This window comes from Bacillus sp. AR8-1 (assembly GCF_008042345.1).
Lineage (GTDB): Bacteria > Bacillota > Bacilli > Bacillales > Bacillaceae_G > Bacillus_A > Bacillus_A cereus.
The window spans coordinates 115343-230685 of sequence record NZ_QNUB01000016.1; the positions used below are offsets into that span (position 1 = coordinate 115343).

Here is a 115343-nt window from a genome sequence, read left to right on the forward strand (position 1 = left end):
TTGGATCTAAAATATCAAAATCAAATTTATGTTCATCTTCTTCTGGAATTAACTGTAATCCAAGCTCCCATTCAGGATAATCTCCTTTTTCAATTGCTTCGTATAAATCTTGACGATGAAAATCAGGATTTTTCCCAGCAATCTTTTGAGCTTCATCCCATACTAATGAATGAACCCCGAGGGTAGGTTTCCAGTGAAACTTTACGAAATGGGCTTTTCCTTCTGCGTTAATGAGTCGAAATGTGTGAACTCCAAAACCTTCCATCATTCGTAAACTACGCGGAATAGCTCGGTCGCTCATTTGCCACATGACCATATGAGTGGACTCAGGATTATGCGCAACAAAGTCCCAAAAGGTATCATGAGCGCTAGCTCCTTGAGGAATATCATTATGTGGTTCTGGTTTAACTGCATGGACAAAATCAGGAAATTTAATAGCATCTTGGATAAAGAATACTGGCATATTATTACCCACTAAATCATAGTTTCCTTCATCTGTATAAAATTTTGTGGCGAATCCGCGTACATCTCTTACTGTGTCATTGGATCCTTTAGAACCTTGAACGGTTGAGAACCGTACAAATACAGGTGTTTTCTTTGAAGGATTAGTAAGAAAATCTGCTTTCGTATATGCTTCTAACGATTCATAAAGCTGAAAATAACCATGAGCACCAACTCCGCGTGCATGAACAATCCTTTCGGGAATTCGTTCGTGATCAAAATGGGTCATTTTCTCGCGAAAGTGGAAATCCTCCATTAAGGTTGGGCCTCTTAAGCCCATCTTTAAAGAAAATTCATCTTCAGCTATTTTTACCCCTTGATTTGTTGTTAAAGCATGTTTGCATTGATTGTCAGTAACGTGATGCTTCAATTGTTCCGTTTTTTTATTCACAATATAGGCCCCTCCTTTACTCTGTTAATTAATAGATACCCTTTTTATTAGGTCGTAAACATGTATTATCGTCTTTGTATGTAAAAATCATAAAATACCGGTTGTTTCAATGATTCTTGTTTGAGGAAGAAAAATAAAAAGCCAAGGAGAAAATTTATTTTCTCCTTGGCTTTTAAGATAATTCTTTTCGTTAAAATGCGGAAATTCTTTGCTTCGTTTTTGGTACAATAATAAATTTGATCCAGAGTAACCCGACAATCATAATGATAAGGCTATGTAAAAATTGACCTGTAGCAATGAGTATAACAATTGAAAATACAATGAGTTGAATACTTAGCAATATAAAGATTAAGCTAAGAAATTGCTTCATCCTTTCTTCAGTATGGATTGGATATAATGCTACAATAATATTTCCTGAAAAATATTTCCACAGTGAACGGAGCTGCATAGAAATCATATATAGAACGATGTAAGCGATAGCGCCTTTTACGTATATATTTGGTATGAAATATAAGGCGAAAGCACCGATCAATCCTAAGCGAATATATATACCGAAATAATCATTTCCACGTAAAAATGCTAGTGTATGTAAGTAGAAGAAAGTTGCTCGTTTTTTATGTAATAAAGGTTCAATCCAATTTGTAAGCCATTTTCTTTTATTTACTTGTTTATTCAGTTGCGGAACATCGGTGAAAATGCTAGCAAATTGATAAAAACGAACGTTCATTTTTTCTTCTTGCTCGATTATGTAATCCCACGGTATTCGTTTTGTAGGCTGTTTTTTCGTATATAGAAGTAGGAAAGCAAGTAGTAAGAGTAGTCCGCCCAATATGAGAACATTTGCGGAATAAAACAGCATGTAAATGATTAGGGCGTTACAAGTAATACGAATGATCAGCCATATATTTTTTTCGTGACTATCACGCCACATCCAATGTATGTACATGTTCCAGGCTTTCGTAATCATTAACACGATAAAGATTGTACATAAGAAAGGTACCGTTAATTGCAATGATTGCATAGCAAGTGGTACGAGAATAAGGAACGTAAATAATAATGGGAAAAGCTGAATGATGTAATTGTATAGAAGAGATTTTTTGAAATAAGAAGTTAATTTCTCTTCTAGTGCTAGTAAATAGACAGCGTCAGGTTTCTGAATAAATGTACGGATAGGGCATCTCGTTATAATGAACGTAAGTACAATCGTTATAATCATTAAAGATATTCCTTTAGAAGGAGATGCTTTTAGAAACTGAGCATAATAATATGCACCAACGCATGAAATAAAGATAAAGCTATATAGTAAACCGTTAATCATACGTGCAAAGTATGTAATGATATTTTGAATATGTTGCTGGAAGCGACTGCTCCATAGCGATTCGATTGACATGTTTTTCACCTCTTTGTTCTATTATATATGTTTTACAAAAGAAAAAACGAGCAAATTGCGTTATGCAACTTGCCCGTTTTTCTTTTCGTTATTTTTTTTCTGATCACGATTCATTAATGGATAGAAAGCAAATCCAATTACAAATAAACCAATTCCGAGAAGGAACGTTTTTATATCGGATGCGCCGGTTTTAATAACCCATAGTGCGTAGCAAAGTGCGATAACTGCGACTATGCCATCTGTAATTCTTGCCCGCATTTCATTTTTATATGTTTCACCAGTTGCGACTAGTTTTAACTGGAAGATTGGTGAAACGAGATATGGAATGAGGTAGGCCAGTGTCGATACGGTAATAACGAATGTATAAGCTTCCGCAATGGTTCCTGATAATGTTGAGAATAGGAATACTTGCGACATAATGTTTGTTAATCGTAATGAGTAAATTGGACTTCCTTTTTTATTTGTTTTCGTGAAGAAGGAAGGGAAGAAACCTTCTTTTGCTGCTTGATATGGTACTTCTGAGCTTAATAAAATCCAGCCTAAGATAGAACCGAACAGGGAAGTAAGAGCAAGTAATGCCATCAGTTTCCCGCCGCCATGACCCATTGCAGCGTTTAGTGCATCTGCTAATGGACGTTCAGAAGTTTGTAATTTATCAACGTGAAGTACACCCATTGTTAAAATTGTAATTCCTAAGTAAATCGCAACTGTAATAAGTAATCCCGCAACTGTTGCACGTTTTACCGTTTTTGGAGAAACAGCACGGTTTGATAAAAGAACGGCTGATTCAATTCCGATAAACGCCCAAAGCGTTGTAAGAGCAGCTAAATTTACTTGTGAAAGAAGACCATGTGATACACCTGATTTATCAATCATCGGCGTGTACCATTGTCCAAACTTAGAAGCTTCGAATGCAAATAACGTAACGACGATGAATAAAAGGAATCCAGTTACTTTCGTTGTTGTTGCTAAGAAGTTTAGTTTTCCAGCTCCGCTTACACCATTTGTTAATATAATATGAGTTCCCCAAAGTAAGATGGAACAAATCGTAAATGTAATTAGTTTTCCGACTTCTATGTTAAAAGAACCGATTGAAAATAGCAGTCGCGTATCTTTCATAATTGGGAAGAAGAGTGATAAATATCCCGCAAATGATGTAATGATGGCAACGTTACTTGCCCAGTTTGCAACCCAATATCCCCATACCATACTGAATCCAGCCATTTTTTTCTTTTTTGGTGTTGAGAATAAAGCATATGCATGACTTTGTGGTCCTGTCGTTAAATCAGGACGACGAATTGCTAAATTACCGAAAACAAGAGCTAGCATTAAAACACCAAACCCTGTTGTTAACCAAGCTAAAGTGACACCGAGTGGGCTTGCTGTTTGTGCCAACGTACTTGGCACCATGAAAATACCAGCGCCAACCATGTTACCGACAACGAAAGCTGTTAGTACCCAAAAGCCCCATTTTTTTTGTTGCATAGAAAATACCTCCAAAGTTAGTATAACCAAGTCAAGCGAGGAGATATGTATGTCTTCCTGAGTCAGGAAGAGAAGTCCCAAACAAAACAAAAAAAGCACGTAATCTGCCGCTACATGCTTTCTATCTTATAAGAAACCCACGACATACCTCTCGATAGCTCTCCACAAACGAAACGTTTGTGACAGTTCTGCACTTATTAAATGCAGACCCAGCAAGCGTGCATGGTGGACACGACTTACTTCGGCAACCATTCCTTTCTCATTCCTTCATCAATGCCACTACATCTCCTGAAATGATACTCTTAATGATTGCAACCTCTACCTCACCGAGATACGAATGAGGATTTAAATATTAAATTAACGTCTTTAAGAGTAACAAATGTATTTTTATACGTCAATGGATATAGTAATAATCAGATTATAGAGAAGAGTTTGTGATTAAAAAGGGGGTTAGGAGAAGATGTAACGATTATTAGTTCTGCAGAAGAAACAGCGATAGAGTTAAGTACCATTTTACAGCACAAAGGAATTTTGTCTGACAATCTGAATCCGAAGCATCGTTTTTTTACAACGGGATCTGTTTTATCATTTGAACATATTGCTGAGCGATGGCTAGGATATCACATTTCTGTAGAATGTGTGGATTTACCCGTAAAGAATGCTCGTATCTGTAATTAGACTGTATTAAAGTACTTTTTGTTCAATAAATTAGGTTAGTTGCATAAGAAGGAAAAAATGCACTTTTAATTGAAAGGATTAAGGTCATTTCAATTAAAGGGGAGATTGGATTATGGAATTATCAAGATCTCAATTATTTGCTTTAGAGTATATTTCAAAATATGCAGAGAACGAAAAACGTGAGGCTAAAGCAACGATTAATCATATACTTAAAATGTCTAATATTACAGATGAAATATTTGAAGAAGCTGTCGCTAATTTAAAATCTCATGCAAGGATTGCTTTACACTTTCATCCAGACAGACTTGATTCGAGTATGAAAAGTGTTGCTGAAGCATTGTTTGAGCAAGGAGTATATAAAAGTCAATTTGAAACATTACTATCTAATGGAAGCGTATCTGCTTACCCTGGTGGTGAACGTGACCTTTGGGAAAAGAGAATATTTGGAGGGGCATATCAATTAGAAGGCGTAACGAATGAGCAACGGCCAAAATACGGAGCGCTAAATTTAATGTTACATCCAGATGGGCCGGCTCCGCGTTTTGGTTCATGTTATTTTCTTTTATCTCCAAAAGTTTCTTCGCGCTCTACATATACGTATTTAGATTCGCATCAAGATCCGAAAGAAAAGGGGACTTATGAGGAGTTTGATATGATTTTAGCTGCTCTTTTGGAAGAGACATTTGTAAGAGAATTTGCAATTGGTGAAGGAAATTTGACGCCAACAATATTAATTAATCATTTACTAGCTAACCTGAAAAGGCCGTTTATAGATTTAGTAAGCAAAGAGCCAGCCCGTAATCTTAATCATTATATTGAAGCGCAGATTCATGGAGAGATTTCTCTTAAAGAAGACGTGGAGGCGCTTGTTGCAGATCCTTCATTTAAGGGTACGGATGTAGGAAAAGTTTTAGAAGAAATTTGCCTGAAGTATGCGATTGATTTGTATTGGCACATCGGTTTTGTACTTGCGGTAGACGAAGTTCCAATGGATTTTAGAGGTTCAAAAATGCCATCTTTAGCAAGACGCATTGCACGGAATCATTGCATCGATGCAAATATAATTGGCTCTGCTGTAGTGGATTTGAAGCGCAATCCATTATCTTGGAGTGATCGTGGAACTTATGAAGAAGTGCTTCAGGAATTAAAATTATTATGGCATGTTTTAGTTCGATTTGGAAAACCAAATCGGAAGTAGAACGAAATACTCCGTTTTTCGGAAGTATTTATATAGAAAAGAAGCTGATCTAAAAATAGATCAGCTTCTTTTTATAAGATTAAACTAAGTTTAATACTGTTACTTTTTCACGTGTCATAGACTCAAGGCTCTTACGAATACCTTGTGCGCCCATACCTGAACCTTTTACACCGATGAATGGGAAGTGGTCAGGGCCGCGCTCTGTGCGTCCGTTAATTTGTACAGAACCAGTTTCGATTTTGTTAGCAATTGCAAATGCTTTGTTAATGTCTTTAGTGAAGACACTTGCTTGCAGACCGAACTCTGATTTGTTAGCAATTTCAATTGCTTGTTCATCTGAAGAAACACGGATGATTGGAAGGATTGGGCCGAATGGCTCTTCCCAAGCAACTTTCATCTCTTCTGTTACGTGATCGATTAATGTTGGGTAAATTAAGTTACGCTCACGTTTGTTACCGATAACGATTGTAGCACCTTTTTCTACAGCGTCGTCAACTAAACCTTGAACGAAGTCAGCAGACTTGTCGTCAATTAATGGAACGATTGTGCTGTCTTGTTCTGGAGATCCAACTGATAGTTCAGCTACTTGCGCTTTTAATAAGCTAACAAGCTCGTCCGCTACGTTTTCGTGTACAAGTACACGTTTAATAGCTGTACAACGTTGACCAGAGTAAGAGAATGCACCGCTTACGATATGGTTTGCAGCATCTTGTAAGTCAGCATCTTCACGAACGATACCAGGATCTTTACCACCAAGTTCTAATACAAGTGGAATCATTGAAGCTTTTTTCGCTAAATGTTTACCTGTGTTTGTACCACCTGTGAACGATACCATATTGATGCCTTCGTGTTCTACTAAGTAATCACCAATTACAGAACCACGTCCTGTCGCTACGTTTACAAGTCCTTTTGGAAGGCCAGCTTTATGAAGTGCTTCAACCATTTTAATACCACTAATTGTACCTTGAGTTGCTGGTTTGAAAATAACAGCGTTACCCATAATTAATGCTGGTGCAAGTTTTGCAGCAGATAAGTTTACTGGGTAGTTAAATGGTGCGATTGCTAATACAACACCAAGTGGTGCGCGTTGGATGATCGCAAGTTTCGATTTCGTTCCGCCAGGGAAGCTATCGCCCATCATGCTTTCTCCGTGCATATGTAAAGCTTCTTCGATCGTGTAACGAATGAAGTCAGCTGTACGAACAACTTCTTTCTTCGCATCTTTATAGCCTTTACCGACTTCTTTCATAATGATATCGGCAATTTCATCCTGCATATTTACGAGCTCATCAGCCCATTTATATAAGTATTTTGCGCGATCTTGTAGGGAAGCTTCAGCCCATGATTTTTGAGCTTCTTTTGCAGATGCAATTGCTTCATCTACTTCTCCGCGAGTAATTGCTTGTACTTGTCCAATTACTTCGTGTAAGTATGGAGATGGAATTTCGATTGTTTCTCCTGAAGAGCTTTCTCTCCATTCTCCGTCTAAATAAAATTTGTACGTATTGCTAGTTGTCATGATTAGTCCTCCTAAAATAGCAACTTGTAAGAGTGAGTATAAGGTGATTGTAGGGGGTTTGATAACATTTTTCAAATGAAATGTTTGTGAAAACGATTTCTTATTCTTTTTTTATTTTGTATGCCCTTTCTTACAGAACATTCTTTTATTTCAAACTGATTTATTATGTCATGAACCATTTGCATTTTCGTGCATTTTACTTTATGTGTAAAAAAACAATTGACAGAATACTCAATAAAGTTGTAAGATTATAAATGGAAAATAAATGAAGGGGGTGTGCGTAATGATTGTAATTGTAAATGTAATGAGCTTAGGTCTGTTAAATGGCAGAAAACATTTATATCATTACGCAACCCGTGCGGATATATAGGGCATCTTTGTCTTATAAAAAGCGTACGTTGCGTATATCGTAACGTACGCTTTTTATGCATTCCTGTGCATATCGTCAAGCGGCGGTATGCTTTTTTTTTGTTTATTTTCCATATTCCTATATAAAACTTTGGAAGGTGGAAAAATGTGATGAGATTGTATGGGTTACGAAATGTAAATGTAATGGGTTTGGATAGTGGATAAAGAAATGAGAAGTAAACGAGAACGAGAAGGGAGAGGTTACATTGTTATCAGTATTACTAAAGTTAAAGTGGTTTTTTAAAGAGCACTGGAAGAGATATAGTATTGCCATTGGAGCTCTTTTAATTGTGAATATAGTTGAAGTGATTCCCCCGAAAGTGTTAGGGGTTACGATAGATAACATAAAAACAGGAACGTTATCAAACGAAGCTATTATACAGTCTATTCTTATTTTAATAGGGGTTACGATCGTTGGATATGGCCTCACTTTCGTATGGCAACATCAATTGTTTGGCGGTGCATTTGTACTTGAGAAAACGATGCGCTCTAAATTTATGGGTCATTTACTTAAGATGACGCCGACTTTTTATCAAAAAAATCGTACTGGCGACTTAATGGCGAGGGCAACGAATGATTTAAAAGCAATCGCTATGACAGCTGGTTTTGGTATATTAACGCTTGTAGATTCTAGTTTATACATGCTTACGATCGTTTTTATGATGGGATTTACAATTAGTTGGGAGCTTACATTTGCAGCGCTTATCCCGCTTCCAATTATGGCGTATGCGATGAATATATATGGAAAGAAATTGCATGAAAGATTTACCGTTGCGCAAGATGCGTTTGGTGATATGAACGATAAAGTGCTTGAATCAATCGCTGGTGTGCGCGTTATTCGTGCATACGTACAAGAGAATGCAGACGAGGAAAGATTTCATCATTTAGGAGATGACGTCTACGAAAAAAATATGAAGGTAGCGAGAATTGATGCATTATTCCAACCAACTGTGAAAATGCTTGTCGGTCTTAGTTATTTAATCGGTTTAGTGTACGGTGCATACCTTGTGTTCCAGTCAAAGGTGACGCTTGGTGAACTCGTTTCTTTTAACGTGTATTTAGGGATGATGATTTGGCCGATGTTTGCAATTGGTGAATTAATTAATGTTATGCAAAGAGGAAATGCTTCGCTTGACCGTGTGAATGAAACGTTAGCGTATGAGCCAGATGTAAAGAATCCGAAACATCCAAAGCTTGTGCAAGAGCCGGATTATATTCAGTTTGATGATGTGTCTTTCTCATATCCTTCATCAACTGAAGAAAATTTAAAAAAGGTTTCTTTCACATTAAAGCAAGGAGAAACGCTTGGGGTTGTCGGAAAAACAGGAAGTGGGAAAACGACGCTTATACGTCAACTTCTTCGTCAATATCCGCTTGGAGATGGAGATATTGCAGTTTCTGATGTGACATTAGATAAAATAACGAATGAAAATGTACTCGGGTGGATTGGCTATGTACCGCAGGAGCATATTTTGTTCTCAAAAACAGCGCGAGAAAATATTTTATTCGGAAATAGGGAAGCGACTGAAGACGAACTCGAGAAAGCGATTGAAATTGCGGCGTTTAAAAAGGATTTAGAGTTTTTACCAGAAGGGTTAGAAACGCTCGTTGGAGAGAAAGGTGTTTCTTTATCAGGAGGGCAAAAACAAAGGATCTCGATTGCACGAGCTGTTATTCAAAATCCAGAAATTTTAATTTTGGATGATTCTTTATCAGCTGTAGATGCTCGTACGGAAGCAGCGATCATTGAAAATATAAGAACAGAAAGAAGCGGAAAGACGACGATTATTACGACGCATCGTTTATCTGCAGTGCAACATGCGGATTGGATTCTCGTTATGGACGAAGGTGAAGTAATGGAAGAAGGTACACATGCTCAGCTTATCCAAAAGGGAGGCTGGTATGCTGAACAGTTTGAAAGACAACAAGGTGAAAGTGAAAGTGCGGATAGTGGGGTGAAAATATGAGCGTTTCAAAACGATTGTTTCAATACGCGATGAAAGTGAAAGGGACGATTTTTGCAGCGATGCTGATGTTATTTATTTTCGTCATTGCAGAGCTTGCTGGTCCTTTTGTCGCTAAAACGATGATTGACGATCATATCGTCGGGATAGAGAAACCTTGGTATGAAACAGAACAGAGTGAAGATGCTGTTTCGTATAATGGGGCTTTTTATAAGCGAAGTGATCGCTTTGAACAAGGCGAGAAAAAAGGAAAAGAAGTACGCGTGATGCAAGTCGGTTTTCAATATTATTTTGTACCGAATAAAGTAAATGCGGAAGGATCACGTACTGTAAAAGGGGATATGATTACCGTTCAAAATGGTAAGGCGGTGCAAGTGTATAAAGCGAAAGCATTAACAAAGGAAGAAGTATTTGCATTTTATAAGCCAGAAATAAACCGTCTATTATTACTTGGTGGTGGCTATTTCGCTTTATTAGTAGTCGTATCATTATTTGCATACGGAAAGCAGTTCTTGTTGCAGAAGGCAGCGAACAAAATTATTCAAATTATGAGGGAAGATGTTTTTTCTCATATTCAAACGTTGCCGATTCGGTACTTTGATCATTTACCGGCGGGGAAAATTGTTTCGCGCGTGACGAATGATACAGAGGCCATTCGTGATTTATATGTAACGGTGCTGGCAACATTCGTTTCTAGTATCATCTATATTATTGGGATATTCGCTGCGCTATTTTTACTAGATGTGAAGCTCGCTTCATTATGTTTATTAATTATCCCAATTTTAATTGTTTGGGCGATTCTTTATAGAAAATATGCGTCTGTATATAATCATAAAATGCGCTCTCGTTTATCTGATATTAATGGAACGGTGAATGAATCCATTCAAGGGATGCCGATTATTCAAGCGTTCCGTCAAGAGCGTGAAACGAAAAAAGAGTTTGAAGAATTAAATGGCGATTATTTTAAGTATCAAAATAAAATTTTAAATTTAAATGCAGCAACTTCACACAATTTGGTATCCGTATTAAGAAATATCGCTTTCACAGGAGTGATTTGGTATTTCGGCGGTGCGTCATTAAGTGCTACAGGTATTATTTCACTTGGGGTACTGTATGCGTTCGTCGATTATTTAACACGATTATTCTCGCCAATTACGAATATGGTGAACCAGCTTGCCAACTTAGAGCAAGCGCGCGTTGCATCAGAACGTGTCTTTGAATTGTTAGAGGAAAAAGGGGAAGCGGTAGAAGAAGAACGTATGCCTCGTTTGAAAGGAAATGTAAAATTTGATAATGTATCATTTTCTTATAATGGAAAAGATGAGGTGTTAAAAAATATTTCTTTTGAAGCGAAACAAGGCGAGACAGTGGCACTTGTCGGTCATACTGGATCAGGAAAAAGTTCTATCATGAATGTACTCTTTCAATTTTATGAGTTTGAAAAAGGAAGGCTTACGATTGATGGTCACGATGTAAGAGAAATGCCGAAACAAGCAACTCGTGAGCATATGGGAATCGTATTGCAAGACCCGTTTTTATTTAGCGGGACGGTCGCTTCCAATGTAAGCTTAGAGAACGAAAAAATTTCAAAAGAGCGTATCATAAAAGCATTGCATGATGTTGGTGCTGAAAGATTTGCAAACAATATAAATGAAGAAATTACAGAAAAGGGAAGTACGCTTTCCACTGGAGAACGTCAGCTTATTTCGTTTGCTAGGGCGCTTGCTTTTGATCCAGCTATCTTAATTTTAGATGAAGCAACGTCTAGTATTGATACAGAAACAGAGGCGATGATTCAACAAGCACTAGAAGTTGTGAAAAAAGGAAGAACGACATTTATTATTGCTCACCGTCTTTCAACGATTAAAAGCGCAGATCAAATTATTGTGCTCGATAGAGGAACGATTTTGGAAAAAGGGTCTCATGATGAACTAATGAAAAAGCGTGGGCGTTATTATGATATGTATAAAACGCAAATGGAAGGCAATCAGAGTGCTTAATAGGTATGGAGGAGAACTTGTGATTTTCACAAGTTCTTTTTTATTGATGAACATGTCGACTCTTTAGCGAATTACGACAGTTAAATAAGAAGTATTGTTTTACCTTTTTCTTTATAAATGCTATATTAAAAAATGTTACTTATTTTTTGTATGTGGCGTTATTTTTCCCTTTTGTTTGATTATGAAGAAAAAGGATAAACTAAATAAGAACATTTTCATTGAAAAATTGTTCAAGATTGCATACAATCAATATAGTTTTTAAATTCCTATCAGAATACTTGGAGGATTACAATCATGAAGAAATTATTTTCAGTGCTTGCAGTAACTACATTAGCGATCGGGATTGTAGCCGGCTGCGGTAAAGAAGAGAAAAAAGATACAGCTAGTCAAGACGCGTTACAAAAGATTAAACAAAGCGGTGAACTTGTAATTGGTACAGAAGGTACATACCCACCATTTACGTTCCACGATTCAAGCAATAAATTAACTGGATTTGATGTTGAACTATCAGAAGAAGTTGCAAAACGTTTAGGTGTAAAACCTGTATTTAAAGAAACACAATGGGATAGCTTACTTGCTGGTCTTGATGCAAAACGTTTCGATATGGTTGCAAACGAAGTTGGTATTCGTGAAGATCGTCAAAAGAAATACGATTTCTCTAAGCCATACGTTTCATCTTCAGCGGCATTAGTTATTGCAAAAGATAAAGATAAGCCTGCTACATTTGCTGATGTAAAAGGATTAAAAGGAGCACAATCTTTAACGAGTAACTATGCAGATATCGCTAAGAAAAATGGTGCGGAAATTATTGGTGTAGAAGGATTTAGCCAAGCAGCAGAATTATTAGCTTCAGGACGCGTTGATTTTACAATTAATGATAAGTTATCAGTATTAAATTATTTAGAAACGAAAAAAGATGCGAAAATTAAAATTGTAGATACTGAAAAAGAAGCTTCAGAAAGTGGATTCTTATTCCGTAAAGGTAGCGATAAGCTTGTACAAGAAGTAGATAAAGCGTTAGAAGATATGAAAAAAGACGGTACGTATGACAAAATAACGAAAAAATGGTTCGGTGAAAATGTATCTAAGTAGTGCATTGGTTTCAGATCGATTGTCTACTTGGATAGATATTATGCAGACTTCCTTCATGCCTATGCTGAAGGAAGCTGTTTTTACAACAATTCCATTAACGCTTATTACATTTATTATCGGGATTATACTGGCAACGTTAACAGCGCTCGCACGTATTTCTGGTAGTCGTATTTTACAATGGATTGCTCGTATCTATGTATCTATCATTCGCGGAACGCCACTTCTTGTACAATTATTTATTATTTTCTATGGACTTCCAACTCTTAATATTGAAGTTGAGCCATATACAGCAGCAGTTGTTGGATTTTCATTAAATGTCGGTGCATATGCATCGGAAATTATTCGTGCTTCTATCCTTTCCATTCCGAAAGGGCAGTGGGAAGCAGCTTACACAATTGGGATGACATACCCGCAAGCGTTAAAACGTGTTATTTTACCACAAGCAACGCGCGTATCAATCCCGCCGCTTTCGAATACATTTATTAGCTTAGTGAAGGATACTTCATTAGCATCGTTAATTTTAGTAACAGAAATGTTCCGAAAAGCGCAGGAAATTGCGGCAATGAACTATGAGTTTTTAATTGTTTATTTCGAAGCAGGTCTTATTTATTGGGTTATTTGTTTCTTATTATCAATCGTACAACAGATGTTAGAAAAGCGTTCAGAACGCTATACGTTAAAATAATCCTTTTACAAAAGGAGTTTTTGTTTTTATGATTTCAATTCAGCACTTACAAAAAAGTTTCGGAGATAATACCGTACTAAAGCATATAGATTTATCAGTTGAGAAGGGCGAGGTTGTTGTTATTATTGGGCCGTCTGGATCTGGTAAAACGACATTCTTGCGTTGTCTCAACGTACTAGAAACACCGGATGCTGGTAATATTAGCATCGGTAATAAAGAGCTTAATTTCGCTCAAAAAGTATCGAAGAAAGATATTGTAAATCTTCGTACACAAACAGGTATGGTCTTCCAGCACCATAACTTATTCCCTCATTTAACAGCACTTCAGAATGTAATGGAAGGGCTCATTACAGTGAAAAAAGTAGGGAAAGAAGAAGCAAAGAAAAAAGCAAACTATTTCCTTGAAAAAGTTGGTTTAGCAGATAAAGTGGATTTATATCCATTCCAATTATCAGGTGGACAACAACAGCGCGTTGGAATTGCGCGTGCGCTTGCGATGGAGCCAGAAGTGTTACTATTTGATGAGCCGACTTCAGCGCTTGATCCTGAACTCGTTCAAGAAGTTTTGAAAGTAATGAAAGAACTTGCTAAAGAAGGCATGACGATGGTTATTGTAACGCACGAAATGCGTTTTGCACATCAAATTGCCAACCGTGTTATTTTCATGGATGGTGGTGTCGTTGTCGAACAAGGTACACCAGAAGAAGTATTTACAAATCCAAAAGAAGAACGTACGAAGAAGTTTTTACAAATGTTGCAATAAATTAAGGAAGGTCTCAAGGCATATGCCTTGAGACCTTTTTGCCATATATATTTATTTGTGGAATCCGCCAAGGCTTTGCTCAGCCATTGCAACTAGACGTTTTGTAATTTCTCCACCAACTGAACCGTTAGCGCGAGCCGTAGAATCTGCTCCTAATTGTACACCAAATTCTTGAGCGATTTCGTATTTCATTTGATCGATTGCAGCTGTTGCACCTGGTACTACTAATTGATTTGAAGAATTTTGGTTTGCCATAGGAATATATCCTCCTTAGAGTTATAAAAATTTTTTTTGGTTGGACTAGCTGGAGTTGAACCAGATTATCGCCCCGGTTGGCGCTAATCCATCGGTAATTAAGTTTGTACTCATAGTATGGATGTTACCTAGAAAGATATACAAAATAATAATTTGTAAATTTTGTCAAAAAAACGTATTGATTTCGTAAATTATGAAATGAGAGTAATCGTTGTATTTTTAAGAAAACAGGCCAAACTAAGGAGGATATTAAATATAATTTTCTCATTGTAGCCTGCTACTTGTAGGCTAATTATTAGCTTCTTATTTATGATTTATTGAAATGAAATCGGTAGCGACTTCATAGTTCTATTTTTAAGTAGGGATGGAGTGACCGCTCCTATGCATGGGTAGGTGCTCTCTTCAATCTAAAAAAGAGAGGCTTTAAACGATAACGTATGGAGGAATCATGATGGGGATTTGCCCGCTTTGCAACGCATTAGAATCACAAACATATTCTTGTCAAAATTGCCAAAGTATACTCCAAGATTATGGGAAGTCTGTAGATTACATAGACGATTATAGTGCCTATATGGATCAAGAATTATTAAGTGCAGTAGATGGTTTAACGCATAATAATTCAAATGAATATTGCAATCATATTTTTTATTGCGGAGTATGTAACGTGGAAACTGAGGTTGTAGTGAAACTTGTGTAAATAGAAAACTTCCACCTTATTATCTAGGTGGAAGTTTTTGTTTTTGTATTTGTGAGTGAATCATAGGAGAAGGGATATGTTCGGTGTTTGATGAAGTCCCTGATTTTATTTGAGACATTTTTTCTTTTGTATCACGTAAAGAATGTTCAGTTAAGTAGACGGCATATTCGTAAAATAATTGGCGCGTCATTTCACTTTGTTCTTTTAATTTTTCATCTTGGAATACAGTTCGCCCAGGTTTAGAGTTAGCTTCAAAGAGCCACGGATTTTCCTTTGTGTCTAAACCGATATCAAAACCGATTTCTCCAATATTTCCGGTTACTTGTTCATCGAGCGCGTAACTTATTTGTAAGGCAGTATGTTTTAATTTATTTTCAATTTGAACTTGTTTCGTTGAATCTGGAAAAAGCTCTTGTAGCAATTTTGTATCACCGCCGCTATTTACGTGCGTTGTTAAACTGCCTTTGCCGGCGATTTTGGCGACGATTGCACTAACTATCCAATTACCGAAATGGTTTTTATTTGTATGAATGCGGAAATCAACAGGTTGCCCATCGAAGCGAAGTAATGAAATACCTTGCTGTACGATAAACTTTTTTAAATCATGTCCTTTTAATACGTGGTTTAGAAGAGTTTCTAATGATTGATACTTTCTCAGTTTATTTTTTTCATTTTCGCGATAACGACAGTAGTAGCAATTCTCTGTTTGAGAATAAAATATTTGATGAATATTTCTACCAAAGCTCCCGTGTATTGGTTTCATGTACACAGATTTATACGTGCCAAGAAACCGTTCTACTTGTTCAAAATGCTGAAATGCTTCTGTGTTTGGTAATAAGTGTCTAATTGATTCGTCTTTTATAAGAAGTTGATGAACGTCCCATTTATTGAAAAATCCTGGGTTAAACCATGGAATGGAGTAGTCATGTTCTAACTTTCTTTTTGCTCTGACGATCGGTTTGTAATTTTCTGCTTGTCGATTCGGTAATCGATCGTAAATAACATTTGGTAAAGGGACCTTTTTCTTTATCCATTGTTTCTCTTGAAAGAAATATCCTTCAATCGTTTCTTCTTCCCAGTTTATATGCTGAACGCCAAAGACGAATACGAACGGTCGTAATGAGAATGGTGGTGTTAACAACTCACTGAGAGCAATTGAACGATTTCCTAAAGGGTTAGAAGAATCATCATTAAAGCCAGTTGTAAAAATGCCGATTAATGGTCCGAAAATAATTGTTTGGTTTTGTGTGAATGCATGAATAGTAGTTGATTGAGGTAGTAAAAGTTTTTCGGCAATATGTTTTCCGATAATAATTTCGCGAGTAAAGGAATAATGAATTTTCACCTCTTCACTTGCAATGTGACGTATACCGAAGGAGAGGGATGTAATAGGTGGCGTAATAGAAAAAACGTAAGGTAAAGTAATGCTATTTGGATGTTCATCTGAAATGTTTAATGTATATATATGTTCTTTCAAAATAGGTTTACCTCCTTTCATTATGGTGTAAAGCGACTGAATTTAAGTGGTCCGTGAAATATCTTTTCAGCTAATGAATCACTATGACGAATGTATTGTTCGTAAGGGGGAAGCGTGTTGACATACATAAGCCAAATTGCGCCTTTTTGATCCATAATTGTGGAAAGTTCTAGTTCAAATAATGAAGAATAAGACTGATCTAGTGTTTGGAATACTTCATTTATAATGTCGTGTAAAGCGTCTTGCAATAGTTGCACACCCGTACTAGATAGTACGTATTTAATTTTTGAAAATGAATGTAATGAATCATCGTCCGTTGTTGAGGGTAAAAGTTGATTAGGAAATGAGCTTTTTTGTATAAATTGACCTATAACATTCCAGGTTTGTTCTTTGTTTTTTTGCAAAATGGTTCGAATGTGGAGTGGATATGTTAATTGGTTTGGTGGTTGTAGCATAGTGTGCGCTATGTAACGGGATGAACGTATGTTAGATTTACACCAAGATATAAATTCGTCTGTCCGTTTGATTGTAATAGAAGTATGGTATTTTTCATTTACTGTATCGATATGAAACGTTTTATTTTTGTAAGCAATTCGATATAAGTTATCCTTAGAATGTATATTAGTGGGGCGTATAATAATATCTTTAGTTTTTAACAACAGTTTGAAAATGTTTTGTATCGTTGCAATTTCAAATTTTGGTATATAAGGAGACAGTTTTTTATTAGTGAGAAATAAATCATGTAGTTCACTTAAATTAATAAGTGTGTTATTTAAAAAGGTAGTGGAAGGACGATTGTGCAAAGAGTGAATAATTGATTTTGCTTTTTCAAAGTCTGTTTCCTCGTGAAAAGAATAACGATCATATATATAAGAAGGAATAGGGAATGTTTGCTCTTTCCATTTTCCTGTATCTGTATCGTAAATAAGACCAGAAATAAGGTCTGTTTTAGGATCAATACAAAATGGCGTAAACTGGGCAACGACATTATGATAAAGCCGAGCGCGTTTAGCGATTTCGGTGTAATACGTTTGTTCGTAATGAAGTTTAGAAGCTAAAAGACCGAGAACCAACGAAATCACTCCTTTACTACTATTTGCATAATAGGCGAAGCTATATATTGCAAATACGTTTTTATACCATTATACTTTTGTCCGTATGATGATATGCTATAGTTTTGGAGAAGTGAAAGGTTGATTGTAATGAATATATGGTTAAATATGTTAACGACGACAGGACTCGGAGCAATTATTGGGGGATATACGAATCATTTAGCGATAAAAATGTTATTTCGTCCTCATCGTCCTATTTATATCGGAAAGTTTCAAGTTCCATTTACACCAGGGTTAATTCCGAAGCGTCGTGATGAACTTGCTGTTCAATTAGGAAATATGGTTGTAGAACATTTGTTAACACCAGAAGGAATTGGAAAAAAGCTAACAAATGAAGAGTTTCAAAAAGGTTTAATTCACTGGGCGCAAATGGAAGTGGATAAAGTAATTACGAATGAACAATCACTGCGACATATGTTAGAAAAATGGAATGTAGCGCATGTAGAAGAAGAAGCGACTCGAAAAATCGAACATGTGATTACAGAAAAAATTCATGCATTTTTAGCAGAGTATTATACATATACATGGGAACAGGCTTTACCTCATTCTGTAAATGAAAAAGTAGAGAATGCGATTCCGAATGTCTCGGCGTTTATTTTAGAGCGAGGAATTAGCTTTTTTGAAAGTGAAGAAGGGAAAGGTCGTCTTTCAAAAATGATTGATGATTTCTTTGCTTCTCGCGGAACGCTACTTAACTTAGTCGGAATGTTTTTAGGAAATGTAAGTGTAGTGGATCGTGTGCAGCCAGAAGTTATTAAGTTTTTAGGTCAAGATGGTACAAAGCAGCTTTTAACTGACGTACTGCAAAAAGAGTGGGAAAAGTTAAAAGGAAGAGATGTAAAAGAATTAGAAGCATTTGTAGAGAAAGAAATGATTGTAAGCTCCGTGCTGTCAGCAGTTAAAGTAGAGGAAACAGTGAGTAAGTTTTTAAATCAATCTGTTCAGCAAGTATGTGAGCCGGTTCGAGAAACAATTATTGAAAAAGTGGTTCCAAGTGCAGTAAAGAAAGGCTTGAAGTGGGGAACAGAAAACGTAGAGAGTATACTAAATAATCTACACCTTGCGGAAATTGTCCAGCAAGAAGTGTCTACATTCTCAACAGAAAGATTAGAAGACTTAGTTCTGTCTATTACGAAAAACGAATTGAAAATGATTACGTATTTAGGAGCATTATTAGGTGGAATGATCGGACTCGTACAAGGATTGTTACTATTGTTTCTTAGATAATAAGGTGAGTACATAGAAATAAAAGTGAAATTTCTTCACATCTCTTGCATAGTTTGATATGGTAAGAAGAGGTGCGTATGTAAATGCACTGAAAAGGCAGTGCGTATGAAAAGCGCTAGCCTTCTAAAGGAGGAAAAATAAAATGACAAAGAACATTCATGATGTTGCATATGAATTACAAAAAGCAATCGCTGAAAACGAAGACTTCAAAACTTTAAAAGAGAGCTACGCAGCAGTTCAAGCTGACACAGCTTCAAAGAATTTATTCGATGAGTTCCGTACAATGCAACTTAGCCTACAACAAAAAATGATGCAAGGCCAAGAAATCACTGAAGAAGACAACCAACAAGCACAAGAAGTTGTAGCTCGCATTCAACAAGATGCTAAAATTACAAAATTAATGGAAACTGAGCAACGCCTAAACGTTGTAATCGGTGACGTTAACAAAATTATCATGAAGCCACTTGAAGAATTATATAGCGCGCAACAACAAGCGTAATAGTGGAAGACGCTCCTAGTTTAGGAGTGTCTTTTTTGTTTAGGGAATTTAATAGTTATACCACAAAAACTCCCTTTCAAAATAGCCATTTCTTATTGGTTATTTTGAAAGGGGTATGTAATACATCTGTTAATTTTTTTTATTGCTGTTAATTGAAGTTTTAATATTTTTTTCGTTCAAAAACTTTTCAATTTCTTTTTGCTTCCTACCATTAACTTTCTCAAAGCGCTTTGTAAAAGAAAAATCGGTTTTGAATAAGTTACCATCTTGGGCGAGTTTGTCTAATTCTTGATCTAGTTCTACGAAAATAGCCGTAGATGATGACATAAATTCATAGATTTCTTTTGAAGGTTTTTTATAATCATTAGGTAAATTATTATTACTAATAAACTCATGGAAATTCATATCGTTTTGTTTCGCTAAATCAATTAGTTTTTGTAAATTTTCTTGGTCAGATTCTGTGAAATTCTTATCAGAATTTGTTGAAGCGAGAGGGATAATATTTTCAGATAACTCCCAACTATAATCTATATAATTTTTTATATTTTGTTTCATTTCGTCTTCATTAATAGTTTCATTTTTCTTTGAGGAACTAAATATATTTTCTGGAACTTTAATAGCAACATCTTTAATAGATTGTACATCGTTTTCTTCCTTAGGTTGTACACTGTTTGAACAAGCTGATAGAAATAAAATTGTAAGTAACGTGAGTAGGTATAAAATATACTTTTTCATATTAATCTCCTTTTACATTCATTAGTATCTTTGTAAAATAGCTAAATTCCATTTTAAATACTTAACTAAAAGTGAGTATATATGTTTTATCATTTGATAAGATATGACGGATATTAGTAAGCCGATGCAAAAGGCTATGAATACATTGTAAACATCGGAATAACTGATTTGATGAAACCCTTTAAAGAATCCTAATCCTATTAATAAGATAGGTGAAATAATTAATAACGGAGTGGCAATTATAAGTGCTAGAAGAAGCGGTAATAGAAAGAGTAATAGGAAAAAGGCGATAATGATACATATAAAGTTTAAAACACTTAAGCTCATAACAGAAAACAGTGCTGTCATAATATTTTTTAGGCTGCGCCTATTGTCAGCGTTACTTATTACATATGAAATATTAAGTTCTTTAGCGATAGTTTTAGGGTTTCCTAGCTTTTTAGAAATTTCCTCTTCAGATATTCCATCTTGTTTACCACTAATAAAATGAGTTTCGTACTCCGAGATAATATCCTCTTTTTCTAAATTAGGCATATTCCGTAGGGAAGAACTAAGTTGCTCTAAAAATTCATTTTTGTTCATAACAATCACTTTCCTTTATAAAATGATGAATTATGGCTGAAAATCCTATCTTTTTTCTAAACAGCACACTCAATCTATATCTACTTTTTGAAAGGAGATATACTAATTGTGAATAAAATTCCAAATAATGGGTATCCCATTATTTACAAATATATCACTTACTATTATTCTTTGCAAGGTACTATAAATTTGTTAATAATGTGAATAGGTGGAAGTATTTTTGTACATTTTTAGAAGAGATATAAAAATGTTATTTTAAGATAAACAAAAGGTTGTAAGCGTATTCTTTAAATCTTGTCAAAATAATGTCGAATTCATATTGTTGGAAAAATAATGCATTTGTAATATAATGATAAATGATACTTCACCACATTAATTAACTAGGTGAAATTAAAAATCTTTATTACACAAATTATGAAACAAAGGGTAACTAACTGTTACGATTTATTTAACCAATTATAACGAAAGTTAATTAAATATATCAGTAAGCCCTGCTAGTCAAGTAATTGGCTAGTAGTGAGGGTTAACTGCGGGCAATCCCTAAAGCTGATTGAACTACAACGTGGCTAGAAATAGCGAGCGTGAATGTCGCGAAAGCAGAAAAAATCAATCAGATGATGCAAGGTTAAATCCTAAACATTAGAACAATGGGTCTTCCGCCTCGAATCATCTAAGTCAAAATGGATAGGATGAACGTTCAACGACTATCTCGTATAACTGACGAGAGTACATCACAAGCCTATGGTGGTGGAAAAATCCTCTATCTCTAAAGAGATAAACATATAGTCTGCGCTCATGTGAAAACATGAGAAGTTCATAAGAGAACTGGCTAAGGAATTGCGCCCTTAGTTGAACGAGATACATTTAATTAAATCTATCAAACCTCATTGAATCCATCGAACGTATGTGCTATGGTAGATTCAATGAGGTAAGAATAATAATGAAATTTTTACGAGTTAGTCAAGTATCAGAATTAACAGGTTTGCATCCGAGTAGTCTTACGAGAATGCTGGTGGAACACGCTACTATTCAGAAGAACAAATCTTTCATTAAAGGAGTTACATTCTGATGATATTGGCGAAGAAAGTCAGACTAATTCCAACGCCTGAACAAGAAAAATTGCTTAGAAACCATGTTGGTGCTGCAAGATTCGCTTATAACTATTGTAAAAGAATGAGTGATAGATACTATAAGCTATTTGGAAAATCTGTTTCACAGTTAGCTTTACAGAAACGATTTACAAAGATTAAGAAGCGAAAGAGATATGAGTGGTTAAAAGACATTAATGCACAAGTTCCCAAACAGGCTTCAAAAGATTTTGATACGGCGAGAAAAAATTCGTTCAAAAAGTACAAAAATGGTTCTCACACTTCTTATAAATCCAAAAAAGATTTAATTCAAGGATTTTATGCCAATTATGAAAGACTGGTTATAGGAAAGAAAGTCGTTCATATTCAGTCTATTGGAGAAGTGAAAACAAGCCAACAACTACCAAGAAATAAAAAACCATCCAACCCAAGAGTTACCTTTGACGGTCGTCACTGGTGGATTAGTGTAGGGTTCCAAGAAGACTTTGAATCACAAGAACTAACCGATGAGTCGATTGGTGTGGATGTTGGTTTAAAAGAGCTGTTTGTAGCTTCTAATGGTATGAAAGAACGAAATATAAACAAAGATGCCAAGGTTAAAAAACTTTTGAAAAGGAAAAAGTCAGCACAAAGAGATATGTCTAGGAGATTTAAAAAAGGTGTAAAAATTCAATCTACCGGATATGAAAAAGCGAAAGCTGAGCACCTGCGGTTATCTAGGAAAATTACGAATATCCGAAATAACCATATCCATCAAGCAACAGCTAAATTGGTGAAAACCAAACCAATGAGGATTGTTGTGGAAGACTTACCTATCTCAAACCTGTTAAAAAACAAAAAACTATCGAAAGCATTTTCATTTCAAAAATTAAACTTCTTCTTTCAATGTTTATCATACAAGTGTGAGAAGTACGGCATTGCGTATGTAAAAGCTGATAAATGGTTCGCTTCAAGCAAGATTTGTTCATGTTGCGGCGTTAAATACGACCATTCAGTTCAACCAGAAGGACAGTGGAGTTTAAAGATTCGTGAGTGGCGTTGTGCTTCATGCAATAGCTATCACGATAGGGATGTAAATGCGTCGATAAATTTATCAAGATGGGTAAAATAAATGCTTGATAATAGGAGGTAACGATACTGCCTCGTGTGGAGTGTTATACCCCTCGTCCCTTTGGGGTTGCGAGAACACGATGAAGCACTAACTCGTGTAAATTTGATTGAATTGTATAGATTTAGTTAAGTTTATCGTATCGGATGATTAGTTTTGAGTACAGGTGTAAAAGCAAACGACGTGAAGACAAAAACAAAAGGAGCAGATCTTGTTGTTGATTGTTTAATTAAACAAGGTGTTACACATGTTTTCGGTATTCCAGGAGCAAAGATTGACTCTGTATTTGATGTATTGCAAGAAAGAGGACCAGAGTTAATCGTTTGTCGTCATGAACAAAATGCAGCATTTATGGCAGCTGCTATTGGTAGATTAACAGGGAAACCGGGCGTATGTCTTGTAACTTCAGGACCAGGGACATCAAATTTAGCGACAGGTCTTGTTACTGCGAATGCGGAGAGTGATCCCGTTGTTGCTTTAGCTGGTGCAGTACCGCGTACGGATCGATTAAAACGTACGCATCAATCTATGGATAATGCTGCACTATTCGAACCAATCACAAAATATAGCGTAGAAGTAGAGCATCCTGATAATGTGCCAGAAGCACTTAGTAATGCATTTCGAAGTGCGACTTCCACAAATCCGGGAGCTACTTTAGTAAGTCTTCCGCAAGACGTTATGACTGCGGAAACAACTGTAGAGTCTATCGGTGCGCTTTCTAAGCCACAGCTTGGAATCGCTCCCACACATGATATTACATATGTAGTAGAAAAAATAAAATCAGCGAAATTACCAGTTATTCTACTTGGTATGAGAGCGAGCACAAATGAAGTGACGAAAGCTGTTCGTAAATTAATTGCGGATACAGAACTTCCTGTTGTTGAAACATATCAAGCAGCTGGTGCGATTTCACGTGAGTTAGAAGATCATTTCTTCGGCCGCGTTGGATTATTCCGTAACCAACCAGGTGATATTTTACTAGAAGAAGCAGACCTTGTGATTTCTATCGGTTATGATCCAATCGAGTATGATCCAAAGTTTTGGAATAAACTTGGCGACAGAACGATTATTCATCTTGACGACCATCAAGCAGATATCGACCATGATTACCAACCAGAGCGTGAATTAATTGGTGATATTGCCTTAACGGTAAATAGCATCGCGGAGAAATTACCGAAACTTGTATTAAGTACGAAATCAGAAGCGGTGTTAGAACGATTACGCGCAAAATTATCAGAACAAGCAGAAGTTCCGAACCGTACTTCGGAGGGTGTTACGCACCCACTTCAAGTGATTCGTACACTTCGTTCTTTAATTAGTGACGATACAACTGTTACATGTGACATCGGTTCCCATTCTATTTGGATGGCGAGATGTTTCCGTTCTTATGAACCACGTAGATTATTATTTAGTAACGGTATGCAAACGTTAGGTGTTGCACTTCCTTGGGCAATCGCAGCTACTTTAGTAGAACCAGGTAAAAAAGTAGTTTCCGTATCAGGTGACGGTGGTTTCTTATTCTCAGCGATGGAGTTAGAAACGGCGGTACGTTTAAATTCTCCAATCGTCCATCTTGTTTGGAGAGACGGCACATATGATATGGTTGCATTCCAACAAATGATGAAATACGGCAGAACATCAGCTACAGAGTTTGGTGATGTTGATCTTGTGAAATATGCGGAAAGTTTCGGGGCGTTAGGGCTTCGTGTTAACACGCCTGATGAATTAGAAGGGGTATTAAAAGAAGCATTAGCAGCAGATGGTCCTGTCATTATTGATATTCCAATTGACTATCGTGACAATATTAAATTAAGCGAAAAATTATTACCAAACCAATTAAACTAATGGAGGCAGATTTGAGATGACTGTTGCGCAATTAATTGATATTGATGCGAAAAAAACGAAAACGAGTAATGAAGTATATCAAACATCTACAATGCTTGCGCTATTAGATGGTATATATGATGGTGTGATTAGCTTTGAAGATTTGAAAAAACATGGTGATTTTGGCATCGGCACATTTGATCAATTAGATGGTGAAATGATTGCATTTGATAATGAATTTTATCATTTACGTTCAGACGGTTCAGCAGAAAAAGTAGAACCAGAAGAAACAACACCATTTGCTACTGTAACGTTTTTTGAAAAAGAAATGAGTTATACGGTAGAGCATCCGATGAATCGTGAAGAAGTTGAAGCGTTATTACATGAATTAATGCCAAGTAAAAACTTATTTTACGGTATTCGAATGGACGGTACGTTCCGTGAAGTAAGAACGAGAACTGTTCCAAGACAAGAAAAACCGTATACACCGCTCGTTGAAGTGACGAAATCACAACCAATCTTTTCATTTGAAAATACAGAAGGTACGCTTGCTGGATTTTGGACACCAGATTATGCGCAAGGTATTGGTGTAGCTGGATTCCACTTACATTATATTGATGATGAAAGAAGCGGGGGTGGACATGTTTTCGACTATGTTATAGAAAACTGTACGATTCAAATTTGTCAAAAAGCTCATATGCATTTAGCACTTCCAGAAACAGCTGATTTTATGGCGGCTGAATTATCAAGAGAAAACTTAGAGGATAATATTGCAACTGCGGAAGGTGCAGAGTAAAAGGGAAAGACTGTTCCATTTTGGAACAGTCTTCTTTTATTCGTAATGTTATTATTTGTCGATAAATCGATATTTCTTGTCGAACCGTTGATATATTGTAAGTTATGATAGATATATTTGAAAAATTGTTGATATTGCTTATTTCTTTGAAACAAACGGATGTCCCTCATAATAAAAACGCCACGGATAATGTACAGCTTCTTCTGCATAGTCGATATTAATACGAGGTCCTGCTGCTATTTTATATTGTGATGATATGTGTTCATCTTTTGGGACGAGTTCAATATGTAATGTGTCACTTTGTAATGATAAGCCTCGTTCTTCTAAAGTAATTCCGAGGGCACGGCATAGTTTGCCAGGACCGTTTGTTAAATTTTTGTACTGCGCTTTTGTAATGTCTGTTTTGTTGTAGCGTGCTAGTTTTATTTCTTCTATTCCATTTACCGGCTCAAGGGCTCGAATGAGAACACCTTGCGGGGTGCCAACTGGTGCTGTAATAACGTTAAAACAATGATACATACCGTAAATTAAATATACGTAAGCATACCCTGGTGCGCCAAACATGACTTCTGTGCGGTCTGTCCGTCTGCCGCCGTAACTATGTGCGGCCTTATCATCTGGGCCTTTATATGCTTCTACTTCTACAATGATTCCGCTTCGCTTTATTCCGTCTACAATATGAACGAGTTTTTGCCCGAGTAATTTTTTTGCTACTTCTAACGTATCGCCTTCATAAAAGGAAGGAGGTGCCTGCATTGTACTATCTCCTTTACTAAGTGTATATGTATATAGTAAACCAAATTTTCAGTAGTAATTCTAACTCGTTCTATTTGCTACATTTATTTCATAAATTATGGATAGAGTACAACAGCGAAGAGGGGGAGTGCGACATGATTTATCGCTTACTAGCTCTTAATATAGATGGGACACTACTATACAACAATGGAAAAATTGCAAAAGGATTAAGAGAAACAATTGAATTTGTGAAAAGAAAAGATGTATACGTTACGTTATTTACGAGCCGTAATTTTCAATCCGCTCATAAAGTAGCAAAGGCGTTAAAATTAGATTCTATATTAGTGACACATGGTGGTGCTTTCGTTTCAGCAACGTTAGATAAGCCGTACGTTCAAAGAAGATTATCTGAAGAGAAGACTTTTAACATTGTGCAAGTGTTAGAGCACTTTGATTGTAACGTACGTATTTCTCATGAACGGTTTTCGATAGGAAATCGTGAGAGAAATACACCAAACTTAATTGCGCGCACTGTATTATCAAGCGCAGATCCGTTATTTTATCCAGTTCAATTTGTAGATTCGTTAGGTGACGCGCTTCGTGACCATCCGGTAGCGGCGCCAAAAATTGATGTTCTTTTCCAAAGTAAAGGTGAAAAAGAACGCGGGCTAAATACATTAAGAAAAGCATTCCAAGATGTAGAGTATGTTGAATGTGATTCAAAACGAATAGAAATCTTGCCGCAAAATGTATCAAAGTTACGCGGATTACAATTGCTTGGAGAGCATTTAAATATTTCGCTAAATGAAATGGTTGCGATTGGAGATAGTATGGAAGATTTAGAGGTTATTGAAAACGTGGGACTTGGTGTAGCGATGGGGAACGCGCCTGTAGAGTTAAAGCAAGCAGCAGATTGGATTACACGTTCAAATAGTGAGAACGGTGTAGAATACATGATTAAAGAGCATTTCCGTAAGCAATTCCCGCTTCCGTTTTTGAAGAATCATAAAAATACACCGAAACGATGACAGAAAAACGTAGCTTTTTGGCTACGTTTTTTTGTTTATCTTATTAAAAATAGTGAAAGCGTTTTAAAATATGAATTGTGTATGAAATCTATACAATTCACTTGAATCCTTTAGAAAACTAATGTAAAGTGGATGATGTTGCCAAAACAGTTACACCACATGAAATATTCTTCAGATTAATTTTATTGGGCTCCCATACGTAAAAGTATTTCCGCATGACAGTTTAGTTCACGTATTATTTCAAAAATGAATTGTAGCAATCTTATTAAGTAGTTGTAGTGTTTCTTTGTTTTATTTAAATGGATTATTTTAAGTTAATGTGAGTAAGGTTTGGTACATATGATATGTACTTCTTTTTGTGGTTTTAGGAAGTTTAAAAGGGGGAATGAATTTCTTGAGGAAATCATTTAATCAAAAAATTAAAAAGTTAAGTAGTAGTTTAATAGTTATATTACTAATATGTATGAATTTTTTAATCCATTTACCATTAAAAGCAGAGGCAGCTACAACAGAATTAAAAGGTTTAGGTGATGTATCTTATTACAACGCCATCATTTTTGGAGATCATAGTGCAACGAGTGCGGATATTGAAGGTGCGATGGCTGTTCAGAAAAATATGAACGCATCAAGTTATACAGTCGTAGCGGCTGCAACTGGAGCAAATAACTTAGCTGGAGCAACTTGGGTAGATGAAGGATATCCATCATTATTACTAGGCGGTCAATTTACGAAAGCGGGAGCAGGACAGGTAATTATTCAAGATGGAACAGTGGCGATGACAAAAGACGGTGACCCAGATGGAGCAATGAAAACGTCATATGACCGTATCTCTTATAAAGAGCAAGCGGAGATTGATGCTAAGTTTAAAGAATTTAGAAAAGACGTTGATGGTGTAATTGGGGATGCAAGTAAACTATACACTGATAAGCCAAAACCTAATATGAGCTTTGGAATCGGTGAAGATGTAAACAACCCTAATATTTATGTCTCTTCAGGCCAGACGGGAAAGAAAGCATTTGATGTAAAAGACGTTTTTCTTCCGAATGTAGAGAATAAAGACTTTATTGTTATTTATTCAGATGCAGAAGAAGTGAGTTTTGGTGGCGGTGCAATTTTGTATGATACAAGAAATACTGGGATGGCGACGGATTTAATTAATACATCTCAAGCATACGATCCTAATTCATCTTTTACTGAGTTAGCTAGTAAGGTAATTTGGGTATTTCCTAATGCTACAAAGATAACAACTAAAGGTTATGGTGTAGTAGGTAGTGTGTTTGCACCTAATGCAGTTGTAGAAACAAAAGGTGGTTCTATTAATGGACAAGCCTATGTTGGAGGATTACACCAAAGAGATGGTTTTGAGGTTCATAACTTTAAATTTAACTGGCCAAAGTGGAATAAACCAGCAGTTGAAAAAGGACATTTACAAATTAAAAAAGTTGATGAAAACGATGAAAACATTGTTTTAAAAGACGCAAAATTTGATGTTATAGACAAAGATAATAACGTTGTGGCTACTGTTACAACAAACGAAAAGGGTATTGCGGAAGTTAAAGATTTACCACTTGGTGACTATTTTGTAAAAGAAATAAATGCACCAGAAGGATATATAAAAGTTGATACACCAGTCAAAGTAACAATTGATAATACAAACGTAATTGAACTTGTTATGAAGAATACGAAAAAAGTAGAGAATGGCCAATTTAAATTATTGAAAAAAGATAGTGAATCTGGTCAACTTCTACCAGGTGCAAAATTTGATGTTATCGATAAAGATGGGAAAGTTGTGGAAACAATTGTTACAGATGATAAAGGTGAAGCCTTATCGAAACAACTTCCAGTTGGAAGCTATACATTAAAAGAAGTAGAAGCACCGAAAGGATATGAATTATCATCTAGTTCAGTTTCTGTTGATGTAGAGGCTAATAAAGTAGTGACTGTAGATGTGGTGAATAAAAAGATCCCCGAAAAAGTAACAGGTCAATTTGAAATTGTGAAAGTAGATGCGGAAGATAAAACGAAAGTATTATCAGATGCAGAATTCGAAGTGTATAAAGATGGTAAAAAGGTAGCGGAACTGAAAACAGATGAGAGTGGAAAAGTGATGTCACCAAAATTACCGCTAGGTGAATACACAGTGAAAGAAACGAAAGCACCAGCGGGCTACAAGCTTTCAAATAAAGAATGGAAAGTAACAATTCAAAACGAGAAAGAAGTAGTAAAAGTAGAGGTAGAAAACGAAAAAATCTTAGGTTCTCTACAAATTATTAAAATGGATGATAAAGATCAAACGAAACGCTTAGCAGGCGCAGAATTTACATTGAAAGATGCGAAAGGAAATGTTGTAAAAGAAGGAATTACAACAGATAAGTCTGGAACGGTTAAAGTAGACGGACTTGTGCCAGGTGAATATACGTTAGAAGAAACAAAAGCACCAGAAGGTTATGAGTTAACAAAACAAATAATTCATGTAACAGTTGACGGTGAAAAAGTTGTTGATGTAAAAGTAACGAACAGTAAGAGTCTTGGTCAATTCGAAATTGTAAAAGTAGATGCGGAAGATAAAACGAAAGTATTATCAGACGCAGAATTCGAAGTGTATAAAGATGGTAAAAAAGTAGATACGTTACGAACAGATAAAACTGGTAAAGTAGTTTCACAGAAATTAGAACCAGGAAAGTACACATTAAAAGAAACGAAAGCACCACAAGGATATAAATTGCTAAAAGAAGAAATTGAAGTCGTTGTGGAAGCAGACAAAGTAGTACAAGTACAAGTAGAAAATGCAAAAGAACTAGGAAGCTTACAAGTAATCAAAAAGGATGCAGAGAGTGGAAAAGTTCTAGCGGGTGCGGAATTTAAATTAAAGAACGAAGCTGGTCAAGTAGTTGGAGAAGCGAAAACAACGAATAAAGACGGTGTTGTGAAATTCGAAAGCTTAGTGCCAGGAAAGTATACGTTAGAAGAAACGAAAGCACCAGAAGGTTATAAAGCGTTAGAAGTAACAGTAGAAGTAAATGTTGTAGCAAATGAAGTAGTAAAACAAGAAGTTATGAATGAAAAAGTGAAAGAAGAAATTACAGGTCAATTAGAAATTACAAAGGTAGACGCTAATAATACAAATAAAATATTAGCAGGCGCAGTGTTTGAAATTTGGAAAGACGGAACAAAAATCGACACATTAACAACAAATAAGAGCGGTAAAGCGACTTCTAAGAAGTTAGAACCAGGAGATTACACTTTAAAAGAAATCCAAGCGCCAGAAGGATATACTTTATCCGATAAGGAAATGAAATTTACGATTTCTAATGAAAAAATTGAATTTGTAAAACTTCAAATTACAAATAAAAAAGATACAGAAAAAGGTCCGGAAAAACCAGGTGAAGGAACAGAAAAACCAGGTGAAGGAACAGAAAAACCAGGTGAAGGAACAGAAAAACCAGGTGAAGGAACAGAAAAACCAGGTGAAGGAACAGAGGTGAAGGAACAGAGAAACCTGATGAAGGAACAGGAAAACCAGGTGAAGGAACAAAAAACAGGGGAAGGGAAAGAGAAGCCTGATGAAGGAACAGGAAAACCAGGTGAAGGAACAGAGAAGCCTGATGAAGGAACAGGAAAACCAGGTGAAGGAACAGGAAAACCAGGTGAAGGAACAGGAAAGCCGGGTGAAGTAACAGAAAAGCCAGGTGAGGGAGTAGAAAAACCTAATTTACCAGAAAAAGGACAAGGTTCTTCTAATAATCAACAACTTCCAGCTACAGGACACAATACGAATTACGTTCCATTCATCGGTTTTATGCTCCTCTTACTAGGAATACGTTTAAGATTCATGGCTAAAAATAGTTAACAGATGTATAAAAGGCATCAGAGATATACAATCTCTGATGCCTTTTAAATTAATACAGATAAATATTTTAAGCTTCAATCACGCTAAGCATTCTGTTTATAAATGCAGCTGCGTGTGCACGTTGTGATGGTCCTTTTGGTACGAATTGATTAAATTCATTACCTTTTACAATTCCATATCCATATACTCTTTGTACTTCTTCTTTAGCGTAAATTAAGTTTTGGTCTACGAATGGTAGTTCAACTTGTTTTGCAAAAATACCAGCGTGTTTTAGAGAACGATCGATCATAATAACAGCTTCTTCGCGTGTAATTGTAGTATTTGGGTCAAATGTATTATCACCACGTCCGCGGATTATGCCTGCGCTTGCTGCACGATTAATACCGTCTCGTAACGATGGGTGTACTTGTTCTAAGTCTGTGAAATTAGCATTTCCACTTGGTAATTGTAAAGCACGAGTAATTAATGTAGCAAATTCAGCACGCGTTACAAGACGTTCTGGGAAGTACTTGCCGTTCCCTTCTCCTTGCATAATGCCTCTAGCTGCTAATTGACGAATGTCTTGTTCATACCATCCACCTGTAATGTCATCAGTTACGGGATTTTTTTGGTTTTCCTTATAGTATGTTTCAGTTCCTTTTAAGAAAGCATCCCATTGTCCGCGTTGAATCATAAACGCAGGGCAGTTTTTTCCTGACCAAAATTGGTGTTTTTGGACCTTATCTAGAGAAATATTTAAGTCGTTCATTAAATAAGCTGCCAATTTACGGGCATTTTCTACCGCTTTTTCATAGTTTCCATCTTGATTAACGGCAATTTCAATTCCGATAGATTCATAGTTTCCAGTTTTATTTCCAGCATGCCATCCAACTTCATTTACCGGAAGATGTTGATAAATTTCTTTATCATCTACTGTGAAATGCCAAGATGCTGCGCGATCAGCTGTTCCGCGTGCTTGATTATCTAAGAATTTTGCATGATTTAGAGCATTAGCACCTTTCGCTGTATTAGCCGTTTCGTGAATCGTAATATATTTAGGTACCATCGGGTAGCCAGGGCGAATATCGTCATTTCCTTTTGGGACAATCATTTCTTTAAATGTAACGCCATAAATATTGTTTGTTTGTAGAGCTTCCGGAGCTCTCAATAAACTATTTTTAGCAGTACGACTGTTTTTTAGTAATGAAGCTTTTGTACCTTCAAATGTAGCAGAAGGTGCATAAATCCATTTTGCTGTTTCGTTTATTTGGACTTTAAACCAATTTCCAGCTTGTTCAGTAGGAGTAATGACTTGTGGTTGTAGTTTCCCTTCTTCTTTAAACGATTGGAACGGAAGGGCATGTATGGAAGCTTCTTCTTTTACGATTAATTTTTGGTTAGATAGTTTATGAATCTCTTGAACTTCTAAGCTATTATCATTGTTATCTATCCATCCAGCGCCAGTTGGCGTCGTTATGTAGTAAGCATTTCCTTTTTTCTTTGTCGCCGTTACGACTTGTTCTGTAATCTCGATATTCGATTTGTTTTTTAAATCATTCGCGGTATATAATGAATGTTTTTTTGAAGTGTATAGTAGGAATTGGCCAGTAACCTCGATATCTTCTTCATGAGTACTATGCTCATTAACATGCTCTTTAATACTTTTAAAAACTTGATCCTCCGTATATACTTCGGCGGATTTTTCAGCACTCTCTGCAAATGAATAAGTAGGTGCAAGAACAGTTTGTAATGCAAGAGAGAGAGTTAAAACACTATAAAATTTCTTTTTCATATTTTTTTTAACACATTAGATTATAGAATCTAGTGTTAACATTCCTCCTTTTTATATTGTATTTTCACTATGTATCGATTTTAACACTAATAAATTTTAACAAGAGAAAATCAGGATGTCTATATACATGAGCGATATTCATAAAAAGAATTATTTGAAAAAATGTAAGAGAAACAGGTAAAACCTTCTGTATTGACCTGTAAACGCCCTTCAAGTAAACTAAAGAGAGTTTGCAAATGAAAAGGTGATAATGTGTTAATTTCAATTAAAACGTTACAAGATGATCGTTTTTTACGTCCGCTACAAAATATTGGCGGCTTATTTTTTGAAGATAGTACGATTGGATTTGAACAAGAGGAAGCGAATCTGATCGTTGATATACACATTGAGGATAATGTGAAAGCATCCGCTCGATTAACGGATGTTAGCACAGGAAATGTGTATGAAGAAACATTCTCGAAAGATTTATCTGCTTTCACAGATGAAAAAGAGCGTATGAAGCAAGTGAAGCATGTTGTTTCTTATGTATATCTTTCTGTTCTTCAGCAGTTAACTGGACTTGAACAAAGCTGGGGTATTTTAACGGGAGTACGTCCGACGAAACTTCTTCATAAAATGCTTCAAAATGGTATGTCAAAAGAAGAAGCGCATCAAGAACTTCGTGAAAGTTATTTAATTCATGAAGAGAAAATTGAACTTCTTCAGCGTATTGTTGATTGCCAATTAGCAGTTGTTCCGGATTTATACCGTTTGAAAGAAGAAGTAAGTATTTATATTGGTATTCCGTTCTGCCCAACGAAATGTGCATACTGTACATTCCCGGCTTATGCGATTAATGGACGCCAAGGGTCTGTTGATTCGTTCTTAGGTGGTTTACATTATGAAGTTCGTGAAATTGGTAAGTTTTTAAAAGAAAAAGGTGTGAAAGTTACGACGATTTATTATGGCGGCGGTACACCTACAAGTATTACAGCAGAAGAGATGGATATGCTGTATGAAGAAATGTACGAAGCGTTCCCAGACGTGAAAAATGTACGTGAAGTTACAGTTGAGGCAGGTCGTCCAGATACGATCACGCCAGCAAAGCTAGAAGTGTTAAATAAATGGAACATTGACCGTATTAGTATTAATCCGCAGTCATACCATCAAGAGACACTAAAAGCAATTGGACGTCATCATACTGTAGAAGAAACAATTGAGAAATACCATTTAGCTCGTGAAATGGGAATGAACAATATTAATATGGACTTAATTATTGGTCTTCCTGGTGAAGGGTTAGATATCTTCAAGCATACGTTAGATGAAACAGAAAAGTTAATGCCAGAATCATTAACAGTTCATACGTTATCATTTAAACGTGCTTCTGAAATGACGCAAAACAAACGTAAATATAAAGTAGCAGGTCGCGAAGAAATTACAGCGATGATGCACGAAGCAGAAGAATGGACGCAAAAGCATAATTACGTACCATATTACCTATATCGTCAAAAGAATATTTTAGGTAACTTAGAGAACGTTGGTTATGCAATGCCGACGCAAGAAAGTATTTACAACATTGTCATTATGGAAGAAGTACAATCAATTATCGGACTTGGTTGCGGTGCATCAAGTAAATTTGTTCATCCGAAGACGGGGGCAATTACGCACTTCGCGAATCCGAAAGATCCAAAATCATATAACGATGGCTTCGTAAAATATACAGAAGATAAATTGAAAATTTTAGAAGAGCTATTCGCATAAGAAGAAAGAGGTTGTTCCGAGTCGGAACAACCTCTTTTTATCCTGCAGTAACGGGGGCCGATTATATCTTGTCAGTTTTTGTCGGTAAGTCGATATATTCGAAAAATCGCCGATATAATTTCATTTACCGTCTAGTGGTACCGTATGTAAAACTATGTCGATAATAATCAGAAAAATTAGTCAAAACATTGAAGGACAATGTCTACTTATAGACGAAATGATAGATTTATGAAAGAGAAAAGGGGGAAATTGTTGGCATGTACATGACGATAGGGAGAATTTTTGATTTATCTGTTGGTAAGTATACGAATAAAGAGGCGTTAGTGGAACCTGAAAAAAATATTCGCTGGACATATAAACAGTGGGATGAACAAATAAATAAAACGGCACACGCTTTATTAGAAGACGGAGTAAGAAAGGGAGATACAGTATCTGTTTACTTATATAACTGCCATGAATTTGTAAACGTTTACTTAGCCTGTGCGAAAATTGGTGCGATTTTTAACCCGATTAACTTCCGCTTAAAGGCGAAAGAAGTATCTTATATTCTTCAGGACGCATCCTCGAAAGTCGTTGTCTTTGAAAAAGCAGTTGAGTCAACTGTTGCTATAATTGAAAGAGATTTTCCAAATACATCTTTTTGGTCTATAGAAAACGACAAACCTTCCTATGCAAGTTCCTACCATGAAAAAGTGAATGCAGCATCTTCTGAGAAAGTAAATATCGAAATTGATGAAATGGATTATTGTTCTATGCTGTATACGAGCGGTACGACAGGTCATCCGAAAGGCGTGTTACATCGTCATCGTGAAATGGCTGAGCATAGTATGATTTGTACGTATTTCCTAAAATATAATAGAGATAGCGCTGGGCTTGTCGTTGCGCCTTTATATCACTGTGGTGAATTAAATGCTGGAATCATACCACGCATTCAAGTTGGCGGAAAGAATGTTATTTTGCATCATTTTGATACAGAAACAGTATTACATACGATTCAAGAAGAAAAGATTACGACGTTCTTTGCAGCGCCGACGATGTGGAATATGTTGTTGCAAAAAGATTTAACTCAGTATGATTTAACTTCAATGAAAATCGGTATATATGGCGGAGCGGCAATGGCACCGGCGTTAGTGAAGGAATGTAAAGAACGTCTTTATATTGACCTTGTTCAAATATACGGAATGACAGAAATGGGACCAGTTGTGGCGTTTCTCGTAGAGGAGGATCAAATTACGAAAGCTGGTTCAGCAGGCACGCCATGCTTTAGTCATGAAGTTCGTATTGTGAAACCGAACGAGGATGCACCGGCAGAACCAGATGATGTATTACCTCCTTATGAAGTAGGAGAAATTATTTTACGCGGCCCAACTATGATGGCTGGCTATCATAATCGCGAAGAGGCGAATAAAAAATCGATGTATAAAGGATGGTATCATTCTGGTGATTTAGGATACTTTGATAAAGATGGTTATTTATTCGTTGCAGATCGTGTTGATGATATGGTAATTAGCGGTGGCGTAAATATTTACCCTCGTGAAATTGAAGATTTCCTTCATAGTCATCCCGGTATATTAGATGTGGCGGTACTTGGTGAGCCAGATGAATTATGGGGAGAGCGTGTTGTGGCAGTTATTGTGAAGAAAGATGAAACAATAACAGAAGCTGATTTAGAAACGTATTGCAAAGAAAGTGACGAATTAGCAGATTATAAGCGTCCGCGTCATTATTTATTTGTAGATGAACTTCCGCGTAATGCGAGCGGGAAGTTGCAGAAGTTTGTGCTGAGGGAGTCACTGAAAGGTGCGAAAAAATAGAAAATGAAGGATGCCCCATATCTATGGGGTATCCTTCATTTTTCTGTATTAAACAGAAGAAACAATATCTTTTTTAATTCTCATTTCTTCTTGGTGAAGGTTAATTAGCGCATTTGAAATAAGGTGGAAAAACAAAATGGATGTAATGTCCAAAAAGAAAAGACACCTTAAGGTGCCTCTCTCCGACTTGAACCATTTCATTTCATACGAATCGGAATCTATCCGTATTACCATTACCCCTTTGTTATGAGTGTAAACACACACTATAAAGCAGAATCGTCTATATACACTAGATTGTTAGTTCACAAAAGACAAGAGATTTGAGATCAATATCGAAGTGACGCCACATCCCCTATAATAATTGATATGTTACGCCTTTTAAAAGAATCTGCTTTATAGAACGTGCCCACAAGTTATATTTTACTACATGTAATATTCATTTAGTGTATTTTTTAATGAATATGTATAATTACATAAACTGTATGAAAAAAAGAGAGTATACTCTAACATTTTGTAATAAAGATAAAGCCCGCTTACGGAATAGGGGGCTTTTCTTACTATTTATAGATATTTATTCCAATTATATTATCAGATGAATCTAAACGAATATAAACGTCAGCTGATAAAAGGTGTGCATTATATATTCGTTGTTTATATGTTGATATCTCGAAACGTTTTCCATTTAATTCACATTCTAGAATAATCATATCGCCATGTTCTTTCCAATTTATTAATTTAGCAGTTGTATTCATATAAACCTCCTCTGAATCATTTTATGAAAATTAATAGAGTTAGTGTGAGAAAGGAGTTTATATAACAAAAAAAGACACCTTAAGTGTCTTCTTTGATTACTATAAAAGTCGTTGAATGAAATAGGTTTCTATTTTTATTTGCGTGAAAAGCCTTCTTCATCAAGGTATTCCGCAGCTTCTGGATAAGAGTTGAATGTACCGTCTAAGTTTACACTAGCGTACACGTTCCACATGTCATCCTCTGAAATAAGAGTAAGAATATGACCATCTTCGTTCTGCCATTCTTCTTCTTTCGCAGGTTCTACAGGTGCTACTACTTCTTCTTGTGATAGAAGGTCAATTGATTTCTCAATTACTGAACGTAACTCTTCTGCTGAAAACTCACGGATGTTAACCATACCCTTATCATCCGTTTTGTAACCTTTAATACCGCTTGCATACACAAATCCATTTCCATTTGGGTGTAAATGAAATACAACGTTCTTTTTATCTAAACGACTTTCTTCAAAGTGGAAGTTTACACGTTTTAATGATACGTTCTTTCTTTCTAGTTCTGGGAAAGATTCAATAATCGATAATTTTTCTTCAAAAGTTAGCATAGTGCCTCCAAGTATATAGTAAAAGATTTAATTTGTTCATTATAGCATAGTTGCAATTGTTTCCAAAGATAAGGGGGAAACTTTTCATTGAATACGTTTACGTCACGAGAATGTAAAAAGTGAGCTAACGAATGTATCTTTTTAGGTGTACAATGGAACATGGACTTTATACAAAGGTGGTTTTTTTATGTTTCAAAAAATAGCAAAGGAATGTTTAGCAGGATTTACTGTTGCGATTGTTGCGTTACCACTTGCGATTGCATTTGGTATTGCCGCGACAGGAACGTCTGAGGGAGCGCTTGTTGGATTGTATGGTGCGATTTTTGCAGGTTTATTCGCAGCGTTATTTGGCGGGACACCTGGGCAAGTAACGGGGCCAACTGGACCAATTACCGTTATCGCAACAGGAGTTATTGCGACGCACGGGTTAGAGGCAAGTTTTATTGCCTTTATGATGGCAGGGTTATTTCAAATTTTATTCGGTGTATGTAAGCTCGGTTCTTACGTTCGATATATTCCGTATCCTGTCGTTTCAGGATTTATGAATGGTATTGCATTAATCATTATTTTAGGCGAAATAAAGCACGTACAAAATAGTTTTCTACTTGTTGTGTTAACGATTATTGTAATGATTGTTTCTGGTAAATGGATTAAGGCGATTCCGTCTAGTTTAGTAGCACTAGTCGGTGTGACAGCTTTGCTACCTTTATTTTCTTCCCTACTCGAAGGATTTACAGTAAATTTACCAATTATCGGAAATCTTTCGTTAAACAAAGTAATTGAAAAGATTGGAACCATTCCAGAAGCGATGCCTACGCTTCATATTCCATCTTTAAGTGGAACAGGAATAGCAGCACTTATTTTACCAGCGCTTAGTATTGCTTTATTAGGATCGATTGACTCGTTGTTAACATCGGTCGTAATGGATAATGTGACAGGTACACGTCATAAAAGTAATAAAGAGCTCGTTGGACAAGGCATCGGTAATATGATGAGCGGATTGTTTGGCGGATTAGCAGGTGCAGGTGCGACTGTAAGGTCTATCGTGAATATAAGAAGTGGCGGTAAAACGGCACTTTCGGCATGTATGCATAGTGTTATCTTATTCATTTTTATTATGGGTCTTGGTTCGGTCGTACAATATATTCCACTTGCTGTACTATCAGGTATTTTAATTTTAACTGGTATTGGAATGTTCGACTGGGAAAGCATGAAAAAGATGCATGTCGCTCCTAAAGGTGATGTCGTTGTTATGCTCGTAACGATGATTGTAACGGTGAAGTTCGATTTAATGATTGCTGTTGCATTCGGTATTATTCTTTCGTTCATCATATATATGGTGAAATGTAAAGAACGTAAAACTTCTATCGTAAAAGAAAGAGAAGAAACATACACAATTCAAGGGCCGCTCTCTTTCCTATCAGTAGATCGTATTTTCTCTACTTTACAAGATGTGAAGTCACCGGTTATTTTACGTATGAAAGATGTGCGTTATATGGATGTATCAGGAGCTATGGCATTATTAAATTTTGTTGAGCAATCAAATAAAGTAGGAGCAAGTGTAAAGCTTGAGCAAGTACATCCGAGTATTGAAAAAACAATCATAGTAATGGCAAGCGATGAACAGAAAGAACAATTGAAAATCTTAAGTGCTTAGATGGTAATTAGAATATCTCACAATCTTACATACATTATAATGTAGAGTTGTGGGATATTCTTATAATGTTTTTAGTAATATGTACTGCAGTGATAGAGAAGAGCTCTTTTTGAGTAACGAAAACAGTTATAACGTGTACATATAATGGAAGGAATTAGAAATTAGAGTGTGAAGAGATAGGCGTGAATTGGTTCTCTTTTCTATTTTGTAAAAAAAACCAAGTATTCAACCTATAATAAATTTGTTATGATAACCAATGGGATAAAGTGAATCCCTATCGTTTAAAACAATATGTTTGAGAGTATATGTATAAAAGAAAAGAGAAAAAATATGAATAAAACATTTGTAAAAGGAGCAGCGATTTTAACAATTACAACTTTTTTGTCAAAATTGCTTGGTAGTTTTTTTCAAATTCCATTACAAAATATTGCAGGGGATGAAGTGCTCGGTATTTTCCGTCTTGTTTTTCCTGTATATATGATTGCTCTTACATTATCGGTAGCCGGAGTTCCACTTGCAATTTCGAAACTAATTGCAGAGTTGAACGAAAAAAATAAGCAAAAGGAAATTGCGAAATTATTTAAATCAGCGTCAATTATTGGGATAGCATTTGGCGTTTTCGGCTGTTTAGTCATTGTATTATTTTCTATTGAAATTGCAAATATGCTTGGTGGACAAGAAACTAGAATGCCGTTGCTTATTACTTCATTAGCATTACTCATTGCGCCATACATGGCAGTTTATAGAGGGTATTTTCAAGGTTTTGGTGATATGAAACCAACAGGGGTATCACAGGTCATTGAGCAATTTGTACGTGTTTTTTTTATGTTAATAATTGCTTACATACTAGTATCATGGGATAAGAGTAATACTGTTATTACTAGTGGTGCGATGGTTGGCTCTGTTCTTGGAGTCATTAGTTCGCTTATATATTTGCGTATAAAATATAATAGAAGTCCATACTACAATAAAAGCAATTCCTATTCACTCCGAGATTTAAGAGAAAACGGCAAAAAGATATTGAGGGTATCGATCCCAATCGCTATCGGAGCTTTATCAATGCCACTTTTAAATTTAGTAGACTCGCTTACAATACCGCATGTATTACAAGGATCATCAACAGAAATTCAAGAACAATTTGGAATATACAGTCGCGGTTTTGCATTCACGCAAATAATTGTTATTTTTGCAAGTGCAATTGTATTTCCGTTAATACCACTCTTAACTTCCGCATTGGCCAAAAGAGATATAAATTTGGCGAAAATAACAATTCAAAATACAAATCGACTAGCGCATGTTTTGACAGCACCGTTAACAATATGGTTGATGGCATTAACAGTACCGTTAAATGTCGGATTGTTCACAGACGTAAAAGGCAGTAGTATGTTAACAGTTATGATTGGCAGTTCGTATTTTACTGCGGTTATGGTATTATCAATAGGTGTTTTACAGGGCATTAATCGTTCTGCACAAGCTGCATGGATTGTTATTGGTGCGAGTTGTGTGAAAGTCGTGTTAAACATAATGTTCGTGCAGAAGTTTGGCATAGATGGAGCGGCGTATAGTACATTCATTACTTACGTGTTGATTTGTATTGTAAATCATTTGTATATTCGAAGCTATATTGCCTATTCTATTCATTTAAAAAGCTTTTTTGGTGTGCTAGCAATAGCATCTATTTTAGGACTAGGATTGTATGAACTATTTAATGTGATAGATGTTACATCTTCAAGAATTATGACGTTATTATTCAGTGGTATAGCATTAAGTATTACAACCATTTTGTATGGTGTATGTGCTTTGAAATTAAAATGGATATCAATAAAAAAAATACCATTTTTGAAAAGATAAATATAAAAATTTAATTTTTTATTAAAATTCATATGAGCTGATAAAGAGGAAACTATGTAGGGTATTAAGTGTTTAGGTAAGGAATGGGTACCAGTTTATGTTAGATGAAATAAACGGTTACCTAGTTTTGGAGGAGATTTAGGGTGCGTTTAGTCTTATCAGGATATTATGGTTTTTATAATGTTGGAGACGAGGCGATTCTACAATCAATTATTGAATCGTTAAGTAAAGAGAACCCGGATATAGAACTAGTAGTACTATCAAATGATTCTAAATATACAAAGGAAATGTATGGTGTAGAATCGGTAGATCGCTGGGATATAAAAGCTGTTTATCATGCGATCAAAAACAGTGATGGAGTTATTAGTGGTGGCGGGAGCCTTCTTCAAGATCAGACAAGTACGAAGAGTATTCTATATTATACGGGTATTATGGGACTCGCTCGATTATTAAAAAAGCCGTATTATATTTATTCACAAGGAATAGGTCCAATTACAAAAGGATATAATCGTCTATTAGTAAAATGGAACTTGTCAAAAGCTTCCTATGTATCAGTTCGAGATGAGGATTCGTTTTTATATTTAAAAGGACTTGGCATAAAAAACGATATTGAAATTGTTCCAGACCCTGTTTTAACATGGAAACGGACAAAACAATCGGATTGGTTGCAAAAGCATTCGATACATGGAAAAGTAATCGCGGTTAGTGTGCGTTATTGGAATGCAAAAGAAGATTATATAAAAAAATTAGCTGCGGCATTAAAAAAATTAAAGCAAGAAGGATACCAAATTCTATTTGTTCCAATGCATGAGCCATTTGATCAAAAAGCTTCGCGTGAAGTAGTAGACTTAATGGGAGAAGAGACGTATATGCTTCCATATAAAATGGATATCGACGAGAAAATATTCATTTTATCACAATGTTCATTACTAATTGGTATGCGTCTTCATGCACTAGTTTTTTCTGCTGTAGCCAAAACTCCAATGGTCGGGATTTCATACGATCCGAAAATTGATTCGTTTTTAAGTCAAGTGAATCAGCCAGTTATAGGAAGTGTGGATGGCGAATGGAGTGCTGAATATTTATATGAAATTGCGAAAAAGCAATTAATGCAACAAGGAACTGTGCAGCAAGAGTTACAATTGACAATAGATGAGCTTCGGTTGCAAGGCAAACAGGCAACAAAGAAACTCATTGATCATATGGAAAAAGGCACTTTATTAAAAAAGTAAAGTGTCTTTTATTTTGTTTTGAATGTAATGAAAATTCTAATTAAAAAACGTTTCATTTTAATTCCTATTTATTATGCTAAAATGATTGTGATTATTATATAATCAAATTTGTGATAATAAATTCGTAGATTACGAGGAGGATAACCTTGAAGACTTTTTCAAAAGGTATAACAGCAGTGGCATTAACGGGATCATTACTTTTAACTCCTATTTCAAGTTACGCGGCAAATGATGATATTACAGGACATATGTTTGAGACGAATATGCGCTCACTTATTACTAAAGGAGTTTTAATGGGGTATGGAGACAATGTATATGCGCCTGATAAATTAGTAACAAGAGCAGAGTTTGCTACATTCATAGCGAGGGCTTTAAATTTACCGAAAGCTGATTCGAATTTCGAGGATGTGCCGAAGACTTACGGTTTATATGATGGTGTAAGTAGAGCATATGGAGCGAAAATTATTAATGGTCGTACGAACGAGACGTTCTCACCAAATGATGTGATTACACGTGAAGAAATGTCGATCATGGTAAAGCGAGCGTTAGACTATAAAAATATTAAAGTAGCTGTAAGTCCGCTTACCTTTACTGATAAAGATAGTATTAACTATAAAGAGCATGTGCAAGTTATGGTGGCTACTCAAATTATTAAAGGGTATCCAGAAGATAATACATTTAGACCACATTTATCAGCTACAAGAGGGATGGCTTCAGCTATGTTGGATCGCATGCTTCAGACGATTGAAAAAAACGGAAATACCAATCCTGTAGAAACTAAGAAATATGTTGTGACAAATGTAAGAGAAAACGGAACAGAGCAAGAAGTAGAGCGCTATAATACGTATAAAGAAGCGGTTACGGCTGCTCAAAATAAAGGTATGAATGCGGTAAAATATGAGAACGAATTTTTATGGATTAAAGATGGTTTTGCAAGTGCGAAAAGAATAACTGGGCAAAACATCATTAATATTTATGATGAGAATTTAGCAACAGTATATACGTATATTCAGTATGGAACAGAATTGAAAGTGTTAGAAGTTGGCGAAGATCGTGTGAAAGTTCAACTTTCTGGTTTGACAGGTTATGTGAAGAAGAATGAAATCACTTTAATTCCTACCAATGAAATGAAACAGTCGTCTTATTATGTGAAATCAGATGGATATTTATACCATAAATATTATACATATAATACAAGTTCACCTGGATATACAGAATTTAGATATGGTGTGGCACCTTCTTTCATGAAGCAAGGACAGCAAATGTATAGTGTAGATGGAAAGACATTCGGAGACGAAACTTTCTATCAATATTTCAATTATTTATCATTACGTTCGAAAACAGATTATACAGCTGAACAACTAGATAGTTATGTGAAATCGATTAAGCCAGACTCTCCATTAATTGGTTTAGGAAAGAAATTTAAAGAAGTAGAAAGCAAGTATAATGTAAATGCATTATTCTTATATTCATTAGCAATTCATGAAAGTTATTATGGAACAAGCGCTCTTGCAAAAGACAAAAATAATTTATTTGGTTTAAAAGCAACAGACGATAGCCCATATGGTAACGGGGAAGCATTTAATTCAAAAGAAGATTGTATTGAACATGCAGCAAAATTATACATGAATGAAGGATATTTAAATCCAGGACATTGGCGTTATACAGCAACATATACAGGTGATAAAGCTGCTGGTTTAAATGCGAAATATGCATCTGATGCGAACTGGGGTAAAAAAGTAGCGGGGCATATGAACCGTTTTGATTCTTATTTAGGTAAAAAAGAATACAACAAGTACAAACTTGCACGTGTGATGAATAACGTGGAAGTGAAAAAGAATCCTAGTATATCAAATGAGCGACTGTATCGTTTAAATACAAATGTAGTTGTTACAGTTACTGGTGAAGAAATAATAAATGGAAAAGCGTGGGTTAAAGTTATTTCAGATAATCCTACTGTAACAGAAGCGTATATTGCAAAAGAAAGCTTAGAATACGTAAAACATTAATTAAATAAAAAAGAAGGTGCTACTGACATTTCGTAGCACCTTCTTTCTATTCAATTTCAAAATCAACAATGATATAAGCGAGAATAACAATGAAGAAAATACTAACGGCTGGCGCTGTTAATACGTGGCCAGACATAAAGCCAATGCCAAGTGATAGAATGAGTGTGCTCGCTAATAGCATATACTTTACAGTCATGATTTTCTTAAAGTTTGTGATCATGCGGATGAATAATTTAATACCAAAGTATAGAAGTGGTATTAAGTAAATAAGGAAACCGACAATTCCAAATGCGAAAAATAGGTCATGGAAGTCCATTTCAATTAATTTAATTTTATCTGTGTAGTTACCAGCGTAACCCATTCCGAATAGTTTTTGTGAAAGCGGTGCGTCTTTATAGTACTGTTTGTATGTTTTTAAGAATTTGTCGCGATCGCTGTAAATTAAACTTTTTACTTCAGAATCTGTAAGTTCACCTTTTGCATGTTTTTTTGCATCTTCTGGATCTTCTTTAATTACTTTTCCTTCTTTTCGATCTTTTTCTTCTTGTACTGATTTTTTGTATTCGTATATTTGCATGTGAATGCCCATATTTTTTGCGATAGGAGTATGCGGTGTAAGAGCAATTAAACCTCCTAGTATAACAGCTGCAACAACGGTATTTATAATATGTGTGAATCCTTTTCCTTCTTTTTTACGATTTATCATGTACTCAATGAATGAGAAGAAAAGTGCTACGCCTAATGTAATAACAATTGCGCCATATCCGACTTTCGTTCCGACCATAATACTTGCATACATCGCAAGTATTGTTGGAATCCAGTAATATATTTTCGAGAAAGAAGTTGTTTTATGAATCGAATATAAGACAATGATTGGGAACATAATGGCGAAAAGAGAACTTAAATCATTTCCAGCGAAGAACCAACCTCTTGAACCGATTTTTGAGTGAGGATAGCTTGGGAAATCCGTTCCAGTTTGCATTGCGACAATCATTGTGATGCTTAAAATTAAAGTTGCATATAAGAAATATGTAATGATTTTATGAAATACATACTCTTTATTTTTTAGCTCTTTAAAGGCGATAATATATCCAAACAGTAGCACAATTGGATATACGCTCTTTAAAATGAATTTAACTTCTTCTCCAAATGAAACTGGAGATTTAACCATCATATTATTTACAAGACCGATTGCGAGTGCGATTCCGAGTAAACATAAATAGAGGATGTACTTTTTCGCATCTTGTTGTTTGTGATGAAGAAGTAGGTATCCTAATGCAAGAAGCATAAAGGCGAAACGGACTACAACTCCAACTGTTGCGCTCATGTGTAGTATATAGATTGAAAAAGATGTTAATAAATCTAAAATTGGTTGAAACACAATGAATAGCAATAGGAAATGTGGGAAGTAGTTATCCGTTTGTTTCAACTTATTAACCATATGTTCCTCCAGTTCTTCATTCCTTTATTACAACACCCAAAAGATGGGTATAAAGCCTTTTTTACATAGTAAGGCGAATGAATTTCAATATTTGTTTTTTTATCAAACTTAAGAATACACCATTTCATTGTAATGGTAAATAGATGAAAAGCATGGATAAACCGACTTTAATTTCTATATTTTTCAACGGAATTGTATGTTTTATACGGTATATGTACAAATTGCGAGATTATTAGACAGAAAATTGAGAAAAAAGAAGGATTTTTCAATGGTTCTCTATAATTATATAAGTATAATCTTTATGGAGAAAAGAGGGGTATATATAATGGAAATAACAAGTAAAACAGAATCTGTCGTTGTGAAATATGAAGGCCACGTTGCAACAGTTATGGTCAATCGCCCAGAGGTGTTAAATGCGTTAGATGAGCCGACATTAAAAGAGTTATTACAAAAGTTGAAAGAAGTAGCGGAAAGTTCTGCGCATATCGTTGTGTTATGTGGGAACGGCCGTGGTTTTTCTGCGGGTGGGGATATTAAATCGATGCTTTCAAGTAATGATGAAAGTAAGTTTGATGGCATTATGAATACTATTTCTGAAGTTGTCGTGACGTTATATACGATGCCAAAGCTTGTTATTAGTGCAATTCATGGACCAACTGCAGGTCTTGGGTTAAGTATTGCGTTAACAGCTGATTATGTAATGGCGGATATATCATCTGTTATTGCGATGAACTTTATTGGAATCGCTTTAATTCCAGATGGAGGCGGTCATTTCTTCCTTCAAAAGCGCGTCGGTGAAAATATGACGAAGCAAATTATTTGGGAAGGCAAGAAATTATCAGCGACAGAAGCGCTTGATATCGGCTTAATTGATGAAGTAATCGGCGAAGATTTCCAAACGGCTGTGAAGCAAAAAATTAATGAATGGTCACAAAAACCGATTAAAGCAATGATTCAAACGAAGCAAATTTTATGTGAAGTAAATCGCTCTAATTTAGAGCAAACATTGCAATTAGAGAAGCGTGGTCAATATGCAATGAGACAAACAGCGGATCATAAAGAAGGAATTGCTGCGTTTTTAGAGAAACGTTTACCAGCATTTAAAGGGGAATAAAGTGAAGTGAGGATTTTGTCCATTCCTCACTGATTATTAGCTCGTTAATTCGGGATAAAGGGGAGAAAGTGCTAACACATTTTAGTATAATTGTGTTAGCACTTTTTTTTAAGGAGTAATACATGAAGAAAATGATCGGTGTTATTACTATTATTTTGCTTACATATTCTGCTTTGCATAGTACACCATCTTTGGCAGTTCGGACTGCGTTGTTTTTTGAGGGACATCCAAGTGTTGCATTTTCTGATGGGGTGACGAAAGAAAAAGATGTGAAAAAAGAAGCGATTCCAGATGAGTATCAAACTCTATATGGTAAGGACGAAGACTTAGAGCACTATTTCTTTCCACATGTAAGAGCACATGGATCAGGAATTGATATGTTAAGTGCGTGCGTGAAGAAAAAATGGTTTTTCTATAAAGGAGAGCTCGGATGTTATTAAATATAGGAGGATGAATGATGTCAGCATATAACAAGTTAGTAAGAGATCGTGTTCCAGAGAAGATTTTAATGTCTGGAAAAACGTATACAGCACAAAAATTAACAGGGCAAGCATACATACAAGCTTTAGCGAAAATTGGAACGGAAGAAATTCGTGAATTTGCTTCTATGAAAGAACGCGAACATGCGCTAGATTCTCTTGCGGATGCGCTAGAAGTTATCATTTCATTAGCACGTGCAGAAGGTGCATCGATTGAAGATGTAGAACGCCTTCGTAAGAAAAAAGAAGTAGAGCGCGGTGGATTTGAAAGAGGTATTTATTTATTAGACGTTTCAGAAGAATAGTTTTATAGGAAAAGCATAGCGTTAATGAGTAACGCTATGCTTTTTTGTTGCAATGAAGCTAATAATGAAGAAGATAGCTGTTAATATCCAGCCGATTGTAATAGAAGTAGTAGTATGAATGGCATAAGAGATTTGTAAACAAAATAATGATGCTAAAAACCAAATGAGTGCAATGTGTATATATTTTTTTGATATATTCATATTTCAGGACTCCTTTTGTATACTAAAAAGAATTTTACTACAATTTAGAAAATTAAGCTATATAAGTAGAGGTTTTCTGGCGAATTTTGTATACTGAATAGTAGAGAAAATGAGGAGGAAACGACAATGGCACATCATACGAAAGAAACGATGGAACTGATTAAGGAGCTTGTCTCTATTCCGAGTCCATCTGGAAATACAGCAAAAATTATTAATTTCATTGAAAACTATGTCAGTGAGTGGAACGTAGAAACGAAGCGTAACAATAAAGGCGCTCTTATTTTAACGGTAAAAGGGAAGAATGATGCGCAGCACCGCTTATTAACGGCACACGTTGATACGTTAGGTGCGATGGTGAAAGAAATTAAGCCTGATGGTCGCCTGAGTCTTTCTATGATTGGTGGATTTCGCTGGAACTCTGTAGAAGGGGAATATTGCGAAATTGAAACATCAAGTGGCAAGACGTATACAGGAACGATTTTAATGCATCAAACATCTGTACATGTATATAAAGATGCAGGTGAAGCAAAACGCGATGAGAAAAATATTGAAGTTCGTATTGATGAGCGCGTATTTTCAGCTGATGAAGTACGCGAATTAGGAATTGAAGTAGGAGACTTCGTATCATTTGATCCGCGCGTTCAAATTACAGAGAGTGGATACATAAAATCACGTCATTTAGATGACAAAGTAAGTGTTGCGATTTTATTAAAATTAATTAAAAGATTACAAGATGAAAACGTAACATTACCATATACGACGCATTTCTTAATTTCTAATAATGAAGAGATTGGATACGGTGGTAATTCTAATATTCCAGAAGAAACTGTTGAATACTTAGCAGTTGATATGGGAGCGTTAGGTGATGGACAAACATCTGATGAATATACAGTATCTATTTGTGCAAAAGACTCTAGCGGCCCGTATCATTACGCACTGCGTAAACATTTAGTAGAGCTTGCGAAAACGAATCATATTGAATATAAAATAGATATTTATCCATACTACGGATCTGATGCATCAGCTGCGATTCGCGCGGGATTTGATGTGAAACATGCGTTAATTGGAGCGGGTATTGATTCTTCTCACGCATTTGAACGTACACATGAAAGTTCTATTGCGCATACAGAAGCATTAGTGTATGCATATGTAATGTCTAATTTAATTGAAGAATAATTTCATAGATAATAGAGAGCTGATTAAAAATAATATTTTTAATCAGCTTTTTATTTGGCAAAGCGATTAGGAGACATGTCCTAATTGTTTTTTTATCCTGCTATTTGTGGGTTGATTAAAGTTTTATTTTATATACATTCATTATAAGTTATATATATGCGATTTTTGTTATACGGCCGGAAACGTATTTACTATAGATATATAATGTTATACACTATGAAAGGAATTAATTAATAGTTAATATTTTTTAGTTAGCTTGAATAAAAAAATTGTATGAATATGAAGTTTTGAGAGGAGATTTATTTTTCATGAAGTACAAAGCAATAGCCGCAGGTTTATTAGCAGCAAATTTACTAGCACATCCAATTAGTAGTTTAGCAGAAACGAAGAAATTTCCTGATGTTTCAGATAGTGCGTGGTCGAAAGACGCAATTTATTATTTAGTAGAGAGAAATGTAATTAACGGTATGCCAGATGGTAACTTTATGCCATACGGAAATTTAACACGTGCCCAGGCAGCAAAGATTATCGCAACAGCAATTGGTGCTAAAGTAGATCCGAATGCAAAGCCATCTTATAATGATGCAAAAAATAATTGGGCAGCTTCATTTATTGCAGCCATGGAAAAAGAGAATATTATTAAAGGGCGAGAACCAGGAGTATTTGATCCTGAAGGAAAAGTAACTCGTGCTGAAATGGCAGCTATGCTTGTAAGAGCATATAATCTGAAAAGCAAAGTAACAGGACCAGTTCCTACAAAATTCGCTGATTTAGAGAATCATTGGGGTAAAGAAGAAGTTAATATTTTAGTAGAATTAAAACTTTCTTTAGGTACAGAGGATGGCTGGAAACCGAATGATTCTATTACGCGTGAACAAGCAGCTCAACTTACTGCGCAAACAGATAAATTTAGTAAGAATAGTGATCGTCCAGTAGAAACAAAGAAAATGTACATAGATAGAAAATTCATTACATATCACGCACCATCATTAAGTTCTGGGATTAGTGCGAATCAGCATAATCCACAAACGGTTGAAATTAAAGAAGAACGAGATGGATGGATCAAAATTGCAACAAGTAACGGTGATAAATGGACACCTTTAGTAGAGAAAACAGAGGTTATTAATGAAGGATTCACTACTTATGCAGAAGCTTCTTCTTCTTCAAAAGTAATGGGAACACATAACGCACAGCAAGTAACTGTTATTGAAGAGAACGGCAGCTGGATTCGTATCCGCATGGGCGCTGGTTTTCAATGGGTTAATAAAAATCAATTAAATCCAGTGAAGCAAGGTAACTTCTTAGAAGGAAAAGCGATTATCATTGATCCAGGTCATGGTGGAGTTGATCCAGGGCATTCTGGTGTGAAAATGGATGAAAGTGCTATTGTATTAGATACATCTTTACGTGTACAAAAACTATTTGAACAAAAGACACCATTTACTGTCTTATTAACACGTAATGATGATACGCGTCCGGGAAATACCCCTGGTGAATCTTTGAAAAAACGTGTAGAATTTGCACAAGAAAATAAAGGTGATATTTTCGTAAGTATTCATGCAAACGGGTTTAATGAACAAGTAGAAGGAACAGAAACGTTCTACTACAGATCAGCAACAAATCCAAACTCAGAAGAAAGCCGTGTACTAGCAGAAAAAGTACAAAAACGTTTAGTACAAGCACTTCAATCAAATGATAGAGGTGTAAAGACAGAAAACTTCTATGTAGTGAAATACAATACAATGCCTGCTATTTTAGCTGAACTAGGTTTCATCGATGCTAAAGGTGAAGGTGAAAAACTAGCTACTGAAGAATGGAGACAACGTGCAGCGGAAGCAATTTATCAAGGCATTTTAGATTACTATGAAGAAATGGGTAACAACGTGTCTTCTTTCCGTTAATAAATAATAAGAGATTGCCATTGGCAGTCTCTTTTATTTATTAACGTTTCTCTTTATTTCCGGCATATGATATCATTTAATTTTATATACAAAAGTATTTGAGTAATTGTAATCATAACAATTTTAAACGATAGAGGATGATAATAGATTGAATAATCATAGTAAAACACCTGCCTGTATATATACGTATGCATTTCGTGAGGAGGAGCGTGCTTTATGTTACTTGGAAATGCGCTCGTTCTTTGGAATGGAGTCCCACGTTAATATTTTAAAAAGTGATGTCAAAATTGACCCGAGTAGAAGTGCGTTTATTAAAGAGCGAATTGAAGTTATGTATGAAGGGGACGACTTAGAAAGCATTTTAAAACAAGTGGAACAAATTGATTTAGCGGGGGCGTCGTTTAAAGTTATCTTCGTTAAAATCAATGACCTCGTTGGAGAAAATAAAATTGAATATGGAGAAAGACGTCTTATTGAACGAGACCTTGGCATGCATATTGAAGGAGAAGCGGATGTTCGTAATCCAGAGCGTGTATTCGGGATTGTTCCTCTTGGAGGACGCTGGTACTTCGGGCACTATGTAGAAAGCGAACCAGTTTGGTATCATCACATAAAAAAACCGCATAGTTATTCGACATCACTTAGCACACGTGTTGCGAGATCAGTTGCAAATATCGCTGTACCAAATCCAGAGGGAGTACGAGCAATTGACCCGTGCTGCGGTATTGGAACAGTAGTAGTAGAAGCACTTTCTATGGGGATTAACATCGTTGGTAGAGATATAAATCCACTTGTAGTTCTTGGAACAAGAAAAAATATCGCACATTTCGGATTTGAAGGAACAGTAACAAAAGGACCAATCGAGGAAATTACTGAGAACTACGACGTTGCCATTATCGATATGCCGTACGATCTATTTACGCACGCCACACCAGAAGACCAGCTCTCCATTCTTTCAAGTGCGCGCCGCATCGCTAAAAAGGTAGTCGTTGTAACGATGGAGACAATGGACGACATGATCCATGAAGCAGGATTTGAAATTACAGATCGCTGTATTACAAGAAAAGGATCATTTATTAGACAAATTCTTGTTTGTGAATAAGAAAGAAAGGTCACCCGTTTGGGTGACCTTTTTAGTGTAGTTTGATGTGTGATTGATTGGCAGTTTGTAGGCGGCGATAAGTTGATATTGTGATAGGAGTCTATTACTGTTCTTTTAATTTCTCTTGTTGTGCGATTAATAAATTGCGTAATATGTGCCCGCGGTAACTTTCTAGTTTTCGTCCTTCATGATAGCGTACGCCTAATTTTTTTAGTTCAGCTACGTACCAGCCCTTTGTTCCGTAATACATGGGATCACTTCCTTTTTGCTTTTGAACAGTATATGTTGGGGGGCGAAGTAACTTTACATTGAAAATAATAATGGTAAAAGGAATCCTACATGTGTGTACGAGAGGAATTGCAAAGTTATCGAGGTGTTTTATAACGTAACGTCCAAGCCGTGTATAAAAAAGTAGACAGTTGTATATGAATTTGTTGAAAAAAGAATACACATTACTGAGAGGATTTGAAAAAAGTAATGCTATACGATTTGGCATGATACTTGCGTTGGAAATAGTATCAACGTATAGGGGAGAGATAGAAATGAAGGTTAGTAAAATATATACAACGATTGATGCACACGTAGCTGGGGAGCCGCTTCGAATTATTACGGGCGGAGTGCCAGAAATAAAAGGGGAAACGCAGCTGGAAAGACGCGCATACTGTATGGAACATTTGGATTACCTTCGTGAAATTCTGATGTATGAACCGAGAGGGCATCACGGAATGTACGGTTGTATCATTACACCGCCAGCAAGTGCCCACGCTGATTTTGGTGTTTTATTTATGCACAATGAAGGATGGAGTACGATGTGTGGTCATGGCATTATTGCTGTCATTACAGTTGGAATTGAAACAGGCATGTTTGAAGTAAAGGGTGAAAAACAAAAGTTCATTATTGATAGCCCAGCCGGAGAAGTTATTGCGTATGCAAAATATAACGGGAGTGAAGTAGAATCTGTATCATTTGAAAATGTTCCTTCATTTGTATACAAAAAAGACGTTTCTATTAAAATAGATAACTATGAATTCCAAGTAGATATCGCGTTTGGAGGAGCATTTTACGCTGTTGTAGACTGTAAAGAATTTGGTTTGAAAGTTGATTTTAAAGACTTGCCCGCTATTCAAACGTGGGGCGGTAAAATTAAACATTATTTAGAGAGCAAAATGGAAGTGAAACATCCACTTGAAGAAGGATTGAAAGGAATATACGGCGTTATCTTTTCAGATGAACCGAAAGGGGAAGACGCAACTTTACGAAATGTAACAATCTTTGCTGATGGGCAAGTAGATCGTTCTCCTTGCGGTACAGGAACTTCCGCAAGAATCGCAACTCTTTTTGAAAAAGATGCTTTACAAAAGGGAGAAATTTCCGTCCATGAATGCATTACTGACGGGAAATTCGAGGGGGAAGTATTGTCGGTAACCGCAGTAGATACATATGAAGCTGTCGTTCCAAAAGTAACCGGGCATGCCTTTATTACAGGATTTCATCAGTTCGTTGTAGACCCGAGAGATGATTTGAAACGGGGATTTTTGTTAGGATAGAAGGAGGAGGTGGAAAGATATGCTAGTTATAAGCGCGAACGAACAAAGAAACTTAGTAAATATGAATGAAGTTATTGAATACGCGGCGCTTGCTTTAAAAGAATTTTCCGCAGAAAGAACGATTACACCAATAAGAGGCTCATTACCATTTGCGAACGAGCAAAATACGGCATTAATTATGCCTTCAGTAGCGGAAGGACTTGAGGCACTTGGAGTAAAAATAGTAACGGTAGTCCCGCAAAATAAACAGATAGGAAAGAAAACGATCAATGGGATTGTAATGCTATCAGACTTTCAAACGGGAGAACCGCTCGCACTTCTAGAAGGATCGTACTTAACGATGATCCGAACAGGCGCCTTATCAGGAGTAGCGACAAAATATTTAGCTCGTCATAACGCAAAAACTTTATGCATTATCGGCACGGGTGAACAAGCGAAAGGAATTGCCGAAGCAATATTTGCGGTTAGAGATATCGAAAAAGTCATCTTATACAATCGCACAGAAGAAAAAGCGTATGCATTTGCGCAATATATACAAGAGAAATTTGGTAAACCTGCTTACGTTCACAGGGATCCAAATGAAGCAATACGTGAAGCAGACATCATCGTCACAACTACGAACGCAACCACACCAGTCTTCTCAGAAAAACTACAAAAAGGCGTCCACGTAAACGCCGTCGGCTCATTCAGACCGAGCATGCAAGAACTACCCTCACACGCCATCACAAGCGCAAACAAAGTAGTAGTCGAATCAAAAGAAGCAGCACTAGACGAAACAGGAGACCTTCAAGTTCCGATAAAAGAGGGTCTATTCAAAGCAAACGCCATTCACGCTGAACTTGGTCAAATTATAAGCAAAGAAAAAGCTGGACGCGAAAATGATGAAGAGATTACTATTTTCAAATCAGTTGGTTTAGCGGTAGTAGATATTATCGTTGCGAAGTATTTGTATGAGAAAGCGGTGGAGCAAGGGATGGGGAATAAGATTGAGTTTTGAGACTGCCTTTTGGTGGTCTTTTTTGTCGGGATGGGTGTGCTAGTATTTATAATTGAAGCCTTTTAATATTATGTTGAAATATATGAATTCTGCGCGGACATCAAATCATTCATACGATTGGTATATGAAAAAAGTTGCACCTCTAATTATTAGAGGTGCAACTTTTTACCATTCACGCCATTCTTCTGTTATATCTTCCTCGGATTCTAAGCCAGCTATTCGTGCTGCTGTATCGATAAATTCATAGAGATCTTCTCTTTCCATTGTTTCGATAAAATGGTCATGTTCGATATTTAATTCATTTAATTTAATAACTACCTCTTTAACAACTTGCATTACTTCGACTTCGGTTGGATTCTCTCCTAATCGCTGTAAATTGTTAATGTAAGTGTCAAGAACTGTATTTGTTGCACTTATATTTTCTTCAGTAAAAAATTCCCCATCTTCATCATACTCAACCCATGAGGTTGTTGGTTTATTTTTTTTCAATTCATCAAATGTCATGATAACCTCCTAAATGTGTTTTTTGTCTTTAATTTCATTCTACATTTTAGATCATATAAAACAATCATTTTAGAGGGATTTTCTGTAAGTTGATAGTTTTTTAACTCATTTTATGAGGCTACTTATTCGTGGTCTTTTTATTTTCTCCTCCGCATAAATATAGTTTATCGCAAGAATGCATTAATAGATTACAAACTTTCTACCTTTGCGAAAAAGTTTGACAATACATACCGGTAGTGGTAATTTAAAACCTATAAGAAAACTCGGTATTAATTCCGAGTTTTCTTATAGGTGTAAATAGTCGAGAGGGGTCGAAATATGAAGAAGAAGTTGTTTGTATTACCATTTGTCCTACTATTATTTATTGCATTAGCTGCTTGTTCAGGGGAAAAAGATTCGAAGCAAGCAGGAACTAGTAAATCAGGGACTCCGAAAGACGGAGGGGCGTTAACGATTGGTGTTAGCGATAATCCAGATACGATGAATCCGCTTTATGCGAATGATCGTGTGTCATTAACTGTGCAGCAAGCTTTATATGCGCCGCTATATCATATGGAAGACGGTAAGAAAAAGTTTGTTCTTGCTGAGAGCTTTACGCCTTCAGAAGATCAATTAACTTGGACACTGAAGTTAAAGGATAATTTGAAATGGCATGACGGTAAGAAGATTACATCAGATGATATTGCATTTACATTCCAATCTATTTTAGATGAGAAGCAAAATAGCTCAAGCCGTGAAAACTTTATTTTTAAAGGAAAGCCGCTTGAGGTGAAAAAGGTAGATGAGTTAACAACTCAATTCGTTTTACCACAAGTAAGCGCATCTTTCGAAGGTGTGATGAATGATTTCTTCCCGATTCCGAAACATGTATTTGAAGGGGAAGCAGATTTAGCGAAGAGTAAGAAAAACTTACAACCTGTAGGGTCAGGTCCGTTTAAGTTTAAAGAATATAAATCAGATGAGTACGTTGCATTAGATCGATTCGATGATTATGTAGGTGGGAAAGCTAAATTAGACTCTATCGTATACCGAGTTGTAAAAGACCGTAATACAGCAAATGTTTCACTGCAAAATGGTCAAATCAACATGAAGATGATTGAGCCGCAAGACTTTAAGAAATTAGATAGCACTGGGAACTTCTCAATGGTGACATTCCCTGAAGGTAGATTATTCTACTTATCTTATAACATGAATACTGATCTTATGAAGAAAAAAGAAGTGCGTCAAGCAATTGCGCATGCGTTAGATAAAAAAGAAATGATTAACTCAGCATTCGTTTCAGGTGAATTTGCAGAACCAGCAAATTCAATCTTAACGCCAGACGCTATGTATTATGCGAAAGATATTAAAGACTATAAGTATGATAAAAAAGAAGCGAAAGATTTATTAGCAAAAGCTGGCGTGAAAGATAAGGAAAAAGTACGTGTGATGTATGTAACGAATAATAAAATTATGGAAAGCTTAGCGTTATATACACAACAAAAATTAAAAGAAGTTGGCTTAGAAGTTGAACTAAATGCATTAGATGCTAGTGCGGCAAGTGAAAAAGGCTTAGATAAAGAGAATAAAGAATATGACATTACATTTGGTGGTTACATAATGGGACCTGAGCCAGATTCATATAAGAGCTTATTCTTAAGCAATGCTGAATACAATTATGCACGATATAAAAACGCTGATTTCGATAAGTTATGGGAAGAAGCTGCAGTTGAGACAGATAAAACAAAACGCGCAGAGCTATACCATAAAATTCAAGAGACAGCTAGAGAAGACGTACCTTATCTACCAATCGCGTATCCGAAAGCAGTTATTGCAGTAGATAAAAAGTTTGATGGATTAAAAGAAGCGAAAGCAATTCCTGTCACAATGTTTGAAGATCTATCTAAGATTTATGAAGTGAAATAAGAAACAATAAAGAAGCTGGTGGAAATCAGCTTCTTTAGCTTGAGGGGGGAAGTTTGTGTATAAAGTAATTGCGAAGAGGCTTTTAAATGCAATTCCGCTTTTATTTGTTATTTCTATTATTTCTTTTCTATTAATAAAGCTAGCGCCGGGGGATCCTGTTCGAAATTTTGTCACGCCAAACATGAGTCCAATTGATGTGGAGCGTATTCGTAAAAGTTTAGGACTAGATCAACCAATTTACGTGCAGTATTTTTTATGGTTAAAAAATATTTTAACAGGAAACTTTGGTTATTCACTTCAAAATCATCGTCCTGTTTTGGAACTTATCACAGAAAGATTACCTGCAACAATTGGATTAATGGGATCATCTTTACTCGTCTCATTCGTAATCGCAATACCGCTTGGACTATTTACAGGTGTGAAAAAGAATTCATTCTTTGACCGCATTGTAAACTTTATTTCATACGTTGGTATTTCTATGCCGGTTTTCTGGTTTGCACTACTGTTAGTCTACTTATTCTCTTTAAAATTGAACCTACTTCCGAGTATGGGTATGCGCACCGTAGGTAAAGATTCTGTCTGGGATATTGTGCAACACGGCATTTTACCTTGTATGGTGTTAGCGTTCCAAAACGTATCTGTTTATATGAGATATATTCGTTCAAGTACGATTCAGCAATTAGAAGAAGAATATGTACAAATTCAATATGCGTACGGTGCTTCAAAGAAAACGGTTTTATTTAATCACGTACTTCGAAATGTATTAATACCAATCATTACAATTTTCGGATTATCGATTCCAAGTTTAGTAGGCGGAGCATTTATTACGGAAACAGTATTTTCATGGCCGGGTCTTGGTTCACTTGGGGTAAATGCTATTTTTAGATTTGATTATCCGATTATCATGGCAATTACATTACTATCATCATTCATGTTAATTCTCGGTAACTTAATTGCTGATATTTTATATGGCGTAGTAGATCCGCGCATTCGAATGAGGGGGTGATTTGGAATGAATAATAGGAGATTTCAAACGATAAAACATAGCTTTACGAAAAATAAGTTTGTTGCAATGGGAGTTATTATACTTGCGGTTTTAACGGTCGCATCAATTTTCGCATTCGTATCGCCGTACGATCCTAGCAAAATGTCGATTCCAGATCGCTTACAAGAACCAAGTATGAGTCATCCTTTCGGAACGGATGATTACGGAAGGGATTACTTAACGAGAGCGTTATATGGCGGACGAGTTTCACTTGCGGTCGGTTTCCTTGCGATGGTTGTTTCTATTACAATCGGTACTGCAGTTGGAACAATTAGCGGATATTTTGGCGGAAAGTTAGACAACTTTTTAATGCGAGTTGTTGAAGTACTGATGTCAATTCCATCATTCTTTTTAATGCTACTATTAAATGCGTATTTAAAACCAGGAATTACGACGTTAGTTCTTATTATCGGATTACTAACATGGATGGACACCGCGCGCATTGTAAGGGCAGAAACGTTATCTGTAAAAGAGCGTGAGTACGTTTTATACGCAAAAGTATCAGGACAAAAATCACTTATGATTATTGTAAGACATATCATTCCTAACATTTTATCAACCATTATTATCGCCGCGACATTAACGATTGCGACATTAACGATTGCGACATCGATTTTAATGGAATCATCACTTAGTTTCTTAGGTTTAGGTATTAGAGAACCAGATTCTTCTTGGGGCAGCATGCTAAACAATGCGCAAGGATATATTGGTGAAGCTTGGTATTTAACACTATTCCCAGGATTCCTTATCCTTTTAACGGTACTTAGTTTTAACGTAATTGGTGAAGCATTGAAGAAAGCTTTCGCACCAAAAGGAGCCGGACATGAAAACTAAAGTGTTAAGTGAAAGGAGTGAGAAGCGTGTCTGAAAAACTACTAGAAGTGAAAAATTTAAAGACTTCTTTTTTCATAGAAAGTGGCGAAGTTGAAGCGGTTCGCGGCGTTACATTTCGCTTAAATAAAGGAGAAGTAGTCGGTATCGTTGGGGAATCTGGAAGCGGGAAGAGTGTAATGGCGAAGTCTGTTATGTCTCTCGTTACGTCACCAGGAAAAGTGAAAGAAGGGGAAATCCTTTTTCATAATGAAAACATACTTTCTAAATCTGAAAAAGAATTGCGTTCTATTAGAGGAAATCAAATTTCACTTATCTCTCAAGACCCAATGTCAGCGCTAAATCCGGTCGTGAAAATTGGGAAACAAATGATGGAAGTAATTATACGTCATCAAAAAGTGAAAAAGAAAGAAGCAGAGCAGATCGCGATTAACTTGTTAAAACAAGTCGGCCTTTCGTCGCCAGAAGAAAGGGTAAAACAATATCCGCATGAACTAAGCGGTGGTATGAAGCAGCGAGTTATGATCGCAATGGCGATGTCTTGCAACCCTGACCTTCTTATTGCGGACGAGCCGACGACTGCACTTGATGTAACGATACAGGCGCAAATACTAGATTTAATGAAAAACTTAAAGAACGAAACGAATATGGCGTTACTTCTTATTACGCATGACTTAGGAATTGTCGCGCAAAACTGTACGCGCGTCATCGTTATGTACGGCGGGCTTATTATGGAAGAAGGACCTGTACTTGATATTTTCCAATCGCCGAATCATCCATATACGAAAGGGCTATTAAACTCTCTGCCAAAAATAGCGAACGGCGTAAAAGAAAGACTCGCTCCTATTCAAGGTGTAACACCAAACTTATTAAACCCGCCACAAGGTTGCCCATTCGCAGAGCGTTGCCCGCATGCGATGGATATTTGTGAAAAAGAACGTCCACCATATTTTGAAATCGGAAACGAAAGACGTTCCATGTGTTGGTTAAATGATAGGGCGGTAGGTGATTTCCATGCATAAAGAAAACTTAATTGAAGTTCGGAACTTAAAAAAGTATTTTCCTATTAAAAAAGGACTATTTGGCAGAAAAACAGAGCAATTAAAAGCAGTCGATGACCTTAGCTTCACCATTAAAAAAGGTGAAACATTCGGATTAGTAGGAGAATCAGGTTGCGGAAAATCAACGACAGGAAGAAGCATCATTCGTTTACACGATGTCACTTCAGGTAACGTTTTATTCGACGGAAAAGATATCGCAAGTTTAAAAGAAAGTGAACTAAAAGAATATAGAAAACGAATGCAAATTATTTTCCAAGATCCATACGCATCATTAAACCCGGCAATGAACGTATTCCAAATTATTAGCGAGCCAATGAACATTCACGGATCTTACGAAAAAGAAGAACAAAAAGAAATCATTTTAGACCTTCTGAAAAAGGTAGGATTAAAAGAAGAACACTTATATCGCTACCCGCACGAATTTAGTGGAGGCCAGCGCCAGCGCATTAGCATCGCGCGCGCACTATCTGTAAAACCAGACTTTATCCTATGTGACGAACCAATCTCAGCACTCGATGTCTCAGTCCAAGCACAAGTCGTAAACATGCTGCAAGACATTCAAGAAGAAACAGGAGTCACATACTTATTCATCGCACATGACCTATCGATGGTAAGGCACATATCAGACCGAATTGGAGTCATGTACCTAGGAAACATAGTAGAAATTGCCGATAGTGAAGACCTATACACAAAACCGGCACATCCATACACACAAGCACTACTCTCATCTATGCCAGAACCAGATCCAACAAACACAGGCAAAGAACGGATCATCCTAGAGGGAGAAGTACCAAGCCCACTAAACTCACCATCCGGCTGCAAATTCAGAACGCGCTGCAAATTCGCCACTGAAAAATGCGCGCAGGAAGTACCGAAAATGGTGGAGATTGCGAAGGGGCATCAGGTGGCTTGTCATTTGTTTTAGATTTGAGGAAAAGCATTGGGGGGACCTGGTGCTTTTTTTCTTTGTAGGTGAACGTGATGTGGGATTGGTTGTTAGTTTAGGAGATAACGCGCTCGAAATTTGTCGGTAAATCGATATGTTGTGTCGAAACGTTGATATATTCGGAGTTACGATCGATATAATCGAATAATCGTTGATATATTTTTTTAAAGAGTGGGATTGGTTGTAGATTAATGTAGAAATTTAATGTTTTCGAAAAAAAGAATTGACTTCTATATTGGTTGTAACTAAAATAGTTACATAAAGATGTAATCAATTTAGTTACAACTAATATCTGCTAAAAATATGATTTATATATTTAATTAAGGATGGTGGTCCATACGTTGCCACCCGGTGTAGAAAGTTACTAACACATTCAAATCAATGCATATTCTAAGCTTTAGTATTTTCTGTTACGGGGCAATAAGGTGCAACGTTATCTTTTGTTAAAAACATTGGTGGATCTTTCTTTGGAAATATTAGTTTTGGGGAAATATAGTAAGGTATCTAAAAAAGAACAAGGTATAAAAAGATGTACTTATATAAACCAAAAATTTAGTTGAGCTGGATAATAAAAAAAAGGTAGGAGATTTAAATGGAGACGAAACAAGATAACCTTATTTACGTATGGGATGCATATTGTGGATGGTGCTATGGTTTTTCAGAAAGTATTAAAGGATTTTACAAAAACCACACTGAAGTGCCATTAACGGTTTTATGTGGAGGGTTATTTTTAGATAATTTACCAATGAAAAACTTCTCATATATAGAAGAAGGAAATAAAAGAATTAATCAACTTACAGGTGCTGAATTTGGTCCTTCATATCAAAAATTGGTGGAGGAAGGGACTTTTAAAATGAATTCGAAAGATGCTGCAATTGGCTTTTTAGCTTTACGCTCATTAGCGCCAGACCGTTTATTAGAATTCACTTCGGCTATGCAAAAAGCGTTTTATTATGAGGGCCAAAGTCTGAGTGATCCTGAAACATATCGCAAAATTGCAATCGAGCATGGTTTGGACCCTGAACAAGTATTAGAACGTTTAAACGCTCAAGAAACAATAATAGATGTCCAAAATGATTTCAATAAAGTTCGACAGCTTGGTGTTAATAGCTATCCTTCCTTACTTTTACAAAAGGATAATCAAATTATTCCTATTGGTGGTGGCGTAATGACGCCGGATAAAATTGAAGCGCGTTTTAAAAATTTATATTAAGAAAATTTAGGATATAGTAGCAAACATGTTATCTTAGGCCACCTGACATTCATCTCCGGAATATTCGCCAGTACTATTACACTTTCAGATGAATGGGAGTGGGAGATTTTATCGGAACAAGATAAAAATATGATAATTAGTTAATAACTTTAACAAAAGGAGAATAACATACTATGTTTAAAACAATCGATACAAATCAAAAAGATGTGAAATTAACGGTGTTTAGTTCGGACGAAAAAAGCTTTATGGTCACAGCAACATTAGTTGAGAAAGCAGGACATGCATTTTTAATAAACTCAAAATTTACTCAATCTGATTCGAAAGAAATTGTTGAGTATCTGAAAAAAAATGACTTATCTTTAGATAAAATCTTTATTACTCATGGGGATCCTGATTACTACTTTGGATTAGAAAATATTAAAGCTGCTTACCCAGAAGCTATAGCGTATGCTACGGAGTCTACTGTTGAACATATCGTTCATTCTGTCTTAGGGAAATTAAAAGTTTGGAAAGACGTCCTTGGAGAAAATGCACCAAGTAACGTGGTATTACCTCAAGTGTTTAAAGAAAACACAATTGATTTTCAGGGGTTAACATTTGAACTAGTAGGCTTAGATCATTACAGAACTAGCTTATTTAATAAAGAGCTGAAAGTATTAATTGGTGGTATTGATGTATTTAACGAAATACATGTATTCTTAGCGGATACTAGTTCAAAAGCGGCGATGGAGGCGTGGATTGAGAACTTGAAAGTGTTACAAGCATTACATGCTGACATAATTGTACCAAGCCATGGATCAATCGAAAAATCTCTAAATAATCAAGCACTTACTGCGACAATGGATTATCTAAGAACTGCGGTTCAAGCTTCTGAGGAAAGTGGAACTTCAAAAGATTTTGTGGCAAAACTTGAAGCAGCATATCCAGACTATGCAAATAAAGGTGTATTAGAATTAAGTGCAAAAGTTGTAACAAAAGAAATGCCTTGGGGTTAATGATATGAATAAATATCAAAAACTATTACATGAAACGTATGTGTTAACTGGCGAAGGGAAATTGGATGCGTTCAAAACGTATTTAAGTGAAAATGTATCTTGGACAGAAGCTGCTGGGTTTCCATATGCAGGTACTTATATAGGTCCAGATGAAGTAGTGAAAAATGTACATGAACGTCTTGGCACGGAATGGGATGACTATAGCGCTAAAGATGAAATTTATACTTTTAATAACAATACTGTTATTGTGTATGGAAAATATAGTGGAACATATAAAGCTACAGGTAAGTCATTTGTAGCAGATTTTTGTCATCTTTATAAGTTTGATGAGAACGATAAGGTTAAGAAGTTTATTCAAATTGTGGACAGTGCAACTGTTAATGAGGTATTAAGTTAGAGTTAATCGTTTCTAATATGCCTTGTATAGGGGGAGGTTAGGATAAATGAAATTCCTAACATTACCCCTGACATTACATTTTGGGGAAGGTTTCTCCTTCTTCAAACTTTTTATAGAAGAAAACTTATTTAAGTAGAAGAGGTAGGTATATATGAAATTAGAGAAAAGTTTAATCATAACAATTATTTCTGTATTTATTTTAGGAGTAGTTTCGACTTTGGTATATCAAGCTTTCACCGGTAATAATAAAGGGAACTCAATAAAGAGCGAGAATGTTGCTTCTGTATCAAAAGAAGTGAAAGAAAATGAAAAGAATAAAAAGATGGTAGTTGATTTCTATAATGAAGTTTTTAACAAACATAATATCGATATTATCCCTAAATATGTTAGCGAAGATTATAAGCAACATAATCCTTTTGTTGCTGATGGACGAAAAGCCTTCATGGATTTCTTTAAGGAGGATTTTGTTAAAAATCCTAATTCCTCTGCAGAGATTAAACGTGTAGTAGCTGAAGGGGATACAGTTGCTCTTCATGTACATTCTCGTACTAATTCTCAAGATAAGGGAGTTGCTATAGTGGATATATTTCGTATCAAGGATGGAAAGATTGTCGAACACTGGGATGTAATTCAAGAGATTCCAAGTGAAGCAGCTAATGATAATACGATGTTTTAGATAGAAGATATATTTAATAATTGTCTAATTGATAGTGCGGTATAGAATTTAGAAATCTAGATAAGTAAAGGAGATGTCCTAGTACCATGCCTGGGATATCTCCTTTTTGTTTTAACGAGATTTAATTTATTGTTACTTGTATTTTTTTATGTACTACTATTCGATTACACATCATTTCAGGCGGTTTTCTTTTATCTCGCATTAACGGGCAGTAAGATCCCCACCTCTTTTAATTCTTCAATTAATAAAAAGTTTGCTTTCAAATTAGAAAGGGTTAGTCCCTCACACCCAAAAACAAAGGGGAACTCAATTATTCAAATTCATATAAAGTTTCAATCTTGTCTAAGCATCCATTAGGATATACAATGGATCATCCATTTTTCTTTACATAATCTCCAGATGCAGTCCATATCAACTATAGATTCTTGTCTTATGCTAAATGTAATCAAAAAGCAAGTAGATAAAGATAATGACTAAAACATTAACTCTAGATACTTTTTTGATGAATATTACAAATAAACAGGAGGTAATGAAAAATGATTAAAGCATTATTAGCAGGAGCAATTTTAAGTACAGGATTGGTAGCGGGAGGTGCAGATGATGCGGAAATGGACAATTTAAAGTCAAATGAAGATAGTTCAAATCAAGTAATTACACAGAGTGTAGATGGAACAACGTCTTTCTCACAAAACTTTGATTTACCTAAAGATGCAGTGCCAGCAACTCCTAAAGGAAACGCAAAAACTGTTGAAAGAACAGAGGGTACAGGTTCTCAAGAAGGAAAAATGGTACCAACAAAAGAAGGTACAGATTCTCAACCAGGATTTGAAATGGGATCCCCTGAGAAACCAGAATATGCAAAAACAGTTGAAAGAACAGAAGGTACAGATTCTCAAGAAGGAAAAATGGTACCAGCAAAAGAAGGAAATTAAATAATATATAGTTATAACGAGGAGCATCCAAAAAGTGGTGCTCTTTTTATATTATAGGAATTAACTAGTTCTACTGAATATAGAACTGTAGGAAGAATTGAGACTAGAACATGGGGGCCTATCTCTTCAAATCATGGTGTTTAGGGCAATAGTTTTGGTGGTAACGTTATAATACAAACATTTTATTAGAGATTTTCTAAATTTACATACACTCTAGATAGACTACATATCAACTTCAGATACTTGTTTTATGATACAAGTAATCAAACAAAAGGAGGGCGATACAAAATGATTAAAACAGTATTAACAGGGCACTCTTTTATGTACAGGAGATTATTAGCAGATGGAGCAAATGTTGAAGATATACAGACAGATAAGCATATTCCATATGAACAAGATGAATTGCAGCAAACTCTAGAAAAGTACGATTCGAAGAAGTTTGAGTTATAAAAAGAAAATAGATAAATGAACAAGAGAAAAGTATTTTCATTTGGATATAGGACTTGAATCAAACTTTTATACTAAAATATATACGGCAAAAAGGAGGGAGTACATTGCAGAAAATTATTTATGGAATATTAATTTTAATATATACTTTGTATTCATTTTTTGTAAGTGATGGAAGTGAAGTAAGGTTTATTATGCTGTTAACTATAGTGCTTATCTTTTCTGTGGTTTTAGAAAAAGGAAATGCAAACCAAACGACTGATTAAGGGGCGTTTGGTTTGCATTTTTTATTGGCTATTACAGTCCAGATGTTTTAGGGGGAGCACCAAATTTCATTTTTGGGGACACTATTAAATTTTTAGTTGATGAAAATACGGTGCAACTCCTACTAGAGAAAACACCGCCTAAAATAGAAAACTTTTAACCTATTATCCTCTATTCCGTAGCTTTTAAGGTATTTAACACGACTTTGGTTGCATCTGCAATAAGTTTATCGTCATATTTAGCATCTTCTTTATCGTGATTAGAAAGTATAGCAAGAACAATCGGCTTTTTATTTGGTGGCCAAATAATTGCGATATCATTTCTTGTTCCGTAAGATCCCGCGCCTGTTTTATCAGCTACTTCCCATCCTTTTGGTACGCCAGCACGAATCAATTTATCTCCAGTTGTATTTCTCTTCATCCAATCTACTAATAGTTCACGTTTTTCTATTGGAAGTGCAGTCCCTAATGTAAATGATTGAAGCGTCTTAGCTATTGCTTCTGGTGTACTGGTATCATGTGTTTCTCCTGGATGCACTTCATTTAATTCAGGTTCAAATCGTTCTGAAGTAGTAACAGTATCTCCCATTTCTCTCAAGATTTTTTCAAATTCAGAGGGACCTCCTAACTGTTTAAGAATCAAATTATGTGCTGTGCTGTCACTATATCGAACTGAAGCATCTGCAAGTTCTTTTAACGTCATTCCTGTATCAACATGCTTTTCAGTAATTGGATTATAATTAGAAAGATCTTCATGAGTATACGTAATTCTTTGATCAAGAGCTTCTAATGAGTTCTTGCGTAAAAGAGCGCCCGCAGCTAATGATTTAGATGTAGATGCAAACGCAAAACGATCATCTGAATGATAAGCAATCGTTTGATTCGTACCTGTGTCCAGTGCATAAATACCAAGCTTAGCATCATATTCTTTTTCAAGTTTAGCAAAAGATTGATTTCCTGTATTTTCTTGTTTAATTTGATTAGCTTGATTCGTTTGTTTAGGTGGTTCAGATTGAGCATTACTATTGGAACAGCCTATAAGTGATACGCATGAAAGTAATACTACAGGTACAATCTTTTTGTAATGTAAAATGTTATAGAACTTGTTTAAAACGAACATAAATTTTCAACCTCTTTCAAGAATATATGGATTTTGTCTAGGTATTCTAAATACCAATGCAATTAAAGATGGCATTGGGTAACAATACTACTGCAGCTAAAATTTCACAGGTTAAATGACATCCAAAACGTTTATCCCGCTATTTGCCGGGCAGTAAGACCCCCGCTGATTAAAGTTTCACTTTATATGATTGATAAGTCACAGTTTGCGTTATTTCTTTTTTGTTTCCACTTGTAATGGTTCACCTGTGAAAGTATTACAATACATGTTTTTTACTTTTGGGAATAATAAGTCCTTTCATTTTTTTGTAATACATAAAAATAGATGTCAAACGGGATATGTTGTATCCAATCTGGACAACTCATATTAGAAATACACTTATTAGACACTCTAAGTAATAAATTTGTTCCACTTTAAGATGAGGAAGAATTTGGGGTTTGTAAAATAACAATGGAACTACGTGTTTTTTCGTCATACAAAAACCTCTACATATAAGTAGAGGTTTTTAAATTGCATATTAACGAATTATGCTTTTTCAGATAAACGAAGATAATAGAATACATAATTTTAACTAGATTTATTGTTAACTAATTTATCCCCACCAAGCTCTGCCTCAATCTGCGAAGTTTTCGATGACTCATCCATACGCCAATACGTAATAAAGCTTATCGCGATACAGCCAGCTACGTAGAAGTAGAATAGTGATTCCATTCCGATACTCTTTAGCCATAAAGCGATGAACTCAGCTGTTCCGCCGAATATCGCGACGGTTAGTGCATATGGTAAACCTACGCCGAGTGCGCGGATTTCAGTTGGGAAGAGTTCTGCTTTTACAATTGCGTTAATTGATGTGTAACCAGTAACGATAATGAGACCGACCATCATGAGTAAAAATGCTACGATTGGTTCTGTCGTTTTTTCCATGAAGAAGAAGATCGGCGCTGTTAGTAATGTTCCGAGAATACCGAATGCCATTAATAGTGGGCGGCGTCCAATTTTATCGGATAGTAGCCCTGCAATCGGTTGAAGTACGACGAAAATAAGTAGTGCGACAAAGTTAATCCAGCTTACAACTTCTTTCGGAAGACCGACTGTGTTTACCATGAACTTTTGTAAATATGTTGTGTACGTATAAAATGCAACAGTGCCTCCTAATGTTAGGCCGACTACTGTTAATACTGCTTTCGGGTGTTTCATAAGCGCGCGAACGGTTCCTGCGCTCTCGCGTTTTTGTGATTTTATGTTTGAGAATTGCTCTGATTCATCCATCGTGCGGCGAAGCCATAATACAGCTACTGCGCCCATCGCTCCAATAATGAATGGAATACGCCATCCCCAAGCTTTCATATCTGGTTCGCTTAGTAATTGCTGAAGAACAATTTGAACGCCTAACGCAACCATCTGTCCGGCAACGAGCGTTACATATTGGAAACTTGAATAAAAACCACGGCGTCCACTACTAGCCATTTCAGATAAATATGTTGCGGAAGTTCCGTACTCTCCGCCGAGTGACAACCCTTGAAGTAAACGAGCAAGAACTAAAATAATAGGGGCCATAATACCGATACTTTCGTAACTCGGTGTACAGGCAATAATTAAAGAACCACCGGCCATAACTGTAATGGAAAGCGTTAATGCTGCCCGGCGTCCGTGCCGATCCGCATAGCGTCCCATTAATAAACTTCCGATAGGGCGCATTAAAAATCCAACTGCGAAAATAGCCGCTGTGTTTAGTAACTGACTCGTTGGATCTCCTTTAGGAAAGAACTCTGCTGAAAAATAAACGGCGAAAGCAGAGTAAACGTACCAGTCGTACCATTCAATTAAATTACCGACAGAACCTTTGAAGATATTGCCAGCGACTCGGTTTGATTTTACTTGAGCCATACTAATTCCTCCTCTTGCTTAGTAATAAAATGATAATTATGAAAGCGTGTTCAATGTAAAAGAATTGTACTGTTCTTTAAATAAAATCTCAATATTATGACAATTTTATTCTTTTTGTACTTTATGAACATGGATATTTTTAATAGTTGCTTCATTTTCAGTTTTGTCATAATAATAGAAAAAGGAGATTGATAGTTTTGAATATTTTATCAAAGGATATGGAGTATGAAGAAATCACGCAAAGTTTCATTGCAAACGAAAATAGTAAGCTTAATTATCACGTTAATTGTATTTGTCGTTCTCCTATTAGCGGGAATATTTGTTTACATTCAGTCCGTTGATACGAAGCGCCAAGTGGAGCAGTTAGCACTGCAAACAGCGAAGTCGCTTTCTTTTATGCCAGCTATAAAAGATGCTTTTCAAAATAACGAGCATAAAAATACGATTCAATCCATTGCGGAACAAGTTCGGGAGCAAGCTGGTGCAGATTATGTCATTATAGAAGACCGTTTTGGGGTTATGTATTCACATTCTAATTCGGGGTTGATTGGAACAAAGAGTAACAACCCGTATAACTATGAGGCACTCACTTTTGGAGGGTACTATACGCTTGAAGGAAATGGTGTAAGTGGTCCAGCCTTAATGGCAAAGGCACCTATTATTGTTCATAACGGAGACTACGATCAAGTAGTAGGCGTTGTAACAGTAGAGTTTTCAATACAAGGTATTGAATCTAACATATTGAGTAGAACGAAAGAAATTATACTCTTTTCCTTAGCGGTATTATTAGCCGGCATTGTTGGTGGAATCCTTTTAGCGCGTAGCATCAGAAAAGATACACTCGGTTTAGAGCCGAATGAAATCGCAGCGTTATACCGGGAACGAAGCGCGATACTACTATCTATAAAAGAAGGAATTATAGCTATTGATCAAAACGGTTTTATTACGATGATGAACACGTCGGCAGAAGAAATGCTTCATGTAAATGATGATTATATGCAGCAGCACATTTCAAAAGTTTTACCGAATTTTAATATGGAAAGAGTGCTAGAAACCGATCAAGAAATCGCGTTTCAAGATAAAGTGTTTATTTTAAACATGACACCGATACTCGAAAATAATAGTACGGTAGGCGTTGTATGTAGTTTTAGAGATAAAACAGAACTGCAAAACTTAGTGAATACGATATCTGAGGTAAGAAAATATTCCGAGGACTTACGTGCTCAAACACATGAATTTACAAATAAACTTTTCGTCTTATCAGGATTACTTCAGTTAGGACATTACAAAGAAGCAATTGAATTTATCCAACAAGAATCTAATATTCATCAAAGCCAAAATCATATTTTGTTCCATCAAATTCACGATGCGAAAGTACAAGCTATTTTATTAGGAAAACTCGGAACAGCGTCTGAGAAGAAAATTGAGTTTCATATTGAAGGAGATAGTGCGCTTCATCCGTTACCAGACCATATAAAGGTGTCGCATCTTATTACGATCCTTGGAAACATAATCGACAATGCATTTGATGCGGTGAGTACACAAGAGGAAAAGAATGTGTCCTTCTTTGTTACGGATATTGGGCACGATATTGTGTTTGAAGTGATAGATAGTGGGATAGGGATACCGGCAGAAAAAATCACGACTATTTTTCAAAAAGGATTTTCAACGAAAGGAAATGATCGTGGTTACGGACTAGCAAACGTGAAAGAAATGGTAGATCTACTAGGGGGAACAATTGAAATTCAAAACGAGAAAAATGGGGGAGCTATTTTTACAATTTACCTTCCGAAAACATTGAAAGAAAGTACATGACAAACAGGGGGATGGACATATGTTGAAGGTGGCAATTGCAGAAGATGATTTCCGCGTCGCGCAAATTCAGGAAGAGTTTTTATTAAAAATAAAGGACGTAAAAGTGATTGGAAAAGCATTGAACGCGAAAGAAACGATGGAACTACTACAAAAGGAAGAAATCGATTTGCTTCTATTAGATAATTACTTACCAGATGGAATTGGAACTGACTTATTACCACAAATTCATGCTGACTTTCCAAGCGTTGACGTCATTATGGTAACAGCGGCGAATGAAAACTATATGCTAGAAAAAGCAATTCGAAATGGCGTAAGCAATTACCTTATAAAACCGGTCACGTTAGAAAAATTCGTTCGCACCATTGAAGACTATAAAAGAAAGAAGCAACTATTACATAGTAACAATGAAGTAAATCAAGCACTCATCGATAACTTCTTCGGTATTTCGCAAACACAAGACATAAAAAACTTACCGACAGGTGTGGATCCGTTAACACTGCAAAAAGTGAAAGGGATTATAAAAGGATTTGAAGAGGGCATTACAATAGAAGAAATGGGAGAACAAATGGGGGCCTCCAGAACAACCGCAAGAAGATACTTGGAATACTTAGTAGCGACAAACGAATGCACAGTAGAGTACACATACGGCATTATCGGACGACCAGAACGAAAGTACCGAATAGGACGAGGACTATGAAAAAACGATTATTACTATGTATATGGATCATGACAGGAGTAATAGCTGGTTGTTCCTCAGAAAAATCCCATACGAATAAAGTGAACATCGACAAAGTAGAAATTGTTGCTCCAAATGTTCAAGGGGCAGGATGGGACTTAACAGCACGAGCGATGCAAAAAACGCTGGCAGAAGAAAAAATCTTCACAAAACCAATCACAGTCACAAACAAAGTAGGTGGCAGTGGTGATGTCGGATGGAAATATACGAAACAAAAAGGCGGTCACGTACTGGCGATTAACTCAAGCTTACTCTTAACGAACAACCTACTAGGCCACAGTAAACTAACATATAAAGACTTCACCCCGCTCGCAACTCTCGCGTCGGACTGGGAAGTCGTTGTCGTATCAAAAGAATCAAACATAGATAACGCAAAACAACTAATGGAACAACTAAAACAAAACAAGAAAAACTTCAAAATCGGCGTTGCCCCAGGCCTAGGAAACGACGATCACCTATCATTCGTACAAGTAAGCAAAGCCTTCGGCATAAACCCAGCCGAACTACAATTCTTCGTCTACGAAAACAAAGAAAAAATCATAAACGCCCTAACGAACAAACAAATAAACGCCGCAACCATGACCCTATCCGAAGCCGAAAAACACTACAAAGCAGGCAAAATAAAAATACTAGCCGTATCCGCACCAAAACGCCTAGACCGACTACCAGAAATCCCAACATGGAAAGAACAAGGAATCAACGTCATCTTCCAGCACTGGAAAGGAATTATGGGCCCGAAAGATATGACAGAGGAAGAGGTTGCTTATTGGGATGGTGTTATTAAGAGGATGGTGGAGAGTGATAGTTGGAAGGGGATTTTGAGGGAGAGAGGGTGGAATTCTTATTATAAGGATAGTGGGGAGAGTATGATATTTCTTGAGCAGAGTAGTCAGGAGTATGGGGAGTTAGTGGGGAATAATAGGAATTAGTAGATCATACGGTATGGCGTATGATTTTTCTTTTATACATAGTTTGGTAAAATAGTAGTAATTGTAATTAATTGTAATTAATTGTAACGGTGGGGATGAAAATGTTAGAGCAACTCATAATTGAATTGGCTAAATTAACGGAGCAGGTTGAAGATATAAATGGTGATAAAACTTATTTGGTTATAAATAAAGATGATGAAAGATTATACGTTGAAGCTAAATTTTCACGTGAGCAATATGAAGAGGAAGCATCACCTTATTTTAAAGTGAGTTTTGAAATTCTTAAGGATGCTTGGAGAAAATTTATCGCTATGCGTACAGTAAAGAGTGAAGATTTTGGACAAGCGGGTGAATGTAATACTTTCTTGGTAGCTTTCTTTTCACAGCTTCCATTTGTGGATGTAAAGGAATCGGGAGCTATTACATTTAAAGAATTCAAAACCGATAATCTACCAAGCGAAAAATACGATAAAGTCATGCTCTTTTTAGAAGAGATCATGAATGGTACATATAATCCAAGTACGTTACGTGAACAAACGGATGAAAATTTATATAGAATGAAATCTAATGCGCGCCAAGATTTAAGATTGTTGGGCTTTTTGAATGAATCTCATGAAATAAATCAGTTGCTATTAAGCGAATGTGTTCAATCGGAAGATAAGAAAAACTACATGGCACAGCTAATTTTAAAACAAGAATATTTCCGTCATGCTTTATTTGTTCTTGGATTGTTAGAGAAGTATTCAAAGGATGAAAAGAAAGCAGCTCTAGTTGATTTGGGAATGACAATTGTCCGAAATTCATTAGGGGATAATTTGATGGTTGAATCGGTAGCGAGGCGGCGTACGAATAATTTACTAGATTGGCTTGAACAAGTGGGACTAGTTAATGATGAATGGATTTCTGTTGAACAATATGTAAAAGATGATGGGGAAAAGGGCGGTAGTATGAACAGTAATTTGCGTGAAAAGTTTTTAACGGTTATGAATGAGTATTTACAGGCGAAAACAGAGAGATTTGCGGGTCATAAAATGGGATCGGTTGTTAGGAATGAGATGACAACGGAAATAACGAGGTTACCATATATTGATCATAATCAATATGTTGTCACAGGGTCAATTGGCCAAGGAAATTGGGCTGCTGTTCCGTGGCTTGCAATTATGAATAAAGATATTACGACATCTACGCAACGAGGATATTATATCGTTTATTTATTTAGTGAAGATATGGAACGATTATATTTAACATTGGCGCAAGGTGTGACGGAAACGCCTAAAGAAGAGATGCAAAAAATTAAAGAAGAGATTCGTGAGCAAATACATATGTCCCAAAATGTGAAAAAAGATGATGAAATCTTCCTAGGTACAAGCACGAAAGCAAAGGGATATGCGAATTCAACAGCTGCATATATTGCGTACGATGCTAATAAAATGCCAAGTGAAAAAGAGTTAGTAGAGGATCTAGAAGAAATGCTTCGCTATTATGAGGGATTCATAGCTTATAAAGAGGAAGGAACGAAATATGAAGTGATTTATGGGAGGAAAGAAGTCTATTTAGATCAGCAATCCATTATTGATCATGTGTCTTCTTATATTCAAAGTAAAGGTTTCTATTATGAGGAAAAGGATCTTGTTAATTTCTTCCTTTCATTAAAGACGAAGCCGTTTGTGATTTTATCAGGTATTTCAGGTACAGGGAAAACGAAAATTGTGCAGTGGTTCGCGGAGAGTTTAGGGGCTACGGAAGAGAATGGACAATTTACGCTTATTCCGGTTAGACCTGATTGGAGTGATAGTTCTGATTTGCTTGGCTATGTGAACCTTCAAGGGGAGTTTCAAGAAAGGCCGTTAATTAAAGTTCTTGAAAATGCAGATGCAAATCCAAATAGGCCTTATTTTGTAGTATTGGATGAGATGAATTTAGCTCGAGTGGAATACTATTTTAGTGATTTTTTAAGTGTAATTGAGAGCCGTAAATGGAAAGATGGAAAAATTGTTACGTCACCAGTACTTCCAGAATCAATTACGAATAAGCACATTACGATCCCATCAAATGTATATATTATCGGAACTGTAAATATGGACGAAACGACACATCCGTTAAGTAAGAAAGTATTAGATCGAGCGAATACAATTGAGTTTAATACTGTTAACTTAGATTATTTTAATTTCTTAATGGATATGGAAGAGAAGGAAGCTGAAATTGTTTCTAATAGCTCTTTAGAAACCGAGTATCTTCACCTAAAAGAATGTTTTAAAGAAAACGAAAATCTTGTGAGAAATATATCGACTATTTTAATAGAAATAAATAAAACACTTGAATCAGTGGGGGCTCAAGTTGGGTATCGTATACGAGATGAAATTTGTTTCTACATGGCATACAACGAACAAGGAAAGTTATTGTCATTCGATGAAGCACTTGATTATCAAATATATCAAAAGATTTTACCGCGTCTTGCGGGGAGCGATGGAAGAACAGAAGAGGTATTAAAGCAGTTGTATGTATTATGTACAAATGAAGAATATGATAGTGGCAATAATGATGCTTCCTATGCTAAGTATCCTCGTTCAGCTAACAAGCTGTCTCATATGTTAAGGAGGTTCGAGTATGATGGTTTCACCTCTTTCTGGATCTAATAATGAGATAGAGCTAGTTAAGATTGAAACAGAAGAGCTATCATTGACGATTAAGGGAAATCCTTATCATGAAAAATACGAGAGTTTAAAAGAATATCACGCTATGAACGCAGATGAGATGATGTATTTTCATGTAGATGGGGAGACCGAATCCGTTTCTGTATTTGATGTGAGATTGCAGAGGTTAGAAGAATGGAACGAACACCCACCAATCTTTTTTGAAAATAGAAGTTATCAGCTTGTTGTTGTTCCGAAAAATAACAGGCAGCTCTCTTTTTATCATGAACATCCGGGTTTTCGAAAACAAGTTAGTTCTATTCAAATGGGGGCACTTCATGTGTTAATGGGGAATCTTTCGTTTCCAAATGAAGTAGGAAATACAACATTCGAAATTAAAGACGAGCAAGAAACTTTATTAACTGTTACATTTGAAGTTTTCCCGGCAAAACTGGATTATAAGGATGATTACAGATCCTTATTAGATGAAGTAAATGATGAAATTTATAATTTAGCGTTTCATTTACTAAAGAGAACTTACTTAGGAGCATCTACAATTTACGCTACAAATCCATCGAAGAGTGAGTTCTATCGTATTTTAAATGATTCCTTTGAGCGGTTTATGAAGTCGATCTCTCACATTAAAAGACAGCCGCATCATACGCTTATGACTAGACATCAACTTGTACGAGGAGAAAAAATTCGTAAATTGGATTCTGTCGGAATGAACTATTTGCGAAAGCGACCACACTTACTGCAAGGAGAAAACAGTATACCGACTAAAGGGATTACAGCTTATAAGGAAGTTTCTTATGATACGCTGGAAAATCGATTTGTTAAATGGATGATTCAAAGAGTCGTACATAAAATAGATGATTTACTTAAGGCATTAGAGCCGAAGTCTAGATATACACGTGGTGTAACTGATGAAGATTTGCTAGAGCGTGTAAAAAATATGAAGTATCGAATGAAAAATGAATTGAACGATCCATTTTGGAGAGGAATCGGAAAATTAGATCGCTCAGTCTTTTCACTCGTTATCCAAATGGCTGCAGGCTATAGAGATGCATATCAAATCTTCTTAATGCTATCGCGAGGTTTAACATTACGAGGACAAATTTTCAAAATGTCTGTAAAAGATGTCGCAAGGTTATACGAATACTGGACGTATTTAAAACTCGGACAAATTCTATCTAAAAAATATATACCGCTTCATCAAGATGTTATTCAAGTTAAACAAGATGGTTTATACGTAACGCTTGATGAAAGTAAAACTGCAAAAAGAACGTTCAAGCATCCAGTCACTGGTGAAGTAATAGAACTGTATTTCCAGAAAAGGAACGGTAGACTGCCAACAGTTACACAAAAGCCAGATACGATGCTCGCTATTGAGAAAAAGGGAAAGAACTATCAATATCAATATATTTTTGATGCGAAATACCGAATTGATTTTGCTGAAAGGTCTCATTATAAAAAGAAGTATGGTATTCCTGGCCCAATGGAAGAGGACATTAATACAATGCACCGCTACAGAGATGCATTAGTTGTGGAACAAGATGGACCTTTTGAGCGGACAGCTTACGGAGCGTACGTATTATTCCCATGGAACCAAGAGGAAGCGTACGAGAACCATCCATTTTATAAAAGTATCGAAAAAGTAAATATCGGTGGATTCCCGTTCTTACCAAACGCAACAAGACTAGTCGAACAATTTCTAGACCATCTCATTGAAAAAAGCCCAGAAGAAATTATAAGAGAAGGCATCCTTCCAAGAGGCACAAAAGAAGAATGGCATTCATCACTAGAAGAAAAAGTATTAGTGGGCAGCGTGAAAACCGAAAGTGATTATGAAACGTATAGAAAGAATGGCGTATATCAATTACCAATCAAACAGCTAAAACCAGGATGGCAAGAAGCGAAGTACATAGCATTATATGCACCGAAAAAATGGTACGGAGAAAAAGGTGGAATTCAATACGTAGCTAAAATCAAGCACATTCAAATGCAACAAAACGATGAGTATGTACATTTCGAACTAGAGCCATGGAAAAAACTAGATCACCTCATCCGCCCAGTAGGATATGGCATTCAAACATACACCATAACAACTATGTCGTTATTAAAAGAAGTACAAGAACTCCCAGAACTCTTCATGAAATCAAAGGAAGAACGAACTCTTTGGAAAACACTGCGCCGTTTTACGAAGCAAGTTAAGGTTGAGTTGGATCATAACAACTTAGATGAGGCTTCTTCTATTAAGAGTTATTATGTGCAGGATGTTCAGATTTGGGTTGATTATGAGAATGGGGTTGTTATGGTGGGGAGAGATGGGTTAGTTAAAGAGGTTCCTTTGGAGTTGGTTGTTGGTAGGGGATCGGTGTTGTTTAGGGAGGTCTTAGAGATTTTAAATGCTGGAGGATAATATAAAAATAAGGGAGCAAGTGAGTTATCGCAAGATGCTTTTATTTATTGGCTAGCAGAGTGAACGAACCTAATCTATAAAGAAATTGATGAATGGTTACATACAGCAGGTATAGATTTTATTAAAAGAAAGTTTTTCTTTTAATAGTTTGAAATAGAGCATATAGCTGTAGGGGTGGAGAGTTATCATTAATATTGTTTGAAAAAGAATAATCACCCACCGAAACTCCCACTAAATTAGCATACATAGTTAAGAAATCTTGATTTTTAGGGAGTTTCAACGGCTGTATATAATTAAATGGAAATAAATAACGAAATAAAAATGAAGTTTTTACGCTGATTCAATAGGGATTTACGAGTTATAGGAAGGCTAATTTTTCTTGAAATTAATTGGTTCTCCGCCAAAAATGTGGTGGAGCGTGGAAGCAAACATCCCTGTCAAATTCTGATAGGGGTATTTTTTATTAGTATTAATGTTTCATATAACAAAAAGAATTTTTGGAAAAGAAAAATCAATGCTGATAATTTGAATTAGAAAAGATGAAGGATTATACCTTTATTAAACAAGCCAAATAATATTTATGGTAAAATAACAATAAGATTACAAGAAAAATTTTCCATGTTATTAAATTGGCAATATGCACTCACAAGCTAGAAAATAAACCTATATCTTGTTTAGTAATTAAGAGATAAGGAAACATTTTCTGGAAGGTATGAAAGGAAATGAATATGAGCGAATCAATGAAGCGAATTAATCAATTTAGAGATGAACGTAACTGGAGGCAATTTCATAATGAAAAAGATCTAGCCATTTCCATCTCTTTAGAAGCAAATGAATTATTAGAATTATTCCAATGGAAAACACCAGAGGAAGCCAAAGGAAATCCCGAGCGACTCAAAGAAGAACTGGCCGATGTGCTGATATACTCTTATATGATGGCTGATAATCTAGGCTTTGATATCGATGAAATCATCGCTGAAAAATTAATTAAGAATGACCAAAAATATCCAGTTCCAAAAAGCTTTGGTCAAAAAAAGAAATATAATGAATTGGATGAGGTGGATTGAACAATGGTTAAGTACAAATATATAACATTGAAAGTGAAGAATGGAGAACTGGAAGGTTTTGATGAACTTCGCCAGCCTGAAAAAAATATTCTTAGAAATCGCAATGTCGTTTATATCTACAAAGGAACGAAGTCGAAAAAGATTTACATTGGACAAACGATACACTTTACTAAGAGAAATAAGGATCACTACAATGGTAAAGAGGAAAAATTTAATATAGCAGACTTCGACCAAGTAATTATTCTTACTTCATCCTATTTTAACGGTTCAGCCTTAGATGATGTCGAAAGCCAGTTGATTACCTACTTTATGGCCGATAATCCAAAATCTAAAAAGCAGCTGGTTCAATATGATAATGATGAGGTTATTAATCGGAACAATGGAAACAGGGTGAATGACTACAGAGAACGAGAAAGTATTGCTCTAGAAATCATTTTGCCTTTTTGGGAAGATTTACACAAAATTGGATGGGTAAGCACACCGACTTTAAAGGAGCTGCGCAATGGAGCACTGGTCAAATATAGCCCAATCAAAGAATTAACAAGCCAGCAAATGGAGTATCTTGAGGAGATTGAATCAAATCCTGATAAAAGCTTTGTAATTAATGGAGATGCAGGGACTGGAAAAACCGTATTGCTGACTCATTTGGTCGCTAAGCTGTTGAAAGAAAAACCTAAGCATCGAATAGCGGTTGTTTTGCAGCCTAATTGGATTAAAACGGCAAAGGAGATCTTTAGAGTATATGGAATGAACAACAGCAATTTGACAATTGCTACCTCGACACAGCTCATTAATGCCAATGAAAATTATGATATTGTAATTGTTGACGAATCTCATAAGCTTTCTAGAAAATTTTCCAAGCAAATGGCATCTTTTAACGAAGTGTATAAAGGAAGATTTGCTCAGGACGAGAATCACTTGGAGGCTTTAAAAAAATTAGGCGACCAAATGGTGTTAATGTATGACGTATTACAAGCTATTCGCCCTGCCAATATGACACGTGCGCAATTCAATGAAGCAACGAAAGACTTTAAACAGAGATACTTAACAACTCAATTTAGAATCCAAGCTCCAGTGGGAAAGAACTATACGTCAGAAGATTTTGTAAATGGCATAAAATATCTTTTGTATAAGGATACCGGTCTATTAGAAAAAACGAATTTTAATCCGAAATTTGACAGAGGTGTGTTCCAAGATAGTGATGTTGATGCTTACTTTGGATATTTCGAAACAGAACCTTTAAAGAATTTGATTGATTGGATAGAAGAAGACAGAAATTACAGTCCTGAACATATAAACCGCGTGCTAGGTGGATTAGTTGAACCTTGGAAGCAGGCTGATGGCAAAGATCCGTCAATCACTCATTGGCATGAAGGAAATATCAAACGAAGATGGAACTCCACTCAAGAAAATTGGGTTTGCTCAGGAGATGCCGATGCTGAAGATCAAATTGGCTCCGTCTTTGCAGTTCAAGGAATCGATTTGAATAAAGTCGGCGTTTTAGTCGGCAATGATCTTCAAGTCGACGAAAAGGGCCGATTATTCGGCAATCCAGAAAATTTCCATAATGTAAACGGCAAATTCTCTAAAGACGATGAAAGCCCGGAAAATTCAAAAGAGTTTACCTTATTTGTATTGAATATTTACTATATTCTAATGACTAGAGGGATTGATGGGATTCGATTGGGATTTTGGAAAAATGATGCATTTAAAAAATATATGAAGGAAATATTGGAGATTAAATAAGTACCTGAAACTTTGCGATCTCAAATTTTTACAACTTGCAGCTCGTATTTTCAGGGGTTTATCATAATTTTTTGTAAACTTCATTAAATAAGGTATAAAGCTTTTGGCCACATAACCGTTATTAACAAGTTGACTTCCCACCAAATTAAATTAAAGGGTTGAGAAACCTAAGATTTCAAATGGATTTTTGTGCTATATATGATTAAGTGGGAATAACAGTATTAAATAAGTTGAATTGTGGAAGCTTATTTTGAAGTGTTTTCTACATTTATCATAATGTAGAAAATATAGGAAATAAATAGTTCGCCCCAAAAAGTCCCCCATTTCTTGCAAAGGGTTCCGCTTTTGGATGGGAGCTTTCTTAATAAATAACAAAAGAAATGACGTATGAATAGGCATACGTCATTTCTTTTATTTCAAGGTTTCTACGAGCTTTAATTAATTTTGACATAGTGAGTGACACTGTTTTTTTATGATGGACAATAAGTATTATATAATTAAAAAATATAAAAATACTGTTACTTTGATTGCCGTTTGCTGTGCTGATATTAATGTACTCTTTTTTGACTAACGGGGCAGTTTTCTACTAAGGCATCTGCCCCGCATCTAATTTTTTTACTTTGTATAGAATTCAAAATTCGTATTATAGTATATTTAAATTTTTTAAAAAATAGTGTATGATATTATAAACGTGTGGCTAGATTTTTTCGCTTGTGTTTCGCAAGTGTTGACAAAAATGGTGGGAGCATTAGCTTCTCCTATCCGCATGATCACGTTGGTATATTTTTCGATGTACCCGGCCTGCATCGCCTAATGAGTAGCCACACGTTTATTTATAAGGAGTTTTTATATGAGGAAATTTAACGAAATAAAAACACGAAATGAACTTGCAGATTTTCTGAATGTTCCTAGGAAACAACTTAGTTACGTATTGTATAAAAGAGGCGTAGATAATTTATACACTTCTTTTGAAATAGATAAGAAAAATGGTAGCGCTCGCAAAATTAATGCTCCGTTAGAAGAACTTAAAGGCGTTCAAAGAAAACTTGCAGAAGCCTTGTATAAGTATATGAGAAATAAGTGGAAGAAAAAAAATATCTCTCATGGATTTGAAAAAGACAAAAGTATTATAACAAATGCAAAAATCCACCGGAATAAAAGGCTTGTTTTGAATATTGACATAGAAGACTTTTTTGAAAGCATTCATTTTGGTCGTGTCAGAGGTTTTTTTAGTAAGAATAATAATTTCTTACTACCTATTGAAGTAGCCACAGTTGTAGCACAAATATCATGTTATGAAGGAAAGCTACCTCAAGGAGCTCCAAGTTCTCCAATCATCTCGAACTTAATTTGTGAGATACTTGACCACAGATTATTAAAAATCGCAAAAAAATATAAGTTGGATTATACACGTTATGCAGATGATTTAACATTTTCAACTAATGATAAAAAATTTCTAGGCTTACAAAAAGAATTTTATAAAGTAATATCTAAAGAATTAATACGAGCCGGATTTAAAATTAATGAAAAGAAGAATAGGCTGCAACTTAGGGATTCCAGACAGGTGGTAACGGGGCTTGTTGTTAACAAGAAAATAAACGTAAATAGAATTTATTACAAAGAGACTAGAGCGATGGCTCATCAACTCTATAAACAAGGAAGTTTCGAGATTAATGGTGAACCCGCCACCCTTAATCAATTAGAAGGAAGATTTGCGTTTATAAATCAATTAACTTGGTACAATAACAAAGAAGATGGTATAAAAACTAATTTCAATAATTTCACTTCGAGAGAACGTCAATATCAAAGATTTCTATTTTATAAATACTTTTTTGCTAATCCAAAGCCATTAATTGTAACGGAAGGTAAAACGGATGTTACTTATTTAAAAGCAGCTTTAAAAAGTCTCTACAAAGAATATCCTAATTTAATCACTAAACATAGTGATGGAACATTTGAATTTAAAGTAGCTTTTCTAAAGAAAACAAAGAGATTAGGATACTTTCTTGGAATTTATAAGGATGGGGGCAGTGCGTTAAATAATATATACAATTTCTTTGGTTCTAAGAAACCCACTCTCAATTATTTAAATGATTTCAAAAAGGTAAGCGGAAATTTACCAAAAAACCCTGTGATTTTAATGTTTGACAATGAGATTGACAGTGGAAAGAAGAAACCCATAGGTCAATTTATTAGTCATTCAGGGCTCGCTGCTGAAAAAAGGACAATTTTAGAAAGGGAATACATGGTTGATCTTATTGACAGTTTATACCTTTTAACTGTACCTCTAATTGGTGGGAAGTCAGAATGTGATATAGAAGACTTATTTGAAAAAATTACCCTGTCGCACAAAATAGAAGGAAGGGAATTTTCAAAAAAGGATAGTTATGACACCTCAAAATGCTACGGTAAAGAAATATTCTCTCAGTATATTTTAAAGAACTATTCCGATATTAATTTTAGTGAATTTAGATCGCTTTTAAATAACATAAATAATATAATAGATATATACAAAAAAAGGCTTGCAGATACAGAGCATAATTTAGAAGCGAAAAATATAGACAAGAATATTGCGGACAAAGTGCTTTTGGAAATCTAAAAATTTAATGATAATTTAGTACTATATTTGTATTGAGATTTGTCAATACTCAAAAACATGAGTCTAATTCGTAAAAATCGAATTTAAGCTATATATTAATGGACTTCAATATTATGAGGTCTATTTTTTATATCGCCAACGGGGGGAGTTTTCCTTCACTTCAATCTCTATCAAGATATTATTTATGCTAATTCTTTAACTCTGCCAGAGTATGTATTTTTGCAAAATACGCTTCAATGTATGTGAATTTTTAAGGCCGTTTTCGAAAAGGTTGTGCTATTTAGCTTTATTCAACAACCGGGCTATTTTGTTGAATAATCAAAATCTATAATTATTCAACTACAAAAGTAAAATAACTATATACATTACTAGTAATGTATATAGTAAAATTAATTATTAGTAATGTATATAGTTATCTGTTTTTCCTATATACGGAAGGAGAAAGATAGTGGTTGAAGCTGATATTGATATCAAAAATCGTATAGATGAATTTAAGGGATTTCTAACTAATGATGCAAATTCAATTCAAGACATAATTGAGAGATATTTAGTGTTTGGGACTCCATATATTTACTCAGGCCAGGAGGATATGTACTATGATTTAAAACAGAAAATAGCCGGTTTTTTTAATGTGAATCAAAGGAACATTTTCATGACAGGTTCCTCTAAGTTAGGGTTCAGTATATCTCCCTCGAAATTGTGGAGACCTATAGACGGAGATCCTAAAAAGGATTCAGATATTGATATAGTAATTATCTCTAACGAAATTTTCGATCAGTATTGGAAGTCAATTTTCTCATTCAAAGAAAAAACAATTCCTACTAGTAATATTGATGAAAATCATGAGAAATTCTTAGAATATTTTTTTAAAGGTTGGTTAAGACCAGATAAATTCCCATATAAATATGAGGGATCAGACCAATGGTTTGAATTTTTTCGTGAAATATCCTATAAAAAAGAGTTTGGTTCAAGGAAAATCGCAGCTGCTATTTATAGAGAAGAATACTTTTTTAATGCATACAATACAAAGAACCTTAATGGAATTAGAACAGTTCTAAAAAATAAGGAGGGTTTGTAATGATAGGGATCGGAAGTAATAAAAAAATAATAGATATTTATAATGAAATCAAAGCTGGAGATCTGAAACTACAACCGGATTTCCAAAGAAAATTAGTTTGGAATAAGGATCATAAAGAAAGTTTTATTGAAACAATCATTCTTGGGCTACCTTTTCCAGAGGTTTACACTGCAGTAGGAGATATAAATCTTGAAACTAGGAAGACAGAAGTTCTAGTTGTCGATGGTCAACAAAGACTATCAACTATATATGAGTATATAAATGGAGCAGATACCATTACATACAAAAAAGTAAAAAAATTTAATGAATTGTCATCAGAAGAACAAAAGGAATTCTTCTATTATGTAATTGTAGTTAGAGACTTGGGACATCTTCCTTTAGCAGAAATTAAACAAATATTTAGAAGGATTAATTCTGTCGATTATGCATTAGGAGCCATGGAAATAAATAATGCTCTTTACGATGGAGAATACATTTCAACTGGAAAAATCATTGTTGATAAATATAATTTAGGACATACATTCAAGGAAACAGAAGTTTCAAGAATGAAAGATCTTGAATTTATTATGGCAATAATGGTTACAAACGATACTGGTGGTTATTTTACTGGCTATAGAGAAGTCGAAGAGTATGTTAGAAATTATAATGATCATTATCCAGAAAGGGAAAAAACATTAAGGTCTTTTGAAAAGCTATCTAAATTAGTTCATTCACTTAACCTTTTAGAAGATTCTATATGGTTAAACAGCAGGTCGTGTTATTTTACCTTGTTAGTAGAGTTACTAAAAGTAAACGGTAAAATTTCTATCGAAAGAGATACTGAAAAACTAAGTACGTTGCTTAATGAGTTTAATAACAAGGTAATGGAGAATAGAGACCTAGATAAAGAAGAGCGTAACAAGTATGCAGCATTTTATAAAGCTATGTATCAAGGTACTAGCAGTAGAAAAAATAGGACTCTAAGAGGGGAACTCTTAGCTGAAGAGCTAAAAATATTTAATTAATCCTTCTTATACTTTTATTAAGAACAAGACATTATAGGATTTGCTTTTGGGAAGTTTATTTAGATTTAGGAAGACTAGAGCTCGGCATATTATTTAGTATTTATTTCATTTGCTGGCTGATTGTATTTTTTTAAACACACCACCAAAATAGTATTGTCTATTATTAGGTGGGAATAATTAAAAGAAGCTTAGAATCCTTAATTTATAAGGGTTCTAAGCTCTTTTTTCTTTTAAAGCAAACAATAAATTTATTCTGCTAATCCAATTTCATAAAAATCCCCATTTGAAAGCTTCTTTTCCAATAAAATTCCTTCATATTGTTCTTTGATAAAATAATTTTGAAGATCAAATTCATCTTCAAGATACACGTCTATAATTCTTTGGAATAATGACTTTGCATAACCTTCTGCAAAATTCACTAAGTAAGGTATAAGGTTTTTTGCTACATAACCATTATGAACAATTTGATTTCTAGATTTATATATATAATCAATAGTTAACTTAACTTCATCTCTTTTATTTCGAAGCATCTGTAAAGCTTTTTTATTCTCTTGATAGAAATCAAGAGTATCTTCAATACTGTCTAAGAAGCTTTCTTTTGTGGTATAAGACAATAACTCCTTCATTCGTTTGTAAAAGTTCACTAATGTTACTGCTGAATCTTCAGACCGTGCGTTGTAAATACCAACATCGTTGACAAATTCTTCTGGTATATTAATGGAATTATCATTTCTAAATGAATGTCTAGTATAACGTTCAGTTAATGAAAAGAGATTGTGAATTGGTCTAAATCGCTCCCAAAGAAAATATATATTAGATACTGTTTCTTTAATAAAGGTAAATTTAGACTCAGTATCTGTCTTTGAAATATTTGCTAAACTTTCAATACAAATCCAATAATTTAATAGCTTATTTTCCTCTGTCTCCCAAATAGACTTAGACATCAATTCAATTACATTAATAATAGAATTTAATTCAATAAACATATTCCTTTTTTTGAGGGCTTCAATTACCTTAGAATAATCTTTCATTTTTCTATATTTTTCATCACTAAAATAAACTGGATTATCTTTGCTAAGATTTCTTCTAAAAACTCTATCATCTCTATCTAAGCCAAATGCGGTACCGAAACTACCATGCTCGCTATCAACTTTTTTTCCTATGTACTGTCCATCCCAAAAAAATTCCTTATATTTACTGGAAAAATTCAAGTTTGCTAAACTTGAAAAAGTTAAATATTTTTCTTCTGCAATTTTTTTCGCAACATTATTAGAAATAGCCTGTACTTTAATTACTACATTACATCTACTATCATATTTATATTTATTTTCAACATCTTCTTCGTATTTTCTTGTGTTAAACGTTTCGTCAATCCATTTATCATCTGGAAGTTTTTTTTCTCGAGCTGGATCATATACATGGAACCCAAATATTGTATCATTTTCATCTTTAGGAGAAGGGGCAATCATTCCCCATATAGGAAATATAAAAAGATAGTTACTTTCCTTTGTAATTAAATTTTGTCTAAATATCTCTAATCTATCTTTCACACTTAAATTATCAATATATTCTTTGGCTTGCTCAGGGGACAGTTCAGCAGGAGTATATTTGAAGAGGATATAGATTTTTTCCTCTTGTACACTATATGTTTGGAACAGACCACTAAGTAATTTTTCAATATCTTCTACATTTCTTCCTGAAGTTACTAAGTCTATAATAATATTCTTAGTTAAATTTTTTATTTTAATTCTATCTTTTTTAGAGAATGATTTCTTTTCAATAATTATTAATAATTCATCAAATAACATCTGTGCAAAATTTTCTTTTGCGATTCTTTTAGAAAGTTCCTTAGCGATAACATAAGCTGCTTGACCATCTTTTTTTTCTAATTTCTCTTTCAAAATAAGTAGTTCATCTCTAAATAATTTCATATGTCTTTCACTGATAAGATTTTGGATTAACTTTAAATAAACTTTACGATTGTTGTCACTTTCAAATTTATTTAGTTCATATTCATTAATCACATCTAATAAAACAACACGAATGTTAACTATATCAATGCCTATTGACCCATTTTTCACTGCCACTGAAAAAGATTTCCATTCATCATACCAATACCTCAATGTTTTACTATATAGCGGATCGCTATTAAATTGATCTAATTGCAAAGAACACACCCCACTTTAATATAAAAAAGGTAGATTGCTTTACCTTTTAAAATTATATCATCAAATTTTTTATTTTCGTTTAACATACTGATTAGAAATTAATTTTTTCTGAGCGTAATCCCATTTTTAATAACCACTAAAAAAAGCGAACTAGTAAGAAGTTAATATAATTTTAAAAGTTTGATAAATGTTTATTAAGAGAGATTTCAGTACCTACCAATAAAAAAATTGAGACAATTAGAAATGAGAACCGGTTGGATATAGGTGTTTTTGAGAAGTAACTTACATGGATAACATTATTTTTAGGTTTACGCATTTTTTATCAATCCTCGATTACTATACATCTATCTGCTTTAGTAGAGAGATCTATCCAGCCATTTGAAACATATGGATTGATTATCAGACCGGCAAATATAACATATATATTATCTAGAACTTCCTTAACATAAAGTAGGCGAGGCTTGTCTGATTTTTATAGAAGCCTTTTCAGAGTTTCTTTCAACACAGACCAGGGGATAAATGTAATTTAGGATCTTCTCAGTTCGCTCAATTTTTCCATTAGCTTTTCCTATGCGCTTATATGCTGGTTTTACATCTACCAATAGAAGAAAAACCAAACAGAGGGAAACCCACATGCCAACCTACAACAAACTAATCCAAAACAAAATTCCACAAATAATAAAATCCAACGGGAAAACACCCACAACTAGAATCCTACCCCAAGATGAATACATAAAAGAAATCTGCAAGAAAACACAAGAAGAACTAACAGAATACATCGAAGCAAAAACAAAATCCGATAAACTCGAAGAACTATCCGACCTACTAGAACTAATCAACGCCCTAGCCGAATACGAAGGCACAACACTAGAAGAGATCAACAACATCCGTAAAAAGAAAGCAGAAGAACGAGGCGGCTTTTCAAATCGAGTTTTTCTAATCGAAGTAACCGATAACTAGCCCCTTGCAAGCCCCTACCAAGTAATAAATCACTAAGAAAAAACATAACAAAACAAAAACACCAACAAACACCGTAGTAGTAGGAGTCGAAAAAAATTTTGAAATAACACGCCAAAAACCCTGCCATCCTCCCATATATATTATGAAGAGGTTTTTACTTTTGAACGGAGACGGGAGGAATTGGGATGGCGGTGTATCGTACTGTGCAGGTGAATTTTTGGCAGGATGATTTTGTTTTGGATTTGACGCCGGAGGAGCGGTATTTTTATGTGTATTTGCTGACTTGTTCGAAGACGACGCAGTGTGGGATTTTTCCTTTTCCGAAGCGATTAGCTGAGATGGAGACGGGCTATAATCGGGAGACTGTTTATAAGCTTGTGCAGCGCTTCATTGATTATGGGAAGATTCTTTATGATGCGGATAAGCGGGAGTTATTTGTTTTAAATTGGCTTCGTTATAATCCGGTGACGAATACGAATGTGGAGAAGTGTGTGCTTCGTGAGCTGAAGGGTGTGAAGAATAAGGAGTTTGTACATATGTTTCTTCAGAAGTGTGTAGAGGAGGAGCTGAATGTTCCGATGCTTTTAGCGCATTTCGGTATGCCGATTGATTTGGCTGTGGATGATGTTGAGCCAGTTTGTGAGGAGACAGAGGAAGAAGAGGGTATAGAGGAAGAAACGGGGAGTCGCGTGTTTTCTTTTTATGAGCAACATTTCGGTAGTTTGTCTCCTCATACTGTGGAGGAACTGAGTGCGTGGATGGAAGATTTGTCAGAGGAGCTTGTGCTGAAGGCTCTTCAAATTGCGTTTGAGAATAATAAGCGGACGGTTGCTTATGTGAAGGGGATTTTGAGAGGGTGGCACGGGAAGGGATTTACGAAAGTGTGTGAGGTTGAGGCGGATACGGCGAGCTTTAGGAAGAAGGATTCGTCTGTTAGTACGGGGGAGACGGAGGAGTTTTTGGCGAGGTGTGAGGAGTGGGAGAAGAATGCGCCGTCTGAGGAAGAGTTGCAGCGCTTTTTAGCGGAGCGCGGGTGGCGGCCATGAGTATTCAAAATGTAGAGGCGGAAAAGACGGTGTTAGGTTCTCTATTAATTGATGGAGAGCTTATTAAGGAGTGCCGTTTGACGGAGCATTATTTTTCTTTGTCGGTGCATAAGTCTATATTTCAGTTAATGCGAAAAATGGAAGAAGAGGGGCAACCGATTGATCTTGTGACGTTCATTTCTAGGGTAGATCCGAAGTTTTTAGAGGGGATCGGGGGAATGGAGTATTTTATAGGGTTAATGGATGGTGTGCCTACAACTGCCAACTTCTCTTATTATGAGGGGCTTGTTCGAGGTGCCTGGAAAATGTATCAGGCGGGTGTTCTCGGGCACAAGATGGGAGAGCGCCTTATTGCGGAGAAGAGTGAGAAAATTATTGGTGAGACGATAACGGCACTTTGTGAGTTAGAGGAAAAGGACTGTGTATGTGAGTTTGATTTGAGGGATGCGTTAGTTGATTTATATGAAGAGCTTCATCAAGATGCGAAAGAGATTACTGGTATTGAGACTGGTTATATATCGCTAAATAAAATGACGTGCGGATTGCAGGAAGGTGATTTTGTCGTTCTTGGTGCGCGTCCTTCTATGGGGAAGACTGCGTTTGCGCTAAATGTTGGACTGCATGCGGCGAAGTCTGGAGCAGCGGTTGGATTGTTTTCGTTAGAGATGAGTAGTAAGCAATTGTTAAAAAGGATGGCGTCTTGCATAGGTGAAGTGTCAGGAGGTAGGCTGAAGAATCCGAAGCATCGTTTTGCGATAGAGGACTGGGAAAAGGTGAGTCAGGCATTTGCGGAGATTGGTGAACTACCACTTGAAATTTACGATCATGCAGGTGTTACGGTGCAAGATATTTGGATGCAAACTCGTAAGTTAAAGAGGAAGCACGGTGATAAAAAGGTTTTAGTTATTGTAGATTACTTGCAGCTTATTACGGGCGATCCGAAGCATAAGGGCAATCGATTTCAAGAGATTAGTGAAATTTCTCGTAAGCTTAAAGTATTAGCACGTGAATTAAATGTTTGTGTAGTAGCGTTGTCGCAATTATCTCGTTCGGTAGAAGCACGTCAAGATAAGCGACCTCTTTTATCTGATTTAAGAGAGACGGGACAAATTGAGCAAGATGCAGATGTCATTATGCTTATGTATCGAGAGGATTATTATGATAAGGAAACGATGCAGAAAGAGATGACGGAGATTCATGTGGCGAAGCACCGGAATGGGCCTGTGGGGAGTTTTAAGCTGAGGTTTTTGAAGGAGTTTGGGCGGTTTGTGGAGAGGGAGAAGTAGTGAGAGGAAGGTGTTTTGAAAATAGCATGTGCATGTGAACCAAAGTTGTAACGCTAATTTTATAAGTTATATAATAAAGAAAATGGTAACTAATAGTTAAGGGGGATTAGCTATTGGCAGGAAATGATATTTCTTATCATAATAAAGATATTCTGATGAAGTTTTTAAGTGAATGTTATAGGGATAAAGGGCTTGAAGCATATGGGTTAAAAGGTTATCCAAGAATAAAAGAATTGTTGCTAAATGAATTTTCGAGAGTTCGTGCAGATCAAAGGCGCTCAGATACTTTATTTGAAATGGAAGATGGTTCAATTTTAATGTTAGAGTATGAAAGTAATACCCGTTTCCTCGAAAACCATTTGAAGTATATGGATTATGCGAATCAAATTATGTATCGTTACTATAATAAGAGGAAAGAGTTACCGGATATTCGAATCGTAGTTATTTATACAAGTGAGGTAATGAATCCTATAGAAGAAATAGATGTATGTAGTATACGTTTAAATTCTAAAGCGGTTTTACTAAATGAATACAATGGTGATGCCATTCTTCAAAAGATTATTAGAAAAATGGAAGAAGGAAAATCTTTGACGGATGAAGAAACCATGAAATTAATACTTGTACCACTTATGCATAGTAGAGAGAAAAGACAAATTTTAATTGAAAAAACGATAGAAGTAGCAAAGTGTATCTCCGATGAGCAAGAACAAATTCAAGTTATTGCTGGGATTCTTGTAGCTACAGATAAATTTATTGATGAAGACTACGCGAAAAAGGTAAAGGAGTGGTTACGGATGACAAAAGTAGGTCGTTTATATGAGCAAGAGAAGCAAGAAGAAATTGATAAAGCACTTTCGGCAGCTGGAATGCTCTTTAAAGGAATGAGTGTAGAAGAAATAGCTAAAAAATTAGATGTAACAATTGAAAAGGTAAAAGAGTGGGAGAAGCGTTTATCTCATTAATCGCTGGGGTAATGGCAGCGTCTGTATAAATTTATACAAAAATAGCCGAATATTTATTATATAATAGTCGGCTATTTTTGTACGGAGAAGTTGTTAGGTTTAATACGCAAATCTTTTGGTTTGCTCTTGAATATGTTCCTCATTTCCCCATAAAGAAAGATCTTCTCTCTGCAGTAATCCATTGCTGCAAGTCATCTTGGCTACGTCGGACAAGTCGATTTACTAAAACATCATGCCATACATAATCCTCTAATAAGTATATATGAACGGGGTCATCTGTATAAAAAGCAATATTACGCTCTTCAAGTGATGGTCCATAAATCATCTCTTTAGAATCTATCGATACAATAAACCAATGTTCTGTAGACAAGGTTTCTGTATAAGGTGTTATGCGATGGGCTTCTAGATTTTTAATTGGGTTTTCAACATGCAGGGTAATACCTTGTATTGTAACTTTATCAGCTACTTCAGATAGATCTTCTTTTAACGCTTCATACATCTCATCCCACATTGAAATGACAATACGTCGTTCTGCTTTTTTTATTAATGCCTGACAATAGCTAATGATTGTTTGATTGTCTTTTAAAGTAATCACTCGATTATCCGTTTTTTCCTCGGAAGTTTCTAGTTTTTTTAATGAATCACTTATTCCTTCGTAAGTAGACTGCCATTCTGTTTGCGCCTTCTGTAAAAAGATTTCAACAGGTAGAGGTGAATAGCGAGTGGTGTCATTTATTTCTTCCTTCATGACAATTCCTTTTTCTACAAGGTTACCTAAAATCTCATAAATTCGCGCTCTTGGGACACCCGAATCCTTACTCACTTGGTAGGCTGTGACAGGCCCTTGTTTAACAAGAGATACATAAGATTTAGCTTCATATTCATTGAAACCAATTTTTTTAAGCTGTTGCACTATGTAGTCCACTTTTTTCGTCCTCCGATGTTTGCTTTTATCCCGCTTTAACGGGCAGTAAGACTCCCACCTCAAAATTCAGCGGAAGCAAAGAAGTTAGGTGGGGGTCGTGCTGCCCGTAAAAGCCCGATTGGTTCAACTAATAATCAGTGGCCCCACTGATTAAAGTTTCACTTTATATTTTAACGTTACAATAACTGTTTACATTTAGCAAATTATTAGTTACTATTCGAATAGTGACTAAAGGGGAGGTTAATAGTATGGATTTTTATTTAGACCCATCTGTATTAATGATTTTGATTGTTTTTGGATTTGTAGCTGCATTTATTGATTCAGTTGTAGGTGGTGGTGGACTCATTGCTTTACCAGCTTTATTATTTACAGGACTGAATCCAGCAAGTGCAGTAGCTACGAATAAACTAGCGTCGACAATGGGAAGTGCAACTAGTAATATTGTGTTTTATCGTTCTGGTAATCTTGATTTGAAATCGGCGTTTAAATTAGTTCCGCTCACTTTCATAGGTTCCATAATAGGGGCATGGACCGTTCATTTAATGAATCCAGAAATACTGAAGCCATTGATGCTGATTATGCTTGGTGCGGTGGCTATTTATACGATATTCAAAAAGGATTGGGGTAGTATTTCCACTCATAAGAAATTGTCTGGTCGACACGTCATTATTTTTACTTTTTTTGTTTTTGCTATTGGTTTTTATGATGGATTTCTAGGGCCTGGCACAGGTTCGTTTTTAATGTTTTCTCTTTTATTTATTGGGTATGATTTTTTAAAAGCAGCAGGTAATGCGAAGCTTCTTAATTTAGGAAGTAATGTTGGTGCATTGTTGATGTTTATGTATGTAGGGCAAGTCAACTATGCATATGGTTTTATAATGGGGATTGCTCAAATTGCTGGAGGGATTGTTGGCTCCAAATTCGCTATAAAAAAAGGAAGCGGGTATGTTCGTGCTCTTTTCATTACAGTAACTTGTTTATTGTTGGCGAAAAATCTGTATGACTATATTCAGTAAGTAATTAAAGAGCGTAGAAAAGGTTAAATACGCAGATTACATAAAATATAAGAAGACACTAGGGAGAAAATTCCTTTTAACATTTTTTAGATGCTACCTTATTTGAAGATAGCATCTAAAAAAGTCTTATTAAAAAGGAAAATCTAAGTGAAGAGAATGAAAATAATATAAACTCATATTTTTCTGGGGTATGTTTATTGATCATAGTGAAATGTTTATTCTATATTCTTCTTATAATTAGGCCTCAACAAACTCTTAAAATCTAACTCAGCAATTAGCACACTCAACAATATAAGCGTAGCCCCTAAGTATCCTTTTCCTGTCAGCGTTTCACCTGTGAAAATGAAAGCAAAGCCTGCGGAAAAGACAGGTTCTAATGAGAAGATAAGTCCTGTATGTGTAGGCGTCGTGTATTGCTGGGCAATAACTTGCACGATGAATGCGACTGCGGTGCAAAATATGCTTAAGGCTAGAATGATGAGCCATGAGTTGGTTGTGCTAGGCAGTTTTGGCGTTTCAATAATGAATGAAAAAATAAGACTAAATAGGCCGACGAAGCCGAGTTGTATAACTCCAAGTGCAATGGAATTCACATGTTTCGTTACACTTCCAGTAATGATGACGTGGATCGCATAAAACAGGGCAGACAGTATGCAAAATATATCGCCGTTACCGATTTTGAATTCGCTCGTTAATGTTAATAAGCCGATTCCTATTATCGTTAAAATGATCCCTACTATCACTTTCTTTTCCGGAATGTGTTTTAAAAATATAGCTGATAATATTGGAATGAAAATGACTGTGAGACATAGTAGGAAACCAGCATTAGAAACACTCGTATACTTTGTACCGAAAGTCGCGAAAATGTAAACGATAAATAAGACAGAAGCGAGTATAAATGCATATTTTACAGTTTTAAAATCGATCTTAAATAAATGTTTGTAAAATATTAAACCTGATAAAAGAAAAGCGATAATAAATCGTAATGCGATTAAATTATATTCTTCTATGCCATCAAGTCCAAGTTTTGTAAGTAGGATGGATGCACCCCAAAAAAATGTAACTAGTAGTAACATTAAATCCGCTTTTAATTGTAGTTTCATTTCTATTCCCTCGTTATGTATAAATTTTATAAGCCCATACCCCTATCCCTATTGTTCATTTTAATATTAATTCTGAATATTTGTAACTTAAATTTATCGACGTTTTATTCCATAAAAAAAGAGGCTGTTTATAAAACAGCCTCTATGTATCTGAAAATCCGAACCTTGATTAAAGACTATGTAGAATCTCCAACCCTTTTCTTGTTAAATGAATCCCTGCTCTACCTCTTTTTATTTCCACATAACCTTTCATCTTCAGGAAGTTCAATCGGTGTCTAACCTGTGCCTCAGTTAATTTCATTTCGACTTCTTGGCTCTTTTCAGAAATAATTCTTCGTCCGATTGCCTTTCCTTTTTCTTCATAATTCATGATAAGGGTAAGGATGAAAAGTGATTCTTGATCAAGAGCGTTTGAACTTGAAGAAAAGGGTTTAATATTTTCTGCCTGATCGCTATTTGTTTTCTTATGTGGAGGCTTTTGAAAATAATGTTGATTAGGCAAATCATTTTTTGTTATTTGGTTTCCGGTACGGACAGCAAGCATGTAATCTATCGTATTTTTAAGTTCTCGTACATTTCCGTACCATGGATATCCTTGAAGTTCTTCAATTAGTTCTTGTTCAATTTTGACTTTAGGGTCCGATAGTGTGACAAAATGTTTAGCTAATAATTCAATGTCATTTCGGCGTGTCCTTAATTCGGGGAGGTGTATAAAGAGTACTTTAAGCCTATGGTATAAATCTTCTCTAAACATATTTTCTTGAATCATTTTCAGTAGATCCTTATTGGTTGCTGCAATAATCCGGACGTCTATCGGGATAATTTGGCTTCCGCCAACGCGCATAATCTCTTTTTCCTGCAATACTCGAAGTAGTCGTGCTTGAAGTTTCAGGCTAATATCTCCAATCTCATCTAAAAAAATAGTGCCGCCATTTGCTTGTTCAAATAATCCCATTTTCCCGCCCTTTTTTGCTCCGGTAAACGCTCCGTCTTCATAACCAAATAATTCACTTTCGACTAAATCATCCGATAAAGCACTAAAGTTAACAGCAAGAAAAGGGCCGCTATTTCGCTGGGAAGCGTTATGAATAGCACTTGCAAATAACTCTTTTCCGGTACCACTCTCACCTTCAATTAATACAGTTAAATCAGTCTTAGCTAACCTTTTGGCAATTTGTTTCGTGTCTTGGATCGTAGAGCTAATGCCAACGATATTATGAAAATTGTATTTTGCTACATAACCTTTTTTGACAAATTCTTTTCTTAATTTACGTTCAAACCCGATGGTCTTAAGGGCATTTCTAAAAGTAACAATAATCGATTGATCATTTATATGTAGACGTTCCACTATTACATCCAAGCCGTTTACAACAAATATTCCACTTTCTTGTTGCTTATTCGAAAGGATGAGGTTTACTAAATCAATATTATCAATAATGGCATCAATCGGATGACCAATAGCATTTTTACTTTTTATTTTCAGCATGCTTTCCAGAAATTCATTAAAGACAACAATTCTTCCTTCATAATCAATAGCTAGTATGCCATCACCAACACCATCAATAACTTGATGAAGTTGTCGATGAGCTTTAGCTAAATTCTTTGTTAAATCTACTATTTTTCGATAGTATCTCTCAGAAACGTGGTTACCTGATTCCTCCATTAAATGAAATCGATCTAGAATGGACATGATTGTAGTAATATCTATTAATCTATGACCAATATTAATTACTTTTTCTACAAAATCAGGGATAATTTCAAGTTCGCCAGGTGTGATTGCGAGCTTGATCATTTGTACATTCGTTTTTCCAGGATAGTATGGGACATATTCAATATGGTTCAGCCCCAATTGACGCATCGTTTCAATTGATTCGTATACTGTTTTATGATTATCATTCACATATAGGGCTTGTGTTCCTTCTGGTAAAAATAAAAGCTGGTCTACGTTTTCATAATTTAATGTTCGTTTTGCTATTATTACTTCGCAGTTTTCCCCAATAAAGTCTTTCACCGTTTCTATCGTAAATGTATTAGGTAACAAGATTAATGTAGAATGAAATACTTTTGGAATACTTTCTTCTACAGAAAAACTTTCGATATCTATGAGATCACCTACCATCTCCGTTAGTTGTTGATGTAGGGCTTTTCGTGTTTCTTTTAAAACGGTGATCAATACAATGTGGTTAGTTTCAAATTTGTTCATAGAGCACCTCTTTAGTTGAATGGAATTGGTCTAAAGTTGGTTATTAATTGGTTATTATGTAGCCAATTAATAACCAATTATAATACATTTCAACACAGTAAACACCGATAAAACGACAAAATATTTAAAAATATGTAAATAATCACTTTAATTTCGATGTTGGCACGATACTTGCTTATATCAATGGTGTGTAAAGAAATAATGAAATGAGTAGAGTCGTAATTTACATATTTAATTCTTTACCACTTGCTAGAAAAGGGAGGTTAAGAGTATACAATTTCAACAGAGAAAGACAACGAAACCATTTAAATTATGAGGTGAGAGAAAATGAAACCACTAATTGGTGTTACTGGGTATTATATTGATCATAGTGAAATAGGAAAGGAGGGCTTACGAGGGCTACCAGGTCAGGATATGGCTATCTTTTCTTATGACTACATCCGTTCACTTCAACGAGCAGGTGCAACGGTTGTTCTACTTCCAATTGAGGAAGTGGATCAAATTGAGTCCACACTTAATCAATTAGATGGATTGTTATTGGCTGGTGGCGCGGACATCAATCCAGTTTATTACGGTGATACTCCAAAATCGTATATAGGTACTGTAGAGGAAGAACGAGATAATTTTGAATTAAATTTGGCAAAGCAGGCTTTAGAAAAAGATATTCCTATTCTAGGAATTTGCCGAGGATTACAGGTGTTAAATGTTGCAGCTGGTGGATCTCTTTATCAAGACTTAGAGCACGAGATGGGACCAGAATATTTCCATGTTCGAGAACAGTTCCGTAAATGGCAAGGCTCTCATTCCGTAGATCTTCTGGAAGAGGGGAAAATTTATGAGGCTATTGGCCAAAAATCTTTAATGGTTAATTCTTTTCACCATCAAGCAGTGAAAACATTAGGGGAAAATTTTGAGGCGAGCGCATGGTCTTTTGATGGTGTGATAGAGGCTATTGAATCCAAAGCTCATCGTTATGTAGCAGCGGTTCAATGGCATCCAGAAATGATGTCGGAAAGGGATGTCTTGCAGCAACGTTTATTTAACCAATTTGTAAATGAAATTAGTAAAAAGGTAGTTAAATCCTAGCGTGTTATAAATAAAAGAATTGGTGGATAGCTTGGTACGTCATGGTAGTGGGGAAACCAGGCTGCCGGCTGCTTGTAAAAGTAATAATCATTGGGGGATGAACGAATCCCCCAATGATTAAAGTTTCACTCTATTGCAAAGGGGATTGGTATATGAGTCAAGTATCAGAGAAGGCAGTTTCATTCGAGCCAGAAGAAAAAAAGGAAAGAAAAGAATGGAAAATAAACGTATTTGCAATGTTACTTGTCTTGCTAGTTATTGCGGCTGTTGTTACACATATATTGCCAGCAGGAAAATATGAACAGATTGAAAAAAATGGGTATACAACAGTAGATCCAAATTCATTTAAATGGATTGAATCAACGCCACTTGGATTTTTTGATACGGTAAAATCTATTCCTACAGGGATGGTAGAAGCTGCTAATATTATCTTTTTTATTCTTATTATTGGAGGTTTTTTTGGTGTATTAAAGGCATCCGGTACGGTTGAGGCTCTTGTTTCAACGATGGCAAAAAAACTTGCTAACCGTGAAAAGTTAATGATTCCTATTATTATGCTGTTCTTTGCGCTTGGCGGATCATTAATGGGAATGGCGGAGGAAGCTTTAGTGTATGTACCTCTATTTATTCCGCTAGCTCTTGCGGTTGGATTTGATACGATAACAGGAACTGCGATGGTACTAGTAGGAGCGTCTGTTGGATTTACAACGGCAATTATGAATCCGTTTACAGTCGGGCTTGCGCAAGGGATAGCAGGTCTTCCTATGTATTCAGGGATGGGGTTCCGCCTCATTTTATTCGTAATCATATATGTAATTGCTGTTACATTCGTCTATCGTCATGCTATGAAAGTAAAGAGGGATCCTGTAAGCGGAATTTACGGAAAATTCGATACAAAGAAGCAAGACAGCTTACTAACAGCGAAAGTAGAGTTAACAAAAAGACATAAATGGATATTAACGGCCTTTTTAATCAATTATATTATTCTTGTATTTGGTGTTATTAAGTACGAGTGGTATATAAAAGAAATTGCAGCCTTATTTATTATTTTAACTATAATCATTGCAATTCTTGGCAAGATATCTCTTGATGATACAGTAGAATCTTTTACACAAGGATCGGCATCTTTAATCGGGGGAGCTTTAATCATTGGTGTATCACGCGCTATTTTAGTCGTATTGAATCAAGGGCATATTATAGACCCACTACTGTATCAAGTGTCGGAAGAAATGAAACATGTATCTCCTTTTTTAAGTGTTGTTGGAATGTACAACTTCCAAGTAGCGATTCATTTTATTTTAGCATCAGGTAGTGGTCATGCGATGTTGACAATGCCTATTATGGCGCCACTTGCAGATTTATTGGACATTACACGCCAAACAGCCGTATTATCCTTTTCATTCGCCGATGGTATTGGAAATATTATTTTTCCAACAGGTGGTACGCTAATGGCTGGATTAGCAATCGCAGGAATTTCATGGACAAGGTGGGCAAGGTGGATTCTTCCTTTAATTCTCATTGAATACTCAATCGGTTTAATAGCAGTTATAATTGCTCATCTTATTGGTTATGGTCCATCTTAATAAAAGGTGGACTGCTTTCAATTATAGAAAGTTCGGATTTGAAGAAGATCGCTAAATAATGGTGATAGAAAAGCCCGGTTTAGAAGGGCTTTTTTTCTATGTAAAATTTCATTTGTTTTGTTTACATAATATCTTTACAATCATTTGATAAAATAAAGTCAACTGCATATTGTGAGGGTGGGTGGTTATCCCTTCTTTCCATTTGGAAGGAAAGGGGGTGATAATATGGAGTTTTTGTTTGATCTTGTAAAAGAATTTGTAAAAGCGACTGTACGTGAAGTTTCAGCGTATTTTTTGCGGAAGCAACTTCTGGGTAAGGACAACAAAAAACCCACTCCGCGCCGTAGGAAGCAAAAGGGTGGGTTTCGTAAAAAATAATAACGTATAATAACCACCACCCTATACGGTAGCAGTTAAGGAAGAGATGTTAGCGCATCTCTTCTTTTTATTATATGCCAATTTATTCGCTGTTACACTTATATAGTATTCTACGGAAAATATATCATATTCCTATTTTGTGGTCAATTTGATTGCATGATTGAAAAGGTGTAGTCTTATTCCTCTTCAAACTGAAAAATATCCCGATTAATAAGTTGGTGGAGATACCTATCCATTTCAGCCGCAGAAACGCTTCTTTCATTTTTAAACCACCATGCGCTTAATGAGGTGATTGCCCCTGAATAAAACTCAATGATTAAATCGTTTGGCATCGTATGATTTTTGCGCAGTTGATGTAACACTTCTATTTCTTGTTTTCTCGTTTCGTGACTTAAATACTGTGTCCGGTTAATAAATTGTTCATCAGACATTTGTGTCTCTAATATTTTACCGATTTCTTCATGGTGTAGAAATTGTTCCATTACTTGAAATGGTTTACTTAATCGATCTGAAACGGGTATTTCAGCAATCATCTTGCTGTATCGTTTAAATCCAAATGTTAATAAAGCATCTTTATCTTCGAAGTGTTTATAAAAGGTTGTTCGGTGTACCATTGCGCGGTCACATATTTGGTTAATCGTGATCGTACTATATTTCTGTTTTGATTGCGTCATTAATTCAAATAAGGAATCCCACAGTAATTTATGTGTACGTCTAATACGTAAATCAAGTTGTTTTTCACTATCGTTCATCTACAATTCTCCTTTTTTGTAGATTAAATATACAGTGGCTGAAAATTGATTCTCCCTTTTTAATCTACATATGTATATTATATTACATGTGTTCCGGTGTATTTAAAGTTTTTTAAGTAAGAAACAGGAGGAGAATCTGTAAATGAATATGACAACTAAGAGCCCAGCAAGTGGCAAAGTTGATACTTCTAATTTGAAACATACCCCCATTTTAATTGCATTACTTTTAGGTGCAATGGTTGCATTATTAAATGAAACATTACTTGGAAATGCGTTAACGGTATTAATGAAAGAATTTGACGTAACGGCTTCAACGATTCAATGGCTTTCTACAGCATACATGTTAGTAGTTGGGGTTTTAGTTCCAATTACAGCATTACTTCAGCAATGGCTCACAACGAGACAAATGTTTTTGATCGCTATGGTAACGTTTTTAGTCGGTACATTAATTGCGGGATTCGCACCGACATTTTCCGTTTTATTAATTGGCCGTATCGTCCAAGCTGTAGCGACGGGGTTAATTACACCGTTATTAATGAATACGATTTTAATCATTTGTCCACCTGAAAAACGTGGTGCGACAATGGGATTAATCGCACTCGTGATGATGGCAGCTCCGGCAATTGGCCCTACATTATCTGGAGTAATTGTGGATTCATTAAATTGGCGCTGGTTATTCTATATTGTTATTCCTATCGTGATCATTTCCATTATGATTGGGATGAAGTACATTCAAAATGTTTCAGAGTTAACAAGGCCAAAAGTAGATTACCCATCTATCCTTTTATCGACATTAGGATTTGGCGGGCTTGTGTATAGCTTTAGTGCATCGGGTGATTTAGGATGGTCCGATGCAAAAGTGTATGGCACTTTAATTGTTGGGCTTATCTCATTATGTATTTTTGCCGTTCGACAATTGAAAATTGAGAATCCAATTTTAGAATTACGAGCATTTAAAGTTCCGATGTTTACATTATCAGTTGGATTAATTGTCATTGTGATGATGTCGTTATTTTCAACGATGACTTTATTACCGATGTTCTTGCAAACCGTTTTACTCGTTACAGCTTTTAAATCAGGAATTATCATGCTTCCGGGAAGTGTTATTAGCGCCATAATGGGACCAATCGCAGGTAAACTATTTGATAAATTTAGTCCGAAAGTTATTATCGTTCCCGGCATTGTCTTAGTAGGAATTGCAATGTTCTTATTTAAAGGCATTACTCCTGATACATCAATGGTACAAATTATTATTATGCATAGCGTATTAATGGTTGGACTCATGTTTGTCATGACAGCACAAACATACGGTTTAAATCAATTAACACCAGATTTATATCCGCACGGAACAGCACTATTTAGTACGTTGCAACAAGTAGCTGGTGCAATTGGTACAGCTATCTTTATTTCGAAAATGTCTTCAGGAACAACTAAGTATATGGAAAGCTCCGCAAATCCACTGGATCCAGTAGAGAAGTTAAACGGTTTAACGTCAGGGTTCCAAGGTGCATTTGCACTTGGGTTAATCTTTATTATTGTTGCATTTATCGTATCGTTATTCTTAAAAGAAGAGAAAGAAGGAGTAAAGGCAGCGAGGGTTTTACAGAACGAACATTAAGGTTTATATAAAAAAGACATCTTTCCCTAGAAAAGATGTCTTTTTTATATTTTTTTCGTAACACTTGTTTTGGGTGTCTTTATACATAAGAATTGGTATGTACAATAATTATCCTTTTTGAGAATAAGGATGCAAAGCCGTACTAATAACTAATAGTTCACCAGATGATTTAGTGACATCGTATATAGATCCTGTTATGAGAATAGGCATAGTCATGATTGTGAAGTTGTTATATTGGTATTAAATGATTTATACGTTTTTTATAGTAAAAATTAGAGACACTTCAATAAAAAGGAATTAAATATGGTACTCTTTAGTTAAGATATTTAAACGAAGACAGGGGAAATGAAGATGGACAAAAAGCTAACGTATTGGCTAGCATCTATTATAGGTGTAGTAGTACTTGCAACTGGTATGACTTATGGAATGTTACAGTTTGCTGAAGTCCCGCTTGAGAGTGAGGACCATGTTTTTGCAGAGGTTAATAAAGAAGACACACTATCGAATGAAGCAGAAGTGAAAGGTTCAAATGCACAACTTCACATTACAGTAACTTCTACTGAAGAAGAAGTTATTTCAGCTATGCATAGCATGACTCATCAAAAAGTAAAAGCGTGTGAAGGAAAGGGAGCAACCCCTATGTCCAAAAAGAATGCAGAGAAAGTAAGAAACATTCTAAACGGAAACAATTTCAAGAATAAAGAAGAGCTATTAGCAATTACTGAAAGATGGGCAAATAGAGATTTTAGTAAAATTTTAGAAGAACATAACTATTTTATTAAACTTCAAGGTGGCAAGATAGGTGAAGCTACAGTGATGGATACGGTAGACGAGCAAGTATTCTGTCTCAATACTTTCGGTGATGATGTAACGGCCGCATTAGTTAAATCAGGAGATCTTCAGCCGCGTTAAAGTGTCTTTCTCAATTATAAGAAAAGCCTCAAGTATTCATATATTTGAGGCTTTTCCAATGAAAAGATAGGAATGATCCGAATTCTTTACATTAAGAACAAAGTGGAATTACTCCTAAACCAATTAATAAAGCTGCAGCAACTGCTGGAATTGGTACAGGAATTTGAATACCTTCTACAAACAAGAAATACTGACCACTTACTATTTTAAAACAAACTAATTGCATGGCTATTCCTCCCTTCTTTTAGAATTAATACATTATATTAATTTATCTATTTATTGTTATAGTTGAATTATTCATTTTTAAAAATATAGTTAATATGTGAATAGTTTTCGAAAGGACCTGCTCAATCAATACGAAAAAACATAAGATGAAACGAATCCATTAAAATACATGAGTGAACCTTAGTTTTCCCCTCTTATCTAAAGGAGGAACTATTATGGGTTATGGTGGTAGTTGTGGCGGTTGTGGCTTCTCGGGAGGCTTTGCTTTATTAGTTGTGTTATTCATTTTATTAATCATCGTTGGAGCTTCTTGCTTCTGCTAAAAACTATTGGAAAAGACACTCATATGGAGTGTCTTTTCTTTCGTGCAAAATGATTCCTGATAATATCCAACTGTATATAGTATACGGTATATTTTTTCCTCATTAGACATGTAGAATTGTAATAATTACATTAACACCAGGAGATACAAAAACTTTCTTACTTGAGGATGTTTTCAAAGTATTACTGTCTCAAATGCTACTACAGCTAACGCTTTACTGATTCCATTATTTATCCAACAAATAACATATATTTGTTGTGATAAATCAAATTCATATTACTGTGAGAATAGTGATTATGGTTATTAGTAGTTATTAAAGAGGGCCTTGGCTCTTTTTTTATTTTCTTTCGACATAATATGACAATATACGAATTAATAGTTTGGTATTATTATCTAGAAATCTTACATTTATCTACAAATTATTATTGTATTTTTAATTTTTTAAATGTAAAATATTTCAATGTAAATACATGCCATTTAGGGGGATAAAGAAATTTATGAAAAAATTATTAGCTTCAGCAACAGCGGTAACACTATTAACAGTGGGGTACAGTTCTTCTGCATTTGCAGCTAAGAGTCCTAATGATACAAAAAACTGTGGCCATTTTAAAAGTCAACAAGATGCTCAAGCATTCTGGGATCAAAATGGATATGGTGTTGGAAATGATCCGCACCGTTTAGATAATGATAAAGACGGCATTCCATGTGAGGATTATAAATATCCAAAGAGCACAAATACTACAACAGAAAATAAAGAAACTACTAAACCTCAAGAACAACCTAAACAAGAAAATACTAAACAGGAAAACACTAAACAAGAACCTGTTAAACAAGAAAATACTAAGCAAGAGAATTCAAAACAAAACAACCAAACAACAAATAATAAACAAGAACAAACTAAGCCTCAAACAACTGCAAAAGAAACAAAGAAAAATACTAATACAGTTGTGAAAAAAGAAACAAAAAAACAAGGTGAAAAATTACCTAATACAGCATCAAACGGTGTTACAATGATGCTAGCAAGCTTAGGATTAGCATTAGCTGGAGCTGTATTAATGTTCCGTCGTAAAAAGACAAACGCATAAAATAGTTCCTTAAAACGGCAGGAGAAATCCTGTCGTTTTCAAATGGAGTGATAAGAGTGAATAAAAAACAATGGATAGGCTTATGTTTAACTGTTATTGGACTTACTATCTTTTCTTATTATTTTCTAGAATGGTATAGTGCTAGACAATCAGCAGAGTCGTTGACAACTAACGAGGCTAAACAATATGAGATCTCCACACCTTCTAAAGAAAATGAAAAGCAAAACATCAATCAAATAGAGACAGAGATAAAGACTGACACTTCATTACAAGAAGAACCTGTACAAATTCCTGCTTCAAAGGTAAACCATCAGTTAGGAGATAAAGTAGCATATTTAATTATCCCTAAAATACAAAAGAAATACTCTATATATTGGGGAGCCGATGATAAAGTACTAAAAAAGGGTGTAGGTATGTTTGTTAGTGACTTAACTACTACACCATCTGGAAATGGTCATACAGTTTTAAGTGGACATAGAGATACTGTTTTTACCGAGCTTGGTCAATTAAAGGAAAATGACCAACTTATCGTGGAATATGAAAATAAAACATATACATATGAAATTAACAAGCATTGGATAACAGATTCAGAAGATCGAACAGTTATTGTAGAAAAAAGTGAGCCAACATTAACATTAACAACTTGTTATCCTTTTGACTATATAGGAGACGCTCCAGATCGGTACATAATTGAAGCATCTCTACTTTCCATTCATTGATGAGGATGGAAAGTCCAATACACATTAGTAAAATTAAAGTGGTTATCGAGTCGGAGAAAGGCACCTTAGAGTGTCTTTTTTTATGTAATTTAGTTGCCCATATGGAAAGTTTGTTATAGTTTTTTGTTTAGCGTGATTTTTTTCGAAATGCTGGCGGCACCCCATCGCTATCAACCTAACAGAACAGGTTGCTCCCAAAAGTTTTTTATACAGAATAACATCAAAAAATACGTCTTGAACAAGCGTTAAAAAAGAAAGCTGAAGGGCAAGTATACCCTTTTGGAATCTTTTTAAGAGAAAATGATAAAATGAAGATAATATTAGGGAATTGTGAGGATGATTACGTTGCTTACTTTGATAAAATTTGTAGTTAGTTATGCTGCAAGTCTATTTGCTTTTATTTTTGGATGGTTCTTAATTTCATATATTTTTAATCCTAGCTTTATTCACCCAGACGTTTTACAGGGGTTCATAAAAACTATCGTCACTTATGGTAGTATACCAGCTCTTATAGCTTGTCTAATTGGGGAAGTCTTATATAGGAAAATTAAACGATGTCGAGAGTTTCAATTTGGAATTCCTTTATTTATAGGACTAGCAGTTATCTATACACTTATACCATTTCTTTTTCTTTTTAATTTTTCTTTTTCATATTTCTTTGACTTCGTTGCACCTGTTATTATGGGTTCCTTAGCGTTTTATTTAGTACGTAGAAAAATATAATTTTCGTTTTGATCCATTATAATAGCTATCTCTGAATCACTAGTTTCAAAAAGCCTTCACGCAATGATGATTGCATGAAGGCTTTTGATGTTTTCTTATTTTTTTGTCTCGTTAACCCATGTAATAATGTCTTGGATGACGTACTCGGGAACATTAGCAGGAATTTCGTATTCACTAGGAAGACTTAATTCCCCGTCACCCTCCGTGAAGAAATGATTCAATTTCGGGTATTTTTTGAACTGAACATTCCCGCGGTTTGAAAGTCCTTTCTGCCATTTTGTATATTCATCTTTTACTGTTACTTGATAATCGCGTGCTCCTTGCAAAATGAGTAAAGGCTCTTTTCGTGATTGTGCTTCTTCAACTGGACGCCACCTAGAAACATCATACATAAAATGAGGTGACCCAAAATTGTAGCCAGCTGGAGGATGGTCAGGATTGAAAGCAGGATCCTGGATAAAAGCGACCTGTCTTTTTAATTCATCGATTACTTCCTTTGACTCCCCAAGGTATTGATACTGATCAATGGCAATGTCAGTCAAAGGGCGTGCAGGTGGTGCGAGTAAGATACTTCCTCGGACAAGTGAGGAAGGCGCTTTGCTCAGTATACGCGGCATTGTGCCGGCTCCTAGGCTATGTCCAAGAATGAAAATATTATTTGGATCAATGCCTTCCTGCTGCGCTGCTGATTTTGCTGCATAGATAGCATCATCTGTAGTATCACGATCTAACGTAACAGGTTCTGCACTCATCTTTAATGCATGTTCTAAGGTACGTTTTTCATAGCGCAACACTGCAATTCCGTTGGATGAAAGGCCCACCGCAAGGTCGCGTAAGATCTTAGTTCCCATATATGTGCTATCGCGATCATGGATGCCAGCACCATGAACAAGAACAACTACGGGCAGCTTTTCACCACGCTTATGTTTCGGAACTGTTAATGTCGCTGGTAACGGATAGGTAGAATTTCCAATGACGATTTCACGTTCTTGATAGGAGTCAGGTTGATCATAGCTAGGATGGGGGATGGTAAAATATTCCTCGGGTGGCCTTTCTCCAATTTCATCTACTTTCCCGCCAGGTGTGAATTTAAGGAGTAGCGGTATGGTAGTTCCTTCGGTAGCTGCTGGAATTTCCACCGTCTGATGGACCGAGTTTCGTTCTTTTATCACGGGGGTTCCCATGCTTTTTATCCCGCTCCAGCCACTTTGTGTCCACCAGTTTTGTAATGTGGTTGCTGTAAATTTGGATTGAAAAGCAGTAGACGTCAACTGTAGTGCCTTTGCATACTTACCTTGCTGGAGATATTCAAAAAATAATGATGTACGCTCCGTTAAAGAGATTAATTTCTTTTCAGCAGATTGTTTCTCACGTGTATCTGCGTGAATAGTTGTTGTAAGCGGGAAAGATGAAACGCCTAAAGAAAAGAGTAGGGTAAAGGTAAGTGCTGATCTTTGTATTTTCTTTTTTTTATTCATGTTTTAACCTCCAATATGTGATGGTAAAAAACAGGTAGGGTAATTAGGGTTCTGGTGCGAAAACTTAAAAATATTTGCAAGCAATCTCCAAAACTTGGACATACTCATATTATTATTCTAAAAAAACGTAGATTTCTTCTCTTGTCACATGCATATTAATCCCAGAAATAATCTTTCTTCCTTCACTTTATATTTTGATTATAAGAAACAAAGCTCTCGTTTTTCTTACTTGATACTTACAAATTCCTTAAGTAGGGGATATTTTAAAATCTTAGCTTGATGAATATGTAGAAGTACTCCTATGTTAAGAGATAGCTTAAGGACCAAGGATTATATTGTTTTTATGAAGAGTTGATGTTATGTTTGTTTTGTAACATATGGTGTTTTATGTATGTAGGAGGATTTATTGAAGAAATTATTAATATTGTTTTTATTAGCTACATTTTGTCTACAGATTACAGGATGTTCTAATAATATGGGTACACTAAGGGAGAAGTCTAAAACTTCAAAACCTGTGAAGTCTAAACGCATCAATAAAGGGTGGTACAAACATATGTAATAGTTTGTACCACCCTTTATTGATGTTAGAAGTCATAAAGAAAAGACACCCTAAGGTGCCTTCCTTCGACTTGAACCATCTTAATTTTAATAATATATTGGACTCCCATCCAAATATTATTTTACCATGTTAAGTTGTTTTATTCATTGAGAAATATGCTTTAAAACTATATTTTTAAAAATTATATAGATTTGAACAATATGTATACGAGCCACATATCAAAAAAAAGACACTCTCAAGAGTGCCTCTCCTTAGCAGCCGAATCCGCCGCCCCAACAGCTAGCGCCAACGATGATTAATAAGATGAAGAGCACAACAAGTAAGGCAAATCCGCCGCCGAAACCACAGCCTCCACCACAACTACCTCCATAGCCCATATTAACTCCTCCTTCCATAAAGACCATTTATTAATGGATTTAATTTAATTTATGTTTTTAAGGGTGAATGGAGCAGGTCCTTAAAAAAATAAAAGGATTTTGGAAGTTAAAAAGAGTTGACGAACTTATTTTTGTCACCGGTATTTCGTCTGCTACATATTGTATTTTATTCTGTGTATTGGGGGAAGGAGGATCTTATGGCTAATTCTGAGATGATTTTACGTTTACTTACGGATTTAAAGATTGAACAACAATTGTTGAAAGAACAGTTAGAGAAAATGCAAACAGCTGTGACTATTCTTGAAGAAAAATCAGTGACGCTTAAAGAAAAACCAGCGACTCTTAAAGAAAAAACAATGACTCCTGAAGAAAAACCATCTGTTACAAAGCAAAGAGCTTTTTCTGGACGCCCAACATCTTTTCGTGATTGGAGAGCAGCTAGTCAAAAAAATTAGGGAATGTTATGTGAAATGATAAATGAAAAAGTACAGTCTGCTGTAGAAAAGACTGTACTTTTTTATGTTAGTAGAGAATGTTAAGGGAGACGTATTTATTTTGCCTATTCCAATTCCACTTTTAATTGGAGCTCTTTATCTAACTTATCATTATTAAATTTTAAAGTTAATCCTCGCGTGTTTTTCGGTACATCGAATACAATGTTTCCGTCCGAATGTTCATCAGGGTTAACAATACCAAATTTAAATGTAGACGTATTTGCAGCTTTAAGTACGGATTGATATTCATTAGAAATGTGATATTCTCTTCCAAATCCATCAATTAATTTAAAGTTGTTAATATCTAGTGTAATGGGTTCTTCTTTACGATTATAAACTGCGATGTCTAATACTTTAAAGACACCTTGTGCTTTAACTTCTCCAGTCCCTATAACATCTAATGACTCGGCAGATCCCATTGACATGTATACATCAGAGGAATCTACATTGGTAGGAAGTTCTTTTTGCGAATCCTTGCTGCTAAGTTTGTCATTCTCTGTTTTTTTAGAAGTCGCCTGCTCATTTTTCGCAGGCGCATCATGTGAACCGCAAGCTGATACTCCAAACAAGAATGTGCTACATAATAATGGGGCTAATAACTTTTTGTTCATCGTTTCTTCCTTCCAAAATAGAAGCACTTTAATGAGTGCTATATATTTGTCTTTATATGTATTACATTTTATATCTTATTATATTAATTTTGGAAGGAAAAGGGAAAATATTGTGCATTTCTCTGATTCGAGTTATTTATCCGTCTAAAAGTTGAAATTAAAATGAGCCCCATAAATGATAAACCATTCCACTAACAAAAAACACTAATCCTAAAAATAAAACAATTAAAGCAAGTATTCCATTTTTATTATGTTCCATAAAATTAGCTCCTTTTTCATTTACTTACATACAAAAAGCCTTTAGTCGTAATTATGTCTAAAGGCTTTGATCTTCATACTTTGTAGTTTATAAAAAAGTTGCACTGCTGTATTAATTTGGAATATGATTATTTAAAGAGAAGGTGATGAGTACATGCAGGACAAAAAACAATTCCCGCTTATATCTGGAAATCTCTCATTAGATTTAGTAAATACAGAGCTAGTTAGGCGTGGACAACGTTATGATTTATTAATAACAAATGAAGATGTATTAGAATGGCTACATGTAATAAAGGTTAATCTTCCTTTTTGGAATGAAAAAACATTTATAAGGATTCAAGAGCGCACGAATCAAGTTACATCTAGCATATTAGAGGTAAGAGAAGTACTGAGAAAACAGTTTGAGGCAATTGCTGATCAACAAGAGATTTCTAATGATTTTATTACGTATTTAGAAAAACAAATTGAGAAGGCACCATTTACATATAAAATCATTGAACAGCAGCTAGTATCTATCCCGGTTGGAGAAATCGAGGATATACTCGCATCGTTAATTGCATTTGATGCTTTAACGTTAATAGCAGAAAATAAGCTTATTTTCCTTAAAAGGTGTTCAAATCCTGACTGTGTTTTATTATTTATAGATAAGAGTGGGAAACGAAAATGGTGTTCTATGAAAATATGTGGGAACCGGAAAAAGGTAGCAAAATTTCAGGATCGAAAATTTGAAGAAGTCTAGAGAATCAACTTATAACAGTTGATTCTTTTTTTATTCTTTAACTAACCTCTAAAATTGATATTTACAGGTTAGTTATGTCGAGTTATAATTGTTGGTAAATAAAGGAGGAGAACGATGGATAATATAACAGCAACTAAGCAGAAAGATCCTCAACCAATAAGTGTACGATATTTTACAAAAATGAAAGGGAAAGGAAGAAGTCCATTACAAGTAAATATAAAGGACTCTTTAACAGGACTACTAGGGGGATTTTTAACAATTCTTACCTTAACATATTTAACGAGCATAACCTCTACAGAATTATTAATGGCTCCATTTGGGGCGAGTTGTGTATTAGCATTTGGAGTTTGGAATGCGCCATTATCTCAGCCGCGTAATATTATTGGAGGACATTTGATTTCAACTTTCATCGGTCTATCAATATATCATTTGTTTGGGAATGAATATTGGACAATTGCTTTAGCAGTGGGGATGGCAATAGCCGTTATGATGTTAACGAGAACGACGCACCCTCCGGCAGGGGCCGATCCGATTATCGTTATTTTAGGGGCAAATAGTTGGAGTTATTTAGTAACACCAGTTTTAATTGGTTCCGTAGTTATTGTAGTTATTGCTTTATTCATCAATAACATGAGTAGTAAAAGAAGCTATCCAACTTTTTGGATGTAGTTTATAAAGAAAAGACAATTTAAATCGCTTTCTACAGTTTTCTCCCGGTCCCAAAACGCAATGAAAATAATCAAAATGATAAGACATACCCGTATAAAACGTAATTGTCTTGCAACAGGATGTTCCATCTGTTAGTCTCCTTTACTGTTTGATAGAGTCTGTTTATAAAAGAGATAATTCCTAGGAATATAAATAAAAAAGACACCGTAAAGTGTCTTTTTTATTTTAGTTATGCGCATTACTTAATAAGACGCTAGTTCCTCAGTCTGGCTATGAGTAACTATGTAGGGTAATTCCATTATAACATTTTAACCAGTAATGGGTCTATATGGAATTTTATTGATTTTCTTTTTGATTATTCAGAATGACTTACCGAGTATTTGGATGAGGAAAGCAGTGAGACAGAAGCGACTAAACTTGTTTTAGAAGAGTGTCTTCTTTTTTGTATCATTGTGAGTAAAGTGTAGAGCGATATTTCCCTTTACACGAACATAACGGTATACTATAGTTAAGTTAAGTGAACTTAACTATTAAGCGAAATAAAAGCATGGAGGAATAACGCTATGACTAGAACGTATAAAGAAGTAATTAATGAAATGAACCGAGCTTATAATGAATTCTACATTTTACTATTCCAGGAGTTAAAAGATGAGTTCGGTCTTACAGGACAGCAAGAGAGCATGCTATTTCATATTAATTTAAATGAAAACACGACGGCAAATCACATTGCGACTACTTTTAATGTATCAAAAAGTGCCGTTAGCCAAGTTTTATCCAAATTGGAGAAACAGAAGATGATTTCAAAACAAGTAAACCCTAATAATAAACGGGAGTATTTTCTTACACTTGGTCCAAACGGTAGTAAGTATATAGAGCGGTTGTCGGAGTTAGATGATGTATTAATTGAGAAATATTTTTCTAAAATCGATATAAATGCCCTAGAGCAAATGACCGATACGTTAACGAAAATAAATAAAGTGATATTGGAAGAAAAGCAGAAGGATCTTGATTGTAATGAGTAAGAATTTAGATGGAGCAATTAGTAGAAAGGAGGAGAAGTGTATTATGAGTTTCATACCAAATATGATTACGATAGCAAATTTTATATGTGGGCTTTTGGCTATTCATGCTGTTTTCGTTGACGAGATGTACGGTGCAGTTATGTTCATTATTACAGGTATGGTCCTTGATCTGTTTGATGGCATGGTCGCTCGGAAACTTGATTCTGTTTCGGAAATAGGCGGAGAGCTAGACTCATTTGCGGATTTAGTGACCTTCGGTGTGGCACCATCTATTCTTGCATATAGTACTTCGTTAAAAGATTTGCAGTCTATCGGGATGATATGTGCGCTTGCTTATAGTATTTGCGGAATGCTTCGGCTTGCAAGATTTAACACACAGCAAAGCAAACTCCCGACCTTTATCGGCATGCCGATTCCATTTGCGGCAATGTGTCTCCTCATTTTATGTTTTTTAAAGAATCCAGTTTCCGTGGCGTTTGGTACATGCGCACTCGCTTATTTAATGGTGAGCAAAATCAAATTCCCTCATTTTAAAAAAGATATAGCTGAAAGCTTGAAGCCTGGAAGATTGGACTGATGATACGGAATTACAATGAGAAAGATAAAGGAGAATAACATGATTCGTATGGCACTAAAATCGTTTAACATACAAATGTATTGTTTGCTAGGCGTAATGTTATTGGGCTGGCTCGTGACACCTTTTTCAGCCCAGTTTGTAGGGATAAGCATTGGCCTTTTGGTGAGTATGTACTGCGCCTGGATTTTAGGAAGGCGTATTGAAAAGTTCGGAGATAGCATTGTAAAAAAAGAAAAAGCACCGATGCTCGGAATGATAAATCGGTTTGCAGCCGCAATACTAGGTGCGATTATTATGTATGAAATTGAACACCATGAATTCATGTGGACATTCGCTGCCGGAATTATGGGTGGGTATTTCTTGGTTATTATTAATTTGGGGTATTACAGTATGAGGGATGCGGAGGAATAAAGTTTCACTTTATTATAAAGAAAAGACACCCATATAAGAGTGTCTTTTCTGATAGTTTTTTAGCAGAAGCAAGAAGCTCCAACGATGATTAATAAAATAAACAGTACAACTAATAAAGCAAATCCTCCAGCAAAACCGCAGCCTTCGCCGCAACTACCACCAAAACCCATAATAGTTCCTCCTTTTAATAAGAGGGGAAAACAAGGGTACACTCATGTATTTTAACGGATTCAAATTACTTTATGTTTTTTACGCAATAATTGAGCAGGTCCTTTGGAAAATAAAAAAAGACATCAATTAAGATGTCTTTTTTTCTTTGTAAATTGGTGTTAAGAAGGTAACTTATTGCTTTTAACCTATGAATAATATAACAATCATCGAGTAAGTTTATTATAGCAGTGATAAATAGGATTTTTATATGTAATATTACATATATATAGATTTATTTATGTTTTATTTGTATATTTTAATTGTCTGTTCCTTGTTTTAATTCGTTTAGTTATATTATTTTTTGAGTGCTCCAGCAATGGAGCCTTTTTTTAGTATTCTATTTTGATGATGTTCCATAAAATTAGCACCTTTTAAAGCTGTTTTTATATAAAAAGTCTTTAACTTGTATTTATAGCTAAAGGCTCTGAGTGTCATACTTTATAGTTTATAAAATCTTATAAGAAGAATAACCAGTATTTTATATAGAATTTATCCCACTATTTGCCGGGCTGCCCATAAATGCCCGATTGGTGAGAGCTGATTAAAGTTTCACTGTATAATGTTTTTTATCCAGTTTGGAACTGAAAATGTACTAGCTTGATAATGAAGCTAGGTTATTAGAAGTGAAAAATTTTAGTTTTATTATAATTAATAGAAATGAAAGTAGTGTAAATATAAATCCACTCCAAATAAGTTGATGAATACCTAAGTTTGAAATGAACCAGCCTCCAATAGTTGTTCCTAGAGTAATTCCAAGATTTGAGAATGAAACGAATAGGCTATTACCAAATTCGGGTGCTTCTCTTGCTTCACTTATTAACCATGTTTGACCAACAATTAATCCACCAGCATGCACGATTCCCCAAATGAATACCATAAAAATCATTGGAACAAGATAAGGACCTAAATAATAAACCAATATGTAAACAATAGAATATAAAATAGGGAACGATATTACTGTATTTACTATGCTTCTTTGCAGAAGACTACCAAATAAATGATTGCCTAAAATCATAACTATACCAAATATGAATAGCATGATACTGATGAGCGATCCATTCATGGAAGTTACTTTCGCAAGGTATTCGGCGAAGTAGCTGTATACGGAAAACATGGCTGCAAAAAGGAATGTGACAGTTAAAATATTTAACCATAATCCTGGTTTGCCGAGTATACGAATTTGTTTGCCGAAAGACATTTTTTCTTTAACGGGCATAGAAGGAAGTGAGATTAGTATTCCAATGAATGCAAGGGCGTTAATAAGCGCTCCGAATAAGAAAGCAATTTCTAATGAAAATTGATCTGCAAGGTAAGAGGTTAATGGTACACCTAGTGCAAAGCCAACCGTAATTCCCATGAAAACTTTTGTAACCGCTTGACCACTCTTTTCAGGAGGGACAAGTTTAGCAGCAGTTACAAGAGCGATTGAAAAGAAGAGTGGGTGAAGTGCTGCAGGTAAAATACGAAAAATAAGCATGATTTCAAATTGTGTTGTATAAGCGTAAATTATATTTGAAATAACAAAAACAAAGATTGCTATTAATAAAATTATTTTACGATTAATACTAGAGACGAGCAGAATTAAAAACGGACCAGAAATAGCAACGACTAGTGCGAATATACTTACTAAAAACCCTGCTTGTGCAGTTGAAATGCCAAATTTCTGAGTGATTTGTGGTAATACACCGACAATACCCATCTCGGTAGTAATAATTCCAAACACCCCTATTGCTAGTGTAAGAATAAGTAAAGGACTTACTTTTTTCATTTGTAAAACTCTCCATTCTTCTTATTATTTTGAAAGTGAAATCGATTTATTAACAAGGAAATGAGCATGATT

The 115343-nt window shown here is 35.4% G+C and carries 101 protein-coding genes, 3 pseudogenes and 1 riboswitch (1 of these 105 cut by a window edge); of the genes and pseudogenes, 73 read left to right on the forward strand and 31 right to left on the reverse strand.

The window, feature by feature from the left end:
- The 3 genes from DN400_RS10075 to DN400_RS10085 all read right to left on the reverse strand — a co-directional run.
- Positions 1–892: the start of a catalase gene (locus DN400_RS10075; protein ID WP_001036530.1), read on the reverse strand. Its footprint begins 1106 nt before the window's first position; 892 of the gene's 1998 nt are visible here — the first part of the coding sequence; it begins with the start codon at positions 890–892; the stop codon falls past the left edge of the window.
- 190 nt (positions 893–1082) lie between these two features.
- On the reverse strand, positions 1083–2282 hold the full coding sequence (locus DN400_RS10080; protein WP_065228359.1) for an ABC transporter permease: 1200 nt from the start codon (positions 2280–2282) through the stop codon (positions 1083–1085).
- A 60-nt stretch (positions 2283–2342) separates the two neighbouring features.
- Positions 2343–3767 (reverse strand): amino acid permease, encoded by a 1425-nt coding sequence (locus DN400_RS10085; protein ID WP_001186293.1) that lies wholly within the window; start codon positions 3765–3767, stop codon positions 2343–2345.
- 147 nt (positions 3768–3914) lie between these two features.
- A riboswitch (Lysine riboswitch) is annotated at positions 3915–4096 on the reverse strand.
- Between the two features lie 109 nt (positions 4097–4205).
- Between DN400_RS10085 and DN400_RS10090 the strand changes: the two are divergent.
- Positions 4206–4445: pseudogene (locus tag DN400_RS10090) on the forward strand (glutamate racemase); the annotation flags it as partial.
- 112 nt (positions 4446–4557) lie between these two features.
- Positions 4558–5643 carry a DUF3626 domain-containing protein gene (locus tag DN400_RS10095; RefSeq protein ID WP_065228360.1) on the forward strand — a complete coding sequence of 362 codons (1086 nt, stop codon included), beginning with the start codon at positions 4558–4560 and terminating at the stop codon, positions 5641–5643.
- 79 nt (positions 5644–5722) lie between these two features.
- Here the strand turns inward: DN400_RS10095 and gapN are convergent, their stop codons facing one another.
- On the reverse strand, positions 5723–7162 hold the full coding sequence (gene gapN / locus DN400_RS10100; RefSeq protein WP_065228361.1) for an NADP-dependent glyceraldehyde-3-phosphate dehydrogenase: 1440 nt from the start codon (positions 7160–7162) through the stop codon (positions 5723–5725).
- 614 nt (positions 7163–7776) lie between these two features.
- Between gapN and DN400_RS10115 the strand changes: the two genes are divergently transcribed.
- The 5 genes from DN400_RS10115 (at position 7777) to DN400_RS10140 (ending at position 14074) form a co-directional block, all read left to right on the forward strand.
- Complete coding sequence (locus DN400_RS10115; RefSeq protein WP_000953766.1) at positions 7777–9537, forward strand: ABC transporter ATP-binding protein; 1761 nt, start codon at positions 7777–7779, stop codon at positions 9535–9537.
- A complete protein-coding gene (locus DN400_RS10120) occupies positions 9534–11534 on the forward strand; it encodes an ABC transporter ATP-binding protein (RefSeq protein WP_147801659.1) in 2001 nt (666 codons plus the stop codon). The genes DN400_RS10115 and DN400_RS10120 overlap by 4 nt, the downstream gene beginning before the upstream one ends.
- A gap of 294 nt (positions 11535–11828) precedes the next feature.
- On the forward strand, positions 11829–12626 hold the full coding sequence (locus tag DN400_RS10130; protein ID WP_000732856.1) for an amino acid ABC transporter substrate-binding protein: 798 nt from the start codon (positions 11829–11831) through the stop codon (positions 12624–12626).
- The gene (locus DN400_RS10135) at positions 12613–13311 is read left to right on the forward strand and encodes an amino acid ABC transporter permease (protein WP_000281499.1); all 699 of its coding nucleotides are present in this window, start codon (positions 12613–12615) and stop codon (positions 13309–13311) included. The genes DN400_RS10130 and DN400_RS10135 overlap by 14 nt, the downstream gene beginning before the upstream one ends.
- 28 nt (positions 13312–13339) lie before the next feature.
- Complete coding sequence (locus DN400_RS10140; RefSeq protein WP_000623591.1) at positions 13340–14074, forward strand: amino acid ABC transporter ATP-binding protein; 735 nt, start codon at positions 13340–13342, stop codon at positions 14072–14074.
- A gap of 51 nt (positions 14075–14125) precedes the next feature.
- Here DN400_RS10140 and sasP read toward each other — a convergent pair whose 3' ends face one another.
- Entirely contained in the window at positions 14126–14329 is a 204-nt protein-coding gene (gene sasP / locus DN400_RS10145; protein ID WP_000013338.1) for a small acid-soluble spore protein, SasP family, read from the reverse strand.
- A 451-nt stretch (positions 14330–14780) separates the two neighbouring features.
- Between sasP and DN400_RS10150 the strand changes: the two genes are divergently transcribed.
- Positions 14781–15026 (forward strand): hypothetical protein, encoded by a 246-nt coding sequence (locus tag DN400_RS10150; RefSeq protein WP_000510474.1) that lies wholly within the window; start codon positions 14781–14783, stop codon positions 15024–15026.
- Positions 15027–15045: 19 nt separating this feature from the next.
- On the opposite strand, the gene DN400_RS10155 is transcribed toward DN400_RS10150, so the two are convergent.
- Together DN400_RS10155 and DN400_RS10160 are read right to left on the reverse strand one after the other, a co-directional pair.
- Positions 15046–16503: a YheC/YheD family endospore coat-associated protein gene (locus DN400_RS10155; RefSeq protein ID WP_000658097.1), complete on the reverse strand. Its 1458-nt coding sequence runs from the start codon at positions 16501–16503 to the stop codon at positions 15046–15048.
- A 20-nt stretch (positions 16504–16523) separates the two neighbouring features.
- On the reverse strand, positions 16524–17576 hold the full coding sequence (locus DN400_RS10160) for a YheC/YheD family endospore coat-associated protein (RefSeq protein WP_065228363.1): 1053 nt from the start codon (positions 17574–17576) through the stop codon (positions 16524–16526).
- Between the two features lie 129 nt (positions 17577–17705).
- On the opposite strand from DN400_RS10160, the gene DN400_RS10165 reads away from it, so the two are divergent.
- Both DN400_RS10165 and DN400_RS10170 read left to right on the forward strand, forming a co-directional pair.
- Positions 17706–18842: a DUF445 domain-containing protein gene (locus DN400_RS10165; RefSeq protein WP_065228415.1), complete on the forward strand. Its 1137-nt coding sequence runs from the start codon at positions 17706–17708 to the stop codon at positions 18840–18842.
- Positions 18843–18984: 142 nt separating this feature from the next.
- A complete protein-coding gene (locus tag DN400_RS10170) occupies positions 18985–19341 on the forward strand; it encodes a YlbF/YmcA family competence regulator (protein ID WP_000164614.1) in 357 nt (118 codons plus the stop codon).
- Positions 19342–19470: 129 nt separating this feature from the next.
- Here DN400_RS10170 and DN400_RS10175 read toward each other — a convergent pair whose 3' ends face one another.
- The gene (locus DN400_RS10175) at positions 19471–20076 is read right to left on the reverse strand and encodes an NDxxF motif lipoprotein (protein WP_065228364.1); all 606 of its coding nucleotides are present in this window, start codon (positions 20074–20076) and stop codon (positions 19471–19473) included.
- A 21-nt stretch (positions 20077–20097) separates the two neighbouring features.
- On the reverse strand, positions 20098–20658 hold the full coding sequence (locus DN400_RS10180; RefSeq protein ID WP_001038638.1) for an HAAS signaling domain-containing protein: 561 nt from the start codon (positions 20656–20658) through the stop codon (positions 20098–20100).
- 940 nt (positions 20659–21598) lie between these two features.
- Here DN400_RS10180 and DN400_RS29835 point away from each other — a divergent pair.
- The 4 genes from DN400_RS29835 to alsD all read left to right on the forward strand — a co-directional run bounded on the left by DN400_RS29835 (position 21599) and on the right by alsD (position 25474).
- Positions 21599–21727: a hypothetical protein gene (locus DN400_RS29835; protein WP_000670740.1), complete on the forward strand. Its 129-nt coding sequence runs from the start codon at positions 21599–21601 to the stop codon at positions 21725–21727.
- Positions 21727–22857, forward strand: coding sequence for an RNA-guided endonuclease InsQ/TnpB family protein (locus DN400_RS10185; protein ID WP_065228365.1), 1131 nt, complete (start codon positions 21727–21729; stop codon positions 22855–22857). Before DN400_RS29835 ends, DN400_RS10185 begins: the two co-directional genes overlap by 1 nt.
- 153 nt (positions 22858–23010) lie before the next feature.
- Positions 23011–24699, forward strand: coding sequence for an acetolactate synthase AlsS (gene alsS, locus DN400_RS10190; RefSeq protein ID WP_147801660.1), 1689 nt, complete (start codon positions 23011–23013; stop codon positions 24697–24699).
- 16 nt (positions 24700–24715) lie between these two features.
- Positions 24716–25474 (forward strand): alpha-acetolactate decarboxylase, encoded by a 759-nt coding sequence (gene alsD, locus DN400_RS10195; RefSeq protein ID WP_000215018.1) that lies wholly within the window; start codon positions 24716–24718, stop codon positions 25472–25474.
- Between the two features lie 138 nt (positions 25475–25612).
- Here the strand turns inward: alsD and DN400_RS10200 are convergent, their stop codons facing one another.
- Positions 25613–26230: a DNA-3-methyladenine glycosylase gene (locus DN400_RS10200; RefSeq protein WP_147801661.1), complete on the reverse strand. Its 618-nt coding sequence runs from the start codon at positions 26228–26230 to the stop codon at positions 25613–25615.
- A gap of 134 nt (positions 26231–26364) precedes the next feature.
- Between DN400_RS10200 and DN400_RS10205 the strand changes: the two genes are divergently transcribed.
- Together DN400_RS10205 and DN400_RS10210 are read left to right on the forward strand one after the other, a co-directional pair.
- On the forward strand, positions 26365–27237 hold the full coding sequence (locus DN400_RS10205) for a Cof-type HAD-IIB family hydrolase (protein WP_000640419.1): 873 nt from the start codon (positions 26365–26367) through the stop codon (positions 27235–27237).
- A 394-nt stretch (positions 27238–27631) separates the two neighbouring features.
- On the forward strand, positions 27632–31087 hold the full coding sequence (locus DN400_RS10210; protein ID WP_179953503.1) for a SpaA isopeptide-forming pilin-related protein: 3456 nt from the start codon (positions 27632–27634) through the stop codon (positions 31085–31087).
- Between the two features lie 67 nt (positions 31088–31154).
- On the opposite strand, the gene DN400_RS10215 is transcribed toward DN400_RS10210, so the two are convergent.
- Positions 31155–32858, reverse strand: a complete 1704-nt coding sequence (locus DN400_RS10215) for an S-layer homology domain-containing protein (RefSeq protein ID WP_065228367.1) — start codon at positions 32856–32858, stop codon at positions 31155–31157.
- 252 nt (positions 32859–33110) lie between these two features.
- Between DN400_RS10215 and DN400_RS10220 the strand changes: the two genes are divergently transcribed.
- Both DN400_RS10220 and DN400_RS10225 read left to right on the forward strand, forming a co-directional pair.
- Complete coding sequence (locus tag DN400_RS10220; RefSeq protein ID WP_000908776.1) at positions 33111–34598, forward strand: coproporphyrinogen III oxidase; 1488 nt, start codon at positions 33111–33113, stop codon at positions 34596–34598.
- Positions 34599–34855: 257 nt separating this feature from the next.
- Complete coding sequence (locus DN400_RS10225; protein ID WP_065228368.1) at positions 34856–36412, forward strand: fatty acid--CoA ligase; 1557 nt, start codon at positions 34856–34858, stop codon at positions 36410–36412.
- A gap of 557 nt (positions 36413–36969) precedes the next feature.
- Here DN400_RS10225 and DN400_RS10230 read toward each other — a convergent pair.
- A complete protein-coding gene (locus DN400_RS10230) occupies positions 36970–37164 on the reverse strand; it encodes a hypothetical protein (protein ID WP_065228369.1) in 195 nt (64 codons plus the stop codon).
- Between the two features lie 134 nt (positions 37165–37298).
- Positions 37299–37763 (reverse strand): hypothetical protein, encoded by a 465-nt coding sequence (locus DN400_RS10235; RefSeq protein ID WP_147801663.1) that lies wholly within the window; start codon positions 37761–37763, stop codon positions 37299–37301.
- A 187-nt stretch (positions 37764–37950) separates the two neighbouring features.
- Between DN400_RS10235 and DN400_RS10240 the strand changes: the two genes are divergently transcribed.
- The 4 genes from DN400_RS10240 to DN400_RS10255 all read left to right on the forward strand — a co-directional run bounded on the left by DN400_RS10240 (position 37951) and on the right by DN400_RS10255 (position 44512).
- Positions 37951–39420: a SulP family inorganic anion transporter gene (locus DN400_RS10240; protein ID WP_065228370.1), complete on the forward strand. Its 1470-nt coding sequence runs from the start codon at positions 37951–37953 to the stop codon at positions 39418–39420.
- Between the two features lie 330 nt (positions 39421–39750).
- Positions 39751–41271, forward strand: coding sequence for a putative polysaccharide biosynthesis protein (locus DN400_RS10245; RefSeq protein WP_147801664.1), 1521 nt, complete (start codon positions 39751–39753; stop codon positions 41269–41271).
- A 143-nt stretch (positions 41272–41414) separates the two neighbouring features.
- A complete protein-coding gene (csaB, locus tag DN400_RS10250; RefSeq protein WP_001241596.1) occupies positions 41415–42503 on the forward strand; it encodes a polysaccharide pyruvyl transferase CsaB in 1089 nt (362 codons plus the stop codon).
- Positions 42504–42649: 146 nt separating this feature from the next.
- The gene (locus DN400_RS10255; protein ID WP_000847509.1) at positions 42650–44512 is read left to right on the forward strand and encodes an S-layer homology domain-containing protein; all 1863 of its coding nucleotides are present in this window, start codon (positions 42650–42652) and stop codon (positions 44510–44512) included.
- Positions 44513–44558: 46 nt separating this feature from the next.
- On the opposite strand, the gene DN400_RS10260 is transcribed toward DN400_RS10255, so the two are convergent.
- Positions 44559–45953, reverse strand: coding sequence for an O-antigen ligase family protein (locus DN400_RS10260; RefSeq protein WP_065228371.1), 1395 nt, complete (start codon positions 45951–45953; stop codon positions 44559–44561).
- Between the two features lie 301 nt (positions 45954–46254).
- Between DN400_RS10260 and DN400_RS10265 the strand changes: the two genes are divergently transcribed.
- From DN400_RS10265 to DN400_RS10275, 3 genes are all read left to right on the forward strand, one after another.
- Positions 46255–47067, forward strand: a complete 813-nt coding sequence (locus DN400_RS10265; RefSeq protein ID WP_001999174.1) for an enoyl-CoA hydratase — start codon at positions 46255–46257, stop codon at positions 47065–47067.
- A gap of 122 nt (positions 47068–47189) precedes the next feature.
- Positions 47190–47507: a hypothetical protein gene (locus DN400_RS10270; protein WP_065228372.1), complete on the forward strand. Its 318-nt coding sequence runs from the start codon at positions 47190–47192 to the stop codon at positions 47505–47507.
- 17 nt (positions 47508–47524) lie between these two features.
- Positions 47525–47851 (forward strand): nucleoside triphosphate pyrophosphohydrolase, encoded by a 327-nt coding sequence (locus DN400_RS10275; RefSeq protein WP_001277348.1) that lies wholly within the window; start codon positions 47525–47527, stop codon positions 47849–47851.
- Positions 47852–47872: 21 nt separating this feature from the next.
- Here DN400_RS10275 and DN400_RS10280 read toward each other — a convergent pair whose 3' ends face one another.
- Positions 47873–48052 carry a hypothetical protein gene (locus tag DN400_RS10280; protein WP_001027083.1) on the reverse strand — a complete coding sequence of 60 codons (180 nt, stop codon included), beginning with the start codon at positions 48050–48052 and terminating at the stop codon, positions 47873–47875.
- Positions 48053–48178: 126 nt separating this feature from the next.
- Between DN400_RS10280 and DN400_RS10285 the strand changes: the two genes are divergently transcribed.
- From DN400_RS10285 to DN400_RS10295, 3 genes are all read left to right on the forward strand, one after another.
- On the forward strand, positions 48179–49228 hold the full coding sequence (locus tag DN400_RS10285) for a M42 family metallopeptidase (protein ID WP_147801665.1): 1050 nt from the start codon (positions 48179–48181) through the stop codon (positions 49226–49228).
- A gap of 308 nt (positions 49229–49536) precedes the next feature.
- Positions 49537–51129: an N-acetylmuramoyl-L-alanine amidase gene (locus DN400_RS10290; RefSeq protein ID WP_065228373.1), complete on the forward strand. Its 1593-nt coding sequence runs from the start codon at positions 49537–49539 to the stop codon at positions 51127–51129.
- Between the two features lie 148 nt (positions 51130–51277).
- A complete protein-coding gene (locus tag DN400_RS10295; RefSeq protein ID WP_065228374.1) occupies positions 51278–52231 on the forward strand; it encodes a TRM11 family SAM-dependent methyltransferase in 954 nt (317 codons plus the stop codon).
- 103 nt (positions 52232–52334) lie between these two features.
- Here the strand turns inward: DN400_RS10295 and DN400_RS10300 are convergent, their stop codons facing one another.
- Positions 52335–52565, reverse strand: coding sequence for a YflJ family protein (locus DN400_RS10300; protein ID WP_100910561.1), 231 nt, complete (start codon positions 52563–52565; stop codon positions 52335–52337).
- A 160-nt stretch (positions 52566–52725) separates the two neighbouring features.
- Here DN400_RS10300 and DN400_RS10305 point away from each other — a divergent pair, with 160 nt between their 5' ends.
- On the forward strand, positions 52726–53778 hold the full coding sequence (locus DN400_RS10305; protein WP_139062864.1) for a proline racemase family protein: 1053 nt from the start codon (positions 52726–52728) through the stop codon (positions 53776–53778).
- 19 nt (positions 53779–53797) lie between these two features.
- Complete coding sequence (locus DN400_RS10310; protein WP_065228376.1) at positions 53798–54775, forward strand: ornithine cyclodeaminase family protein; 978 nt, start codon at positions 53798–53800, stop codon at positions 54773–54775.
- Between the two features lie 165 nt (positions 54776–54940).
- Here the strand turns inward: DN400_RS10310 and DN400_RS10315 are convergent, their stop codons facing one another.
- Complete coding sequence (locus DN400_RS10315) at positions 54941–55279, reverse strand: hypothetical protein (protein WP_000141782.1); 339 nt, start codon at positions 55277–55279, stop codon at positions 54941–54943.
- A 318-nt stretch (positions 55280–55597) separates the two neighbouring features.
- Here DN400_RS10315 and DN400_RS10320 point away from each other — a divergent pair, with 318 nt between their 5' ends.
- From DN400_RS10320 to DN400_RS29380, 12 genes are all read left to right on the forward strand, one after another.
- Entirely contained in the window at positions 55598–57184 is a 1587-nt protein-coding gene (locus DN400_RS10320) for an ABC transporter substrate-binding protein (RefSeq protein WP_046392390.1), read from the forward strand.
- Between the two features lie 55 nt (positions 57185–57239).
- Complete coding sequence (locus DN400_RS10325; RefSeq protein ID WP_000278778.1) at positions 57240–58190, forward strand: ABC transporter permease; 951 nt, start codon at positions 57240–57242, stop codon at positions 58188–58190.
- A 6-nt stretch (positions 58191–58196) separates the two neighbouring features.
- Complete coding sequence (locus DN400_RS10330) at positions 58197–59063, forward strand: ABC transporter permease (RefSeq protein ID WP_147801666.1); 867 nt, start codon at positions 58197–58199, stop codon at positions 59061–59063.
- 26 nt (positions 59064–59089) lie between these two features.
- The gene (locus DN400_RS10335) at positions 59090–60082 is read left to right on the forward strand and encodes an ABC transporter ATP-binding protein (RefSeq protein WP_003312720.1); all 993 of its coding nucleotides are present in this window, start codon (positions 59090–59092) and stop codon (positions 60080–60082) included.
- Positions 60075–61046, forward strand: coding sequence for an ABC transporter ATP-binding protein (locus DN400_RS10340; protein WP_065228377.1), 972 nt, complete (start codon positions 60075–60077; stop codon positions 61044–61046). The genes DN400_RS10335 and DN400_RS10340 overlap by 8 nt, the downstream gene beginning before the upstream one ends.
- Positions 61047–61659: 613 nt before the next feature.
- Entirely contained in the window at positions 61660–62280 is a 621-nt protein-coding gene (locus DN400_RS10345; RefSeq protein WP_065228378.1) for a DsbA family protein, read from the forward strand.
- 173 nt (positions 62281–62453) lie between these two features.
- Positions 62454–63275 carry an MBL fold metallo-hydrolase gene (locus DN400_RS10350; protein WP_061660959.1) on the forward strand — a complete coding sequence of 274 codons (822 nt, stop codon included), beginning with the start codon at positions 62454–62456 and terminating at the stop codon, positions 63273–63275.
- 4 nt (positions 63276–63279) lie between these two features.
- Positions 63280–63672: a nuclear transport factor 2 family protein gene (locus tag DN400_RS10355; protein WP_001046367.1), complete on the forward strand. Its 393-nt coding sequence runs from the start codon at positions 63280–63282 to the stop codon at positions 63670–63672.
- Between the two features lie 151 nt (positions 63673–63823).
- Positions 63824–64348, forward strand: a complete 525-nt coding sequence (locus DN400_RS10360) for a nuclear transport factor 2 family protein (protein WP_065228379.1) — start codon at positions 63824–63826, stop codon at positions 64346–64348.
- Positions 64349–64884: 536 nt separating this feature from the next.
- Complete coding sequence (locus tag DN400_RS10365; RefSeq protein ID WP_147801667.1) at positions 64885–65280, forward strand: alpha-ketoglutarate permease; 396 nt, start codon at positions 64885–64887, stop codon at positions 65278–65280.
- A gap of 288 nt (positions 65281–65568) precedes the next feature.
- Positions 65569–65730 (forward strand): hypothetical protein, encoded by a 162-nt coding sequence (locus DN400_RS29375; RefSeq protein ID WP_170956755.1) that lies wholly within the window; start codon positions 65569–65571, stop codon positions 65728–65730.
- 104 nt (positions 65731–65834) lie between these two features.
- Positions 65835–65993 (forward strand): hypothetical protein, encoded by a 159-nt coding sequence (locus DN400_RS29380; protein WP_016513668.1) that lies wholly within the window; start codon positions 65835–65837, stop codon positions 65991–65993.
- Between the two features lie 169 nt (positions 65994–66162).
- On the opposite strand, the gene blaIII is transcribed toward DN400_RS29380, so the two are convergent.
- Together blaIII and DN400_RS10380 are read right to left on the reverse strand one after the other, a co-directional pair.
- Positions 66163–67110: a class A beta-lactamase BlaIII gene (gene blaIII, locus DN400_RS10370; protein WP_016082674.1), complete on the reverse strand. Its 948-nt coding sequence runs from the start codon at positions 67108–67110 to the stop codon at positions 66163–66165.
- Between the two features lie 567 nt (positions 67111–67677).
- Positions 67678–68997 (reverse strand): MFS transporter, encoded by a 1320-nt coding sequence (locus DN400_RS10380; protein WP_016513670.1) that lies wholly within the window; start codon positions 68995–68997, stop codon positions 67678–67680.
- A gap of 225 nt (positions 68998–69222) precedes the next feature.
- Between DN400_RS10380 and DN400_RS10385 the strand changes: the two genes are divergently transcribed.
- The 10 genes from DN400_RS10385 (at position 69223) to DN400_RS10430 (ending at position 85026) form a co-directional block, all read left to right on the forward strand.
- On the forward strand, positions 69223–70812 hold the full coding sequence (locus DN400_RS10385) for an ATP-binding protein (RefSeq protein WP_065228382.1): 1590 nt from the start codon (positions 69223–69225) through the stop codon (positions 70810–70812).
- A gap of 19 nt (positions 70813–70831) precedes the next feature.
- Positions 70832–71509, forward strand: coding sequence for a response regulator (locus DN400_RS10390; RefSeq protein WP_065228383.1), 678 nt, complete (start codon positions 70832–70834; stop codon positions 71507–71509).
- Complete coding sequence (locus tag DN400_RS10395; RefSeq protein ID WP_147801668.1) at positions 71506–72477, forward strand: tripartite tricarboxylate transporter substrate binding protein; 972 nt, start codon at positions 71506–71508, stop codon at positions 72475–72477. Before DN400_RS10390 ends, DN400_RS10395 begins: the two co-directional genes overlap by 4 nt.
- A 101-nt stretch (positions 72478–72578) precedes the next feature.
- The gene (locus tag DN400_RS10400; RefSeq protein ID WP_098907911.1) at positions 72579–75113 is read left to right on the forward strand and encodes an MrcB family domain-containing protein; all 2535 of its coding nucleotides are present in this window, start codon (positions 72579–72581) and stop codon (positions 75111–75113) included.
- Positions 75088–77532 (forward strand): restriction endonuclease-like protein, encoded by a 2445-nt coding sequence (locus DN400_RS10405; RefSeq protein ID WP_142306845.1) that lies wholly within the window; start codon positions 75088–75090, stop codon positions 77530–77532. Before DN400_RS10400 ends, DN400_RS10405 begins: the two co-directional genes overlap by 26 nt.
- Positions 77533–78260: 728 nt before the next feature.
- Positions 78261–78599 carry a nucleotide pyrophosphohydrolase gene (locus DN400_RS10410; protein ID WP_046198893.1) on the forward strand — a complete coding sequence of 113 codons (339 nt, stop codon included), beginning with the start codon at positions 78261–78263 and terminating at the stop codon, positions 78597–78599.
- Between the two features lie 3 nt (positions 78600–78602).
- Positions 78603–80345, forward strand: a complete 1743-nt coding sequence (locus DN400_RS10415; protein WP_098907908.1) for a DUF2075 domain-containing protein — start codon at positions 78603–78605, stop codon at positions 80343–80345.
- Positions 80346–81195: 850 nt separating this feature from the next.
- The gene (locus DN400_RS10420; RefSeq protein WP_147801669.1) at positions 81196–82944 is read left to right on the forward strand and encodes a retron Ec67 family RNA-directed DNA polymerase/endonuclease; all 1749 of its coding nucleotides are present in this window, start codon (positions 81196–81198) and stop codon (positions 82942–82944) included.
- A gap of 448 nt (positions 82945–83392) precedes the next feature.
- Positions 83393–84022: a hypothetical protein gene (locus tag DN400_RS10425; protein ID WP_179860698.1), complete on the forward strand. Its 630-nt coding sequence runs from the start codon at positions 83393–83395 to the stop codon at positions 84020–84022.
- On the forward strand, positions 84022–85026 hold the full coding sequence (locus DN400_RS10430; protein ID WP_098907906.1) for a DUF262 domain-containing protein: 1005 nt from the start codon (positions 84022–84024) through the stop codon (positions 85024–85026). The genes DN400_RS10425 and DN400_RS10430 overlap by 1 nt, the downstream gene beginning before the upstream one ends.
- A gap of 248 nt (positions 85027–85274) precedes the next feature.
- On the opposite strand, the gene DN400_RS10435 is transcribed toward DN400_RS10430, so the two are convergent.
- A complete protein-coding gene (locus DN400_RS10435; protein WP_147801670.1) occupies positions 85275–87203 on the reverse strand; it encodes a hypothetical protein in 1929 nt (642 codons plus the stop codon).
- Between the two features lie 624 nt (positions 87204–87827).
- Between DN400_RS10435 and DN400_RS10445 the strand changes: the two genes are divergently transcribed.
- The 4 genes from DN400_RS10445 to DN400_RS10460 all read left to right on the forward strand — a co-directional run bounded on the left by DN400_RS10445 (position 87828) and on the right by DN400_RS10460 (position 91448).
- Positions 87828–88154 carry a nucleoside triphosphate pyrophosphohydrolase gene (locus DN400_RS10445; RefSeq protein WP_147801671.1) on the forward strand — a complete coding sequence of 109 codons (327 nt, stop codon included), beginning with the start codon at positions 87828–87830 and terminating at the stop codon, positions 88152–88154.
- A gap of 185 nt (positions 88155–88339) precedes the next feature.
- Positions 88340–89200 carry a DnaD domain-containing protein gene (locus DN400_RS10450; RefSeq protein ID WP_147801672.1) on the forward strand — a complete coding sequence of 287 codons (861 nt, stop codon included), beginning with the start codon at positions 88340–88342 and terminating at the stop codon, positions 89198–89200.
- Complete coding sequence (dnaB, locus tag DN400_RS10455; RefSeq protein WP_142306843.1) at positions 89197–90486, forward strand: replicative DNA helicase; 1290 nt, start codon at positions 89197–89199, stop codon at positions 90484–90486. Before DN400_RS10450 ends, dnaB begins: the two co-directional genes overlap by 4 nt.
- 113 nt (positions 90487–90599) lie before the next feature.
- Positions 90600–91448, forward strand: a complete 849-nt coding sequence (locus tag DN400_RS10460; RefSeq protein ID WP_000908110.1) for an RpnC/YadD family protein — start codon at positions 90600–90602, stop codon at positions 91446–91448.
- 139 nt (positions 91449–91587) lie between these two features.
- Here DN400_RS10460 and DN400_RS10465 read toward each other — a convergent pair whose 3' ends face one another.
- A complete protein-coding gene (locus DN400_RS10465) occupies positions 91588–92373 on the reverse strand; it encodes a TrmB family transcriptional regulator (RefSeq protein WP_000384620.1) in 786 nt (261 codons plus the stop codon).
- Between the two features lie 248 nt (positions 92374–92621).
- Between DN400_RS10465 and DN400_RS10470 the strand changes: the two genes are divergently transcribed.
- Positions 92622–93389 (forward strand): TSUP family transporter, encoded by a 768-nt coding sequence (locus DN400_RS10470; RefSeq protein WP_000348454.1) that lies wholly within the window; start codon positions 92622–92624, stop codon positions 93387–93389.
- Positions 93390–93604: 215 nt separating this feature from the next.
- Here DN400_RS10470 and DN400_RS10475 read toward each other — a convergent pair whose 3' ends face one another.
- Together DN400_RS10475 and DN400_RS10480 are read right to left on the reverse strand one after the other, a co-directional pair.
- Positions 93605–94492: a DMT family transporter gene (locus tag DN400_RS10475; protein WP_000776056.1), complete on the reverse strand. Its 888-nt coding sequence runs from the start codon at positions 94490–94492 to the stop codon at positions 93605–93607.
- A gap of 169 nt (positions 94493–94661) precedes the next feature.
- Positions 94662–96695: a sigma 54-interacting transcriptional regulator gene (locus DN400_RS10480; RefSeq protein WP_147801673.1), complete on the reverse strand. Its 2034-nt coding sequence runs from the start codon at positions 96693–96695 to the stop codon at positions 94662–94664.
- A gap of 327 nt (positions 96696–97022) precedes the next feature.
- On the opposite strand from DN400_RS10480, the gene DN400_RS10485 reads away from it, so the two are divergent.
- The 3 genes from DN400_RS10485 (at position 97023) to DN400_RS29385 (ending at position 99742) form a co-directional block, all read left to right on the forward strand.
- Positions 97023–97781, forward strand: coding sequence for a gamma-glutamyl-gamma-aminobutyrate hydrolase family protein (locus tag DN400_RS10485; RefSeq protein ID WP_065228387.1), 759 nt, complete (start codon positions 97023–97025; stop codon positions 97779–97781).
- A 152-nt stretch (positions 97782–97933) separates the two neighbouring features.
- Complete coding sequence (locus DN400_RS10490) at positions 97934–99364, forward strand: YfcC family protein (protein ID WP_147801674.1); 1431 nt, start codon at positions 97934–97936, stop codon at positions 99362–99364.
- Between the two features lie 225 nt (positions 99365–99589).
- Positions 99590–99742 carry a hypothetical protein gene (locus DN400_RS29385; protein WP_000394757.1) on the forward strand — a complete coding sequence of 51 codons (153 nt, stop codon included), beginning with the start codon at positions 99590–99592 and terminating at the stop codon, positions 99740–99742.
- A gap of 176 nt (positions 99743–99918) precedes the next feature.
- Here DN400_RS29385 and DN400_RS10495 read toward each other — a convergent pair whose 3' ends face one another.
- On the reverse strand, positions 99919–100494 hold the full coding sequence (locus tag DN400_RS10495; RefSeq protein ID WP_065228389.1) for a TetR/AcrR family transcriptional regulator: 576 nt from the start codon (positions 100492–100494) through the stop codon (positions 99919–99921).
- Positions 100495–100636: 142 nt separating this feature from the next.
- Here DN400_RS10495 and DN400_RS10500 point away from each other — a divergent pair, with 142 nt between their 5' ends.
- Positions 100637–102112, forward strand: a complete 1476-nt coding sequence (locus tag DN400_RS10500) for an MDR family MFS transporter (RefSeq protein ID WP_023521301.1) — start codon at positions 100637–100639, stop codon at positions 102110–102112.
- Between the two features lie 351 nt (positions 102113–102463).
- The gene (locus DN400_RS10505; protein WP_065228391.1) at positions 102464–103024 is read left to right on the forward strand and encodes a PRK06770 family protein; all 561 of its coding nucleotides are present in this window, start codon (positions 102464–102466) and stop codon (positions 103022–103024) included.
- 91 nt (positions 103025–103115) lie between these two features.
- On the opposite strand, the gene DN400_RS29840 is transcribed toward DN400_RS10505, so the two are convergent.
- Positions 103116–103250 (reverse strand): hypothetical protein, encoded by a 135-nt coding sequence (locus DN400_RS29840; protein WP_001177693.1) that lies wholly within the window; start codon positions 103248–103250, stop codon positions 103116–103118.
- Positions 103251–103464: 214 nt separating this feature from the next.
- Between DN400_RS29840 and DN400_RS10510 the strand changes: the two genes are divergently transcribed.
- From DN400_RS10510 to DN400_RS10530, 5 genes and pseudogenes are all read left to right on the forward strand, one after another.
- Positions 103465–103572, forward strand: a complete 108-nt coding sequence (locus tag DN400_RS10510; protein ID WP_000540375.1) for a YjcZ family sporulation protein — start codon at positions 103465–103467, stop codon at positions 103570–103572.
- A gap of 496 nt (positions 103573–104068) precedes the next feature.
- Positions 104069–104656: an excalibur calcium-binding domain-containing protein gene (locus DN400_RS10520; protein ID WP_000734535.1), complete on the forward strand. Its 588-nt coding sequence runs from the start codon at positions 104069–104071 to the stop codon at positions 104654–104656.
- Between the two features lie 56 nt (positions 104657–104712).
- Complete coding sequence (locus DN400_RS10525; protein WP_065228392.1) at positions 104713–105375, forward strand: class D sortase; 663 nt, start codon at positions 104713–104715, stop codon at positions 105373–105375.
- Between the two features lie 188 nt (positions 105376–105563).
- A pseudogene (locus tag DN400_RS29690) lies at positions 105564–105683 on the forward strand (GNAT family N-acetyltransferase); the annotation flags it as partial.
- A gap of 28 nt (positions 105684–105711) precedes the next feature.
- A complete protein-coding gene (locus DN400_RS10530) occupies positions 105712–106098 on the forward strand; it encodes a hypothetical protein (RefSeq protein ID WP_000631589.1) in 387 nt (128 codons plus the stop codon).
- A gap of 95 nt (positions 106099–106193) precedes the next feature.
- Here DN400_RS10530 and DN400_RS10535 read toward each other — a convergent pair whose 3' ends face one another.
- The gene (locus DN400_RS10535; protein ID WP_147801675.1) at positions 106194–107576 is read right to left on the reverse strand and encodes an alpha/beta hydrolase; all 1383 of its coding nucleotides are present in this window, start codon (positions 107574–107576) and stop codon (positions 106194–106196) included.
- A gap of 810 nt (positions 107577–108386) precedes the next feature.
- Entirely contained in the window at positions 108387–108512 is a 126-nt protein-coding gene (locus DN400_RS10540; protein ID WP_000540377.1) for a YjcZ family sporulation protein, read from the reverse strand.
- A gap of 197 nt (positions 108513–108709) precedes the next feature.
- Here DN400_RS10540 and DN400_RS10545 point away from each other — a divergent pair, with 197 nt between their 5' ends.
- Entirely contained in the window at positions 108710–108967 is a 258-nt protein-coding gene (locus DN400_RS10545; RefSeq protein WP_000013692.1) for a hypothetical protein, read from the forward strand.
- Positions 108968–109071: 104 nt separating this feature from the next.
- On the opposite strand, the gene DN400_RS10550 is transcribed toward DN400_RS10545, so the two are convergent.
- A complete protein-coding gene (locus DN400_RS10550) occupies positions 109072–109617 on the reverse strand; it encodes a DUF4352 domain-containing protein (protein WP_061655465.1) in 546 nt (181 codons plus the stop codon).
- Between the two features lie 412 nt (positions 109618–110029).
- On the opposite strand from DN400_RS10550, the gene DN400_RS10555 reads away from it, so the two are divergent.
- The gene (locus DN400_RS10555; RefSeq protein WP_003312696.1) at positions 110030–110614 is read left to right on the forward strand and encodes a CGNR zinc finger domain-containing protein; all 585 of its coding nucleotides are present in this window, start codon (positions 110030–110032) and stop codon (positions 110612–110614) included.
- Positions 110615–110728: 114 nt separating this feature from the next.
- Entirely contained in the window at positions 110729–111283 is a 555-nt protein-coding gene (locus tag DN400_RS10560) for an HPP family protein (protein ID WP_000368840.1), read from the forward strand.
- 29 nt (positions 111284–111312) lie between these two features.
- Here DN400_RS10560 and DN400_RS30275 read toward each other — a convergent pair.
- Positions 111313–111411: pseudogene (locus tag DN400_RS30275) on the reverse strand (YmzC family protein); the annotation flags it as partial.
- A 435-nt stretch (positions 111412–111846) separates the two neighbouring features.
- On the opposite strand from DN400_RS30275, the gene DN400_RS10565 reads away from it, so the two are divergent.
- From DN400_RS10565 to DN400_RS10575, 3 genes are read left to right on the forward strand one after another with little or no spacing between them, the layout of a single operon-like run.
- Complete coding sequence (locus tag DN400_RS10565; RefSeq protein ID WP_000198941.1) at positions 111847–112305, forward strand: MarR family winged helix-turn-helix transcriptional regulator; 459 nt, start codon at positions 111847–111849, stop codon at positions 112303–112305.
- The gene (gene pssA, locus DN400_RS10570; protein ID WP_139062862.1) at positions 112298–112882 is read left to right on the forward strand and encodes a CDP-diacylglycerol--serine O-phosphatidyltransferase; all 585 of its coding nucleotides are present in this window, start codon (positions 112298–112300) and stop codon (positions 112880–112882) included. Before DN400_RS10565 ends, pssA begins: the two co-directional genes overlap by 8 nt.
- A 39-nt stretch (positions 112883–112921) precedes the next feature.
- The gene (locus tag DN400_RS10575; RefSeq protein ID WP_000620577.1) at positions 112922–113293 is read left to right on the forward strand and encodes an ATP synthase subunit I; all 372 of its coding nucleotides are present in this window, start codon (positions 112922–112924) and stop codon (positions 113291–113293) included.
- Between the two features lie 59 nt (positions 113294–113352).
- Here DN400_RS10575 and DN400_RS10580 read toward each other — a convergent pair whose 3' ends face one another.
- Both DN400_RS10580 and DN400_RS10585 read right to left on the reverse strand, forming a co-directional pair.
- Positions 113353–113463, reverse strand: a complete 111-nt coding sequence (locus DN400_RS10580; protein ID WP_000505669.1) for a YjcZ family sporulation protein — start codon at positions 113461–113463, stop codon at positions 113353–113355.
- A gap of 632 nt (positions 113464–114095) precedes the next feature.
- Positions 114096–115271 carry an MFS transporter gene (locus DN400_RS10585; RefSeq protein ID WP_065228393.1) on the reverse strand — a complete coding sequence of 392 codons (1176 nt, stop codon included), beginning with the start codon at positions 115269–115271 and terminating at the stop codon, positions 114096–114098.
- Positions 115272–115343: the final 72 nt, after the last annotated feature.

What these genes read in the sequence shown, in the direction of transcription:
- DN400_RS10080 (WP_065228359.1), bottom strand. Translation starts at nt 2,282, where the DNA reads ATGTCAATCGAATCGCTATGGAGCAGTCGCTTCCAGCAACATATTCAA.
- DN400_RS10085 (WP_001186293.1), bottom strand. Translation starts at nt 3,767, where the DNA reads ATGCAACAAAAAAAATGGGGCTTTTGGGTACTAACAGCTTTCGTTGTC.
- DN400_RS10095 (WP_065228360.1), top strand. Translation starts at nt 4,558, where the DNA reads ATGGAATTATCAAGATCTCAATTATTTGCTTTAGAGTATATTTCAAAA.
- gapN (WP_065228361.1), bottom strand. Translation starts at nt 7,162, where the DNA reads ATGACAACTAGCAATACGTACAAATTTTATTTAGACGGAGAATGGAGA.
- DN400_RS10120 (WP_147801659.1), top strand. Translation starts at nt 9,534, where the DNA reads ATGAGCGTTTCAAAACGATTGTTTCAATACGCGATGAAAGTGAAAGGG.
- DN400_RS10130 (WP_000732856.1), top strand. Translation starts at nt 11,829, where the DNA reads ATGAAGAAATTATTTTCAGTGCTTGCAGTAACTACATTAGCGATCGGG.
- DN400_RS10135 (WP_000281499.1), top strand. Translation starts at nt 12,613, where the DNA reads ATGTATCTAAGTAGTGCATTGGTTTCAGATCGATTGTCTACTTGGATA.
- DN400_RS10140 (WP_000623591.1), top strand. Translation starts at nt 13,340, where the DNA reads ATGATTTCAATTCAGCACTTACAAAAAAGTTTCGGAGATAATACCGTA.
- sasP (WP_000013338.1), bottom strand. Translation starts at nt 14,329, where the DNA reads ATGGCAAACCAAAATTCTTCAAATCAATTAGTAGTACCAGGTGCAACA.
- DN400_RS10150 (WP_000510474.1), top strand. Translation starts at nt 14,781, where the DNA reads ATGGGGATTTGCCCGCTTTGCAACGCATTAGAATCACAAACATATTCT.
- DN400_RS10165 (WP_065228415.1), top strand. Translation starts at nt 17,706, where the DNA reads ATGAATATATGGTTAAATATGTTAACGACGACAGGACTCGGAGCAATT.
- DN400_RS10170 (WP_000164614.1), top strand. Translation starts at nt 18,985, where the DNA reads ATGACAAAGAACATTCATGATGTTGCATATGAATTACAAAAAGCAATC.
- DN400_RS10175 (WP_065228364.1), bottom strand. Translation starts at nt 20,076, where the DNA reads ATGAAAAAGTATATTTTATACCTACTCACGTTACTTACAATTTTATTT.
- DN400_RS10180 (WP_001038638.1), bottom strand. Translation starts at nt 20,658, where the DNA reads ATGAACAAAAATGAATTTTTAGAGCAACTTAGTTCTTCCCTACGGAAT.
- DN400_RS29835 (WP_000670740.1), top strand. Translation starts at nt 21,599, where the DNA reads ATGAAATTTTTACGAGTTAGTCAAGTATCAGAATTAACAGGTTTGCAT.
- DN400_RS10185 (WP_065228365.1), top strand. Translation starts at nt 21,727, where the DNA reads ATGATATTGGCGAAGAAAGTCAGACTAATTCCAACGCCTGAACAAGAA.
- alsD (WP_000215018.1), top strand. Translation starts at nt 24,716, where the DNA reads ATGACTGTTGCGCAATTAATTGATATTGATGCGAAAAAAACGAAAACG.
- DN400_RS10200 (WP_147801661.1), bottom strand. Translation starts at nt 26,230, where the DNA reads ATGCAGGCACCTCCTTCCTTTTATGAAGGCGATACGTTAGAAGTAGCA.
- DN400_RS10205 (WP_000640419.1), top strand. Translation starts at nt 26,365, where the DNA reads ATGATTTATCGCTTACTAGCTCTTAATATAGATGGGACACTACTATAC.
- DN400_RS10215 (WP_065228367.1), bottom strand. Translation starts at nt 32,858, where the DNA reads ATGAAAAAGAAATTTTATAGTGTTTTAACTCTCTCTCTTGCATTACAA.
- DN400_RS10225 (WP_065228368.1), top strand. Translation starts at nt 34,856, where the DNA reads ATGTACATGACGATAGGGAGAATTTTTGATTTATCTGTTGGTAAGTAT.
- DN400_RS10230 (WP_065228369.1), bottom strand. Translation starts at nt 37,164, where the DNA reads ATGAATACAACTGCTAAATTAATAAATTGGAAAGAACATGGCGATATG.
- DN400_RS10235 (WP_147801663.1), bottom strand. Translation starts at nt 37,763, where the DNA reads ATGCTAACTTTTGAAGAAAAATTATCGATTATTGAATCTTTCCCAGAA.
- DN400_RS10240 (WP_065228370.1), top strand. Translation starts at nt 37,951, where the DNA reads ATGTTTCAAAAAATAGCAAAGGAATGTTTAGCAGGATTTACTGTTGCG.
- DN400_RS10245 (WP_147801664.1), top strand. Translation starts at nt 39,751, where the DNA reads ATGAATAAAACATTTGTAAAAGGAGCAGCGATTTTAACAATTACAACT.
- DN400_RS10260 (WP_065228371.1), bottom strand. Translation starts at nt 45,953, where the DNA reads ATGGTTAATAAGTTGAAACAAACGGATAACTACTTCCCACATTTCCTA.
- DN400_RS10265 (WP_001999174.1), top strand. Translation starts at nt 46,255, where the DNA reads ATGGAGAAAAGAGGGGTATATATAATGGAAATAACAAGTAAAACAGAA.
- DN400_RS10270 (WP_065228372.1), top strand. Translation starts at nt 47,190, where the DNA reads ATGAAGAAAATGATCGGTGTTATTACTATTATTTTGCTTACATATTCT.
- DN400_RS10275 (WP_001277348.1), top strand. Translation starts at nt 47,525, where the DNA reads ATGTCAGCATATAACAAGTTAGTAAGAGATCGTGTTCCAGAGAAGATT.
- DN400_RS10280 (WP_001027083.1), bottom strand. Translation starts at nt 48,052, where the DNA reads ATGAATATATCAAAAAAATATATACACATTGCACTCATTTGGTTTTTA.
- DN400_RS10285 (WP_147801665.1), top strand. Translation starts at nt 48,179, where the DNA reads ATGGCACATCATACGAAAGAAACGATGGAACTGATTAAGGAGCTTGTC.
- DN400_RS10290 (WP_065228373.1), top strand. Translation starts at nt 49,537, where the DNA reads ATGAAGTACAAAGCAATAGCCGCAGGTTTATTAGCAGCAAATTTACTA.
- DN400_RS10305 (WP_139062864.1), top strand. Translation starts at nt 52,726, where the DNA reads ATGATACTTGCGTTGGAAATAGTATCAACGTATAGGGGAGAGATAGAA.
- DN400_RS10310 (WP_065228376.1), top strand. Translation starts at nt 53,798, where the DNA reads ATGCTAGTTATAAGCGCGAACGAACAAAGAAACTTAGTAAATATGAAT.
- DN400_RS10315 (WP_000141782.1), bottom strand. Translation starts at nt 55,279, where the DNA reads ATGACATTTGATGAATTGAAAAAAAATAAACCAACAACCTCATGGGTT.
- DN400_RS10320 (WP_046392390.1), top strand. Translation starts at nt 55,598, where the DNA reads ATGAAGAAGAAGTTGTTTGTATTACCATTTGTCCTACTATTATTTATT.
- DN400_RS10330 (WP_147801666.1), top strand. Translation starts at nt 58,197, where the DNA reads ATGAATAATAGGAGATTTCAAACGATAAAACATAGCTTTACGAAAAAT.
- DN400_RS10340 (WP_065228377.1), top strand. Translation starts at nt 60,075, where the DNA reads ATGCATAAAGAAAACTTAATTGAAGTTCGGAACTTAAAAAAGTATTTT.
- DN400_RS10345 (WP_065228378.1), top strand. Translation starts at nt 61,660, where the DNA reads ATGGAGACGAAACAAGATAACCTTATTTACGTATGGGATGCATATTGT.
- DN400_RS10350 (WP_061660959.1), top strand. Translation starts at nt 62,454, where the DNA reads ATGTTTAAAACAATCGATACAAATCAAAAAGATGTGAAATTAACGGTG.
- DN400_RS10355 (WP_001046367.1), top strand. Translation starts at nt 63,280, where the DNA reads ATGAATAAATATCAAAAACTATTACATGAAACGTATGTGTTAACTGGC.
- DN400_RS10360 (WP_065228379.1), top strand. Translation starts at nt 63,824, where the DNA reads ATGAAATTAGAGAAAAGTTTAATCATAACAATTATTTCTGTATTTATT.
- DN400_RS10365 (WP_147801667.1), top strand. Translation starts at nt 64,885, where the DNA reads ATGATTAAAGCATTATTAGCAGGAGCAATTTTAAGTACAGGATTGGTA.
- DN400_RS29375 (WP_170956755.1), top strand. Translation starts at nt 65,569, where the DNA reads ATGATTAAAACAGTATTAACAGGGCACTCTTTTATGTACAGGAGATTA.
- blaIII (WP_016082674.1), bottom strand. Translation starts at nt 67,110, where the DNA reads ATGTTCGTTTTAAACAAGTTCTATAACATTTTACATTACAAAAAGATT.
- DN400_RS10380 (WP_016513670.1), bottom strand. Translation starts at nt 68,997, where the DNA reads ATGGCTCAAGTAAAATCAAACCGAGTCGCTGGCAATATCTTCAAAGGT.
- DN400_RS10385 (WP_065228382.1), top strand. Translation starts at nt 69,223, where the DNA reads ATGAAGAAATCACGCAAAGTTTCATTGCAAACGAAAATAGTAAGCTTA.
- DN400_RS10390 (WP_065228383.1), top strand. Translation starts at nt 70,832, where the DNA reads ATGTTGAAGGTGGCAATTGCAGAAGATGATTTCCGCGTCGCGCAAATT.
- DN400_RS10395 (WP_147801668.1), top strand. Translation starts at nt 71,506, where the DNA reads ATGAAAAAACGATTATTACTATGTATATGGATCATGACAGGAGTAATA.
- DN400_RS10400 (WP_098907911.1), top strand. Translation starts at nt 72,579, where the DNA reads ATGTTAGAGCAACTCATAATTGAATTGGCTAAATTAACGGAGCAGGTT.
- DN400_RS10405 (WP_142306845.1), top strand. Translation starts at nt 75,088, where the DNA reads ATGGTTTCACCTCTTTCTGGATCTAATAATGAGATAGAGCTAGTTAAG.
- DN400_RS10410 (WP_046198893.1), top strand. Translation starts at nt 78,261, where the DNA reads ATGAGCGAATCAATGAAGCGAATTAATCAATTTAGAGATGAACGTAAC.
- DN400_RS10415 (WP_098907908.1), top strand. Translation starts at nt 78,603, where the DNA reads ATGGTTAAGTACAAATATATAACATTGAAAGTGAAGAATGGAGAACTG.
- DN400_RS10420 (WP_147801669.1), top strand. Translation starts at nt 81,196, where the DNA reads ATGAGGAAATTTAACGAAATAAAAACACGAAATGAACTTGCAGATTTT.
- DN400_RS10430 (WP_098907906.1), top strand. Translation starts at nt 84,022, where the DNA reads ATGATAGGGATCGGAAGTAATAAAAAAATAATAGATATTTATAATGAA.
- DN400_RS10445 (WP_147801671.1), top strand. Translation starts at nt 87,828, where the DNA reads ATGCCAACCTACAACAAACTAATCCAAAACAAAATTCCACAAATAATA.
- DN400_RS10450 (WP_147801672.1), top strand. Translation starts at nt 88,340, where the DNA reads ATGGCGGTGTATCGTACTGTGCAGGTGAATTTTTGGCAGGATGATTTT.
- dnaB (WP_142306843.1), top strand. Translation starts at nt 89,197, where the DNA reads ATGAGTATTCAAAATGTAGAGGCGGAAAAGACGGTGTTAGGTTCTCTA.
- DN400_RS10470 (WP_000348454.1), top strand. Translation starts at nt 92,622, where the DNA reads ATGGATTTTTATTTAGACCCATCTGTATTAATGATTTTGATTGTTTTT.
- DN400_RS10475 (WP_000776056.1), bottom strand. Translation starts at nt 94,492, where the DNA reads ATGAAACTACAATTAAAAGCGGATTTAATGTTACTACTAGTTACATTT.
- DN400_RS10480 (WP_147801673.1), bottom strand. Translation starts at nt 96,695, where the DNA reads ATGAACAAATTTGAAACTAACCACATTGTATTGATCACCGTTTTAAAA.
- DN400_RS10485 (WP_065228387.1), top strand. Translation starts at nt 97,023, where the DNA reads ATGAAACCACTAATTGGTGTTACTGGGTATTATATTGATCATAGTGAA.
- DN400_RS10490 (WP_147801674.1), top strand. Translation starts at nt 97,934, where the DNA reads ATGAGTCAAGTATCAGAGAAGGCAGTTTCATTCGAGCCAGAAGAAAAA.
- DN400_RS29385 (WP_000394757.1), top strand. Translation starts at nt 99,590, where the DNA reads ATGGAGTTTTTGTTTGATCTTGTAAAAGAATTTGTAAAAGCGACTGTA.
- DN400_RS10495 (WP_065228389.1), bottom strand. Translation starts at nt 100,494, where the DNA reads ATGAACGATAGTGAAAAACAACTTGATTTACGTATTAGACGTACACAT.
- DN400_RS10500 (WP_023521301.1), top strand. Translation starts at nt 100,637, where the DNA reads ATGAATATGACAACTAAGAGCCCAGCAAGTGGCAAAGTTGATACTTCT.
- DN400_RS10505 (WP_065228391.1), top strand. Translation starts at nt 102,464, where the DNA reads ATGGACAAAAAGCTAACGTATTGGCTAGCATCTATTATAGGTGTAGTA.
- DN400_RS29840 (WP_001177693.1), bottom strand. Translation starts at nt 103,250, where the DNA reads ATGCAATTAGTTTGTTTTAAAATAGTAAGTGGTCAGTATTTCTTGTTT.
- DN400_RS10510 (WP_000540375.1), top strand. Translation starts at nt 103,465, where the DNA reads ATGGGTTATGGTGGTAGTTGTGGCGGTTGTGGCTTCTCGGGAGGCTTT.
- DN400_RS10520 (WP_000734535.1), top strand. Translation starts at nt 104,069, where the DNA reads ATGAAAAAATTATTAGCTTCAGCAACAGCGGTAACACTATTAACAGTG.
- DN400_RS10530 (WP_000631589.1), top strand. Translation starts at nt 105,712, where the DNA reads ATGATTACGTTGCTTACTTTGATAAAATTTGTAGTTAGTTATGCTGCA.
- DN400_RS10535 (WP_147801675.1), bottom strand. Translation starts at nt 107,576, where the DNA reads ATGAATAAAAAAAAGAAAATACAAAGATCAGCACTTACCTTTACCCTA.
- DN400_RS10540 (WP_000540377.1), bottom strand. Translation starts at nt 108,512, where the DNA reads ATGGGCTATGGAGGTAGTTGTGGTGGAGGCTGTGGTTTCGGCGGCGGA.
- DN400_RS10545 (WP_000013692.1), top strand. Translation starts at nt 108,710, where the DNA reads ATGGCTAATTCTGAGATGATTTTACGTTTACTTACGGATTTAAAGATT.
- DN400_RS10550 (WP_061655465.1), bottom strand. Translation starts at nt 109,617, where the DNA reads ATGAACAAAAAGTTATTAGCCCCATTATTATGTAGCACATTCTTGTTT.
- DN400_RS10555 (WP_003312696.1), top strand. Translation starts at nt 110,030, where the DNA reads ATGCAGGACAAAAAACAATTCCCGCTTATATCTGGAAATCTCTCATTA.
- DN400_RS10560 (WP_000368840.1), top strand. Translation starts at nt 110,729, where the DNA reads ATGGATAATATAACAGCAACTAAGCAGAAAGATCCTCAACCAATAAGT.
- DN400_RS10565 (WP_000198941.1), top strand. Translation starts at nt 111,847, where the DNA reads ATGACTAGAACGTATAAAGAAGTAATTAATGAAATGAACCGAGCTTAT.
- pssA (WP_139062862.1), top strand. Translation starts at nt 112,298, where the DNA reads ATGAGTAAGAATTTAGATGGAGCAATTAGTAGAAAGGAGGAGAAGTGT.
- DN400_RS10575 (WP_000620577.1), top strand. Translation starts at nt 112,922, where the DNA reads ATGATTCGTATGGCACTAAAATCGTTTAACATACAAATGTATTGTTTG.
- DN400_RS10580 (WP_000505669.1), bottom strand. Translation starts at nt 113,463, where the DNA reads ATGGGTTTTGGTGGTAGTTGCGGCGAAGGCTGCGGTTTTGCTGGAGGA.
- DN400_RS10585 (WP_065228393.1), bottom strand. Translation starts at nt 115,271, where the DNA reads ATGAAAAAAGTAAGTCCTTTACTTATTCTTACACTAGCAATAGGGGTG.